Here is an 88657-nt window from a genome sequence, read left to right as displayed (position 1 = left end):
CAGCGTCAGCGACTGGACACGCACGATAGGGGACCTCTCCTGGGGGCATGGGCGGTCACCGAGCCCGATCCGGAGCCCGCCCGGGCACCCGGCCACCGTACGGCGGTCCGGACGATCTACGGCGTCTGACACCCCGTTGACTTGTGACAGGGGCCGGGAACCTGAGCCCCTATCGGCCCAGGCCGTCCCGGCCACCCGTGTCGGCGCGGGATCAGCGACGACAGCGGTCCGCGCCACAGACGTGAACTGCCCTGCTGTCGCGGGGAGTTCAGCCAAGGAGCTTCAGCATACGCAACGCACTCCGATGGTCACCAATGCGGCGACCCACGGTCCGCCCCCTTGATGTGACCGCGACAGTCGGGCCATATTGGTCCGGACCATTGCCGTCATCCCGTCCCCCGGGAGGCTGAACCGTGCGACGTGTTCCCCTTCCTCCCGTCCTGGCCCTCGGGGCCCTGCTGCTGCTCGTGTCCTGCGGTTGGGGCGGCGCGGCCGAGGGCGAGAGCGGGCGGATGCCCGGCGCGCCGACGGGGGTGACCGCCGCGGCCGGGAGCGCCACCAGCGTGCACGTCATGTGGAACGCGGTGAGTTCGGGCCCCGGCGTCCGGGCTTACGAGGTATATCGCGGCACCACAAAGGTCGGCGAAGTACCGGCTTCGCAGCACATGGTGGACGTCACCAGGCTCAGGCCGTCCACCATGTATGTCTTCACGGTGCGGGCCCGGGACACCGACGGGCGCGTCGGCCCGAACAGCCGGGAGGTGCGCGCGCGAACGCCGGCCGTCGTCGCGGCGGACCGCTCGGCGCCGACCCGCCCGCGCGAGCCCACGGGCCGGGCGGTCGGCAGCCGGGCCGTCCAACTGTCCTGGACCGCCTCCACCGACGACCGGGGCGTGCTCTCGTACGAGATCCACCAGGGCGCCACGAAGATCCACAGCGTGGGCGGCGGCCAGACCGCGACGGTGGTCACCGGCCTGCGCCCGGGCCACCGCTACACGTTCACCGTCCGGGCCCGCGACGCCGCCGACAACCTCTCGCCGGCGAGCGCCCCGGTCCGCCTGACCACACCGGGCACGGACGACGGCCGGGACACCGCCCCCACCGGGTTCCGGGCGGCGGCCCACCGGGCCGACGGGGCGTACTACATCGACCTGTCCTGGCAACCGCCGCGCACGGAAGGCGTGGTCACGGAGTACCAGATCCGGCTCGACGGCGCCCCGGCCACCTCCCTGGTGTGGGGCGGCATCCCGCCGCGCGGCCGGGCGGACTACAGCTTCTACGTGGGCCGCGCCGCCGGGGAGGTCCACCGGGTGCGGATCCGGGCGCGGCTGCCGGACGGGACGTGGGGCGGATTCTCGGCGGAACGGACCGTGACGACGGGGGCGGACGGCGCCGGCACGAGCCGGTGACCGCCCGCCACCCGAGGCCGCCAACAGCGGAAACGGTCACCTGATTGGCGGCGGCCCGAGTGCGGGCCGAAGCGCCGCGTCGTTGGCTGAGCCTGAGGCAGCACGGACGTTTCCCGACCCTCGGCGGCGCATGGGACGTTCCGCCAACCGTGCCGCCGGAGGGCACCCAATGCGCACAACTCGATTCCTTCTCCGCTCCGGCCCGATAGTGGCGGCCGCCGCGCTTCCGCTCGCGTTCGCCGGGCCGTCCACCGCGGTCTCGGGGATCTCCGTGAGCACCATCGGGTCCACCGTCTCGGTCACGACCAGCGCCTGCTCCCAGACCAACGGCAACTGGGGCAACGCGTCCCTGCTGTCCAGCCGTCAGGCGAACTTCGCCCAGGGCCGACAGGTGGCACTCGCGGGGACGACCATCAGCCAGTCCGCCGCGTGGTCCGGCGTCAGCCCGGGGACCTACACGGTCGTCGTGGTCTGTTCGAACGGCACCACGGCGGGCACCCAGTCCGTCATCGTCTCCGCCGGATCGGGCCCGACGATCTCCTCGACCTCGGCGACCTCGTCGCCGTCCCGCGGCGTCATGGGCGGTCTGGGCGGCGCCGCCCGCGACTACGGCCCGATCACCTTCGGCATCGGCGCGGCTCTCGTGGGCACCGGCGTGATCGCCACGGTCTGGTACCTGCGCAAGCGCTCCAAGCCGTACCGCTTCTGAACCGTCCGGCGGCACCAGCCGGAGCCGGGCGGTCGAGGAGAACCGCGGACCTCAGTCCGCCGTGTCCTCGGCGCCCGGCAACCCGTCGAGCTCCTTCACGGCGTGGCTGAGCCACTGGGTCCAGAAGGTCTCCAGGTCGATGCCCGCCCGCAGCACCAGGTGGCGCAGCCGGTCCTCGGTGCTGTCCTTGCCGGGCGGGAAGTCGCGCCGCTCGATCTCCTCGTACTCGGCCAGCTGGCGCCGGTGCAGTTCGAGATGGCGGCGCAGGTCGTCCTTGAGGCCGCCCGTGCCGACCACCGCGGCGGCGCGCAGCCGCAGCAGCAGCGCGTCCCGGTGCGGCTTGGGGTCCTGGGACGCGGAGGTCCAGCGGGCCAGTTCGGCGCGGCCCGCGGGCAGGACCTCGTAGCGCTTCTTCTGCCCGCGGGCCGGCTGCTCGGCCGGAAGGGCACGGACGTACCCCTCGGCCTCCAGCCGTCCCAGCTCCCGGTATATCTGCTGGTGCGTCGCCGACCAGAAGTAGCCGATCGACTTGTCGAAGCGGCGGGTCAGCTCCAGCCCCGACGACGGCCTTTCGAGCAGGGCGGTGAGGATCGCGTGCGGGAGTGACATGACCTCATCCTAGGGACGCGCCGCGCGGCCCCTACAGGCTCGCCGCCAGCTCGGTGCCCTGCTGGATGGCGCGCTTGGCGTCCAGCTCGGCCGCGACGTCGGCACCGCCGATGAGGTGCGCGCTCCGGCCGGCGGCGAGCAGCGCCTCGTACAGGTCGCGGCGCGGCTCCTGACCGGTGCACAGCACGACCGTGTCGACCTCCAGGACCGTGCTTTGCCCGTCGACGGTGACGTGCAGGCCCGCGTCGTCGATCCGGTCGTACTGGACGCCCGGGACCATGGTCACGCCGCGGTGTTTGAGCTCGGTGCGATGGATCCAGCCGGTGGTCTTGCCCAGGCCGGCGCCGACCTTGGTGGTCTTGCGCTGAAGCAGGTGGACGGTGCGCGGCGGGGCGGGCCGGCGCGGGGCGGTGAGACCGCCCGCGGCCTGGTAGTCCATGTCGACGCCCCAGGCACGGAAGTACGTCGCCGGGTCCTCGTGCGCCTTGTCGCCGGCGTCGGTGAGGTACTCGGCCACGTCGAAGCCGATGCCGCCGGCGCCGAGGATGGCGACCCGGTCGCCGACGGGGGCCCCGTCGCGCAGGACGTCGAGGTAGCCGAGGACACGGGGGTGGTCGACGCCGGGGATGTCGGGGGTGCGCGGGGTGACGCCGGTGGCGACGACGACCTCGTCGTGGTCGGCCAGGTCGTCGGCGGACACCCAGGCGTTCAGCCGGACGTCCACGCCGTGCTCGTCGAGCTGGTGGCGGAAGTAGCGCAGCGTCTCGTCGAACTCCTGCTTGCCGGGGACCTTGCGGGCCACGTTCAGCTGGCCGCCGATCTCGCTCGCGGCGTCGAACAGCGTCACCTCGTGGCCGCGCTCGGCGGCGCTCACCGCGCAGGCCAGACCGGCCGGGCCCGCGCCGACGACGGCGACGCGCTTGCGCCGCCGGGTCGGGGAGAGGACCAGTTCGGTCTCGTGGCAGGCGCGCGGGTTGACCAGGCAGGAGGTGATCCTGCCGCTGAAGGTGTGGTCGAGGCAGGCCTGGTTGCAGCCGATGCAGGTGTTGATCGCCTCGGGGCGGCCCGCGGCGGCCTTGTTCACGAAGTCGGGGTCGGCGAGCATCGGGCGGGCCATGGACACCATGTCCGCGTGGCCACCGGCGAGCAGTTCCTCGGCGAGCTCGGGGGTGTTGATGCGGTTGGTGGTCACCAGGGGCACGGACACCTCGCCCATGAGCTTCTTGGTGACCCAGGTGTACGCGCCGCGCGGCACCGAGGTGGCGATGGTGGGGATGCGGGCCTCGTGCCAGCCGATGCCGGTGTTGATGATGGTCGCCCCGGCGGCCTCGACGGCCTTCGCGAGGGTGACGACCTCGTCGAACGTGGAGCCGCCGGGGACCAGGTCCAGCATGGACAGCCGGTAGATGATGATGAAGTCCTCGCCGACCGCCTCGCGCACCCGCCGGACGATCTCGACGGGGAACCGCATGCGGTTCTCGTACGAGCCGCCCCAGCGGTCGGTGCGGTGGTTGGTCTGCGCGGCGATGAACTCGTTGATCAGGTAGCCCTCGGAGCCCATGATCTCGACGCCGTCGTAGCCGGCCTGCCGGGCGAGGCGGGCGGCGCGGGCGTAGTCGTCGATCGTGCGCTCGACGTCGGCGTCGGTGAGCTCACGGGGCGAAAAGGGGCTGATCGGCGCCTGGACCGGGCTGGGCGCGACCAGGTCCTGATGGTAGGCGTACCGGCCGAAGTGCAGCAGCTGCATCGCGATCTTCCCGCCCGCGCGGTGCACGGCGGCGGTGATCTCGGCGTGCTGCTCGGCCTCCACCTCGGTGGTGAGCCTGGCCCCGCCCTCGTACGGCCGGCCCTCGTCGTTGGGGGCGATGCCGCCGGTGACGATCAGGCCCACGCCACCGCGCGCGCGGGCGGCGTAGAACTCCGCCATCCTCTCGAATCCGCGCTCGGCCTCCTCCAGGCCCACGTGCATGGAGCCCATGAGCACACGGTTGGGCAGTGTGGTGAAGCCCAGGTCGAGCGGGGTCATCAGGTGCGGGTAACGGCTCATGGGGCCCTCCGTGCGCGGTGTCGTCGCCTCTGTTGTAGAGGACGGCCGACCCATTGTGCAACTAGTTGCACAATGGCGGAGGGGTGAGCCCGGCCACGTCACCGGGCGCGGTGCGGCGGCGTCGGCGTCACCGGCTTTCGAGCAGGACGTGCAGCTCCTTCTCCTGGTCGCCGGAGGCCGAGGAGAGGTTGCGCACCGTGAACAGGGAGTCGAGGGTCGTGCGGAGCCGGTCGATCGCCCAGTAACCGCCCTGCGCGTCGGCCTCGACGGTGGACGAGAGACGTGCCGGGATCGTGCACTCGTGCGCGTCCGTGACCTCGAACGTGCCGAGCCACACCATCGGGCGAGTCTCGTGGAGCTGCTGCGGTACGTCCTCGGCGCACCGGTCGGACTCGAAGCACGTGCACAGCGCGTCGAACACGATCCGGGCGTCTTCCTTGCTGCAGCCGCTGATCTCGACGGAGACGGACTCGTCGTGGGTTCGCTCACGGGTCATCGTGATCGCTCCTCTCGTGGCGGCGGCGCGGCACCGCCGGTCCCCCGTGCACCGCGCCACCTCCCCAGAAAACCACCACTTTCCGGGCGCGCACCACCCGTCGCGGGGCTCGGTCGAGACCTCAGCCGCGGGTGAACCGGTACGTCTTGCTGTCCGTGAGCACGCAGAAGCCCGGCGAGATCACGATCACCCGCAGGGTGCCCGTACGGCGGTCGTAGTCGATGCCCTCGGTCTCGAAGGTGCCGGAGCAGGAACTGCGCAGCGGCAACTGGCGCAGCGCCGTGACGTGGCCGGACACGTCCGCCGAGCCGTTCGGCGGGCCGGACAGGTCGACCTGGAGGAGCGGCTTGGTGACGCCGAAGAGCGTGCCGGCCGGGTCGTCGGAGGAGCAGAGCAGGGTCGTGGGACCGGAGAAGTCGCAGCCCTGGACGTCGCGGACGGCGTGGTCGAGGTTGACCGTGGAGGCCTGCGGCAGGTTCGCCGAGGGCGAGGTGCTCGCGTTCACGCCCGGGGTCGGGAAGACCAGCAGCCGGCTCATCGTGCCGTACTCCCCCGCCAGCATCCACTGGCCGTCGGGCGAGACTGCGACCCAGGAGTTGTTCAGGGCCTCCCCCGGGCTGAGTGTGTGGACGTACTCGGACCAGGCGCCGCCGGGCGCCTGCACCCGGAACATCTTCGAGTTGCCGGAGTCCCGCTGGTACGGCTCGATGTAGTAACCGTTGTACGAGGCGTCGGGGTCGCCGACGTGGTTCCAGCCACGGCTGCTGACACCGAGGGGGATCGTGCCGATGCCGGTGTACCGGTTGGGGCTGCCGGCCGGGACCTCGACCGAGGTCAGGCCCTGGCTCTCGGTCAGCGGGTCGGCGCGGTCGGAACCGGCCTCGGTCCAGGTGTCGGCGGCGAAGGCGGGTGCGGCGGGCGCGGTGAGGGACAGGACGACGGCGGTGGCGAGGGTGACCAGTGCGGACAGGAGCGCGTGACAACGTTGCCGGGCGGGCGCGGGCATGGGGGCCTACTCCTCGGTTTCGGGGGTGGGGACGCGCTTGCGGCCGACAGTCTGGCCCGACCGGATAGTCATGTACAGACCAAATTCGAAACGTGAGGTGAACAGGTGCGGCCGGCGGTGATGCGCGTCATACGCTCGCCCGCCCCGCGGCTGCGGCTTCGCCGGACGACCGCCGCCGTGTTGAGGGATCGTGGAGACAGTCGTCGGCAGCGTCGGAGATTCGGTGTGAGCGCGATAGAACAAGGGGAGTCGGCACGGGGGACGGCGTGCCGTGCGATCGGTCGAAGGCGGTGCGTGTGATGGGTGCAGCCGAGGCTCCCGTGGCCGAGGGTGGTGGTCCGGTGCGGCCCAGCGGGCTGCTCGACATGCTCCGTGTGGCCTCGGTGGTGCTCGACTCCAAGGGCCGCATCGTGCTGTGGAGCCCCCAGGCGGAGGAACTGTTCGGTTATCCGGCGCAGGAGGCGCTCGGGCAGTACGCCGCCCGGCTGGTGGTGCACGAGGAGCACTTCCAACTGATCCGCAAGCTCTTCGCCGACGTGATGGAGACCGGTCAGAGCTGGGCCGGGGCGTTCCCCGTCCGGGTCAAGGACGGCAGCACGCGTCTGGTGGAGTTCCGCAACATGCGGCTGATGGACGACCGCGGCGACATCTACGCGCTGGGGCTCGCCGCCGACCGGTCGACGGTGCGCCGCCTCGAACGGGACTTGGCGCTCTCGCAACGGATCGTGCACCAGTCGCCCATCGGACTGGCCGTGCTGGACACCGAGCTGCGGTACGTCTCGGTCAATCCGGCTCTGGCCAGGATCAACGGGGTTCCCCCCGAGGAGCACGTCGGACGCAGGATGCGCGACATCCTGCCGATGCTGGACAACGACAGCCTGGAGGCCTCGTTCCGGCGGGTACTGGAGACCGGGGCGCCGCTCGTCGACCGGTCCTCCGTCGGCCGGACCCCGGCGGACCCGGACCAGGACCACGCCTGGTCGATGTCGCTGTACCGGCTGGAGGACCCCATGGGCCGGGCGCTGGGCGTGGCGATGTCGGTCGTGGACACCACCGAGCAGCACCGGGCGGCCGTCGCCGCCGAGACCGCGCGGCGCCGCCTCACCGTCATCGCCGACGCCTCCGCCCGCATCGGCACCACGCTCGAACTGGAGCGCACGGCCCGTGAGCTGGCCGACGTCGCCGTGCCGGAACTCGCCGACGTGGCCGCCGTGGACCTGCTCGACGCGGTGGTCGAGGGCCGCCCCAGCACGCTGAGCCCGTCCGAGCCCGCGGTGATCCGCGCCCTCGCCGTGCGGGCCGAGCAGGACGGGGACGCGCTCCGGGCCGCCGATCCGCCCGGGAAGCTCGCCCGGTACGGCCCCGACCGCCTGGTCACCGAGTGCGTACGGACCGGCCGCCCGGTCCTCGTGCCGCAGGTGAAGGACGAGGACCTGCCGCGGATCGCCCGCTCCCCCGAGGCGGCCGTGCAGCTGGGACGGGCGGGTCTGCACTCGTATCTCGCCGTGCCGCTGATCGCGCGCGGTGAGGTCCTCGGCGCCCTCGACCTCAAGCGCACCCGCAATCCGGTGCCCTTCGGCGAGGACGACCTGCTGCTGGCCCGGGAGCTGGCCTCGCGCGCGGCCGTGCAGATCGACAACGCGCGCTGGTACCAGAACGCCCGCAACACCGCCCTCACCCTGCAGCGCAGCCTGCTGCCGAGCCACCCGCCCGTGACGACCGGCCTGGAGGTCGCCTCCCGCTACCAGCCCGCCGGTGCCACCAGCGAGGTCGGCGGCGACTGGTTCGACGTGATCCCGCTGGAGGGCGGCAAGACCGCGCTGGTGGTGGGCGACGTGATGGGCAGCGGGATCGGCGCGGCCGCCACCATGGGCCGGCTGCGCACCGCGACCGCCACACTCGCCGCGCTCGACCTCGATCCCGCGCTGCTCCTGGAGCACCTCGACAAGATCACCTCGGGCCTGGACCACTCCATCGCGACCTGCGTGTACGCCGTCCACGACCCGCAACTGCGCCAGTGCCGCATCGCCAACGCCGGCCACCTGCCCCCGGCCCGCGTCCGCGCCGGGCACCCGCCGGAGCTCCTCGACCTGCCGACCGGGGTACCCCTCGGCGTCGGGGGTGTCGCCTTCTCCACCACCACCGTCGACCTGGCTCCCGGCGAGGAGCTGGTCTTCTACACCGACGGGCTGGTCGAGACCCGCCACCACTCGCTCGACGAGCGCCTCGACTTCCTCCTCTCCCTCCTGGACGACCCGGCGCGTCCGCTGGAGGAGACCTGCGACCTGCTGCTGCGCACCTTGCACCACCCCGACAACCACGACGACGTGGCCCTGCTGATCGCACGGGCGCAGGAGCTGACGTAGCCCGCTGCCCGATTCACAGCGATTTATTACCAGGGCCTTATCGGTGTCCTACGACAATCACAGGGAGGCATGCGCACGGGATGCCGCGTGTCATGGCCGATGGGAGCGAGCTGTGATGCACGAACCGGAGCGGGAACACGGCCACGCTGACCGGCCCGCCGAGTCGAATGCGCCGAATCCGCTGAATCCGCTGAATCCTCCGGATCCATCGAACCCCCCGATTCCGCCGATGCCCGCGCATCCGCCGTGGGCCGCCGGGGCGGAACCGGTCCCCGCATCGGAGGCGGACCCCAGGACGGAAGTGATCGCCGGACCGGGCGGTGGCCCTGAGCCCGGTGTGCCCCCGCGCACGCGATGGCGCCGGCGGTCGGCGCGCGCCCGGGCGGTGGCCGTGGCGGTCACGGTCGCGGCGCTGGCCCTGGGCGGCACGGTCGCCTTCGCCGCCACCTCCGGCGGCTCCACTTCACAGGCCGTACCCGCCGCCGGATCCCCGTCCGGGTCGCCCTCGCCGGACCACCGGCACGGACACGGCCCCGGCTGGTTCGGCCTCGGTGGCGAGATCGCGCACGGCGAGGCCACGGTGAAGGACCGCGACTCAGGGAAGTGGGTCGTCCGGGCCTTCCAGCGGGGCACCGTCGACAAGGTGGCCGGTGACCAGGTCACCGTCAAGAGCGACGACGGAACAGCGTGGACCTGGACGGTCGGCTCCGACACGAAGGTGTTCGGCGGCGGCTCCTCGGGCTCGGGCGCCGGCGCGCTGAAGAAGGGCGACAAGGCCCTGCTGGCCGGCACCCGCTCCGACAGCACCCGGACCGCGGTGGTCGCGGTCAAGGGCGCCTTCACCGACTGGGGACCGGACGGCGGACACGGCGGCTTCCGCGGCCACGGGCCGTGCGGCGGCCCCTGGGGCGGCCCCGACCGCACCATGTCTGCGAGCCCGACCGGGAGCGGCGCGACGACCTGACGTCGGCGCGCCGCGACGAACCGCCTCCGGGACCCGTCCTTACAACCGCACGCCGATGACCACGTGGGCGTACAGCTCCTCGCACACCGCCAGACGCGTGGTCAGCCCGGCCCGCCGGAACGCGTCCATCGCCGACGGGGCCTGGCGTTCGCTCGTCTCCACCAGGAGGCAGCCGCCGGGGGCGAGCCACCCGGGTGCGTAGGCGGCGACGCGGCGCAGGACCTCGAGGCCGTCCCCGCCGCCGTCGAGGGCGACGAGGGGCTCGTGCTCGCGGGCCTCCGACGGCAGGAGCTGCACCTCGTCGGTGGGGACGTACGGCACGTTCGCCGCGAGGATGTCGATACGGCCGCGCAGTTCGGCGGGCAGCGCCTCGAACAGGTCACCGGCGTGGGCGTGAGCGCCGTACGCGGCGAGGTTGCGCCGCGCGCAGCGCACCGCGACCGGGTCGACGTCGGCGGCGTGCAGTGCGACCGGGCCGAGGGCGGCGGCCAGGGCCGCGCCGACCGCGCCGGAGCCGCAGCACAGGTCCACGACGACGGACGCGTCCGGGGCCTGCGCGAGGGCCTGGTCGACCAGGAACTCGGTGCGCCGGCGGGGGACGAAGACGCCCGGTTCCACGGCGATGCGCAGGCCGTGGAACTCGGCCCAGCCGAGGACGTGTTCGAGGGGCAGTCCGGCGACGCGCCGGTCCACCATCGCGGCGAGCTCGTCCGGTGTGCGGGCGGTGGTGAGGATCAACTCCGCCTCGTCCTCGGCGAAGACGCACCCGGCGGCGCGCAGCGCGGTGACGACGACGGTGGGGGAAAGCGAGGGCAATGGGGGCATGGAAGCCGAGAGCCTTTCGGAAGCCTGGGGCCGAAGGGCGCTCCCGCGGTCACCTACGGGCGGTGATCCGCGCCGTCCGGAGGAGAGAGCACCCGACCTGACACAGCGGTAATGGGTCTCACCTCCTCGTCGACTCGGGCCGGGACTTCCCCGGCCGGACGGCCACCTTATCCCAACGGCCGGACGGCAACACGCGGATACCGGTCGACGTTCAGACCCGTCAACGCTCGGATCCGTCAACGGTCGGACGCCGGTCAACGCTCAGACGCCGACGGTCTCTTCGATCTCCTCCTCGGCGCGCTCCCCCTCGCTCACGCGGTGCGACAGGACGGCAGCCGCCTCCGCGGGCGCCGCGGCCCGCTCGTAGGCCGCCGCGGTCGCGGTGATCGCGAGGCCGAGCAGTAGCCAGACCGCGAGCGTCCACACGTCGCGGGTCAGACCGTCGTGGCCGAAGTACAGCAGGCTGCGGGCGCCCTCGATGAACCCGGCGCCGTTCCAGAAGGCGTGCAGGGTGCCGAAGAAGCCGTTCTGCAGCTCGGGGCGGAACAGGCCGCCGGAACTGGTGAAGTTGAGCATCACGAACAGCACCATCATGGTGAGCGTGGTCCACCGCTTGAGGAAGGTGTGCAGGCCGACGCCGATGAAGAGGATGCCGGCGGAGTAGAGCCAGGCCATCCCCCACAGGCTCGTGAGGTCGTGGTCCGCGAGGTGGAACACCGGCCCGGCGAGGAGCGCGCCGATGCCGCCGACGACGGCGGAGACGCCGAGCGCCAGCAGGGCCCGGACCCGCGGGGACAGCGCGGCACCGGCGGCGCCGATCGCGGCGACCGAGGCGTACGAGCCGATGCTCAGCGCGATCAGCAGGAAGAACAGGCCCTGCCCGGTGGGGTCGTCGGCGGCCGGCGGGGCCACGTCGGTCACCTTCAGCGGGTCGCCCTGCTCGGCGGCAACGGGGGTGAAGACCTTCTCGACCGCCGTGGCCCCCATGTCGGACGCGGCACTCGCGACGAGGAGCTCCGGCGCCTTCTTGGCGGGCACGTAGGCCCCCGTGACGTCCCGGGACCTGAGCAGGTCGATGGCGTCGGCACGGGTGGGCACGGTGCGGATGTCGAGCTTGTCGCCGGCGGCGTCCTTGACCGTCTGGGCGAACACCTTCGCCCTGGGACCGTGGCCGACGACGGCGACGGGCAGATGGTGGGGCTCCGGGGTCACGAAGGCCCCCATGTACGCGAGCCCCATACCCAGACACATCAGCAGCGGGGTGATCAGGTGCGTGAGCACATGGCGCAGCGCCGGGGACCTCATCGCGCTCGACCTCCTCATAGTTGGCTTATACAACTCTCAGTTCAAGTTGTACTATACAACTAGAACGCCGGAGGAGGCATTCCGTGACAACAGCGGAGACGGCCGTCGAGGCCATCCAGCGCGAGATGACGATCTTCGCCCGCCGGGCCCGGGCCTCGGCGGGACGCATGCACCCCGAACTGTCCCTGGTCTCGTACACCCTGCTCGGCCACGTCGAGGAGAGCGGCGGCTGCCGGGCCGCCGACCTGGCCGCGCACTACGCCCTGGACAAGTCCACGGTCAGCCGTCAGGTGACGGCGCTGGAGCGGGCCGGGCTCATCGAGCGCCGTGTCGACCCGGAGGACCACCGCGTCCAGGTGCTGCATCTGACGGAGGCGGGCGCGGAGATCCTCGCCCAGGTCACACTCAGCCGGCGGGCCGCGTTCCGGGAGCGGCTCGCCAACTGGCCGGAGGAGGACCTGACGAGGTTCGCCCGCTATCTGGAGCGGTACAACGCGGGGCCGGCGACCGCCGCCGACCCCGACTGAGCGGACCCGCGCCCTTGCCGGGGCGCCGGTACGGCTTCCTGCGCTAGGGAACCGGTACGGCCTCGCGTCCGTCGGCCAGCCGCTGCGGGGCCCGGGCCGCCAGGAACGCCGTGGTGCGGCGGAGCCGGAAGCCCAGCGACTCGTACAGGCGAACGGCGTTCGCGTTGCCGGCGCCGGTGTGCAGGAACGGGCTCTCCCCGCGCTCCCGGATGCCGTGCGCGACGGCGAGGATCAGCCGGGTCGCCAGGCCCTCGCCGCGGACGGCGGGGTCGGTGCAGACCGCGCTGATCTCGGTCCAGCCGGGCGGGTGCAGCCGCTCCCCCGCCATCGCGATCAGCGCGCCGTCCCGGCGTATGCCGAGATAGGTGCCGAGTTCGATGGTGCGCGGCTCGAACGGTCCCGGCCTGGTGCGCTCCACCAGGTCGAGCATCTCGGGTACGTCGGCGGGGCCGAGGCGGACCGCCTCCGGTTCCGGTGCGCCGGCCACGCCGTCGCCGACGAGTTGCACGCCCTCGACCCGAAAGGTGATCTCCCAGTCGTCCGGGACCGGGCCGCGGAAGCCCGGCAGCGGGACCTCGGCGCCCGGTCCGGCCAGCGCCGCGAGGTCCGCCCAGTCGTCGGCGTCCGGCTCGTCGGGCAGGGCGAGCCAGGGGGACACGTCCACCGGGTAGCGCAGCACGCGGCCGCGCCGCTCGGCGAAGTGCGCGTGCGGGCCGGTGAGGGAGGCGCGGGCGGGGTTGTCGAGGACGTGCGGGGCACCGGTGTGCGCCGCGCGCGTCCCGCTCTCCCGGGTCATACGGCGACCTCGATGACGGTCTTGCCCAGGGCGTGGCCGTCCTCGACCGAGCGCAGGGCCTCGTCGGCCCGGTCGAGCGGGAAGCGCCGGGTGACGTACGGGTTCAGACGGCCGCCGAGCACGAGGTCCGCCACCGCGTCCAGGACGGCGGCGGTGCGGGCGCGGGCGACCCGGGAGCCGCCCAGTTCCGCGACGGTCTGGGGCGCGGCGCCCGCGCTGATCAGTTTCGTGCGGTCGGCGAGCAGGCCGGCCGCCTCGGCCAGTACCGCCCCGCCGACGAGGTCGTACACGGCGTCGACGCCGTCCGGCGCGGCGGCGCGTACCCGCTCGGCCAGACCGGGCCCCGCCGGCACGTGCACGGCCCCCAGTGACTCGACGAAGTCCTTCTTGGCCGCGCTCGCCACGCCCACGACCCGCAGCCCGAAGTTGCGGGCGATCTGCACGGCGGCGGCCCCGACCCCACCGCCCGCTCCGGTGATCAGCAGGGTCGCGCAGGCGGGCAGGTCGAGCTGGCGGACGCCGTCGTACGCCGTGGCCGCGGCGACCGGCAGGGTGGCGGCGTCGGCGAAGGACAGCCGCGCGGGCTTGTGCGCGGTCACCTCGGCGGACAGCAGCGCGTACTCGGCGTACCCGCCCGCGACGGTGTTGCCGAAGACCTCGTCGCCGACCGCGAAGCCCGTCAAGCCGTCCCCGAGCTCCTCGACGACGCCGGAGACCTCGCTGCCGAAGACGGCGGGGAAGACCCGCTCACCCGTGTCGCCGGGGCGGCGCAGGCCCCCGCGCAGCTTCCAGTCGACCGGGTTCACGCCCGCCGCACGGACGGCGACCAGGAGCTGACCGGGCCCGGGACTCGGCCGGTCCAGCTCCGCGAACGCCTCGGTCTCCGGCCCGCCGTACCGCGTGAAGACGTATGCCTTCGGCATCTGAGCTCCCTCACTCTCCTCGCGCCGTCACCGGAGCACCGGTGCCGCCACTGAGCTGCAAGGATCAGTACCCGGCGGCTATTCCCCGGGCGCGCGCGGGTGTGCGCGGCGCCGCCGTGATCGGGCCACCGGGCCCGTGGACGGAGCACCGCCGTCGGCCACGTACGGTTGAAACATGAACGTCACCCGAGGCTTCACCGGGCACGCCCGCGCCCACCGTCCGGGGCTGCCGCCCGGCCAGTACGACGCGGGCGACGACTGGCCCGTCCTGTCCGCCGAGGTCACCCCCGAACTCACGCCGGCCGACTGGACGTTCCGCGTCGACGGTCTGGTCGCCGAGCCGCGCACCTGGGACTGGGACGCGGCGCACGGGCTGCCCGCTTCGGCGTACGAGGGTGACATCCACTGCGTGACGAGCTGGTCCAAGTTCGGGGTGCGGTTCGCCGGCGTGTCCCTGGACGCCTTCCTCGATGTGGTCCGGCCCCATGGGTCCGCCACCCATGCCGTCGCCTATGCGCACACCGGCTACACCGCGAGTCTCCCGCTCGCCGATCTGACCGGCGGGCGCGCCTGGATCGCCTGGGAGTACGACGGCGCGCCGCTCGCCGCCGAGCACGGCGGTCCGGCCCGGCTGCTGGTGCCGCACCTGTACTTCTGGAAGAGCGCCAAGTGGATCGCGGGCCTCACCCTGCTCGACCACGAGGCGCCGGGCTTTTGGGAGCAGAACGGCTACCACGCGCGGGGCAACCCGTGGGAGGAGCAGCGCTACTCCGGTGACTGAGACCTTCACTCCCCCGACGCGCTTCGCCGTGCCCGGGCGCATCGCCGTCGGCGAGCAGACCGCGACGCTGTGGCAGACGGCCACCCTCACCGAGATCCGGCGCGAGACCCCGCACGCCGCCACCTTCCGGTTCGCGGTGCCGGCCTGGGCGGGCCATCTGCCCGGACAGCACCTGCAACTGCGGCTCACCGCCGAGGACGGCTATGTGGCCCAGCGCCACTACTCGATCGCGTCCGCGCCGGACGGCTCGGGTCACATCGAGCTGACCCTCGACCACGTCGAGGGCGGCGAGGTCTCCGGGTGGTTCCACACGGTGGCCCGGCCGGGCGACACCGTCGAGGTGCGCGGCCCGCTGAGCGGCTTCTTCGCCTGGCCCGGCGACCGGCCCGCGCTGCTGCTCGGCGCCGGCTCCGGGGTCGTACCGCTGATGTCGATGGTGCGGCACCACCGGGCGCGGGGCCTGACCGTGCCGCTGCGGCTGCTGGTGTCCGCCCGCGGTCCCGAGGAGCTCATCTACGCGCGCGAGTTCGGCGCGGAGACCACACCCGTGTTCACCCGGACCGCGCCGGACGGTGTGCCCGTGGGACGTATGACCGCCGCACATGTGGCGCCACTCCTGGCCGAGCGGCCCGAGGGTGGGTGGGAGGCCTATGTGTGCGGGTCGAACGGGTTCGCCGAGCACGCCTCGCGGCTGCTCGTCGAGGCGGGCCAGCCCGTGCACCGGATCCGCATCGAGCGTTTCGGCTGAGGCGACGCGGGCGTGCGCCAGCAACTGTCGAGTGACCCTGTGGGGCTCTCTGCCATGGTCGGTACATCCGGGGTGTGAGGGCGTGCCGCTCCGGGGGTCGGTGAGGTGAGGCGACTGCGCCGTACGGGGTACCACACCGGTGTGGACGCTCGCACGCGCAGGCGGTGAGCGGGGAGCGGTGGGGCCGGCCCCGGCAGGGGCCGCTCCGGCTCTCGGGCTCCGGTGACGCCGAGGAGGTCGGGATGCGAACCCGGGTTCGTGGCTGGCGCTGGCGGTACAACCCGCTGCGGCGCCGGTCGGACGTCGTGGAGGCATGGACGGCGCTGGTCGTCGCCGTGCTGCTGGTGGTGGGCGCGCCGCTGGCCGGGGCGCTCGCGGGCCTGTGGGCCCATGGCCAGGCGCGGACGCTCGCCGCCGCGCAGCGGGCCGAGCGGCATCACGTCCGCGCCCAGGTGATCGGTGACCGGACCGACCGGCTCCCGGCGGTCCAGGGCGGCCGGGAGCGCGCGTTCCGGGCGCCGGTGCGCTGGACGGAGCCGGGCAACGAGACGCACACGGCCCTGGCCCGTGTCCCGGCGGGAGCCCGGCAGGGTGACGTGGTGGACGTGTGGTTCGATGCCCGCGGACGCGGGGTCGCCCCGCCGCCCAACGAGGCGGCCGTCTGGCAGCACACCGTCACCGTCGGCGTGTGCGCGGCCGGCGGAGCGGCGGCCCTCGCCCTCGTCGCGCACGGCGTCGTACGGCGCGCCTCGCTGCGCCACCGCATGAACGAGTGGGAGCGCGACTGGGCCCACACGGAGCCGGAGTGGACACGCCGGGAGGCGTGAACAGGGCACCGGGGGGGCACACCAAGTACCGCGGCAGCTAGGCCCGTTCCTGCCAGCGCCGGGCGATCCGCGCGTGGGCGCGCAGCGCGTCCGAAAGGGCCGGCAGGTTCGGCTCCGAGCGGTCGACCAGGACCCGTCCCGCCACCACCGTCGTCCAGGCCCGGGCGGGCCCGCAGCGCAGCCAGGTCTCGACGGGGTCGCTGAGCGCGCCCGCCAGGGCGACCTCGTGGAGGTCCCAGACGACGAGGTCGGCGCAGGCGCCCGGCCGCAGGTGCCCGAGTTCGTCGGCGCGGCCCAGGCAGCCGGCCGAGCCGCGGGTGGCGATGTCGAGGGCGTCCCGGGCGCTCATCGCGCCGGGCCCGCCGCGGTAGCGGGCCAGCAGCAGCGCGCCGCGGGTCTCCAGCCACAGCGAGGCGTGGTCGGTGGAGGCGGAGCCGTCGCAGCCGAGGCCGACGGGCATCCCGAGGCCGCGCATCTCGGTCACCCGGGCGGTGCCGCCGCCGATCAGCATGTTGGAGCTCGGGCAGTGGGCCACGCCGACCCCGGCGGCGGCGAGTCGGCGCAGTTCGTCGTCGTTCGGGTGGATGCAGTGGGCGACCCAGGCGCGGTCGGTCAGCCAGCCGCAGTCCTCGAAGTACTCGACGGGCCGGCAGCCGTAGGTCTCCCGGCAGTACGTGTCCTCGTCCCGGTCTTCGGCGAGGTGCGTGTGCAGCCGCACGTCGTACCGCTCGGCCAGCTCGGCGCTCGCGGTCATCACCTCCTTGGTCACCGAGAACGGCGAGCAGGGCGCGAGCGCGACCCGGACCAGGGCTCCCGGTCGCGGGTCGTGGTGGGCGCGGACGAGCCGCTCGCTGTCGGCGAGCACCTGGTCGGTGGTCTGGGTGACGCTGCGGGGCGGCAGTCCGCCGTCCTCGACGGAGCGGGTCATCGAGCCGCGTGTGGCGTGGAAGCGGAAGCCGATGTCGCGGGCGGCGCGGATCTCGGCGTCGACGAGGCCGGGCCGGGGGTGGACGTAGAGGTGGTCGGTGGAGGTGGTGCAGCCGCCCATCAGCAGCTCGGCCATGCCGACGTAGGCGGAGACGTACGCGGCCTCCTCGTCGAGGTCGGCCCACAGCGGGTAGAGCGTGGTCAGCCAGTCGAACAGGGAGCCCTGGACGGCGGGCGCGTAGGAGCGGGTGAGGTTCTGGTACATGTGGTGGTGGGTGTTGACCAGGCCCGGTGTGACGAGCCGTCCGGCCGCCGGGACGACCCTGCGGGCCGTGGGCTCGCTGCCGGCCGTGCCGACGGACGTGACCCGGCCGTCCGACAGGGCCACCCAGCCGCCCGGGATCTCCCGCTCGCCGTCGACGACGAGCAGTCCGGCGTCCTTGACCAGCAGATCGACCGCGGGCGTCATGCCTGCATCGTAGGCCCGCGCCCGCTCGCGGGCCTGGAGACCGCTCCGACTGCCCACGTACGGTGTGATCGATCCGCGCCTCACCTCGCAAAGGCGGCTGCCGATGGCCCTGTTCGGCCTTCCTCTCGGCGAGCTCCGCGCGTACCGCAGCGAGTCCGTGGAGCCCGCGGACTTCGACGCGTTCCGGTCCAGGTCCCTCCGCGAGGCCCGCGAGCACGACCTGGACGCCCGCTTCGAGGCGGTGGACAGCGGCCTTTCCACGGTGTCGGTGTACGACGTGACGTTCGCCGGGTTCGGCGGGGGCGGCACGGCCGATCCGGTGGGCGGCGCTCCGGCGTACCCCGGCTTCATGACGCGGGGCCTGGACGCCCCGACCAGCACTATTACCGGCGGATGTTCACGGACACGGTGCGGGCGATCGAGGCGGCCCGCACCACCGGGTGGCCGAGCTGCGCCGGCTGCGGTCGTACGCCTGAGGGTCTTCCCTCCGGTCCGACCAGTCGGTACGTTCTGGGGCCCGGGGCCGCGGCGTCGCGGCCCGAAGTCCCGGCGGACGACGGAGGGCCGATGTCGGAGCAGGAGCAGCAGGAGAACGAGTCACCGGTGCACGGCCACTGCGACCCACGCTTCACGGCGGTCCGGGAGGCGTTCGAGGAGAACTTCCGGGACCGGGGCGAGCTGGGCGCCGCGGTGTCGGTGAGCGTCGACGGCGAGCCGGTGGTGGACCTGTGGGGCGGCTGGGCGGACGCGGCCCGTACCCGGCCGTGGGAGCGGGACACCCTGGTCAACGTCTGGTCGACGACGAAGGGCCCGGTGGCGCTGTGTGCCCATCTCCTGGCCGACCGGGGGCTGTTGGATCTCGACGCGCCGGTGGCCGATCACTGGCCCGAGTTCGCCGCGGCGGGCAAGGAGAAGGTCCTCGTCCGGCATCTGCTCTCGCACCGCTCCGGCCTGTCCGGTCTGCGCGAACCGCACTCGCTGGAGGAGCTGTACGACTGGGAGCTGACGACCGCGCGGCTCGCGGCGACGGAGCCCTGGTGGGAGCCGGGGACGCGGACGGGCTATCACGCGCTCACCTACGGCTTCCTGGTCGGGGAGGTCGTGCGGCGGGTCTCGGGGCTGCGGCCGGGGGCCTTCCTGGCGCGGGAGGTGACCGGGCCCCTCGGGATCGACTTCACCGTCGGCCTACCGGAGGAGGAGTCCGGCCGGGCGGCCGAGCTGGTGCACGCACCGGCCGGCCGGAGCAGTGAACAGGCCGCGATCTTCAGCCAGTTGACACCCACGGCGATCGCGGCGCTGGCCAACCCGATCGTGGGTGCGGCCGAGGCCAACTCACCGCGCTGGCGGGCTGCCGAGATCCCCGCCGCCAACGGGCACGGCACGGCGCGGGCCGTCGCGGCGCTGTACGGCGTCCTCGCCGGGCGCGGATCCCACGGCGGCCGGCGCGTCCTGTCCCCCGAGGCGGCCGAGCGGGTCCGCGAAGGGCAGGGCAGTTGCCGCGACCTGGTGCTCGGGGCCGGTTTCGAGAACGACACGGAGATCGCGCTGGGCGTGTGGCTCAGCGGATCGAACGGTTCGTACGGGCCCAACCCACGGGCTTTCGGACACGACGGCTTCGGCGGCTCGTGCGGGCTCGCCGACCCGGAGGCCGGTGTGTCGCTGGGCTATGTGATGAACCGGATGGGGCCTCGTATCGCCGACGACCCACGAAAGATGGCGCTGGTCGACGCCGTGTACGGGGCGCTGTGAGGCGGGGACCGCGCGGTCCGGTTTCGGCCGAAACGGCGGGCCGCTCTTCCCTGATGGTTTAGACCAATGCTAGATGTGGTCGCGCAATGAGCCCGCACGGCTACGTCTTGTGACCAACAGGAGGCGCGGCATGGCCCGCACCACCCCCCACGACCACCCGCAGACGGAGGATCGCCCTCTGTACTGGCGGATCGCGACGGAGTTGCTCGCCGAACTGCGCGAGGGGGTGATTCCGCCGGGCGAACGGCTGCCGGGTGAGCGGCAGTTGGCCGCCCACTTCGGGGTGAGCCGGGAGACCGTCCGGCAGGCGCTGGAGGTGCTGCGCCGCGACGGCCTGGTCGCCACCGACCGGCGGGGCAGCCACGCCAACCTGTCGGGGCACCCGATGGAGGACCCGGTGTCCCTCGCCTTCCCGGTGGGGGCACGGACCGCCGACCCGTGCGCGGTCGACCGGGCCACGGTGACCTGGGAGACGCCCCCGCCGGAGCATGCCGAGGCGCTGGGGCTCGCCCCGCACCGGCCGACGCTGGTGCACCGCTACGAGTCCGCCGCGCCCGACGGCCGCACCCTGCGCGCGGCGGTGACCTCCTTCTCGGCGGTGGCGCTGTCCGAGGTCGAGGAGCTGGGCCGGTACCGGGACCGCGCCGACGGCGCCGCCGCCGCACAGTTGCGCCGGGCCTACGACTGGATGCGCAAGGCGGGCCTGTCGCTGCACCACCGGGACTCCATCACCCAGGTCGCCGACGCCGCCTCCGTACGGGTGACCCGGCGCGTGCACGACCAGTACGCCCGCCCGCTGGAGATCACCGACCTCGTGGTCGACGCCCAACAGGACGCGCTGGTCTACGAGTTCACAGTCCCGGCGGCGAGCTGACCGGGGCGCCCGGCACCCGGGCCAGCACGAGCCGGACCCGGGGGCCGCCGTCGGCGCGGTGCCCGAACTCGGGCAGGGTGTGCAGGTCCACCGTGAATCCGGCCCGTGCCAGCTCGTCGAGCACACGACCGAGCCGGAAGGCCCGGTAGTACATGACGAAGGGGGGCCGCCACACGGCGTTGCGCACCCGCATCACCGTGTCGAAACCGAACAGCATCCAGTACCCGGGGCTCGACGGCCGGGGCGGCGCGAGGACGGGGAACGCGAAGCCGCCGCCCGGCCGCAGCACGGACCGGACCTGGGTGAACAGCCCCGGCAGCTCCCGCGGCAGGAAGTGGCCGAAGGCCCCGAAGCTCACCACCAGGTCGAAGGCCGGCGCGAAGGGCAGGGCCCGCGCGTCGCCGCGCACCCAGGCGATCCGCGGCCCTCCGGGGCCGGGGTGCGGGGCCTGCCGGGCCACGTCGAGCATGCCGGCGCTGAAGTCGACGCCCGTGACGCTGCGGCCGCACACCCGCGCCAGCACGTCCACTCCGGCGCCGGTGCCGCAGCACAGGTCGAGCCCGTCCTCGAAGGGGCCGAGCCGGTCGAGCGCCGCCGCGACGGACTCCAGCACCGAGTCCGGCGTACGGAACGGGGTGTGGTCGAACTTCGGGGCCAGCAGGTCGTAGCCGCGCTCGACGGACGACAGTGCCTGGACGGCGAGTTCGCGCAGGCTCGGGCCTTCGGGGCTGAACATGCGGTCAGCCTAGGTGACCGGGTCGTTGCGGTGGACAGCGTAAGAGCGGGTGATTACTCTCATCGGCATCTACTCAACAAATTGACTATGGGGTGATCCGATGCGCGCGTTCCGCGAGGCGGTCGAGGCGGGCGACCTGGACGCCGTCGAGGCGCTGCTGGCCGAGGACGTCGTCTTCACCAGCCCGGTCGTCTTCAAGCCGTATCCGGGCAAGGCGATCACGGCGGCGATCCTGAACGGGGTGTCGCGGGTCTTCGAGGACTTCCGGTACGAGCGCGAGCTCGCCGGCGCCGACGGCCGCGACCACGCGCTGGTGTTCACGGCGCGGGTCGGCGACCGGCAGCTCAGCGGCTGCGACTTCATCCACCTGAACGAGGACGGTCTGATCGACGAGCTCACGGTCATGGTGCGTCCGCTGTCGGGCGCGCAGGCGCTGGCCGAGGCCATGGGCGCCCAGTTCGACCGGATCCTGAAGGAGGCCGAGGCGCGCAACGCCTGAGCCTCACCCGGACCGGCACTGAGCGAGCCGCTGAGCAGCACCTCGTGGCCCCGCACGCGCACGGTCGTGGCGTCGGTGACCGGACGCAACCGGGCCCCGCCCCTGCCGATACCGCGGCCGCGCACCTCGTCGGCGTACGCGGTGTGGCGGGGGCCGGTGGCGATCTCGGCGGGGCCGGGCTCCTCGCCGCCGACCGGGGTGCAGAGGAACAGGACGTACTTCATGACCGCTCCTGACGGGTGCGGGCGCCGAGCGGGACGGACACGTGTTCGTGGGCGATGAGCCACTTCGGTCCGACGTCGCGGTAGCCGGTGGTGACCCGCAGCAGCTCGTCCAGCGGCTCCCCGTCCGTCCGGGTGGCGCGGACGCGGACGAGCGCGTGGGCGAAGGCGATGCTCTCGTCCACCTGGAGGTGGAACTCCAGCACCTCGCGGGTCACGGGTCCGGTGACGTCGGCGAAGACCTCCTCGACGCTCTTGCGGAAGGCGTCGAGCCCGTGCAGCGGCCGGCCGTCGGCGAGGTGGAACGCCGCGACGTCGGGGGTGTAGCAGGAGAGCAGCCGGTCGACGTCGCGCTCGCGGGCCGCCTCGGTCAGTTCCTCGTCGAGCCGGCGGATCTCCTCCCGCGCGTCCACGTCGTCCCAGAACGGCCGGACCTCCATGGCCCCGACGGTCGCCACCGGGTGCTTGGCGGCGGCCTCGAGGGCCTCCTCCAGGCTGTCGCACTCCAGGACGTCGAAGCCGGCGACGTACTCCTTCGTCTCGGCGAACGGGCCGTCGGTGCGCAGCACCTCGCCGCCGCGCACCCGCACGGTCACGGCCTCGGCGGGCCGCCGCAGCCGGTGGCCGTGCAGACGCACCCGGCGGTCGCCGAGTTCCTCGACCCACGGTTCGACGGGCGGCATCGCCGAGGCGTCGGCGGTGTCGTCGCCGCAGACGAGCAGCATGTACTTCATCGTTCCTCCCGGTGTTCCTGAGCTTCCTACATCCCACCGACGAACGGGGCCGGGCCGGATCGACACCCCGCCGGAACGGAATAGGCCGCGCGGACGCCGTGTTGACGTGTTGACGTGTTCGCGGACATGCCGCTCGGTCGAGTGGTACTCTGCGGTCAGCACTTGTGCACGCCCCCCTGTGGGCGCCGGTGCCAGTTTCTCCCTCATCGCGCTGATCCGGCCGTCGTCTCGAACGGCCAGGCGCGTTGGTCTTCCCACAACACCTCTTGTCCGAGGTGACGTTCCCGCCGCCCGGAGGCACGTCCGTACGCCTCCCGCTCGCGGCCCCTTCCCCCTCTTTCTCATGCCATCCGTCCGTGAAAGGACCGTCCATGACCGCCACACTCGAACACCCTCAGGTGGAGCAGCAGTCGGCGCCCCGGCTCGTCACCGGTGTCCTCGACATCGACGCGAACGGGAAGGGACAGCTGCGCGCCGCGAACTGCCTGCCCTCCCCCTCCGATCCACAGGTCGGCCCCGCGCTGATCCGCCGGCACGGCCTGCGCAAGGGCGACCTCGTCGAGGGCGTCCGCGGGCCGCAGCGCTCCCTCACCGAGGTCGCGCGCGTCAACGGGCGTACGCCCGACGAACTCCGCGGCCGCCGCCACTTCCGCGACCTCACTCCCCTGCACCCTCGCGAGCGGATCCGTCTGGAACACCCGGCATCGGGCCTGGCCGGACGCGTCACCGACCTGTTCGCTCCGGTCGGCAAGGGCCAGCGCGGGCTCGTCGTGGCCCCGCCCAAGACCGGCAAGACCGTGCTGCTCCAGCAGATCGCGGCGGCCGTCGCCGGCAACCACCCCGAGTGCCGCCTGATGGTGGTGCTGCTCGACGAACGCCCCGAGGAGGTCACCGAGATGCGGCGCTCCGTGCGCGGCGAGGTGTACGCCTCCACCTTCGACCGGGCGCCCAAGCAGCACATCGCGCTCGCGGAGCTCGTCGTCGAACGGGCCAAGCGGCTCGTCGAGGACGGCGAGGACGTCGTCATCCTGCTCGACTCCCTGACCCGGCTGTGCCGGGCCCACAACAACGCGGCCGCCGCCGGTGGCCGCACCCTCAGCGGCGGTGTCGACGCGACGGCGCTGCTCGGCCCCAAGCGGTTCTTCGGCGCCGCCCGCCACGCCGAGGAGGGCGGCTCGCTCACGATCCTCGCCACCGCCCTGGTGGACACCGGCTCGCGCGCCGACGGCTTCTACTTCGAGGAGCTCAAGAGCACCGGCAACATGGAGCTGCGCCTGGACCGGGAGGCGGCCTCCCGCCGGTTGTTCCCGGCCGTCGACCTCGACGCGTCCGGTACCCGCCGCGAGGAACTCCTGCTGTCCCCGGCCGAGTTGGCGGTCGCCCGGGGCCTGCGCCGCGCGCTGCGCTCCCGGGACGGCGGCCCGGCGAACCTGGAAACCCTGCTGGAGCGGATGCGCGAAACCCCCGACAACGCCACGTTCCTGCGCCGCGTGCAGCCGACGCTGCCGACCGGCTAGCCGGGGATTTCGCCTGCGTCCGGGCCTACTTGGGGTTGTCGGCGTGGGTCAGTGTCTCCCAGGCCACGAAGTAGCCGTCCGTTCCCGAGGGGCGGTGCGCCTCGGTGAAACGGCGGGTGTTGTCCATGGCCACGCCCATGCGGTTGTGCAGCGCGTTGTAGGCGACCTCGGTCACCGGTCCCAGGCCGGTGTGCAGCGTGCCGCCGCACAGCCAGGACGGGACCGCCGCGCCGAGCTCGTACTTGGTGTGGAAGCCGAGCGCGTACCGCAGCCGGTCCTTCACCTGCGGATAGAGGTCCTGGCCCTGGATACGGGAGGTCTCCACGACGTGCGCGGCGGCCGCGATGCCCCAGCCCGTGTGCCCGAAGTCCCGGCAGGTCTCCTGCGCCAGGCCGTCGGCGAACGTGGCAGGGAGACCGCCTTGCCGTAACTGGCCCTGTCGTCCAGGTGGACGGAGATGCCGACGGCGGCGTCCATCATGATCAGTTCCCAGTTGCCGTTCTTCTTCGGCGCACCGGCGATCACCTTGGGCAGGTACACCTCGCGGAGCATCTTCGCGAAGCGGGGCTGGTTCGACCAGCCGCCGGTGTAGGCGTACTTGACGATCTCGGCCGCGCGCGGCCAGACCGAGCCCGCCCAGCCGGTCTGCAGGGGGGCGTTGCTGTTGGTGTGGTCCTTGATCCTGGCCGACCAGGCGTCCATGATCTCGATCGCCTTCCTGGCGTACCGGGTGTCCCGGCCGACGTACCGGATCAGCGCGTCCGTGTAGGCGGCCACGGCGTCCTGCCGCTCGTCCGAACACCCCAGGTCGGGGCGGGAACCGCTGCCGCGCTCGACAGTCCAGCTGTGCCCGGCTGTTGAGCACTCCCGGGTGGGCGAACCGCGCGGGCGCCGCGGGCCGGACCGGCGCGGCCGATGACGTCGTGGTGGCCGGGGCGGTACCGGCGCCGTGCGCGACACCCGCTGACGACGGGCAAGACCTGCCGCCACCCCCATGGCGATGGCGAAGCACCCACCGTTGCGTGGTCGACGAAGACGCGGGGAACGTACGACTCCCGCGACTCACTCGTCAATTCGCGCCACAGCACGGCGGTTGGGGCCCGCGAAGTTCACCGCCCGTTCAGGACCAGGCCGTCGGCGCACCGGGCCGGGAGGTGGGCCCGCCCGTCACTCGCCGCGCCAGACGTTGTCGAAGGCGGCCTTCTCGATGGCGCGCCGCTGCCGTACGGCCTCCAGTTCCAGGAGCGCGTCGTCGACCGTGGCGAGCACGGTCTCCACGTCCGCGTTCTCCACCCCCGAAGTGTCCCCGGTTGTCTTCTCACCGATCCCGACAGCCGCCGCCAGGGCCACCAGGACGGGCTCCCGCGAGGCCCACCGCTGCGCCGCCGCGTGGCGGTCGGGCGAGTCGGCCAGTTCCGTGCGCCCCTCCCGGAACGGCAGCCAGCGGTGCCGCTGCCGCGCCAGCTGCCCCTCCTTCTCGAAGGCGGCCACATACGCCGAGGCCAGGCCACGGCCCCGGCGCCACAGCCAGTCCTCGACCGACTCATGCGGCCGCTCCCGGACCAGCGCCTCGTCGGCCTGCCCCAGCAGACGGTCGGCCGTGGCCACCCGCATACCGGGCACGATCAGGTCGTCCTCCAGCGTGACGGCCTCGCCGGTGAGGAGGTCGATCAGCTCGGCGCCCGCCAGCGCGAGCGACAGGTCCCCCTGTTCCACGGGGCGGCTGGGCGACACGTCCATGGCGGTGAACGTCAGGTCCCGGGCTGTGGTCATGAGGACACTCCACCTCACAGGCATCGGTACGGCAACGCCGAGCCTAGGGAGTGATGACGGCGGTCGCACCCGATGCGGCCCCGCGTCCCGCGCCGTCAGTGCGGCATCCGGGTTGCTCGCGTCCACCGTCCGGCCCGGGCACCGCGCCGCACGACGACTCCGTTTCTAGGTTGATCATATGACGATCGGATTCTCTTCCCGGGTGCTCGTGTCGGCCTGTGCCCTCGGGGTGGCGGGCGTCCTGATGATCACGCCCGCCGCCGCCGGCCCCCGCACCGGGGCGACGGTGCCGCAGCCGTCGGTCCTCTACCGGTCCGGTACGCAGGTCAGGCCACTGCCCGGGGCGCCGGAGGTCCCGGACGTCTCCGCGCTGTCGTGGCTGGTGGCCGACGCCGGCACCGGCGACGTGCTGGCCGCGCACGACGCGCACCGCAAGCTGCCTCCGGCCAGCACGCTGAAGACCCTGTTCGCCCTCACCGTGCTCCCGACCCTGCCCGGCGGCATCCAGCACACGGTGCGGGCGGAGGAGCTGGCGGGTGTCGGCGAAGGCAGCAGCCTGGTCGGCGTCGAAGAGGGGCACACCTACCGGGTGGCCGACCTGTGGCGGGGAGTCTTCCTGAGCTCCGGCAACGACGCCGTGCACGTGCTGGCCTCCCTCAACGGCGGCTGGCACACCACGGTGACCCGGATGCAGGCCAAGGCCCGCGACCTGGGCGCCCGCGACACCCATGTCGTCTCCCCGGACGGCTACGACGCGCCCGACCAGGTCTCCTCGGCCTACGACCTGGCCGTCTTCGGCAGGGCCGGGCTGCGCAACCCGGACTTCGCCCGCTACTGCTCCACCGCCTCGGCCCAGTTCCCCGGCGAGGCGGGGACGTTCGGCATCGAGAACACCAACCGGCTGCTGACCGGCGAGGACGGCGTGGCGCGGTACCCGGGTCTGATCGGCATCAAGAACGGCTACACCAGCGAGGCCGGCAACACGCTCGTCGCCGCCGCCCGCCGCGGCGGACGCACACTCGTGGTCACGGTGATGAACCCCCAGGAGGACGGCGGGCTGACCGTCTACGAGGAGGCCCGCGGGCTGCTGGACTGGGGCTTCGGGGCGGCCGGCCGCGTCGAACCGGTGGGCTCGCTGGACGGCCTGCGCAGCGCGGCCCGGCCCAGCGCCGCCGCGGCGGTGGCGGCCGCCGCGACGACCGGTCAGGACGGGGAGTCCGACTGGCCCGACACCGGCGTCATCGCCGGCGCCGCCGGGCTCGGCGCCGGAGCGCTGGTGCTGGCGCTGCGGGGCAAGAGCGGCAGGGCGTCGCGCGACTGACCCGTCGGCAGCCCCAGCAGCAGCCCCAGCGTGATCCACGTGTACGTGTTGCTGCCGAGGAACCCGTCGATGCCGCCCGCGTTCTCGAACCAGAGCCACACCACACTGGTGCACATCAGCGCGTACAGGACGCCCGCGACCCGCGCGTGGCCCGCGCGGACCAGCACGGCGAAGGACGGCAGCAGCCACACCAGGTGGTGCACCCAGGTGATCGGGCTGATCAGACAGGCCGTCAGACCGGTGAGCGCGAACGCGGCGATCCAGTCCTCCGCCTCCACGGCCCGGTGCACCCGCCACGCCCACACGCACAGGACGAGCAGGACGGCCGTCGCCCAGAACGGGCGGCCGGGTTCCCCCAGCCGGGCCAGCACGCCCTGCAGCGACTGGTTGGAGACGTAGTCGAGCCGGCCCACCCGGCTGGTGTCCCACAGCGCCTTGGTCCAGTAGAAGCGCGAGGCTCCCGGATCGACCCAGGCAGCGAGCGCCGTCGCGCCGATCGCCACGGCGGTGGCGACAGCGGCGGCCCGCCACCGGCGGGCGAGCAGCAGCAGTCCGATGAAGACGGCCGGGGTGAGCTTGATCGCGGCGGCGAGCCCGATCCCGGCGCCCGCCCAGCGGCCCCGCCCGGTCGCCAGCAGCAGACAGTCGCCCAGCACCAGCGCCAGCAGCAGGACGTTCACCTGGCCGAAGCTGAAGGTGTCGCGGAGCGGCTCGAACAGCGCGAGGGCGCAGGCGGCCAGGGACCAGCCGTACCAGCCGTACCGGCGCCACTCGGGTCCGGCCAGCACGCGCAGGGCCACGGCCAGCGCGACCAGGTTGAGCAGCAGCGCCACCACGACCGCCGCGTGCCAGCCCAGCACCGCCATCGGCAGCATGCCGACCGCGGCGAACGGCGGGTAGGTGAAGCCGTACGTCGTCCCGGGCACCAGGTAGTCGTAGATGCGGCCGCCGTGGTGGGCCCAGGCGTCCACGGTCCCGTAGTAGACGCGCAGGTCGAACCAGTCGCGCAGCAGCGGCACGGTCGCCGTGAAGGCCGCGACGGCGGCGGCGAGGACGAGGACGAGGGCCAGGCGCCCTCGTTCGGTGCGGGGCCCGCTCATGCCGTCCGTCCCAGCGCCGGGGCCTGCGCCGCCTGATGGGCCTGCCACAGGACGACCACGCCGAGGACACCTCCGGAGACGGCGAGCACCAGTTGCCCCGTGTCGGCGGGGCCTCCGCTCGGCAGGACGGCGAGCGCGAGCACTCCGGCCAGGGCCGCCACCCGGTGTCGTACCGACGTGTTGGGCGCGGCGGCCGCGATCAGGAACAGCCCCCACAGCACGTACCAGGGGCGGATGGCCGGGCCGAACACGGCCACCGTCAGCAGACTGAGGCCGAGGGCGTACACCGGTCTGAGGCGGAGCCGCAGCCATATGAACAGGACGGCGACGGCGGTGACCGCGAGGCCCAGCAGGTGCCAGGCCGGGACGGCGAGCGGCGCGAGGTCGCTGCCCAGGTGGTCGAGGAGCGCGCCGGTGGCGCGGCCCAGCAGGCTGGTGAGCGCCCAGTTGTGCGGGGACACCGGGGTGTCCAGGGCGCGGATCCAGCCGTAGCCCGTACCGGCGACGGCCGTCGCCACCACGGTGGTCGCGGCGGCGGCGGCCGTCGTCGTGAGGACGGCGCGCAACGGGTGGCGGCCCGCGCGCGCCTGGACCGCCACGACGGCGAGGAGGCCGAGCGCGGCGGGAGCCTTGACCAGGGCGGCCAGGGTGACGAGGACGGCGCCCAGGACGGGCCAGCGGCCCAGGGCCGCGGCCAGTCCGACGCCGAGCAGCCCGAGCATGATCGCGTCGTTGTGGGCGCCCGCGACCAGGTGCAGCAGGACGAGCGGGTTGAGGGCGCCCAGCCACAGGGCGGCGGCCGGGTCCGCGCCGCTGTGCCGGGCCAGCCGGGGCAGGGCGGCCGCCATCAGCGCCACCCCGAGGAGGGCGACGAGTCGCATCCCGAAGAGCCCCGCGGGCAGTTCACCGCGGGTGAGGCCGGACAGGGCGGAGGCCACGGCGAGGAAAGCCGGGCCGTACGGGGCCGCGGTGTTCTGCCAGACCGGGGCGACCTCGTCGGCCAGCGGTCCGCCCAGCTGGGCCGGCCCGTGCGCGTACACGTCCATGTGCGCGTCGACCATGGCGCCCTGCGCGAGGTAGCTGTACACGTCCCGGCTGAACAGCGGGGGCGCGAGCAGCAGCGGGGCCGCCCAGACGCCGAGCACGAGCAGCAGGGAGCGCGGGGTCGGCGGCTCGGAGCCTCGGACCAGGCGTCCGAGCAGCAGCCAGGCCGCTATCAGCAGGACGACGCCGAAGTACACCCCGACCAGGCCGAGGGCCCGTTGGGCGGAGGCGGGGGCCAGCAGTTCCCGGACGGGTAGCGCTCCGGCCGTCTCACCGCCCAGGGCGAGAGAGGCGGTACCGGCCAGACCCAGTATCTGGCAGCGGCGGAGATCGACGGGAAAAGCCATGGCCAACACTCGGAAAGCGTGTCAAGGCCGGGTGGCCGGAAAGCGACGTGCCGCCCTCTGGAGAGCGGCCTGCGCGTGACCGGAGTGTGAGTCCGGTCTCAGAACACGGACAGTCCGGTCAGGGTCGTGAACCGGTCGAGGGCCGCCACACCCGCGACGGAGTTGCCGCGTTCGTCCAGTCCGGGGCTCCACACGCACAGCGTGCACCGCCCGGGTACGACCGCGATGATCCCGCCGCCGACCCCGCTCTTGCCGGGCAGCCCGACGCGGTAGGCGAAGTCGCCCGCCGCGTCGTACGTCCCGCAGGTCAGCATCACCGCGTTGACCTGCTTGGCCTGGCTGCGGGTCAGCAGCCGGGTGCCGTCGGCGCGGATGCCGTGCCGGGCCAGGAAGGAGGTGGCCAGGGCGAGGTCGGCGCAGGAGGCCTCGACGGAGCACTGGCGGAAGTACTGGTCGAGCAGGACCGGGATGTCGTTGTCGATGTTGCCGTAGGAGGCCATGAAGTGGGCGAGCGCGGCGTTGCGGTCGCCGTGCGCGGTCTCCGAGGCGGCGACCTCCTGGTCGAAGTCGAGCTCCGGGTTGCCGCTCTCGGTCCGCAGGAAGGCCAGCAGTTCGCCGGCCGCGTCGCCGGTACGGGTCTGGAGCCGGTCGGTGACGACGAGCGCGCCCGCGTTGATGAACGGGTTGCGCGGGATGCCGTTCTCGTACTCCAGCTGGATCAGGGAGTTGAACGGGTTGCCGGAGGGCTCGCGGCCCACGTGCTCCCAGAGCTCGTCGCCCTCGCGGGCCAGGTCGAGGGCGAGGGTGAACACCTTGGTGATGGACTGCGTCGAGAACGGCTGCCGCCAGTCCCCCACCCCGTACACCGTCCCGTCCAGTTCGGCGACGGCCATGCCGAAGCGGCGCGGATCGCAGGCGGCGAGCGCCGGGATGTAGTCGGCGGGACGCCCGCGGCCGGGCGTCCGCTCGATCTCCTCCGCGATGCGTTCCAGGACCGGCAGAAAGGCGAGGGACGACGTCGTTGTCATGATCACCATTGTGCCTCCGAGCCGGTCCGGGCGCGTGGTCGCGGGTGGGTGTACGCAGGTCAGGCGGCTGGGGCGGTGCTGCCCGCGACGATCTCCGGGCGGAGCAGGTCCGCGAGGGTCTCGGCGGGCAACAGGCCCTTCTCCAGGACGAGTTCGGCGACCCCACGGCCGGTGGCGAGGGCCTCCTTGGCGATGTCGGTGGCCGCCGTGTACCCGATGTGCGGGTTGAGGGCGGTGACCAGGCCGATGGAGTTCTCCACGGTGGCGCGCAGCGCCGCCGTGTTGGCGGTGATGCCGGCCACGCAGCGCTCGGCGAGCGTGACGCAGGCGCTCCGCAGGTGGGTGATGCTCTCCGAGAGGGAGTGCAGGATGATCGGCTCGAAGGCGTTGAGCTGGAGCTGTCCGGCCTCGGCGGCCATGGTGATGGCGACGTCGTTGCCGATCACCTCGAAGGCGACCTGGTTGACCACCTCGGGGATCACGGGGTTCACCTTGCCGGGCATGATGCTCGAACCGGCCTGCACCGGCGGCAGGTTGATCTCGCCGAGGCCCGCGCGCGGACCGGAGGACAGCAGGCGCAGGTCGTTGCAGCTCTTGGAGAGCTTCACGGCGATCCGCTTGAGCACGCCGGACATCTGGACGAAGGCGCCGCAGTCCTGGGTCGCCTCGACCAGGTTGGCCGCGGTCACCAGGGGCAGCCCGGTGATGTCGGCGAGGTGGCGGCGGGCGGACTCGGCGTATCCGGCGGGGGCGTTGAGCCCGGTGCCGATCGCGGTGGCGCCCAGGTTGATCTCGTGGATCAGCTCGACCGCCTCGGCGAGCCGGCTGCGGTCCTCGTCGAGCATGACGGCATACGCCGAGAACTCCTGCCCCAGCGTCATCGGCACCGCGTCCTGCAGCTGGGTGCGTCCCATCTTCAGGACGTCGCGGAACTCGACGGCCTTGCGGGCGAAGGTGTCCTGGAGCACGGCCATCGCCTTGAGCAGCCCGCGCACGGCGAAGACGGTCGCGACCTTGACGGCGGTCGGGTAGACGTCGTTGGTGGACTGGCCGAGGTTGACGTCCTCGTTGGGGTGCAGGTACCGGTACTGCCCCTTCTCGTGGCCGAGCAGTTCCAGCGCCCGGTTGGCGATGACCTCGTTCGCGTTCATGTTCGTCGAGGTGCCGGCCCCGCCCTGGATGACGTCCACGACGAACTGGTCGTGCAACTCGCCGGCCCGGATCTCCCGGCAGGCGGCGACGATCGCGGCCGCCTTCTTCGGCTCCAGCAGGCCGAGTTCCTCGTTGGCGAGGGCGGCGGCCTCCTTGACGGCGGCCAGGGCGTCGATCAGGTGCGGGTAGGCGGAGATCGGGGTGCCGGTGATGGCGAAGTTCTCCGTGGCGCGCAGCGTGTGCACGCCCCAGTACGCGTCGGCGGGGACGTCGCGGTCCCCGAGCAGGTCGTGCTCACTACGAGTGGCGGCGGTCGTCATGAGGGTGCGGCCTCTTTCTGGGGGTGAGGACAAGCGCCCCAAAGGGGCGCGGGGAACGGCGCGACCAGCCACGCACGACCCGCAGACCAAGAACCGGTCGAACCAGCGGAGCCCTACGCACAGGCCATCAGCGGACGAGCACCCCCAAAGGGGCGCGGGGAACGGCGCGACCAGCCACGCACGACCCGCGGACAGAGACGGACGACCCGCGGACAAAGAACCGGTCGAACCGGCGGAGCCCTACGCGCAGGCCGTCAGCGGCACCGTGTCCAGGGCGCGCACCGGACGGACGCTGCCGACCGGTTGCCCGCCGCCGAGCAGGAGTTCGCCCGCGAACTCGGTGAGCAGGGCGGGGTCGACGCCGGCCCGGGCGAGGGCGGACGCGGCCACCGGGACGCGGGCGCGGTTCGCGCCGTCGGCGATCTTGACGGCGACGGCCCGGCCGTCGGGCAGGGCGGCGACCTGGACGCCCTCGAAGCCGTCCTTGGCGAGCAGCCCGGGCACGGCGCGCATCAGCGCGGCCACGTCCCGGCCGGCGCCGGAGGCCATCTCGGCGTGTGCGCGCATCGCGTCCGCGACCCGGGCCTCGGGGGTGCCGGGCGCGGCCGTGGTGATGCGCGCGAGGGCCCGGGCCAGGCCGTGCAGGGAGATGGAGAACAGCGGGGCGCCGCAGCCGTCGACGGTCACCCGGGCGACGCGCTGCCCGGTGAGGTCCTCGACCGTCGCCGCGATCGCCTGCTGGAGGGGGTGGGCCGGGTCGAGGTAGTCGTCCAGCGACCAGCCGCCCAGCTTCGCGGTCCAGAGCATGGCCGCGTGCTTGCCGGAGCAGTTCTGGGCGAGGCGGGAGGGCGGTCGGCCCTCGCGCACCCAGGCGTCCCGGACGACCGGGTCGAAGGGCATGTCGGGGACGTTGCGCAGGTCGTCCTCGGCGAGGCCGGCCAGCTGAAGTATCCGCCGGGTGCCGGCGAGGTGGCGTTCCTCGCCGGAGTGGCTCGCCGCCGCCAGCGACAGCAGGTCGCCGTCGAGCGGCAGCCCGGCCCGCAGCATGGCCACGGCCTGCACGGGCTTGAGGGCGGAGCGCGGGTAGAAGGCGGCCTCGATGTCGCCGAGCTGGAACTGCACCTGGCCGTCGGCACCGAGGACGACGACGGAACCGTAGTGGATGCCCTCCACGACCCCGCCGCGTATCAGGTGGGCGACGGGAGCGTGGAGGGGCTCACGGACAAGGGGTGCGTCCGCGGGTGAACTGCTGTACATGACTGCCCGGATCACTGGTGGGTGGAAGTGGACCGGCGCGGGTTTCACGCGTCGGCTCCGGTGGACTTGCGCGCCACACGGCCGCGGATGGCGTACCAGCCCGCGACCAGCGCTCCGACGATCAGCGGCAGGCACAGCACGGTGGTGCTGCCGGCGCCGCCGTCGGCGTACATGAGGACCAGGACGGCGGCCGGGAAGGCCGGCGTCACGCGTTCGGTCCAGGGGGAACCCGGCAGTCGGTGGCCGGGCCGGGTGAGCTCGCCCTGCTGGATCGTGTGCCGGAGGAGCAGGTGACGGAGTTCAGGACGATCTGGAACGCGTCGGCGGATGAGGGACTGCTCGCTCACGCCTCGGGCCCGCCTTCCGTGGGGGTGTCCGCCCGTGTGGGGCGCACGATGTCGGTGAGGGTCGTCTCGACGCGGTCGAGGTGGTGGCTCATGGCCTGGACCGCGTCGTGCTCGCAGCCGTCGACCAGCGCCTCGACGATCGCCCGGTGCTCCCGGTTGGACTGCTCGCGGCGACCGCCGAGCTCGTTGAGGAAGGCCGACTGACGCGCCAGTGCGTCGCGGATCTCCTCGATGACCCTGCGGAACACCGGGTTCTGGGCGGCCTCGGCCACGGCGAGGTGGAAGAGGGTGTCCATCGCGACCCAGGCGGTGGTGTCCGTCTCCCGCTCCATCCGCTCCAGCAGATGGGCCAGGTGGTCCAGGTTCTCGGGCGTACGGCGCGCGGCCGCGTACCCGGCCACCGGGATCTCGATGTGGCGGCGCACCTCCAGCAGATCGCTGGCCGCGTAGTCGCCGAAGGTGGGGTCTTCGACGGCGCCGGCCACGACGAAGGTGCCCTTGCCGGTCCGGGAGACGGTCAGGCCCATCGTCTGCAGCGCCCGCAGGGCCTCGCGGAGCACGGGCCGGGAGACCTCAAGGGTGCGGCAGAGCTCCGCCTCGGAGGGCAGCTTGTCGCCGATGGCGTACTCGCCGCGCTCGATGGCTCCGCGGAGGTGGGCGAGCACCGCTTCCATGGCGCTGACGCGCCGTGGGGCCCGGCCACCTGTCTGGCTGTCTGACAGGTTCACGGGAGCGATCCTGCGGGCTGCGGAAGGGAACTGTCAAGACCGGCGGAAAGAAAACATTCACGGGGTGCGACGCCTGAATGCAGGCATCACACCCCGTGTCGGGAGCGGAGTCGCTCAGCTGCCGATGACCCCGCCGGCCAGCAGCCCGAAGAGCGCCAGGCCCACCACGATCCGGTAGATCACGAAGGCGTTGAAGGAGTGCTTGGCGACGAACTTCAGCAGCCAGGCGATGGAGGCGTAGGCGACGACGAAGGAGACCACCGTGCCGACGACCAGCGGGGCGGCGCCCACGCCGGCGCCGAGGGCGTCCTTGAGCTCGTACAGGCCGGCGCCGGTCAGGGCCGGGATGCCGAGGAAGAAGGAGAGGCGGGTGGCGGCGACGCGGTCCAGGTCCAGGATGAGCGCGGTGGACATGGTGGCGCCGGAGCGGGAGAAGCCGGGGAAGAGCAGGGCGAGGATCTGCGAGCAGCCGACCAGCATCGCGTCCTTGAACGAGGTGTCGTCCTCACCACGCTTGTGGCGGCCCATCTGGTCCGCCGCCCACATCACACCACTGCCGACGATCAGCGAGCCCGCGACCACCCAGAGCGAGGCCAGCGGACCGTCGATGAGATCCTTGGCGGCCAGGCCCACCAGGACGATCGGGATCGTCGCGTAGATGACCCACCAGGCGAACTTGTAGTCGTGGTGCTGGCGCTCCTCACGGTTGCGCAGGCCACGGCCCCAGGCGGAGACGATCCGCACGATGTCCTTGAAGAAGTACACGAGCACGGCGGCGATGGCGCCGACCTGGATGACCGCCGAGAACCCGACGACGGACTTGTCGTCGACGGGGATGCCCATGAGCCCCTCGGTGATCTTGAGGTGACCGGTGGAGGACACGGGGAGGAATTCGGTCACCCCCTCGACGACTCCGAGGACGACGGCCTGACCGACGGAGATGGCGCTCATAGGATCCAGTTCTGACGAGATGGTCTTCGGGCGGTGTGGTCTTCTGCGGGGGGTGCGGTGTTCTGGGGTGCGGCGTGGTGAGGGGCGATGTGCTGGCGGTGCGGCCTTCCGAGGATGCCTTGCGCGGACCGGTCTGCCAAAGGCCCGACTTGCGAGGTCCGGCCTTCCGGAGGCCGGTCTCCCGAAGGCCCGGCCTTCCGGAGACTTGGTCGACAGCGCTGTAGACGGACCAAGTATGCCCGGACATCCGCGATGTGCCTACGTCCAGAACACCTCGGCGAGCGCCACGCCGCCGACGGCCGCACCCAGACCCGCCGTCACGCTCGCGACGACGTTGGCCGCAGCGTAGAGCCCCGCACCGGTCTCGGTCAGCTTCAGCGTCTCGTACGAGAACGTCGAGTAGGTGGTCAGGGCCCCGCACAGCCCGGTGCCCACCACAAGCCGCAGGTGGGCGTCGGCCGCGCCCACGGAGACCGCGCCGGTCAGCAGGCCGAGAACGAGACAGCCGGTGACATTCACCACGAAAGTGCCCCAGGGGAAGGCCGAGTCGTGCCGCGACTGGACGGCGCGGTCGGTCAGATAGCGCAGCGGGGCGCCGACCACGGCCCCCAGTACGACCAACAGCCAGTTCACAACGACTTCTTACCTCCCGTGACCGTTTCGCCCGATTCATCCGCCTCGCTCGCGCCGAGCGACATGGCGGGCGAGCCCGGTCGCCGTCACCTCCCGGACAGGACGCGGCGGGCCGTGGCCGACGCGAGCCAGACCGCCGTGAGCGCCGCGAGGGGGGTCGCGGCGAGGTAGGCGAGCGCCTGGGCCGGGTGGCCGTCGTCGGCGAGCTGCTGCACGTCGACGGCGTACGTCGAGAACGTGGTGAAGCCGCCGAGCACGCCGGTGCCGAGGAAGGGGCGCACCAGTCGGTTGACGGTCCACGCCTCGGTGATGAGCACCATGAGCACGCCCATCACGGCGCAGCCGGCGACGTTGATCAGGAAGGTGGCCCACGGGAAGCCGCCGACCGAGGTGGGCCAGGCCAGGGAGAGGGCATAACGGGCGGTGGCACCGAGGGCCCCGCCGAGTGCGACCACCCCCACGACCGGTAGCTGTGCGCGCCAGGCCGACTGGCGTGGTGGGGTGGGCCGGACACGGAGGCTCTCTGCTTCCGGGGCGGTCATCCTCGTACGTCTCCTGTTCGGCCCCTGCCGAGCGCTCGCGGCCGGGGCACAGGTTACCGTCGGGTGTCCACCGGGGTCACTTCGCGTACTTCATCGCGTTCGTGAGCCGATCGCCTCCAGCACGCCGAGCGGGTACCGCAGCTCGGTCAGCGCCCCCGCGGCAGGCGGCCGAGCCGGGCCCGCTCCCCCACCAGCCCCATCAGCCCTACGAGCCCTACCAGCCCTTCTCGAACATCCGGGCCACCTCGGCGATGCGGACCTCGTCGCGCCGGTAATACGTGCGGTGCCGGATCTTCTTGGTGCGGAGCAGGCCGATGCGGGTGAGGAGGCCGAGGTGGGTGTCGGCGACGCGGCGGGACACGCCCAGCTTGGCGGCGACCGCCCGCGCGGTGACGCCGTCCTCGGCGGGGTCGGCGTGCCGTTGGGACGGGAAGTGGGCAGCCGGGTCCTTCAGCCACTCCAGGATGTCCAGGCGCCTGTCACCGACGGGAGTCCTCAGCATCTCGTCGCCTCCGTCCGAGCCTCCTCGTAACCCGCATTCCCACTGTCCCGCACTCGAAGCCGCCACGCCCGGGACTCCGCGGCCCTTGTCCGGGACCGAACGGCCCCATGACGGGGGCCCGTTCACCCCCGGCGGCCGGAACAGGCGGAAGGGCCCGGCCGCCCCCGTACGGCCGGGCCCGGTCGGCGCGGGCTCGGCGATGGCCGAAGTGGGTGGCAAGCGGTCAGGATCGGAGAAGCCGTGGCGTGGTCGCAGGACCTAGCGTGAAAGCGCCGACGGAACGTGTCGGCGTCCATCCCGCGAAGGAGTGAGTTCCATGACCACCGGCCTGCAGACGATCATCTACCCCGTCAAGGACCTGGACCAGGCGAAGGCCCTGTTCACCGCCGCGCTGGGTGTAGAGCCCTATGCCGACGCGCCGTACTACGTCGGCTTCCGGGCCGCCGGGCAGGAGATCGGTCTCGACCCGAACGGCCACGCCAAGGGCATGACCGGGCCGGTTCCGTACTGGCACGTCTCCGACATCCGGACCCGGCTCGCGGCCCTGCTGGAGGCCGGCGCCGAGACGCTCCAGGACGTGACGGACGTCGGCGGCGGCAAGCTGATCGCCTCCGTGAAGGACGCCGACGGCAACCTGCTGGGCCTCATCCAGGACCCGGTGGCCTGAGGCCCGACGACCGCCCACACCCGCACTAGTTGCACGCTCAACAATTGGCTGAATCGGTGTTACCGTGCGGGTATGGCAGTCAAGACGGCCGAGGGCCTGCTGGAGCAGCGCTGGCGGGACATCCTGTCGGTGCACGCGCGCACGATGTGCGAGATCGACCGGGCACTGCACCCGCACGGGCTGGGCGCGAGCGACTTCGAGGTGCTCGACATCCTGGCCTCCGAGTCGCTCCGGGAGGGTGACCAGTGCCGCGTGCAGAACCTGGTGGGGCGGGTCCATCTCAGCCAGAGCGCGCTGTCCCGGCTCATCGGACGCCTGGAGCGGGAGGGCCTGGTGGAGCGGTCCGTCTGCGCGGAGGACCGGCGTGGCGTCTGGGTCGCCCTCACCCGCAAGGGCCGCGACCTGCACACGGAGGTGCTGCCGCTGCAGCGCGGAGTACTGGCCAGGATGCTCGAAGAGCCGACCGAGTAGCGGGCGCCGGGCCGGCAGCCCAGCCGATCAGACCTTGAACTCGACCCCGTCCGGCAGGACTTGCACGCCCTTTTCGGCCACCTGCGCGCGGGCCGCCGATGCCGGGTCGAGCAGCGGGTTCGTGTTGTTGAGGTGGGTGTAGATCCGGCGCGCGCCGGGGTGGCGTTGCAGCGCGGCGAGGCTGCCGTTCGGTCCGATGACCGGAAGGTGCCCCATCTCCGCCTGCCCGGCGCCCGGTCGCACGGCCGTGCCCATCTCGTCGGCGCTGAAGAACGTGCCGTCCAGCAGCACGCAGTCGGCCGACGCGCACAACTCGTCCAGCACCGGCGACCAGGCGGACACGCAGGGCGCGTACACCAGGACCCCTCCGGTGGACAGGTCCTCGACACGGTAGGCCGTCACCCAGCGGTCGTCCGGCTCCGGCGCCCCGGTGACCGGTACGTACTTCGGCACCTTGGTGCCCACCGGGTGGGCGGTGACCACCAGCCCGCCGGCCAGCACGAATCCGCCGGCGGCCAGGCTGTCGGCCCATTCCCAGGGGGCGTAGCGGTCGAGCGCGACGCGTGCGGGGGCGAGCGCGGCGCGGACCGGCGGGGCCGCGTACACCTTCAGGCCGGCCGCCCCGCGCAGCACGGTCAGGCCGGTGACGTGGTCGGCCTCGGCGTCGGTGAGCAGGACGCCCCGCAGCGGGGTGTCGCGCGGTCCGGGCCCGGGCCACAGGACCAGGGCCGCGTTGAGCTGGGTACGGATGTCGGGCGAGGCGTTGAGCAGCCACCAGTCGCGTCCGTTGCCGCTGAGCGCCACGCATTCCTGGGTGCGGGAGGGCAGTTTGCCGTCCCGGGCGGCCACGCACAGCACGCAGGCGCAGTTCCACTGCGGGAATCCGCCGCCGGCGGCCGTGCCCAGCAGGACGACCCTCACGATCATCCGCCCCTCTCGCCATCCCTGTCCTTAGCGTCCTCCGCTGGGATCTTCCCTCCGGAGCCGGGTGCACTACCCCTTGGCAGGGGGCAGTTCCGGCCGACCTTCGCCGGGACGGCGGTCCGCCGGGCGCCGGGGCGGGACGGGACTCGCGGCGAAGTCGCGCGGACCGGTCCACAGGGCGGGTACGGCGTCGCAGCGGCGGCACAGTTCGTAGGCGATCGTCTCGTAGTTGATCCGCCAGCCGCGGAACTGCGGCCACGCCTCCTCGACGGTGCGTTCGGATCTGAAGCCCGCCGCCTCCAGCATCGCCACCGCCGCGTCGAACTCGACCAGGGTCAGCTGCAGGGCGGCGTCCGGCCGAGGGTCGGCGTCGAAGGGGATGCGCAGGGCGCGGGCGATGTCGCGCAGCGCGCTGAACCCCGCGCGCAGCACCAGCCGGGCCTCCGGCGGGGCGCTGCGCGGCGCGAGCGCCAGCTGCATGGCCGCCGCGTCCATGACCGCGATCAGTCCGACCAGCCAGCTGCGGTGCGCGCGCGGGGAGCGGAAGGTCAGCAGGATCGGGTACGTGGAGTGGCTCTCGCCCATGTCCGAGGCGAGCCGTTCCCAGGAGCGGTACAGCTCGGGCAGAGCGGTCTCGGTGTCGACGAGCCACTGCCGGGCCAGGATCTCGGGGCCCCAGGAGGGTTCGCCGGCCCGGGACTGCAGGAGGGTGACCTCCAGTTCGCGGCGGTTGTAGGCGGCGTAGAGCGTGGGCAGGTAGGCGATCTGCAGGGCGATGACGACCGGGCCGGTGGCCGCCGCGACGAAGTCGAGGACGGACAGCTCGAGCCGGTTGCCGCTGGCGAAGCCGAGGGTGAACATGCTGGAGCCGGCCTCGCGGAAGGCGTTGGACCAGGACAGCGGGGACACCGCGTACAGGAGCAGGCCGAAGGCGAGGAGGGCGCCGCCGAGCCAGCTGGCCAGCATGCCGATCAGCATCAGCGGGGCGAGCCAGGTCTGCGCGCGGTCGATGTTCTCGTAGCCGCCGCGGGGGCAGGTGAGGCGCAGCAGTCGGCGCAGCGTCCGCCACAGGCGGAACACCAGCCCGGAGTACAGGCCGCGGGGCACCACGAGCGTGCGCAGGATGCTGCTGAGGACCACTGCGAGCAACAGTGCCCCGGCCACGCCGGAGATCCATTCCATGCGGCCATTCTGAACCGGACCCGGCGGGCGTACCGCCGGGTCGGGCCGCCCGGGTGCGGCTGCCGGGCCCCGTTCAGCCCGTCGGGCGGGCCAGGAGCGTGCGAACGCCTTCCGAGGTGAGGGTCAGCGCGTGGGCGGAGCTGCCGTCGATGGCGAGCGCGAGGTCGTCGTCGGGCCACTGCGAGGCGAGGGCGCCCAGCGGGACCAGTCGGTAGCGGGAGACGAACGGCAGCAGGTCGGCCATCGCCCCCTCCGAGGTGAACACGGGTACGACCGATTGGCCTCCGGGCCGGTCCATCACGGGCAGGGCGACCGCGGAGGGGTCTGCGGCGTCCGCGTCCGACGCGTCGTCGGGCACCGGGATGAGCACGTCGCTGCTCGCGAGCGTGTCCAGGGCGGCCGGGTCCTCGGCGTTCACGGCCAGCGCGTCGAGCGCCTGCTCGGCAGGCGTCGGGAAGTAGTCGTAGGCGGGTGTCTCCATGGCGTATCCCCTGGTAGCGGCGGTGGTACGGACCGCTCCGGACCCGTGGCGGGCGGCGCGGCCCTGCTCGCGTACCCGGCCGGGCCCGGACCACACCCACGGGACCACGGAGTTCGCCGCGTGGGACCACGGAGTTCGCCGTGGCGGCGCGACCCGCCGGGGGCACCCGCCGATTTGACACGGCGCCGGACCCTCACCAGCATGTGATCATGACATCCATTTTCAACAAGGGGGGTTAGTCATGCGTGTGGCATTCGTCGGCAAGGGCGGCAGCGGCAAGACGACCCTGTCGGCCCTCTTCTCCCGTCATCTGGCGCGCTCCGGCGCGCCGGTCGTCGCCGTCGACGGCGACATCAACCAGCACCTGGCGCACGCCCTCGGGCTCGGCGAGGAGGAACCGTTCGCGGGCCCGCCACTCAGCACGCGGACCGGGGAGATCAAGGACTATCTGCGGGGTACGAACCCGCGCATCCCGTCCCGCGACGCCATGGTCAAGACGACCCCGCCGGGCCGTGGCTCGCGGCTGCTGCGCCTCCTGGGGGACGACGAACTCCACTCCCGGCACGTCCGGGTGGTCGGCGGGGTGCCGCTGATGGTCACGGGCGCGTTCGACGAGAGCGATCTCGGGGTGGCTTGTTACCACTCCAAGCTCGGCGCGGTCGAGTTGTACCTGAACCATCTGGTGGACGGCCCCGGCGAGTACGTCGTGGTCGACATGACGGCCGGCGCCGACGCCTTCGCCTCCGGTCTGTTCACCCGCTTCGACATGACCTTCCTGGTCGTCGAGCCGACCCTCAAGAGCCTGTCGGTGTACCGGCAGTACCGCGACCACGCGGCCGAGTTCGGCGTCCCGGTCGCCGTGGTCGGCAACAAGGTCACCGGCGAGGACGACCTGGACTTCCTGCGCGCCCACGTCGGGGGCGACCTGCTCGCCCACTGCGTGCTGTCGCCCTTCGTGCGCGCCCAGGAGCAGGGCCGGGACCACGGTGAGCTGGAGCCGCACAACGCGCGCACCCTGGAGCGGCTGCGCACGGCCGTCGACGCGCGGCCCAAGGACTGGGCCGCCTTCCATCGGCACACCGTCGAGTTCCATCTGCGCAACGCCGCCGCCTGGGCCGACGCGGCCACGGGGCTGGACCTCGCCACCCAGGTCGATCCCGAATTCCGGCCCGGGCCGCAGGCGTTCGCCGCCCTCGCCTGATCACCGCTCGCGGCTCTCCCCCGCGTATCCACCCGAACAACAGACAGGACACTCCTTCATGTCGCTCGACGTCTCCCCGCAGTTGCTCGCCGAAGCCGAGAACGGCCCGGTGCGGGAGAAGGACTTCGTGACCACGGTCCGCACGTCCCTGCCGTACGCCTACGACCTCATCGCCCGTCTCGCCGCCGAACTGCGCGACGGCCAGGCCGAGTTCGCCGACAACCAGACCCCGCCGCCCTCGGAGCGGGAACGCGGGCAGTTGCTGCGCGCGTTGTCCAGTGACGCGATCCGGGGCAGCCTGGAACGCCATTTCGGTGTCGCGCTCGCGTTCCAGAACTGCCACCGGGTCGCGGCCTTCCACCCCGAGGCGCGCGGGGGCGCGACGCACACCCGGTTCACCTCGACGCGCGCCCAGATCCTCAACCAGTCACCGGAGTTCCGGGACTGCTGAGACCGGCGGTGCGGGGCGGCCACGTGAACCATTTCGCCATACCTTTTGCTCACCGTGTGCAGCGCGGTCGCACGGGGAAGCATGAGAGCGTTTACACCGCCGCGCTCGCCCCCGGGCGAAGCCCAAGGCCTTGCCCCGCGCACGTCCCCCCACGCACGACCGGCGCCCGCCCCACTCGGGCGCCGGTCTTGGGACTCGCCCCGCCCTGTCAGGCGCCGACCTCCGCGACCCGCGGACGGTCCGCCCTCAGGCACCGGGAGACGGCGTCGGCCACGGCTCGGACCTGGGGTGCCAGCCGCGCCGGCCGGATGACGTCGACCGCCCCGACCACCCCCACGGCGGCGACCACGACGCCACGCCCGTCGCGCACGGGGACCGCGAAGCCGCCCCGGCCCTCGCTGAGCGCACCGTGGACGACCGCGTGGCCCTCCCGGCCGACCTTGGCCAGGCAGCGTTTCAGGAGCGTGCCGCTGGTGATCGTGTGGCGCGTGTACGGGCGCAGCGGGCCGCTGCACACCTCCTTCTGGACGAGGTCACCGGCGTGGGCGAGCAGCACCAGCCCCACGGCCGTGGCGTGCAGCGGCAGCCGGCGGCCCGGACCGCCGTAACAGGCCACGGCGTCCGCGTCGTTGGAGACGAACGACAGGCAGATGCTCTCGCCGCCGTCGCGGATCGCGAGGGTCGTGGCGAGCGAGGTCTGCCCGTGCAGCGCGACCAGGTGCGGCTGCGCGGCGGCGGCCAGGGCGGAGGAGCGCGGCGCCAGTACGGCCGTCTCCCACAGACGCAGTCCGATGCTGTATCCGCCGTCGGCACACCGCTCCAAAGCACCCCAGCCGTGGAGTTTGTTCACAATGCGGTGGACCGTGGCGACGGGCAGCCCCGAGCGGCGGCTGATATCGCTGAGTGTGAGAGTGCGATTGTCCTTGTCGAAGGCGCCGAGGATGCTGAGCGTCCGATCGACGACTGAGCGTTCCGGAGCGGCGGAGCGGGGAGCGGTCATCCCGTTCAGATTCCCTTCACCTTCACGGCATGAGCGCGTGAAGCACGGCATGGGTGCGTGTTGACTTTTGTGTGCACCAGAAGTGACCTGGCACCGGGCGACCGCCTCTATCATTGAACCCTCAAGTGGCCATTGAAAGGTCGATCCCGGAACGTTCATGGTCGATTTCGCATCGTTACGGATCCCCGTCATCCCCTACTCCCCCGCCTGCCGACCGCGCCTCGGCCTGGCGACGACGACCCTGGGCGAGCTGCGCGGCACGGTCTCCGCGGACTTCCGCTCCGCCCCGCACCGGCTGGACTTCCACCAGATCGTTCTGGTCACGGAGGGGGCCGGGAGCTACTCGATCGACTCCACCCGATTCCCGTGCCGTCCGGGCACGTTGCTGTGGACCCGGCCGAACCAGGTGGTCCAGTGCTTCGCGCCGTCCGGCATGGACGCCGACGTCGTGATGTTCACGGAGAACTTCCCGCTGCGGATGGGTGCCCGAACGGGGATGCTCGACGATGTGCTGCGCCCCTCCCACTGGCAGCTGACGGACAACGAACACACGGCGCTGCGCGGGGTCCTGAGGCTTCTTCAGGAGGAGTTCGAGCGGCCGGACCGGGGCCGGGGCCAGGAGCTCCTGAAGCATCTGCTGGCCGTCGTCCTGCTCCACATCGACCAGACGTGCCGGCTCCGCCACAAGGACACAGAAACCGACACCTTCGGCGGCGACCACGGCGAGCTCTTCCTGAAGTTCCGTGACGAACTGGACCGTTCGTACCGCTCCACCCGGCTGGTGGAGGACTACGCCGCCGCCCTCAACTGCAGCACACGCGCCCTGGCCCGGGCCTGCCGCGCCGTCGCGGGCACCTCGACCAAGGACGTGATCGACGCCCGGGTCGCCCTGGAGGCGCGCCGCCTCCTGGTCCACACGGACCTGCCCCTGAGCGCCATCGCCCGGCAGCTCGGATTCTCCGAAGTGACCAACTTCGGCAAGTTCTTCACGCGACGGGTGAATTCGACCCCCGGCGCCTTCCGGCGCGAGGCGCAGGCACGCCACCTGTAGTAATCCGGCGCCGCTCCTCGACCCTTCACCCGCCGGACACATTGGCCGTGCGCAGGTCCACGTCCGTCAACCCGGATTTCTTTCCACTCTCCGGAAGAGCGGTTGTTCGGGATTCGGGAACGTGGCAAGACTGTGGCCTGCGTGCTTCGGGCGGCCACTCCGAAGTCTTCGGCGAACCAGCGAACTAAATGTCTGAACCATTGATGCCCCATTGGGCTCCGTTCAGGGCGACGACAACTTACTGATGAGTTGCTGTTCTTGTTACCCGCGGTATTCGCAGGAAATGGCGTGCCTCTCAAATCCCGGGGCATTCCCGCGTTCTCAGGGAAGGACGACCGACCATGGCCGTAGTGACCGCTCGTGAGGCCGAGGACTGGCTGATCGAGAAGATCGCCCACCGTCTGGGCGTGGCGACCGGCGAGGTCTCGCGCGAGGTGTACTTCGACGAACTGGACCTGGACTCGACCGAGGCGCTCATCCTCGCCGGGGAGATGGAGAACTGGCTCGGTTTCGAGCTCAGCACGACGACCCTCTGGTACCACCCGACGGTCAAGGAGCTGGCGGCCTACATAGCCGAGGAAAGCGCGCAGCGTGCGGCCGCGTGACGTGCCGCCGCCGGTCGCCCGGGCGTTCCGCGCCGCCGCCCCCGGCCACCGGACGGTGTACGTCGTCCACCCCGGCGCGCTCGCGGCACAGGTGTACCGGGGCCTGGCGGACGCCCTGCCGGAGGGCGACGGGCTGACCGTGCTCGACCTGGGTGCCGTCCCCGCCTACGCGGAGGCGGCGCTGACCGGCGGGCGGGCCGCGACGACCGTGGAGGCCCTGGCCCAGGAGCTGTTGGGCCACCTGGAGCCGATGCCCACCGCGTACACCCTGGCGGGCTGGTCCTTCGGCGGTGTCCTGGCGCTCGCCATGACGGGGGCGATGCCCGCCGAGCGCCGGCCGGAGCGCCTGGTGCTCCTGGACAGCATCGCGCCCACCGAGGAGTACAAGCAGCCCGACGACGCGCTCGAACCCGAGCTGCTGCTCGGCTGGTTCGCCATGTACCTGGGCGCGAAGCGGGGCCGCTCCGTCGTACCCGACCCGGGCGCGCTCGCCGGGTGCGGCACCGACGAGGGCCTCGCCGCGGTGCTCGACGCGGCGGTCGCCGCCCGGGCCCTGCTCCCGGAGACCCCGCTGCCGGGCCTGCGCAAGCTCTACGAGACCTATGTCGACGGGCTGTTGCGCAACAACCGCCTGACGGCCCCGCACCACCCCTCCCCCGCCGCACTCCCCCTGGTGCTGGTGAAGGCCGAGCGCAGTCTCGTCCCGGGCGATCCCACGCTCGGCTGGCAGCCGCTCGCCCCGCACGGACTGACCGTGCAGGTCTGTCCGGGCGACCACTACACGATGCTCAGCCGGCCCGACTCGCTCGACGTGATCGCACCGTTGCTGCACGCCGTCTGACCGTCCCCGTCCGACAAGAGAGCCTCGCCGTGAACGCTTCGAACCCCGCCGACCTCGATCGCCGACTGGCCAAGGATCCGGTCGCGATCGTCGGACTGTCCGCTCTGTATCCCAAGTCCCGCGACCTGCGCGAGTTCTGGACGAACGTCGTCTCGGCCGCGGACTGCGTCGAGGACGTCCCCGCGACCCACTGGGACGTCTCGCAGCACTACGACTCCGACCCCGCCGCACCCGACAAGACGTACTCCAAGCGCGGTGGCTTCATCCCCACCGTCCCGTTCAACCCGCTGGAGTTCGGGCTCCCGCCCAACACCCTCGAAGTCACCGACGTACTCCAGCTGTTGAGCCTCGTCGTGGCCCGCGACCTGCTCAAGGACGCGGGCGCCGACCAGGGCTGGTACGACGCCTCGCGCACCGGCGTCGTGCTCGGCGTCACCGGCGCGAACCAGCTCACCCAGCCGCTCTCCGCCCGTCTGCAGACGCCGGTCCTCAAGGAGGTCGTCCGCAGCTGCGGACTGTCCGACCGGGACGCCGACGAGATCGCCGAGAAGTTCAAGCTGGCCTTCGCACCCTGGGAGGAGAACTCCTTCCCCGGCATGCTGGGCAACGTCGTGGCCGGCCGCATCGCCAACCGCCTCGACCTCGGCGGCACCAACATGACGATCGACGCCGCCTGCGCCAGCTCGCTCGGCGCGGTGAAGGCCGCCGTCAGCGACCTGCTGGAGCGCCGCTCGGACACGATGCTGGTGGGCGGCTGCGACGCCGAGAACACCATCTTCATGTACCTGTGCTTCAGCAAGACGCCCGCCTTCTCCAAGTCCGGCCGCATCCGCCCCTTCGACGAGAACGCGGACGGCACCCTCATCGGTGAGGGCATCGGCATGCTGGCGCTGCGCCGGCTCGCCGACGCCGAGCGGGACGGCAACCGGATCTACGCCGTCCTGCGGGGCATCGGTTCGTCGAGCGACGGCCGCTTCAAGTCCATCTACGCCCCGCGCAAGGAGGGGCAGATGGCAGCCCTGCGCCGGGCCTACGAGGACGCGGACGTCACCCCGGACTCGATCGAGCTGTTCGAGGCGCACGGCACGGGTACCGCGGTCGGCGAGGCGACCGAGCTCTCCGCGCTCTCGGCGGTGGTCTCGGAGTTCACCGAGGACCGGCAGTTCGCCGCCGTCGGCAGTGTGAAGTCGCAGATCGGCCACACCAAGGCGGCCGCCGGCGCGGCCGGGATGATCAAACTGTCGCTCGCCCTGCACCACAGGCTGCTGCCGCCGACGATCAACGTGGAGCGGCCGAACCCCGCGATCGACTGGCCCACCAGTCCGTTCTACGTCGGCACGCACACCCGGCCCTGGATCCGCGACCCGCGCCGTCCTCGGCGCCGGGCGGCCGTCTCGTCGTTCGGCTTCGGCGGCACCAACTTCCACCTGGTGCTGGAGGAGCACGGGGACGGGGACGACCTGCGGGTGATGTTCCCCGTGAGCCGCGTTCATCTATGGCATGCGCCTGACATGGATGAGCTGGTCCGGGCAGTGGAGGGCGGTGCGGAGCCCGCGTCCGACCGGGCTCCCGCCGACCACCCGCGGCTCGCCCTGGTCGCCCGCACCGAGGCGGAACTCGCCGAGCTGCGCGCCCTCGCGGCCGCCCAGCTGCGCGCACGGCCCGCGGCCGAGGCCTGGTCGCACCCCAAGGGCCTCTACTTCGGCCGCTCGGCCGCCGCCACGGGCAAGGTGGGCGCCCTCTTCGCCGGACAGGGCAGCCAGTACGTCGAGCCCGGCCGCGCCGCGGTGCTCGCGCTGCCGCCGCTGCGGGCGGCCTTCGACCGGGCCAACGCCGCGTTCGGGGAGCACGCACGGCCGCTGTCCCGGGTGGCGTTCCCGCCGCCGGCCTTCGACGAGGTGACCCGCGCGGCCCAGGAGAGCGAGCTGCGCCGCACCGAGTACGCCCAGCCCGCCATCGGCGCGCTGGCGGCCGGCCACTACCGCTATCTGACCGGGCTCGGCTTCGACGCCGACGGGTTCCTCGGGCACAGCTTCGGCGAGCTGGCCGCGCTGTGGGCCGCGGGCGCCGTCGACGACGACACGTACTTCGCCCTGGCGCGGGCCCGCGGGGCGGCGATGGCGCCGCCGCGGGGCGCCGGATCCGAGCCCGGCTTCGACGCCGGTGCCATGGCCGCCGTCACCGCGCCCGCGGAGCAGGCGAGCCAACTGCTCTGCGAGCACCCCGAGTTGATCGTCTGCAACCGCAACGCCCCCGACCAGATCGTGGTCGGCGGTGCCACCGAGGCCGTGGAGCGGTTCGTGGAGGCGGCGGGCGCGGCCGGCGTGCGGGCCCTGCGCCTGCCGGTGTCCGCGGCCTTCCACACCCCCTTCGTGGCCCACGCGGTGGAGGAGTTCGGACGCCGGGTCGCCGAGGCCGGGATCGGCGCGCCGCGCCGTCCGGTGTTCGCCAACTCGCCCGGAGCCGCCTACGGTTCGGACGCCGACGCCAACCGGCGCACCCTGGTGGAACAGCTCGTCAAGCCCGTCGAGTTCGCCGACCGGGTCGAGGAGATGTACGCGGCGGGCTTCCGTACGTTCGTGGAGTTCGGCCCGAAGGGCGTGCTGACCCGGCTGGTCGACCGCATCCTCGGCGAGCGCGAGCACTACGCGGTGCAGCTGGACCCGGGCAGCGGCGGTGACGCCGACGTCGCCCTCAAGCGCGCGGTGGCCCAACTCGCGGTTCTGGGCCTTCCGTTGGCGGCGGACGACGGCTATGCCGCCGAGCCGCCGGCCGTCGAGCCCGTCAAGGGCATGACCGTGCCACTCAACGGCATCAACCATGTGCCCGACGCCCGCAGGGCCGCGTATCGCGAAGCCCTGGAGAACGGCTACCGGGTCGAGCGTCCGGGCGACTCCCCGTCGGACCCGGCCGCGCGACCCGTCCACACGGACCGGCCGGCCGAGGCCACGCCGCCGGTACCACGGGCCGCGAAGGCCCCCCTGCCGGTGCCGGCCACCGGGACGGCCGTGGCCGAGCGGCCGCGGGCCGCGCAGCCGGTGCCGGCGGCCCTGTCCCTCCCCGAAGACGTCCTGGAGAGCGAGCCCGTGGCAGAACATCACCCCGCCCCCGTCCCCGACCCCGCGCAGGCCGAGGATCGGCTGTCCTCGCTGATCGCCGACCACCTGGCCCTGCACGACGACTATCTGAAGGGCCAGCTCAGCAGCGCCCAGCGCATGATGGGGCTCCTGGAGCGGGCCGACGAGCAGGGCCGGGTCGACTCCGTGATCCAGGGCGTGGCCTCCGTCAAGGAGCACGGGCTGGCCATCGGGCGCACGCATCTGCGGGCCAACGAGATCCTGCGGGACCTGGCGTCGTTGGAGCTCGGCGCGGGCGCACCGGCGGACTCCGCCGCTCCGGTCGCCGAGCTGCCCGTCGCGACTCCCGTGACCCCGGCCGTCCAGCCGGGCGCGACCGTCGCACCGGCGGCGCTCGCCCAGGGTCCGACCGCCGCCGCACCGATGGCGCTCCCCGAGGCCACGGTCACCGCCACCCCGATTGCCCCGCCCACCGCTGCCCCGGCGGTGCACTCCGAGACCCCGGCCACTCCCGCTCCCACCTCCGCCGCGCGGCCGACATCCTCGGTCTCGGCGGACGACGTGTCGGCGGCCCTGCTCGACGTGGTCTCCCAGAAGACCGGCTACCCGGCGGAAATGCTCGACCTCGGCATGGACGTGGAGGCGGACTTGGGCATCGACTCCATCAAGCGCGTCGAAATCATGGGCCTCCTCCAGGAACAGTTCCCCAGCCCCACCCCCGTCGGCCCCGAGCAACTCGCCGAACTGCGCACCCTGAACGAGATCGTCGGCTTCGTGCTCAGCCTCGGCGGCACGCCGGACCCCGCACCGGCCGTCGCCTCCGCCCCGGTCATCGGCATCAGCACCGAGGCCGTCACGGCCGCCCTCCTCGGCGTCGTGTCGGAGAAGACCGGCTACCCGGCCGAGATGCTCGACCTCACCATGGACGTCGAGGCCGACCTCGGCATCGACTCCATCAAACGCGTCGAAATCATGGGCCTCCTCCAGGAACAGTTCCCCAGCCCCACCCCCGTCGGCCCCGAACAGCTGGCGGAGCTGCGGACGTTGGGTGACATCGTCGGGTTCGTCACCGGGATGACCGGGGCCTCCGAGACATCCGAAGCGGTCGTGCAAGAAGCGTCCTCGCCCGTCGCGTCCCCGCCCACCGCCCCCGCGGCGATCGGCCGGGGCCACGCCGCGCTGCTGGATCTGCCGCTGCCGGACCGGCTCCTCGGGGGCTCGCCGCAGGGTGCGAGCGCGCTCGTCGTGGACGACGGCAGTGAGGTCGTCGAGGCCGTGGCCGCCCGGCTGGGCACGGAAGGCTGGCGGGTGCGGGTGCTGCGCCTGCCGGGCGTGCCGCAGCGCGTCGAGGGCGCGACCGACCTGCCGCTGACCGGCTGGGGCGCCACCGAACTCGCCTCCCGAATCGAGGAGTTGGGTGACGAACCGCCGCACCTGGCCGTCGTCTTCGCCGCCGCGGACGACCTGCCGTGGGCCGAGGGTGTGCGCAGGCTCGCGCACACGCTGCTCATCGCCCGGCACCTGGTCGCCCCGCTGACCGCCGCCGCGGCCACCGGTCACCGGGCCGCCTACGTCACGGTCACCCGGCTCGACGGATCCTTCGGGCTCCACGAGCTGCGCGAGGACGCGGCGCCCGCCGGCGGTGTCGGCGGGCTGGTCAAGACGCTGGCGGTGGAGGCCCCCGAGTTGTTCTGCCGCGCGGTCGACCTGGCCCCCGCGCTCGGCGCCGACAAGGCGGCCGACCTGGTCCTGGAGGAGGTGTACGACGCGGCCGCCGGCCCGGTCCAGGTGGGCCGTGACGGCACCCGGCGGGTCACCCCGACTCTCGCCCTGGACGCCCCCGCGACGGCCGGCACCCCGCTCACGCCGGACGACCTCCTGGTCGTCACCGGCGGCGGGCGCGGGATCACCGCCCGCTGCGCGGTGGCCCTGGCCGCGGCGCACCGGCCCGGCCTGCTGCTCCTGGGCCGTACCGCGCTCGGCGAGGAGCCGCGGTGGGCGCACGGGCTGAACGACGCGGGCGAGCTCAAGGCGGCGGCCGTCGCCGAACTCAAGCGGGCGGGCGAGAAGCCGACGCCCAAGCGGGTCGAGCAGCTCTACCAGGCGGTCGTCGGCGAGCGCGAGGTCCGGCGGACCCTGGCCGAGATACGGGCCGCCGGCAGCGAGGCCGAGTACCTCGCCGTCGACATCACCGACGCCGCCGCGACCGCCGCCGCCCTGGCGCCGTACCGCGAGCGGATCACCGGCCTGGTGCACGGCGCCGGTGTCCTGGCGGACCAGCTGATCTCCGCGAAGAAGGCGGCCGAGATCGAGCGCGTCTTCTCCGTCAAGCTCGGCGGGCTCCGCTCGGTCGTCGCCGCCGTGCCGGCCGAACGGCTGCGCCACGTCGTGCTGTTCTCGTCGGTCGCGGGCTTCTTCGGCAACCGTGGCCAGTCGGACTACGCCATGGCCAACGAGGTCCTCAACGCCTGGGCCACCGCTTTCAAGGGCCGCCACCCCGAGGCGCACGTCTCCTCGCTGAACTGGGGCGCCTGGGACAGCGGCATGGTGTCGCCGCAGATCAAGGCGGTGTTCGAGGAGCGGGGCATCGCCCTGATCCCGATGGAGACCGGAACCCGGCTGTTCACCGAGCAGTTCGCGCCCGAGCGGGCCGGTGACGTGGTCACCGTCCTCGGGCCGACCACCCCGCTGTCGGTGCGCGAGCACGCCGTGCCCACCGCGCCGGTCGTCCTGGAACGCGACCTGTCCGCGCTGGTGACCGAACCGCTGGTCGCCGACCACGTGATCGGCGACGCCCCGGTGCTGCCGGCCGTGGCGGCGCTGGGCTGGGCGGCGGGCGCCGTCGAGCGTCTCACGGGCCATGTCGTCTCCACGATCCGGGACTTCGCGGTGCACAAGGGCGTCGTCTTCGACGGCGGCCCGGGCACGGGCCGGTTCCGGCTCTCCGTGGACCCGACGCCCGACGAGGCCGAGGCCGACGTGTCGATCCGGTCGGTGAGCGCCGACGGGGCCGTACGACCGCACTACGCGGCCCGGGTCGTCCTGGGCGGCACCGCACCCGAAGCCGGACGGCTGTCCGGGCTGCCCGCGCTCGGCGGCGGCACCGACGCCCAGGCCTTCTACGGCGACGGCACGCTCTTCCACGGCGAGTCGCTGCGCGGGCTGCGCCGGGTGCTGGAGTCCGGTGAGGCGCGGCTGGTGCTGGAGTGCGCGCTGGCCGAACACCGGCCCGCGGGCGGCGCGTTCGGCACCGAACGGTACGCGCCCGACACCGCCGACCTGCTGTTGCAGGCCGCGCTGGTGTGGATGCGGTTGAGCCGGGACACGGCGAGCCTGCCGATGTCGGTGGCACAGGCCGACCTGTACGAGGCGCTGCCGGACGGCGAGCCCTTCGTCGTGGTGGTGGAGCCGGTGTCGGCGAACGGCACGAGCGCGACGCTCACCGTGACGGCCTGCGCCCCCGACGGACGGGTGCTGACCCGCTTCACGGGCGTTTCCCTCGTGTCCACCCCGCAGCTGGCCGCCAAGTTCGCGAGCCGCTGAGCCGACCTACGGATCGCCGGTCCCGGCGGGCGGGCTTTCCCCCGCCCGCCGGGACCCGGCACCTTGGAGGAGACAGCTGCCATGCCCAAGTTCGCGATCGTCGGAATCTCCTGCCTCTTCCCCGGGGCGGACACTCCCGACGCGTTCTGGAAGAACCTGCGCGACGGCGTCGACAGCCGCACGGAGGGCGGCCCGGAGGTCTTCGGACCGGCCCCGGACCCCCGCGACGCCGACCCCGACCACACCATCACCTGCGTCCGCGGCGGGTTCGTCACCGGTTTCGAGTTCGACCCGACCGGCTACCTGCTCCGCGCCGAGGACCTCACCCGCCTCGACCGCGTCTTCCACTGGTCCCTGCACGTGGCCCGCGAGGCGCTGCGCGACAGCGGCCACGCCGGCCGGTCCGAACTCCTCGCCCGCACCGGCCTGGTGGTGGGCGACTACTCCTTCCCCACCCCGGCGTCCGCCCGGATCAGCCTGCCCCTGGTGCGGGAGGCCGTCCTGGACGGCCTGCGCGGGTCCGGGCTCCCGGCGCCCGCCCCGGCCCCGCTGCTCGACCCGGCCGCGGTGCACCCCGCCGACGCCCGAGTGAGCGGCGCCCCCGCCCGGGTCACGGCCGCCGCGCTCGGCCTCGGCGGCCCCCGCTACGCCCTCGACGCCGCCTGTTCCTCGGCCCTGTACGCGCTGAAGCTGGCCTGCGACCATCTCGCCACCGGCCAGGCCGACCTGGTGCTGGCCGGCGGTGTCTGCGCCCCCGACCCGACGCTCATCCACCTCTCCTTCTCGGACCTGCACGCCTACCCCGGCAACGGGGTCAGCCAGCCCTTCGACGGCCGCTCCACCGGCATCCTGACCGGTCAGGGCGCCGGCATGGTCGCGGTGCGACGCCTCGCGGACGCCCTCGCCGACGGCGACCGCATCCACGCGGTGGTCGACGGCATCGGCCTGTCCAACGACGGCGCCGGCCGCCACCTGCTGGTGCCCAACCCGGCCGGGCAGCTCGGCTCCTACGAACTCGCCTACCGGCAGGCCGGGTTCGGTCCCGAGCAGGTGGACTACCTGGAGTGCCACGCCACCGGCACGCCCATCGGCGACGGCACGGAGGCCGAGTCGGTGGCCGCCTGGTTCGGTGAGCGGGGCGCGGTGCCGCCGCTCGGCTCCGTGAAGGGCAACCTGGGCCATCTGCTCACCGTGGCGGGCCTGAGCAGTCTGCTGAAGGTGATCCTGGCGATGGGGCACGGGCACATGCCGCCGACGATCGGCGTGCAGCGGCCCCTCGTCGAGGACCTGCCCGTGGTCCGCGAGGGACGCGACTGGCCGGACGGCCGTCCGGGCCCCCGCCGCGCCGCCGTGTCCGCCTTCGGGTTCGGCGGTACGAACGCCCACGTCATCCTCTCCCAGCGGGCCGAACCGGAGGAGGCGCAGCCACAGCACACCGCGTCGCAGGACGCAGCGGCTGAGCACACCGAGCCGGTGGTCCCGTCCGCCCTCGACGTCGTGGGCCTCGGCGCCCACTTCGGCACCCTGGACTCCGTCACCGCCCTCGAACGCGCCCTGCACGACGGCACGGACGCCTTCCAGCCCCTGCCCGCCCCGCGCTGGCGCGGCCTGGAGGACACCGCCGGCGGGACCCTGGAGCGCGCGGGCCTCGACCGGGGCCACCTTCCGGAGGGCGGTTTCGTCGACCGGGTCGAGCTCGACCCGGCCGACCACCGCATCCCCCCGGCAGACCTGCGCAACTACAACCTCCAGCACGCGCTCATGTCCGAGGTCGCCGACGAGGCGCTGCGTGACGCCGGCTACGACAGGGACGTACCGCCCGGTCAGAAGGCGCCCGCACCGCGCCGGATCGCGGTCGTCGTGGCGATGGAGATCGAGCCCAGCGCCCATCTGCACCTGGCCCGCCACGGCCTGGGCGACTTCCTGCGCCGCGCCTACGAGGAGGCCGGGCTGCGCCCGACCGACGAGCAGCGCGCCGCGCTCGCGGACATCGCCCGGGACGCGGTGCACGAGCCGATCGTCGCCAACGAGGTCCTCAGCTACATCGGCAACATCATGGCCGGCCGGATCTCCTCGCTGTGGAACCTGACCGGCCCCTCCTTCACCGTCTCCTCCGACGGCGCCGGGGGCGCCGAGGCCCTTCAGATCGCCCAACTCCTGCTGCTCGACGAGACCGTGGAGGCGGTCCTGGTCGGCGCGGTCGACCTGGCCGGCTCCCCTGAGCGCCTGCTGCTGCGCGGCGCGCGGCCGGTGGCCGGGGCGGGGCTGAGCTTCGGGGACGGGCAGCAGGGCGTGCGGATCGGCGAGGGCGCGGGCGCGGTCGTGGTGACCCGCCCGGGCCAGGGCGCGCGGCCCGCGTACGCGCGGGTGGACTCCATCGCCGTACGGCACTGCGCTCCGGTCGACGGCGTGCTGCCCGAGGCCGACGAGAGCGTGCTGGCCGAGGCGGCCGGGCAGGCGCTGGCCGCCGCCGGGATCGGTCCGGGCGACGTGGGCTATGTCGAGGCCCACGCGGGCGGTACGCCGGTGAGCGACCGCGCCGAACTGGCCGCGCTGGCACGGGTGTACCCGGCCGGCTGCGGTGCCGTCGCGCTCGGCAGCGCCAAGGCCCAGCTCGGGGACACGCAGGCCGCCTCGGCGCTGGCCGGGCTGCTGCGGGCCGTGCTGTGCCTGCACCACGGCCAGGTGCCCGGGGCGCCCGGCTGGCGCAGGCCCGCCGCCGAGCTGGCCGACGCGTTCGCCGCCTCCGCGCTGCATGTGCCGGACGCGTCCCGGCCGTGGCTGCGCGGCGGTGACACGAAGCGCCGGTACGCGGCGGTGAACGTCATCGGCTCCGACGGCGCCCACGGCCACCTGGTGCTGTCCGCCGACCGCACCCGCGGCGACGCCGTCCCGTCCGACTGGCGCCGGGCCTGCGCGCCGGTGCTCCTGCCGCTGGGCGCGCCGGACCTGGCGGGCCTGCTGGCCGAGGTGGACCGGCACTTGGCACTCCTGGCCGACGGTGGCGACCCCTACCGCCTGGCCCGCGCCGCCGCCGAACGGCTGCCCGGCGCCGCCCTGCGCGTCGTCCTGGTCGGCCGGGACCGTGAACAACTGAGGCAGCAGCTGGAGTTGGCGGCACGGGATCTGACCGACGCGTTCCACAAGGGCGAGGAGTGGACCACGCCGGCGGGCAGCTGCTTCGCGCCGCGGCCGATCGGTCCCGAAGGGAAGGTCGCCCTGGTCTACCCGGGCGCCTTCAACTCGTACCCCGGCCTCGGCCAGGACCTCTTCCGTGTCTTCCCCTCCCTGCTAACCCGCTTCGAGGCGGAGGCGGCCGACCCGGACCGCATGTTCCGTGCCGCCCAGCTGTACCCCCGCACCCAGGTCACGCCCGACCGGCGGGAGTTGATGGCGTTGGAGGGGCGGCTGGGCGAGGACATCCCGTTCATGCTCGCCACCGGCACCACCTTCGCGATCCTGTACACCGACCTGGTCCGCGAGCTGCTCGGCGTGCCGGCGCACGGGGCGTTCGGCTACAGCCTGGGCGAGTCCAGCATGCTGTTCGCCACCGGCGGCTGGCGGCGTTCGGCCCGCCGGGACGACCGGATCAGCGCGACCCCGCTGTTCCGCGACCGGCTCACCGGGCCCCGGCGGACGGTCCGGGAGCTGTGGGAGCTGCCGGAGGACACCCCGGACGAGGCGGTGTGGGGCAGCTTCGTGCTGCTGGAGTCCGCCGACCGCATCACCCGGGCGCTGGCCGGCCACGACCGCGTCTTCCTGACCCATGTCAACACGCCGACCGAGGCGGTCGTCGCGGGCGATCCGGCCCAATGCCGCAAGCTCATCGAGGAGTTGGGTTGTCCCTCGGCGCGCTCGCCGGTCGGTTCGGTGATGCACTGCCCGGTGGTGGACGGGGAGCTGGCCGGTCTGGCCGAGCTCAACGACCATCCGACCGGCTCACCGGGCGGTCTGGAGCTGTTCAGCGCCTACGACTACGGGACGGTCGGCGACCTGGACCGGTCCGAGGTGGCCCGGCGCATCGCCCGGACCCTGCGCGGCACCGTCGACTTCCCGCGCCTGGTGCGCACCGCCCACGACCGGGGCTTCCGCTACTTCATCGAGACGGGCCCCGGCGCGACCTGCACCCGCTGGGTGCACGACACCCTCGGCGACGCCCCGCACGTCGCCGCGCCGGTGGACCGCCGGGGCGTGCCCGCGGCGCGGTCGGTGGCCCAGCTGGCGGCCCGGCTCGCCGCGCACGGGGTGCCGGTCGACCTGGCCGCCCTGCTCGGCCCGGACCCCGTACCGGCCGCCCGGCCCGCCCGGCTGCGGGTGCCGGTCGGCGGCGGCGCGTCCATCCCGGCGCGGATCGCGGAGCGGGCCGCCGCTCTGCCCGCCCCGGACCAGTCCCCCGGCGCACGGCCGGAGCCCGCGCCGTCCGTCCGTACGGCACCCGCGCCCGTGGCCGCCGCAGTCGACGTCAAGGATGTGCGGCCCGCCCCCGTGGCGGCCGTATCGCTGGAGGTAACCGACCTGATGCCCGCCGACCCGACCCTCGACGACGCCGAGGTCATCACCTTCGACGGTGAGCCGATCGCGTTCCTGCCCTGGGCGGAGCCGGCCGCCCTCGCTCCGGCCCCGCCGGCGCCGGGCAGCCGGCCCGCGCCCACGCCCTCCGCGCCGGCTGCCGGGGCCCGCGAGAGCCACGGTCCGTCCGACGGCGCGGCCGCCGGTCTGGTGCGTGAGATACGGCAGCAGATGATGACCACCCACTCGGTGGTCATGGAGACCCAGCGCATCCTCCAGGAGCACACGCTGACCCGGATGGAGGCGCTGCTCGACGACCGCACCGCCGCGCCCGAGGCCGCCGTCGAGACGCCTGCCGCCGAGGCCACCGCCGAGGCACGTGCCCTCCCCGCACCGCCGCCCGCGCTGCCCGCACTGCCCGCCCCGAAGACCCCGGAGTCCCCGAAGTCCCCGGACGTGATCTGGGACGAACAGCAGCTCCTCGCCTTCGCCACGGGCCGCCTCGCCGATGTCTTCGGCCCGGAGTTCGAGCCGATCGACAGCTACGCCAAGCGGGTGCGGCTGCCCGCGCCGCCGTACCACTTCGTCACCCGGGTGACCGCGCTGCGGGCCGAGACCGGGGTGTACGAGCCGTCCTTCATCCGCACGGAGTACGACGTCCCCAAGGATGCCTGGTACGCGGTGGACGGCGGTGTGCCGCCGGCCGTCGCCATCGAGGCCGGCCAGTGCGACCTGCTGCTCATCAGCTATCTGGGCATCGACTTCCGCAACAAGGGTGAGCGGGTCTACCGGCTGCTCGACAGCAAGCTGGTCTTCCACGGCGACCTGCCGCGCGCCGGCCAGACCCTGCGCTACGACATCTCCATCAACCGTTTCGTCCGCCAGGGCGACACGACGCTCTTCTTCTTCAGCTACCTCTGCTACGCCGACGGCGAGCTGATCCTCGAACTCAAGGACGCCTGCGCCGGGTTCTTCAGCCAGGCCGAGCTGGACACCCCGCTCGGCGTCGTCGTCACGGAGAAGGAGCGGCAGCGGCGGGCCGCGCTGACGAAGACCTGGTTCAAGCCCCTCGCGTACACCGACACGAACCGTCTCGGCGCAGGCGAACTGGAGTTGCTGGCCGACGGCAGGCCCGGCGAGGTCTTCGGTCCGCACCACGCCCAGGACCCGGGCCTCAACCCGGCGCTCAGGCTGCCCGACGCCCGGCTGCGCATGGTCGACGAGATCCGCATCGACCGCACCGGCGGGCCGCGCGGACTCGGCGCGATCACCGCGTACAAGCGGCTGGAGCCGGACGCCTGGTACTTCGCGTGCCATTTCCCCGACGACCCGGTGCTGGCCGGCTCGATGGTCGCCGAGGGCGCGGTCCAGACGCTGCAGGCCTATCTGCTGCACCAGGGCATGCACCTCGTCCTGCCGGACGCCCGCTTCCAGACGATCATCGGGCTGGAGACCGAGGTGCAGGTGCGCGGCCAGATCACGCCGCAGCACCGGGAGATCCGGTACGAGATCGAGGTCATGGAGCTGACACTGCTCCCGCGGCCCTCGGTGATCGCCGACGTCCTGGTGTACCTGGGCGACAAGCCGGTGATCCGGATGCGTGACTTCGGCATCCAGATCCGGGAGAAGGACGGCACGCCGTACCGGCCCCCGCTCGGCGGTGTCCCCGGGTTCCTCGGCCGCCGCAACCGCGACGGCGAGCCCGCGATGATCAACGAGCTGCACCTGGCGCACGCCGCCAAGGGGGACCTCGGGACCGCGATGGGCCCGGAGTTCGACGTCTACAAGGAGAGCCGGGCGCCGTACATCCCCAACGGGGACTTCCAGTTCGTGGACCGGATCATGCGATTCGACGGCACGCGGGGCGAGTTGAAGCCCGGCGCCGAGATGGTCACGGAGTACGACTCGCCCGCCGACGCCTGGTACTACGGCGACAACTCCCACCCGCACATGCCGAACTGCGTCTACATGGAGACGTCCCTTCAGGCGGCGATCCTCCTCGGCTACTACCTCGGCGCCACCCTCAAACAGCCCGAGACGCAGTACTCGATCCGCAACCTCGACGGCACGGCCACCCTGGTCAAGGACATCGACCTGCGGGGCCGGACCATCCGCCACCACTCGACGCTGCTGATGACGAGCGCCGTGCAGGGGGCCGTCCTGCAGAACTTCCGCTACGAACTCTCCGCCGACGGCGAGGTGTTCTACACCGGCGAGTCCCTCTTCGGGTACTTCAGCGAGGCGGCTCTCGCCAACCAGGTGGGCCTGGACAACGGCACGTACGTGGCGCCCTGGATCGAGCAGGCCAAGCCGTCCGGCGTACGGCGCATCGAACTCCCCGACGACGCGCCGCAGTTCTCCGGCGGCCTGCCCTTGCCGGGCGGCCACTTCCACCTCGTCGACCATGTCGACCTGGTCGAGGACGGCGGCAAGCACGGCAAGGGCTATCTGCACGGCCGGCGCCGCATCCGCCCCGACGAGTGGTACTTCGACTGCCACTTCCACCGCGACCCGGTGATGCCCGGCTCGCTCGGCGTGGAGGCGATCCTCCAGGCGCTGCGCCTGTACGTGCTGGAGCAGGGGCTGGCGCAGGGGATCGGGCGCCCGCGCTTCGCGCTCGCCACGGACGTCCCCATGAGCTGGAAGTACCGGGGTCAGATCCTGCGCCACGACGGCGAGCTGTTCTTCGACGCGCACGTCAAGGAGGTCCGCCGGGACGGCGAGCGGCTGGTCGTGATCGCCGACGCCGACCTGTGGAAGCCGGGACTGCGCATCTACGAGCTCACCGACGTGGCCATCGAGGTCCGTCCCGACGACACCCGCGACCAGGCCTGACCGGGCCCGAGGAGACGACCCCCGTCATGCAGACCCAGAGCACTCCCCTGCGGTGGTCCGGAGAGGTCGGCCCGCACACCGACCCCTCGGGCATCCACCAGGTCCTCGACGACCTCGAACGTCCCTGCTTCGTCGTCCGTACGCCGTCCGGTGTCGGGGCGGCCGCCGGCGGCCGGGCCACGGCCGGCGAGGGCCTGCCGCTGCTCGCGGCGGCCGGCCCGCTGCCCCCGCACAGCCTCGGCTCGCCCGCGTTCCGTGCCGCGCACGGCGTCCGGCAGGCCTACATGGCCGGCGCGATGGCGGGCGGCATCGCCTCCCCCGGCCTGGTGGTCGCGCTGGCCCGGGCGGGCTTCCTCGCCTCGTACGGGGCGGCGGGACTGCTGCCCGAGACGATCGGGAAGGCGCTGACCCGGTTCGCCCAGGAGATCCCCGGACTCCCCTACGCCGTCAACCTCATCCACAGCCCTAGCGAGGAGCGCCTGGAGCGCGAGGCGGTGGAGCTGTTCCTGCGGCACGGGGTGCGGTGCGTGGAGGCCTCCGCGTTCATGAACCTCAGCGCGCACGTGGTCCGCTACCGGCTGACCGGGCTGCGCAGGGAGCCGTCCGGGGCGGTCGTCACGGACCACCGGCTGATCGCCAAGGTCTCCCGCCCGGAGACCGCCGAGCGGTTCATGCGCCCGGCGCCGGCCGCCCTGGTCAGCGCGCTGCTCGACCAAGGCCTGATCACCGCCGAGCAGGCCGAGCTCGGCAAGTACGTGCCGATGGCCGACGACATCACGGTCGAGGGCGACTCCGGCGGCCACACCGACCGGCGGCCGCTCACGGCGCTGCTCCCGGTGATCCTGCGGCTGCGCGACACCGTGCAGCACGAGCACCGCTACCCCGTCCCCATCCGGGTGGGCGCCGCGGGCGGCCTGGGCTGTCCCTCCTCGGTGGCCGCCGCGTTCGCCCTGGGCGCCGCCTACGTCGTCACCGGCTCGGTCAACCAGTCCTGCGTCGAGTCGGGCGCCTCGAAGGCCACCAAGGCGCTGCTCGCCGACGCCGGGATCGCGGACTGCGAGATGGCCCCGGCGGCGGACATGTTCGAAATGGGCGTGGAACTGCAGGTGTTGAAGAAGGGCACGCTGTTCCCGATGCGCGCCAGGCGGCTGTACGAGCTCTACCAGGCGTACGACGGTCTGGAGGCGCTGCCCTCGGCCGAGCGCGCGCGGCTGGAGACGCAGATCATGCGCCGGCCGCTGGAGGACGTCTGGCAGGAGTGCGTCGGCTACTTCCGGCGCCGTGACCCCGAGCAGCTCGCCCGCGCGGCCGACAGTCCGAAGCGGCGGATGGCCCTGGTGTTCCGCTGGTACCTGGGCATGGCCTCGCGCTGGTCCACGGTCGGCGACCCCGCCCGTGTCCTGGACTACCAGGTGTGGTGCGGCCCGGCGATGGGCGCCTTCAACGACTGGGTGACCGCCAGCTATCTCAAGGCCCCGGGCAACCGCCGGGTCGCGGAGGTCGCCCATCATCTGATGCGCGGCGCCGCCTTCCACACCCGGCTCGCGCAGCTGCGGGTCGCGGGCGTGCGGTTCCCGGCCTCGGCGGCCGACTACCGGCCGGTGCCGCTGGAGGCGCCCGCGCTGGAGGGTGCGAGGTGACCCCGGAGGAGGTCGAGCGGCTGCTCGGCGATCCGTACGACGAGACCAGTCCGTACGGGTTCGCGGCGGCGGTCGCCCGGGACGAACAGGACGCGTTCCCCGAGGAGTTGTGCGCCCGTCTCAGGGAGTCCGGCTTCCATCTGAACTACCTGCCCCAGGACTGGGGCGGCCGGTTCGAGTCCTTCGACCGGGGTCTGCTGCTGGTGCGCACGGCCGCCCGCCGGGACCTGAACATCATGCCGGGCACCATGTTCGGCATCACCGCCGCCACCTGCCTGGCCCTGCACGGCTCCGCCGCGCAGCGGAAGTACGCGGCCGACGTCCTCGCCCGGGGCGGCACGATCGGCTTCGCCCTGTCGGAGGCCGACCACGGCAGCGACCTGCTGGCCAACACCGCCCGCCTCGAACCGGCCGGGGACGGCTGGGAGTTGACCGGTGAGAAGTGGATGGTGGGGCTCGGCCGGCGCTGCGAGGCGGTGTACCTGGTGGCGCGGACCGGTGAGCGGGGCCCGGGGGCGTTCTCGGCGGTGCTGCTGGACCTCGGCGAGGGGGCTGGGCTCGACCGTGGTGCCGCGGTCCCCGCGAGCGGCATGCGGGGCATCGACTTCGCCCATCTGCGCTTCGACCGCTTCCCGGTCCCGGCCGAGGCCCTGGTCGGCCACGCGGGTCAGGCCCTGGAGTCGGTGATGAAGGCCCAGCAGGTGGTCCGGGTGATGAGCATGGCGGGCAGCCTCGGCTGCGCCGACACGGCGCTGCGACTGACGCTGGACTTCGCCGCAGGGCGCCGGGTCGGCCGTACGACGGTCCTGGAATCCCCTTATCCGCGACGGGAGTTGGCGCTGGCCTCGGCCGCGCTGCTGGCCGCCGACGCCACCGCCCTGGCCGCCGCGCGCGGGATCCACGCGGCGCCGGAGGTGTTCAGCGTCTGGGGCTGCGCGGCCAAGCACGTGGTGGCCGAGAGCGCGGAGGAGGTGATCCGCCGCTGCGGCTCGGTCCTGGCGACCCGGTCGGTGCTGCGCACCGAGGGACCCGGGGGCGGCCTGTTCCAGAAGCTCCAACGGGACGCGGCGGTCGTCCGGGTGGTGGACACGAGCACGCTGGCGAACCTGCGCTCCTACAGCGCGCAACTGGCCTCGGTCTCCCAGGCCTTGTCGGCCCCGGTGGCACCGGAGGACGTGGACCTCGTGGGGACCGTGTTCGACCTGCGTGCGGCGCTGCCGCCGTACGCGCCGGAACGTCTGGACCTCAACGCCCGGGGGCGTGATCCGGTGACCTGCACGCTCGCCGTGGTGGCCCCGCAGGTGCTGGCCCGGCTCACCGCCCGGGCCGAGCACGGCACCGCGCGGCTGGTGGCCCGTCTGGTCACGGCTCTGACGGCGCTGGCCGCCGAGGTGACGGCCACCGACCGCGGCACCGGTCTGGTCGACCTCGCCGAGCGCTTCGCCTGGCTGCACGCCGCGACCTGCTGCCTCCTGCTGTGGTGGGCGAACCCGGGGCTCCCGCGGTTCTCCCCCGCCTGGCTCGGCGCGTGCCTGGCCCACCTCCTGTCCCGGGCCGAGGGCACCGATCCCCGTCGCGAGGCCGCCGCCCAGCTGCCCGCCGTCGGCATCACCGCCGATCTCCACGCCCGCAACCGCCTCTTCAGCGCAGTCCCCGTCCGACTCGCCCCCGATCTGTGACCGTTGGGAGACCCACCCGTGCCGAAGGAAGACCTCACGGATCTCGCCCGGCGGCTGGAGAGCCACCTCGGCGATCCGCACGACCCCGGCAGCCGGATGCCCTACGCCCGCGTCCTGGAGTACGACGAACGCGAGGACTACCCGTACGAGTTCGTCAATCTGCTGCAGCGCTGGGGCGCCCTCGACCACTCGCTCCCGCGCGCCCAGGGCGGCCGGGCCGGCGACGTGGAGATCGGTTTCAACCTGATGCGGCTGATCGCCCGCCGGGACCCGACGACCGCCACCGCGTTCATCATCACCAGCCTGAGCTTCATGCCCGCCTGGATCGCCGGCACCGACGAGCAGAAGCGCACGCTGGTCGACGCCATCCAGCACGGCACGCGCTACGCCTGGGGCCTGTCGGAGCGCGGCCACGGCAGCGATCTGACCGCCAATGAGCTGACCGCCGAGAAGACCGAGGGCGGCTATCTGCTCACCGGCGAGAAGTGGCTGATCGGCAACGGCCGGGTCGCCGACGGGCTCAGTGTGCACGCCCGCACCGACCCCCGGGGCGGGCCCGGCGGCTACTCGGTGTTCGTCCTCGACAAGCGCCGTACGCCCGCCGGCAGCGTGGACGAGCTGCCGCGCGAGCGGATGCACGGCCTGCGCGGTCTCGACATGAGCGGCTTCCGGCTGGACCGCGTCTTCGTACCGGACTCCGCCCTGCTCGGCCGGGAGGGGCAGGGTCTGGAGATCGCGCTCAAGACCTCCCAGACCGCGCGGGCGTTGATCAGCGGGATCGCCCTGTCCGCCGTGGACACCGGGCTCCGGGTGACGCTGGACTTCGCCGAGGGCCGCCGGGTCTTCGGACGCACGGTGAGCGACATCCCGTACTCGCGCCGCCAGTTGGTGGAGTGCTTCGCCGATCTGATGGTCGCGGACGCGGTCAGTCTCGGGGCGGTACGGGCGCTCCAGGTCGTGCCCGAGCAGACCAGCGTGTGGTCCTCGGTCGTCAAGTACTTCGTTCCGACCCTGCTGGAGCGCACCTTCGCGCAGCTCAACGTCGTGCTGGGGGCCCGCTTCTACCTCCGCGACCACCCGCACTACGCCATCCACCAGAAGATGCTGCGCGACCTGCCGGTGGCCAACTTCGCCGACGGCAACACGGTGGTGAACCTCAAGAACATCGCGCTCCAGCTGGAGGGGCTGCTCACCACTGCGGCCGAGGCGAGCCCCGAGGTCCGCGCCGAGGCCGAGGAACGGGCGGCCGTCCTCTTCGGCATCGACCGGGACCTGCCGCTGTACCGACCCTGGGACCAGGAGCTGTTCAGCCGGGGCCGGGACGACGCGCTGGTGGCCGCGCCCGCCGCCCTCACCCGGCTGCGGCGGCTGGCGCAGGAGGCCAAGGGGGACGAGCGGGAGTGGCTGGAGCGGGCGGCGTCGGTGGCCGCCGAACTCCTCGCGCACGCCGACTCGGTGCGCGAGCGCACCGGCGCGCTGAAGGCGGACCTCGGCCGTGCGTACGGCCAGTCCGCCGAGCTCTTCGACCTGGCCAAGGAGTACTGCCTGCTGCACGCGGCCGCGGCCTGTGTGCACACGTACGTCCACTCCGCCGCCGCCCTGGACGACCCGCTGCCCAGCGGGGCCCTGCTGCTGCTTCAACTGGAGCGGCTGCGGCGCCACTTGAGGCCGCGGGAGTTCGTCACGGACGCGGCGGTGGTCGACGAGGTGATGCGGGTGCTGCGGCATCTGCACCTGGAGGACCTGCTGTTCTCGCACTGGCAGTTCCCGCTGGCCGCGCGCGGCGGCGGCCTGACCGCGGCCCGCCGCTGAGATGACCGACCGTCACCTGTGGCTGCTGCCGGAGTCCGCGGTCGATGCCTTCATCACGCGGATGGGCGGCTGGGACCTGCTCACCGACGGCGAGCGGGCGCGGTGCGAGCGCCCGCTCGCCCCTCAGGTGCGGCGGCGCCGGCTGGCCGCCCGCCTGCTGGCCCGCCATGCGCTCAGCGCCCGCTCGGGCCGCCCGCCGGACGTCTGGCGCTTTCGCACGACGGCCCACGGGCGGCCGGAGCCGCGGCCCCCGCACCAGGGGCTGCGGTTCAACCTCACGCACACCGACGGACTGATCGCCTGTGTCGTCACCGACGGCGACCGCGCCTGCGGAGTCGACGCCGAACGCTCCCCGGCCGCCCCGGACGCGCTCACGCACCTGCCCCGCTTCTTCGCCGAGGCCGAGCGCGCCGAGCTGGCCGGCGCGGCGGACGGCGAACGGGCCGCGCTCGTCGCCGCGTACTGGGTGCTCAAGGAGGCCTACCTCAAGGCGCTCGGCACCGGCCTTCGGCGCGACCTGTCGACGTTCGCGTTCACCCGCCCGCGCGGCGGGACCCCCCGTGTGAGGGATCCCCAAGGACCCGCCGACCACTGGCACTTCGACCTGATCCGTCCGACCTCCCGGCACGTGCTGGCCGTGGCCACCGAGCGGTCACGGCCGGCCGGCCTCGACACCACCACCCTCTTCGGCTGACCTCAAGGAGCCCCCGATGTCCGACAAGCCCACCATCGCCGTCGTCGGCGGCGGAGTCGCCGGCCTCTCCGCGGCCTACGCCCTGCGCGAGCACGCCGAGATCACCCTGTTCGAACGCGAGGACCGCTTCGGCGGGCACGCCAACACCGTCGAGGTGCCGGACGCGGGCCGGATCCTCGGCATCGACACCGCGTTCGTCGTCTTCAACCGGCTCGCCTACCCGAACCTCGGCGGCTTCTTCGACGAACTCGGCGTCGAGTCCAAGGAACTGGCGAGCGGCTTCAACTTCTTCGACCTCGACGGCGGATTCCAGTACGGCAGCCAGGAGCTGGACCTGCCCGAGAAGGAGGTCGACGCCCGCTATCCCGAGTACTTTCGGAGGATCTGGCACGAGGCCCGCCGGTTCCACGAGGAGGGCCGGCGGGACTTCTTCCGCAAGCGGACCAACATGCCGATGGGCGAGTACCTTGACCGGGGCGGCTACAGCCAGGAGTTCCGGTACGGGTACTTCATCCTGCTGTGCAGCGCGGTGTGGTCGGTGCCCGCCGAGCTGATCTGGGAGATGCCCGCGACGACCGTCATCGCCTTCTTCATGGCCCACGACGAGGGCGGTCTCGGCGGGCGCCGGGTCGACTGGCGGACGGTGGCCGGGGGTTCGATCTCCTACGTCCGCAAGGCGATCGCCGCCATCGACCCGAAGGCCCGGCTGTCCGAGCCGGTCACCGGGATCCGGCAGGAAGGGGACGGGGTGGTGGTGCGCACCGCGTCCGGGGACGAGCGGTTCGATCACGCGGTGGTCGCCACCCACGCCGACGTCACCCGGGGGCTGCTGGAGAACCCCACCCCGGCCCAGAGCGAGCTGCTCGCCCCGCTGCGCTACAACGCCTCCACGGTGATCCTGCACACCGACGCCTCGGTGATGCCCGCGGACCGCTCCCGCTGGGAGGCCTGGAACTACGGCAAGGTGACGGTGGACGGCCGGATCCGCACATACGTCGCCTACTACATGAACAAGCTGCACGGCTTCGAGTCGGAGACCGACTACTTCGTCACCCTCGACTACCCGCTGCCCGTCGCCGAGGAATCGGTGATCCGCACCTTCGCCTACGAGCACCCGGTCGTCGACATGGCGATGCGCACCGCGCAGCAGACCATCTACCGGGTCAACGAGGGCGCGCGGGTGAAGCTGTGCGGCTCGTACTTCCACTCCAAGCAGCAGTACCACGACCAGATCGGCTCACACGAGGCCGCGTTCTCCTCCGGGAAGGAGGCGGCGGCACAACTGCTGCGCGAGCTGGGGGCCTGAGCTCAGGCCGGTTGCGGTCCGCCGTCCGCGTGGCGGCGGGACGACTCGTTCTCCTGGGCCATGCGTCTGAGCGCGAGCAGCGCGGGCTCCAGGAGGACGGCCAGCAGCAGCGCTCGTTCGGCCACCTCCAACGGGTCCTCGATGCCGTCCAATTGGTCGAGGTCGAGGAGCGCGGTGCGCTCGGCGAGCCGACCGTACGGCAGCAGCGTGTGCCAGTCGAGGGGGACGCCGAGCGAGCGCAGCGAGGCGAGGGTCTCGGCGAGGGCCGCGCGGGCGGGGGCCGACTGGTGCACCTCCCAGCCCAACTCCTTGACGAGCGCGTCGACCTCGCCCGCCTCGGGGGCCTCGGCGGTGGGCTCGTCCGCCAGCCGGATCGCGCCGAGGGTGAGGCCGAGCGTGCGGTGGGTGTCGCCGGTGTGCCGCGCGAGGGCGTCCAGCAGGTCCCTGGTGGTGCTGACGGACAGCCCGCGCACACCGGTCAGCGCGCGGATCAGCCGGAGCCTGCGCAGGTGCTGCTCGTCGTACTCGGCCTGGGTCGCCGCGGTCTGACGGCCCGGCGGCAGCAGCCCCTCGCGGAGGTAGTACTTGATCGTCGTGACGGAGACGCCGCTGCGGCGGCTCAGTTCGGAGATGCGCATCGGATCGGCCCCGCTCTTGAAAATTGGATACCTCTAATGTCTAACATAGATAGTGAAGGTATCCAACTGGATCCCTTCTCCTCATCCTGCCTCTGACCCGAAGGCCGCAGCCATGCCCACCCTGCGCTGGACCACCGTCAACAAGCCCGCACCGGACGCCCAGGCGTTCGTCATGGCGTCCCGTCTGGAGGTGCGCTCCCTCTCCGACGTGCCGCGTTTCTTCCTGCGCTCGCTCGTCGCGTGGAAGCAGGTGACCGGCGCCCCCGGCGCGTTCGGCGCCTCGCTGATCGCCGACCCGCTCAAACGCACCTTCTGGACGCTGTCGGCCTGGGAGGACAAGGACGCGCTCTACACGTACGCGCGCACCGAACCGCACAAGTCGATCATGACCGGCCTGCGGTCCACGATGAAGCAGTCGGTCTTCACGTTCTGGCAGGTCCCCGCGTCCGACCTGCCCATCGACTGGTCGGACGCCAAGCGCCGGCTGGCCGAGCAGGAAACCCGCGCCTGACCCCGCCCTCGCGCACCGCCCCCCCCCGGACGCCGAACGCCCACCGCCCCAGGAGATCCCGTCATGACAGTGTCCGAACAGAGCCCGGTTCTCGACGAACCGGTGCCCGCCGCCGCGCCCGCGGGCCGCCGCATACCCCTGTGGCTCGCCGTGGTCGCCTGCAGCGTGCCCATGTTCATGGTCGCGCTCGACAACCTCGTCGTCTCCACGGCCCTGCACACCCTGGCCGTCGACCTGAAGGCCGACACCCAGGAACTGCAGTGGTTCGTCAACGCCTATGTCCTCAGCTTCGCCTGCCTCCTGATGACCGGCGCCGCGCTCGGCGACCGGTTCGGCCGCCGCGCGGTCTTCCTCGTCGGCATCGCCGTGTTCACCCTCGCCTCCATCGGCTGCGGCCTGTCCGACACCAGCGCCCAGCTGATCACCTTCCGCACCGTTCAGGGCTTCGGCGCGGCCGCCGTCATGCCGCTGTCGCTGACCTTGCTGTCCCAGGCGGTGCCGGAGCGGCTGCGCGGCCTCGCGCTCGGCATCTGGTCCGGTGTCAGCGGCCTGGCCGTGGCGATGGGCCCGGTGGTGGGCGGCGCCGTGGTCGACGGTCTGGACTGGCGGTGGATCTTCTGGATCAACGTGCCGGTGTGCCTGATCGCCATCCCGCTGGTCGTGTTCGCGCTGCGGGAGAGCTCCCTGCCCGGTGTCCGCCTCGACCTGGTCGGCATGCTGCTGGCGGCGGCCGGTCTGTGCGCCGTGGTCTGGGGCATCGTGCACGGCGAGCCGGACGGCTGGCTGTCCGCGAAGGTGCTGGGCGCCTTCGGCGCGGGCGTGGTCCTGCTCGCCGGGTTCGTCGGCTGGGAGGCCCGGGTCTCCGAGCCGATGCTGCCGCTCTCGTTCTACCGGGTGCGCGCCTTCACCCTCACCAACATCGTCTCGGCGACGATGTACTTCGGTGTCTTCGGCTCGCTCTTCCTGCTGGCCCAGTTCCTCCAGATCGTGCCCCCGCGCACCCCGCTGGAGGCCGGCGTACGCACCCTGTCCTGGACGCTCATGCCGATGTTCGTCGCCCCCGTGGCGGGCATCCTCAGCGACAAGGTCGGCGGCGGCCGGCTGATGGCGCTGGGCCTCTTCCTTCAGGGCGTGGGCCTCGGCTGGATCAACCTGGTCGCGGACACGGACACCGCGTACTCGTCCATGGTCGGCCCGATGATCGTGGCCGGCATCGGCATGGGCCTGGTGTTCGCGCCCACGGCCGCGGTCGTGCTCTCCTCCGTCTCCAAGGATCACGCGGGCAAGGCGTCCGGCGCCAACACCACCGTCCGCGAGATCGGCGGCGCGCTCGGCATCGCCGTCCTCAGCACCGTGTTCGTGGCTCATGGCAGCACGCGGAGCCCCCAGGAGTTCGTCGACGGACTCCACCCCGCGGTGTGGGTGGGCGTCGCGGTGGTCCTGGCGGGCGCGGTGTGCGCCCTGGGCATTCCGCGCCGTCCGCGCCCGGCGGACGCGGCCGAGGAGGCGTGAGCCGACCGGGGCGTGCGCCCGGGGAGGCGTGGACCCGACGCGGGGGTGCGCCTGAGGAGGCGTGAACCCGACAGTGCGACAGCGCGGGGTGGCCGCGAACGCCTGACCGGCGCCGGCCACCCCGCGCTCTCGCGTACGGCCCGGCCGACGGGCCGTCCCGCATCCGGGCTCAGTCGCCGAGCAGCTCCGCGAAGCGCTGGGCGCTGATGTTGCCGCCGGACAGGATGACGCCGATCCTGCGCGGTGCGGGGGTGAGGTCGATCCGGTGGGCCAGCAGGGCGGCCAGGGCGCTCGCGCCGCTCGGTTCGAGGACGGTCTTCATCCGCTCGAAGGCGAACCGCATCCCGTCCCGGATCCGGTCGTCGTCGACCAGCGCGATGCCGTCCAGCAGACGCCGGTTGATGGAGAAGGTGAGCTCGCCGGGGATGTCGGCGGCCTGACCGTCGGCGATGGTGCGGGGCACGGGGATGGCGACGCGCCGCCCCGCTTCGAGGGACCGCAAGGTGTCGTCACCGGCCTCCGGCTCGACCCCGATGACCCGGATGCCGGGCAGCAGCCCCTTGGCCGCGGTGGCGCTGCCGGCGATCAGCCCGCCGCCGCCGACCGGCACGACCAGGGTGTCCAAGTCCCCCACTTCCTCGATCAGTTCGAGAGCCGCGGTGCCCTGGCCCGCGATGACGTGCGGATGCTCGTAGGGCGGTACGAGCGCCAGGCCCCGCTCGGCGGCGAGGGCCTCCCCGATCGCGACCCGGTCGCCGGTGTAGCGGTCGTAGGTGACGACCTCCGCCCCGTAGCCCTCGGTCGCCTCCTTCTTGGAGCGCGGGGTGTCCTCCGGCATCAGGATCAAGGCGCTGGTGCCGAGTTCACGGGCCGCCAGGGCGACCGCCTGGGCGTGGTTGCCGGAGGAGTACGCGGCGATCCCCCTGGCCAGCTGCTCCGGCGACAGCCGGGACGCGGCGTTGTACGCGCCGCGGAACTTGAAGGCGCCGACCCGCTGGAGGTTCTCGCACTTGACGAAGACCTGGGCACCGAGCAGGTCGTCCAGGGTGCGCGAGCGCAGGACGGGGGTGTGGTGGGCCACCCCCTTGATCCGTGCCGCGGCGTCGTGGACGTCCCGCAGGGTGACGGGCTGGGCGTCGGACATGGTCGTACTCCCTACGACGGTCTGGGGCTGCCTGGTCTTACCTGGTCCATCGAATCACTGGAATTATTGTCCATCACCTATACTGAATGTCCAGACCGAGCACGCGGACCCGGTGCTCGGCGCAGCGCGAGGGGGCAGCACATGCCGGCCGACGAACAGGACGCGATCATCGCCGCGCTCACCCCGGTGATCGACGGGATCGCCGCGACCCTCGGTTCGTTCTGCGAGGTGGTGGTCCACGACTTCCGCCGCCCCGAACAGTCCGTCGTCGCCCTCGCGGGCTCGGTCACGGGACGCGGCGTCGGCGGGTCCATGAGCGAGATCGGCATGAAGCTCCTGGCGCGCGGCGACGAGGCGGAGGACGAGCTCAACTACCTCACCCGCACCCAGGACGGGAAGCTGCTGAAGTCGTCCACCATGGTGCTCCGTGACACGAGCGGTGCGGTGTTCGGTGCCCTGTGCATCAACGTGGACGTGACGGCCGTGAACCAGGTTCACACCCTGATCGGCGAACTCGCCGGCGTCACGGCACCCGCCGCGCCCCCGCCGACCACCACCTTCGGCGACGACATCGGCGCGGTGCTCGACTCGATCGTCGACGCCCGCCAGCTGCGCGCGAACAAGCCGTGGGCGCAGCTCACCCGCGCGGAGCGCCTGGACCTGTTCCGCGACCTGGACCGGCGGGGCGTCTTCGCCGTGCGCGGCGCGGTCCAGCAGATCGCGACCCGGCTCGGCATCTCCCGCGCCTCCGCCTACACCTACCTCTCCGCGACCCGGTCCGACGGCGACGACGGGGCGGCGAGCTCGACGGCACCCACGTCTCGGGACGGACGGCCCGCACCCGAGTCCTGACGGATCCCACGGATCCCTCCGCCCGGGTCCTGAAGGCGTCCCCTCGCCCAAGTCCTGAAGGATCCTCCCGTCCGGTAGATCCTGATATCAGGCCGGGAGTGGCGAGGACGCCGGAAATGAGGTGGTGGAGATGACGACGCCCCGAGGCAGCGACGCGAAGCCGGTCGTGGTCGGTGTCGACCCCGATCCCACGAAGCGGAAGGCACTGGCCTGGGCGGCCGACGAGGCCGCGCGGCGCCGGGTGCCGCTGCTCCTGATGCACGCCGAGGGCGTGCCGACCGGCGGCACGACGCTTCAGGGGCCCCGGGCGTCCTGGGAGGAGTGGAACCGGACGCTGCACACGACCGGGGACGAGATCCTCAAGGCGGCGGTGGCCTTCGTGGAGGAGCGAGTTCCGGACACCGAGGTGTCCGGGCTGCTGGCCGAGGGCGACCCGGTGTGGAACCTGCGGGAGCAGAGCGGCCGGGCCACGGTCGTCGTGGTGGGATCCCGGCATCTGAGCCGGGCCAAGGAGGTGCTCGCCTCGTCCTCCTCGGTCGCGTTGCCCGTCTCGGCGCACGCGGACTGCCCGGTGGTCGTCGTACCGGAGTCTGAGCACGTCGCCCAGGAGCCCGCCCACTTCGTGGTGGGCGTGGACGGCAGCACGCGATCGGCCGCCGCCGTCGACTTCGCCTTCGAGGAGGCCGCCCTGCGCGGCGCCTCGCTGCGAGCGCTGTACGTGTGGCAGCCCGGGCCGTTCGGGATCTTCGACGAACACGCGGCGCAGATGGAGTGCCGCCGCGTGCTCTCCGAGACCGTCGCCGGGCGCGGCGCCGCCTACCCGGACGTGAAGCTGAACCGCGAACTCGTCATCGGCCATCCGGTGGAGGAGCTGACCGAGGCCTCCGCCCACGCGCTGGGCCTGGTCGTCGGCACCCGGGGTCACGGGGGCTTCGCCGGCATGGTGCTGGGCTCGGTCAGCCAGGGCGTGCTGAACCATGCCCGCTGCCCGGTGATCACCGTCCCGGACTCGTCCTCGTAAGCGGCCTCCGGGCCGGGCCGGGGCGGCACCGCATCGCCCCGCACCTCACCTCAGTCGGCCAGTCGGTCAGTCCGTGTCCGGGCGGACGATCACGACCGGGCACTTCGCGTGCTGCGCCACGTGCTGGCTGACGGATCCCAGGAGGGCACGGGTGAAGCCCCGGTGGCCGCGGCTGCCCACCACCAGCGCCGCGGCTCCCTCGGCCGCCCGCAGCAGCACGTCGGCGGTGTTGCCGCGCACCAGGAGCGGCCGGACCGCGGCGGCACCCTCGGTGCCCAGGGCGTCCGTCAGTGCGCTGGTCAGCCCCTGCCGGGCGTTCTCCTCGTCGAAGTCGGTGTCCACGGCCGGCGCCGACCAGCTGTACTCACCCGGCAGCTCCCACGCCGCCACCGCGTCCACGCCGGCGCCGAGGAGGCCGGCGTAGCGGACGGCCCAGCGCAGCGCGGCGTGCGAGGACGGCGACCCGTCGACACCCACCACGACCCGCGGCTTCGCGGCATCCCTGTCCATCTGCCTCACCTCTCCTGTGGCTCCGTCGCCGCCACGGTCGTCCCCCTCCCTCCACGCTGCGCGACCGAGCGGCCGCCCGCCAGGGAAGGGCGGCCAAGGGCATGGCGCCGTACGCCGGGTGGAGGCGCCACCGGGTGGAGGCGCCGCCGGACGGACGCATCGCGCGCGGGGCGTGTAGCCGCGTGGCTGATTTCATCCGTTGCGTCGGACAGAGTTTGCGGCGCGGGTGGGAACATATGATCAAATCTGCGGATGCGTACCCCCCACCGCATACACACGCACCGTCCCCACCCGTCACCGGCCCCGCGGTCGAGCGGGCCGCGCCCTCCCTCGGACGATCCACCGTCCGAAGAGGTTCCGGCCCGCCGAAGTCCGTACGACGAACTGGCCGCCCTCGCCGACGACCCACTGGACGAGTTCGCCGCCGACCATCCGGCCCCAGAGGACCAGGACGCGGAGGAGCCCTGGGCGCCGCCCAACCATCGACGGGGCAGTCGGCGCCGCAATCGCGCCACCGGGCTGCCCGTCGTCCTCAAGTTCCTGACCTGGACACTGACCCTCGCCTGCCTCGCCACCCTCGCCGACCGCTGGGCGGTGCTGTACGCCGAGCACCGGGCCGCCGACCGGCTCAAGGACCAACTGGACCTGGCCGCCGCCCCGGAGGTACGGATCGGCGGGTTCCCCTTCCTCACCCAACTGGCCGCGGGGCGCCTGGACTCGGTCACGGTCACCGTCCCGAACGTGGCCGCCGAACGCGTCACGCTCACCCGGGTCACGGCCACCGCGCACGACGTACGCATCGACGGCGACGGACCCACCTCGGTGCGCGGCGCGGCGATCCCCCAACTGCGCGGCCATGTCCTGCTGTCGTTCGCCGACATGAACCGCGAGCTCGGCGCCTCGCAGGTGACCTTCTCCGCCCACGGCCGCGGCCAGGTCCTGGCGCACGGTGGGCTGCGCGTCGCCGGGCACGATCTGCGGGTCCACGCCGACGCCCGCATCCGGCGCGTCGGCGAGCGCGGCATCGCCACGTCGGTGAACGGCATGCGGCTGGACATCGGCGACCTCGCGACCTACCGGCCGGGCGACGGACCCACCGAGGGCCTCCACCTCACCCGTACCTCGGCCCGCCGCCTCACCCGCGAGGCGGCGAAGCTCAAGGCGTTGCTCGCGGTTCCGGAGATCGCGCACCGCCTGGGCCTGCCCGACCGGATCGTACGCGCCGGGCTGCGTGACGACGACGCGCTCCACCGGCTGACCGGCGCGCCGCGTTTCCTGCACGACCTCACCCGCGTGAACCTCGTCGACATCGCGCTCGCGCACCCGCGACTCCTGCGGCGGCTGGGCCTGGACCCGACGCTGCTCACCGCCCTGACCCAGCTCGCCCGTCCCCAGATCGCCGACCGCTTCGCCTTCTCCTTCCGGCTGCCGAAGCCGCCTTCCGGCGACGTGCGCCTGCGGGACGTGACGGTGGAGAAGGACGGCATCCGCGCGGACGTGACGGGGACGGGGCTGCTGCTGGGGCACTGAGAGCGCCGCGCCGAAGCCGGTCGGCTGAGCGCGGCCGTGCGTCAACGGCCGCCGGACTCCTGCCTCTTGACCAGGTCCAGCAGCAGGGCGTGGGTGCGTTGATCGGCTGCCACGATCAGCCCGCCCGCGCCCGTGTGCGTCGGCTGACCGTGCAGGCCGGTCACCGTGCAGCCGGCGGCACGGCACAGGGCGATGCCGGCGGCGAAGTGCACGCTGTCGCGCAGGTGGCCGTCGGTGACGTACGCGGCCCTGCGCCCCGCGGCGACCCAGGCCACCGCCAACGTCGTGGACACCACCCGGGGCCGCAGACGCCCCTCGAACTCCGGCTCGGCCAGCAGCCGGACCGCCCGGAAACCGGGCGCGTTGGGAAACGGCGGATCGATGTTGACGTCCACCAGCCGGGAGTCGGACGACGGCGCCAACTCCTCGTCCACGCCGTCGCGTCGCAGCCGGGCCCGGTCGCCATCGGTCCAGAACACCTCGCCGCTGAAGGGATCCGCCGACGCCGCCACGACAACCTCGGATCCCACCCGCAGGGCGACGTTCACGGCGACGAGCATGTTCCGCGCGGCGTAGTTGTGCGTGCCGCACAAGGGGTCGACCAGCCACCGGCGCGCCGCGCCCGCGGCGCCGGTGTCCCCGCTCTCCTCCCCGGTCACTGCGTCGTCCGGACGTGCGCTCGTCAGGACGTCGAGGATGGCCCGCTCCGCCGCGAGGTCCGCGGCGGTCGCGAAGTCACCACCGCCCTTGTCCACGCGTCCCAGCGACGCCCCGTACATGTCCCGCACCACCGCGGCCCCCGCTTGCGCCGCGGCCACGGCCAGCTGCGCGTCCGTCTCCCGATTCATGATCGACATCTGGGCAGGATAGCCGCGGGTGGCGGGCTCGGCCGGGGCGTTTTCCCGCCAGTCCGCCAGACCCAACGCCACGGCTCCGGCGGCTCGTTGTCCCGTCCGACGTCGGCCTCCACGTCGAAGCCGACCTTCTCGTGCCCGGTCGTGGGAAGGGCTATGTCGGGGGCGAGATCGAAGGTGTACCGGCCAGTTCTGGCGGCTGAGTTCGCGCCACGCCTGCGGCGGCGGGTCGTCGCCACGGCGCCGGTGCTCCCCGACGCCGTCACACCGCCCGATACCCGGGGGCGGATCCTGCGGGCCGGCCTGGAGCCGTTCGCCGGGTCCGGTTTCGCGGACGCCTCGATCCGGCAGGTCGCCGGCGTGGTCGGCAACAACTCCGCGACGCTGTACACGCATTACCCGTCCAAGGGGCATGTGCTGGCCGGGCTGGTGCGGATCGGCCACGAGGAGCTGCGGGCCCGGCCGACCGAGGCCGCCGGCCCCTTGGGACGGGCGGCGCTGACGCCCGTCCCACCGCACGGCCCTGCTGGCGGCCGACTCAGCGGAGGGGGCCGGCGAAGCGGGTTTCGAAGGTGGCGAAGGTGGCCTCCTGGCGCCACTGCGCCTCGGCCTTCGGGCTGCCGGCGATCAGGCGGCGGCACTCGGGCCCGGGCCCGTGGCCGCTGCCGGGGAGCCGGCCGCGGCAGAACCACTGGAGGCGGTAGCCGTCGCGCGTCGGGTTGCCGCGCCACAGGCTGCGGCCGGGCAGGAAGGAGTACTCCAGGGACGCCCGGGCCAGGTCCTTCAGCTCTGAGTAGGTCAGGCCGTAGGTCTCGGCGGCGTACTGGTACTCGTGGCTGATGTCGGTCCGGGACACGCCCGGGTCGTCGGTGGCCAGGACGACGGGCACGCCGTGGGCGCGGTACGTCTCGAACGGGTGCTGGGCACCGCGTACGCCGAGGATCTGGGCGTTGCTGGTGAACGGGACCTCGACGGCGATCTCCCGGTCGGCCATGGTGCGGGCGGTCCCCTGCCAGTCGTCCTCGTGGACGAGGTCGACTCCGTGGCCGATCCGCTCGGTGCCTGCGACGGTCACCGCCTCCCGGATGTGGAACCTCAGGTCCTCCGGCTTGACCAGTCCGGTCCACAACTCGCCCGCGTGCAGGGTGACATGGGCCTTCGGGTAGACGGTGCGCAGGTACCGGACCATGCGCATCTGCAGGCTGTAGTTCCGCAGCGAGCTGTCCCCGTCCTCGGGCTGGACGAGGTTGACCGCGAGGAAGCGCCGGTCGCGCTCGGCCAGCCGCATGCCGAGGGCGAGGTGGGTGAAGACCCGCTCCGGCGAACCGCTCCGGCCCACCTGGGAGATCCAGCGCACCGGCAGCCGGCAGGACGGCCGCGGGCTGTCGGTGTCGCAGCGGGCCGCGGCGCGGAACTCGGCGTCGCCGTCGTCGGCCTCTTCACGGGCTTCGGCGACGACCTTGTCCAGCTTGCCGCCGGCGGTCAACCTGGCGTGCAGCGCGGCCAGATCGGCGTCCCAGCCGACCTCGTCGGCGAGTTTCGCCACGCTGTCGGGAGCCGGTGTGACCATGGTCTCCAGGTAGAACTGGTTCTGCGCGGCCGCGGTGTCGGCGACCTCGGCGAGCTGCTTGCCGCGATGGCGCCAGATCACCTCGCCGAACTTGCCGAACGTGTCGAAGAAGTGGTCGTGGCCGTTCTGGTCCGGCGGGAAGTCCTGCATCGACCAGGCGCGCACGATCGCGTCGTGGAACGCCTGGTCGGTGCGGGCGTCGGCGGCCGGGCGGGTGCCGCTGCCGCAGGGCGGGGTCACGGCGGTCGTCGTGCTGGTGTCGATGCACAGGCCGTCCTCGGCGGACAGCTCGATCAGGTACTCGGTCGACACCGCCCCGGAGAGGTGGTTGTGCAGGTCGGCACCCTTGGGCAGGCGCGTGAAGAAGTCGCGCAGCAGGTCGGGGTGGTTGCGGACGGACTCCAGATACCGGGCCGTGCGCGCCTCGGCGGCGGTCGGTGGCCGAGGCGGTGGCACCGACCGGGCTTGCCCGGGCGTGGCCGGCGCGGAGTGGGCGGGCGGTGCGGACAGCGGGGTCAGCAGGGTGAGGGCGCCGAGGCTCGCGGTGAGCAGGGCATGGGGGCGCCAGAAGCGGCGGAGGGTGGATCGAGTCACGGCGCCATGATCGCCAGACGGGCGACGCGGCCGCCCGGTCCTGCGCCGTGTGTGCCCGACGACCACCCTCGCGGGTGAGTACGGCACCGGGGGCGCCGACGGCGACGGGCTCTCCCCCGCCGCCGCGGGGCAATTCGCCGTCGGCCGGCGGACGTCACCCTGTCAGGCGCGGCCCCCGGCAGAGTCAGGCGTGGTCCACGCAGCAGGGCGTCGGGTTGGGCACCTCGAACGGGGCGAGGGTTCCGCCGACCGCGGGGACGAGCGCCAAGGTCAGCAGCCCGTCGCGCCATTCGGGTCGTACGTGATCACGGGTGACGACCGGGGTGGCCGGATCCGGCCCCTGGCCGTCCACGGCCGGCGCACCGACCACGACGATCCGGTCTATGGCGGTGGCCAGCACCTCGGCCACCGTGACGGTGCCGGTGAGCCGGTCCGCCCCGGGATACAGCACGGCCCTCCCGCCCCGCCGGTCCGCGTGCTCGGCGGCGACCGGCGCGGCGGTGCGCGCGGCGTGCTCCGAGCCGTACGCGCGCTCGCCCAGCGCGGCGCCGAGTCCCGGATCGGCCAGGTCGGCCAGGCGCTGCCAGGCCGCTTCGGCCGCCCCGGCGTCGGGCAGGGCGAGCGAGACGGCGGTGCCCCGGCGGTCGTCGGTGCGGATCAGGTGCGTACAGACGACGGTGCCCGTCGGCAGGCCGAGTCGTTCCCTCAGGCGGTGGGCGAGGTGGTCGGCCTCGCGCAGGCTCGCCGTGCCGGCGTCCACCCCGATGACGGAGTGGACGCCGGACACGTGGTGCGGTGCGGTCATGCGGGCAGGACCCACATCGGGTTGGAGTAGAACCACAGGTCCTTCCACGGGTCGGCGTCGCCGAGGACGTCCATGGCCGGACCGGCCGGGTCCACGGCCGGGCCGTTCAGGCCGACGGCGCCGCGCTTGCCGTCGGTGCCGCGCAGGCGGACGTACACCGGCTTGTCGACCGGGCCCAGGGAGTAGGTGAGCCGGACACCACCGGTGGACCTGTTCACCTCGAAGGACTTCACGACCTTGGTGTTCGGGGTGCTCAGCGCGTCCTTGTCGGCGACCGGGCCGGTGACGTCGCCCTGGATGACGTCCACGCGGGCCAGCGAGGGCACGAACTGGGCCCAGTTGGGGCCGTTGGCCAGGCTGATCTCGACGACCAGGTCGACCTGGCTGCCCTTGCGCACGTGCAGCGTGTCGCCGAGGGTGACGGCGCGGTACCCGGAGCGCAGCTGGGCGTTCAGGCCGCTGATCAGGCCGCCGTGGTCGACCCAGACGCGGCCGGCGCGGATGCCGTCCATGACCGCCTGGTAGGAGAAGCAGGCGGCACCGACGTGGGTGCGGGAGTACTGGCCCGGCCAGTAGTCGCCGTCCGTGAGGTTGAGGCCGCCGCCGTAGACGGGGTCCTCGTAGCGGCCGTTGCCGTTGAAGTCGCCGCCCGGGCCGCGCACGGCGGTGTCGGCGTACACGTTGTGGGAGTCGGAGTTGGCGGTGATCCACCAGGGCTTGCCCTCGGCCAGCAGGCTGTCCCACAGGCCGCCGACGGTGGCGGTCATCCAGTCGAAGCCGCCCCAGGTGCGGTAGCTCTCCAGCGGGTAGCCGGCGAAGGAGTCGGCGCTCGGGCTGTTGTCGTAGAAGCCGCGGCCGGAGCCCGCTCCGTTCGGGGCGGCGATGCCGGCGGCCTGGTGGCCGGGGGCGCCCTCCATGCCGACCGCGATGGTGGGCTGGGCGTCGCGCCAGCCGCGGATCTCGTGCGGGGAGTCGATGCCCTTGCGCGCCGGGTGGTTGGCCAGGAACAGCGCGTCCTTGACCTTGCGGCGCTGGACCTGCTCGGCGAGGAAGTTGACACCGGCGATCGCCAGGGCCTCGTTGGCCGGGGTGCTCGCGGAGGCCTTCTTCACGGAGCCGTCGAAGGAGGTCTCGAACTCCTTCAGCACCGCGACCTCGTTGCGGCCGGGGTGGACGAAGACCGTGCCGTGCTCGGCGGCCGGGATGTTCCACTCCAGGCCCTGGAAGACCAGCGTGTCGTCGATCTGGTCGCGGGCGGCGACGATGTCCGGGTTGACCTTCTCCACGCCGATCTTGGCGTGCGTCTCGCTGCCGTGGTCGGTGATGACCATCCAGTCGAGGCCGTGCGCGTTCGCCTGGCGGACGTGGTCGATGACACGGTACTTGGCGTCCGAGCTGAACTGGGTGTGGATGTGGTGGTCACCGGACAGCCACAGGTATCCGCCGGAGCGTCCGCTCGCGGAGACCTGCGAGGCGGGAGCCGCGGCCGCCTGGCCCGCGCCCGCGAGCACGTTGCCCGCGGCGAGGCCGGCGCCCAGCAGGCCGGCCCGGCGCAGCATGGACCGACGGGAGAGCTGGCCGGGGGTCAGTTCCTCGTCCGGGACCGACATGTCGAGGGCGGGCGGCAGGGACGACGCGTCCTCGCTCCCGTGGTGGTGGTGATGGTGGTGGCCCTGGTCATGTCTGTGGCTGTGGCCGTGGCTCATGGTCAACTCCCGCTCGTTACACGGACGTACACGCTGGGGGACGTGCGGAGTCTGCGAAGGTCCGATGAACGGCGGGGGTCGGGTTCATGGTGGGCCCAAGAAGGACGGATGTGCAGCCGGAGTCATTCCGGCCAACCTGCCACGGCACGCGTCCGAGACCGGGCCAACTCCCCCTGGTTCAGGCTCGCTTGGCGCAGCGCGGGTCGCGCTCCTCGCGAGTGGGGCGCGAGCCCGGTGCGCCACGGACGCCGGCCCGGCCGGTCGACGAGGACCTCGCCGGCATCGGGGAAACGGGGCCGCGCGGCGAAGACGGGGAGGCTCGGCGGTGGCACGTTCGCTGCCACCCGCGGGGCGAGACCGCTGGGGCAGCGCTGGTGAGGGCGGCCGACCACGGGGAGACTGCCGCAGACCACAGCCCGTACCGAGAGACGGCCCTCCGCCGAGACCCCCACCGGGCCGCCGCGCCAAGCCCCCAGCAAGGTCCATGCCTCGGCCGCCGCCGACCGGACCGGGCCCGGAAGGCCGACGAAATCACCTGCCTCCGCCGTCGGCCGCACCGACAGCGCCCGCCCCAACGTTCGCCCCGGCCATGGGCGACCCGGGCGAGGCCGGCCGACCACGGCGAGACTGCCGCAAGCCACGCCCCCCACCGCGCCATACCCCCAATAAGGTCTGCGCCGCAGCCGCCGACCGACCCAAGCCCGGGGTGACCGACGACATCACCTGCCTCCGTGCCGTCGCGCCGCACCAACAGCGCCCGCCCCAGGATGCGTCCCGACCATGGGCGACCCGGGCGAGGCCGGCCGACCAACGCGAGACTGCCGCAGACCACGCCCCCCCACCGCGCCATACCCCCAATAAGGTCTGCGCCGCAGCCGCCGACCGACCCAAGCCCGGGGTGACCGACGACATCACCTGCCTCCGTGCCGTCGCGCCGCGCCAGCAGCGCTCGCCCCAGGATTCGCCCTGGCCACGGGCGACCCGGGCGAGGACGGCCGATCCTCGGCTCTCTCGGCCGTGGTCCGGAACCGTACCGGCGCCCGCACACCCGCCGGCGTGATCAGGACGTTGACGATCCCACCGCAGGTCGGACCTGCGGCGAACGCGCCGGGGCCGAGCTGGGCGCCGCCGCCCAGGGGCCGTGGCCGAGGCCGGACCGGACGACGGCGCGATGCGTCAGGCGATCGGCGTCCGGGGAGTCCCGCGGAGCCGGCCCGCATGCCGGTGCCCCCCGCGGCCGCGCTTGTTCCCCGCCCCGACGACCACGCCGGGAGCATCCGCCCCGGAGTGACCGCCGACGACCGGGCGGGCACTGCCACCCCCCTCCTCGACCTCGTCAGGGGCGGCCTCCGTGCGCGGGCACCCGATGGGTGAGCCCGTACACGAACGAGGGAGCCCCCGCCGGGGGCTCCCTCATGATGCGCTCGGGTGCGGCGTCAGAGCTTTCCGCCGATCTCGCAGGCCTGGCACGGCGGCCGACCGCAGGTGCACTGCATGATCGCTTCGAGGACGTCGCGGTCGTGGTAGAGGCACTCGTCCCGGCACGTGTGACGCGGGATGAACCCGGCCGGGATCTCACCGGGCCACGGCTCGTGACCGTCCCTGCAGCGGGCGAACCGCTCGGGGTCGGTGGCGTGCAGGTCGTGCATCTTGGTCCGCGCCTCGTCCTCCAGCTTCCGCACCCGCTCCACCAGGCCCTTGAGCTCGGCGGCGATGCTGGAGTACTGGTCGGTGCCGGTCCGCACGTGCGCGGCGCGCAGCGCCATCGCGGCGTTGCCCAGGAACCGGCCCGCATCCTGAAGGTCGGTCACGTGGTGCAATTGAATGCCGTTCACGCCCCGTACCCATACGGCGTCCATACTGCTCACTGATCCACCTTCCCGGCATACACCTTGGCTATTCATGAAACGGTATGCGGGGCGCCGGTGCCTTCGCATAAGGAAATCAACCTATTCATGAAAGCTAAAAGGTAATGGGCGCGTCCGTCCAGTATGTCAGGGGTGAATCGGCTCACAAGACGCGTGATCCATCGGCAGGCACGGGCAAACCCCAGGCAAACCCAGGGACGGCCCGTTACCCGTCGATCAAGGGGATCCGCTGTCGCGGCTCCAGTGAATCTTCTTCCGTATAGCCGCCGCCGGCTTTATGTGTCACTTGGCGACCGTGTAGGAACGCGCTCCCGCCCCGGCGAGACCGCCACCGTCGACGATCAAGTATTCCGAGCGGATGGGGCGCCCGTCGAACCAGCACTCCAGGATTTCCCGGGTACCCGCCGAATAGCGGGTCTGCGCCGAGAGGGTCGATCCGGACACGTGGGGCGTCATCGCCTCGTTCGGCATGGTGCGCCACGGGTGGTCCGGCGGGGGCGGCTGCGGATACCAGACGTCACCGGCGTAACCGGCCAGTTGTCCGCTGTTGAGCGCCCGTACGACGGCGTCCCGGTCGACGATGAGCGCGCGTGCGGTGTTGACGATGTACGCACCGCGCTTCATGGCGCCGATCATCTCCTCGTCGAAGAGGTTCAGCGTCTGCGGGTGCAGCGGCGTGTGGATGGACAGCACGTCGACCGAGGAGGCCAGCGACCGCGCGTCGGGATGCCAGGTCGCCTCCAGCTCCTCCTCGACCTCCTTGGGCAGCCGATGCACGTCGTGGTAGTGCAGGTGGACGTCGAACGGCTTGAGGCGGCGCAGTACCGCCTGGCCGATGCGGCCGGAGCCGAGGACACCGACGTCCATGCCCTCGATGTCGTAGGAGCGGGAGACGCTGTCCGCGATGTTCCAGCCCTTCTCCGCGGTCACCCACTCGTGGCAGGGCACGAAGTTGTGCACCAGGTCGAGGATCTGCATCACGGCATGCTCGGAGACGCTGATGCTGTTGCTGAAGGTCACCTCCGCCACCGTCATGCCGTGCTCGATGGCGCTCGGCAGATCGACGTGGTCGGATCCGATACCCGCGGTGATCGCGAGCTTGAGCCGGGGAGCCGCGGCGATCCGCTCGGGGGTCAGATAAGCGGGCCAGAAGGGCTGCGATATCACCACGTCGGTGTCGGGCAACTCGCGGTCCAGCGTGGAGTCGGCACCTTCCTTGTCGCTGGTCACGACATAGGTGTCGCCCCGGTCCTCCAGGAACCTGCGCAGTCCCAGTTCTCCCGATACGCAGCCGAGGAGCTGGCCCGGGGTGAAATCTATGGCTTGCGGGGTGGGCGCGGTCTGTCCGCCCGGATAGCCGGTGATGGTGGGAATCTCGTCGCGGGCGTACTTCGGGGGGTAACCGCCCACGGGGTCGGGATAGAGCACCGCAAGGATCTTTGCCATGGCCGTCCTCCATCGGTCAGGCCACTGTCCGGGTATGTCAGGCAGGGCACCGATGATCTTGTAATTTTAGTCGAGCGTGCTTCAGCGCTGCAATCCCCGTGGTTCATGAGGGAGATGGCCCACTGGATAGACATGCGGTCTTCGCCGGAACCTTCGGCAGGAGTCCGGGTGACAAGGCCCGCGGCCGAGGCGTCCACGGTCAGAACACGGCCTGGGAGAAGGCCAGACCGACGAAAAGGGCCCCGAGTCCGGCGACGACCGAGACGATCACATTGGCGGCCGCGAAGAATCGCGATCCGGCCTCGAACAGGCTCAACGTCTCGTAGGAGAACGTGGAGTAGGTGGTCAGGGCCCCGCACAACCCGACGCCCAGCAGGAACTGGTCGTCCGGTGACGCGACCTTGGCCAGGACCGCCCCCGTCAGCATGCCCAGGATCATCGCGCCGGTGATGTTGGCGGCGAAGGTGCCCCAGGGGAAGACGGTGTCGTGGCGCGCCTGGATCGACCGGTCGATGAGATACCGCAAGGGGGCACCGACGGCGCCCCCGAGCGCGACGAGCAGATACCTCATGTACCCGCACCCTCCCGCCCTTTGTAGTGGACCACGTCGACCTCGTGCACGGTGACCAGGCCTTCGATGGACAACTCCTCCAGCTCCGGCATGAAGGACCGGATCCGCTCCTCCTCGTCGACGATGACGATCGCCGCCGGCAGGTCGTCCGCCAGGGACAGCAGCCGTGTCGTATGCACGATCGAACCTGAACCGAAGCCCTCCACGCCACGGAACACCGTCGCCCCGGCCAGACCGGCCTCGTGAGCGCGGTGGACGATCTCCGTGAACAGGGGCCTGTGATGCCATGTGTCGGTGTCGTCGACGAAAATCGTCAGACACAGCGCACGTCCACTGAGCCTCATCTCGACTTCCTCACCACCAGAACGCGGCGGGCGCCGGCCACCCCGATCGTCACGGCGACCAGCGCGACGACCACGGTCACCACCAGGTACACGAGAGCGATGCCGGCCCGGTCCTCCCGGACCAGTCGCTCGATGTCCGCGCAGTACGTGGAGAAGGTCGTGAAGCCTCCCAGCACCCCTGTGCCGAAGAACGGACGCACCAGCGGGTTCACGGTCCACACCTCGGTGATCGCCACCACGAACGCGCCGATGATCAGACAGCCCGAGGCATTCACGCACAGCGTGGTCCAAGGGAAGTCCGCCGGACCCGTCGGCCAGATCAGGGCCGCCGTGTACCGGGCGCAGGCGCCTATCGCCCCGCCCACGGCGATCACGGTCAGCACCCGGGCGTTCCTGCGACGGGCGTCCCGGGATTGACGTGCCTCTACCACAGCAGAACTTTCCACCGTTGCGGTCGCCACAAAATGCCGAGCGGCGGCGATCGGGCGCTGCGCAGGAACCCCGCCCTCCGGCCGCTGTGCCGATGAATCCAGCTTAAACCTGCGCGTCCCGTCCGGCCTGTGGATGGCGATGGACGAACCAGGCTTCCGGGGCGCTTACGACGTTCTCGGATTGCGCCGCGAGTAGACCCGCCGGCCGACCGCCACCTGACTTGACACCTGGATTACCGAGACGTCTCCTGGAAGGGAGGGAAAAGCGTCCGGAGGCTGCTGATGGCAACGTACGAATATCTATGCAGCCACTGTGGACCTTTCGATGTGAGGTTGGCGATCGGAACGGCGCCCAGAATTCACGAGTGCCCTGTTTGCGCCGCTGGTGCAAAACGCGTGTACTCCGCGCCCGGCCTGACGCGCACCTCGAAAGAAGCCGCTGTCCTCCATGTCCGCGAGGAGCAGTCCCGCGAGGCCCCGGCAGTGGTTTCCGAAGTGCCGCCACGCACGAGGACGCGGCCGCAGCCGCGGCCGCACCCCGCGCTCTCGCGGTTGCCGCGTCCGTGAGGGCGGTGGTCGACACGGCAGAACGCGTTGTGCGTCGACGTCCGCACAGGACGTCGCTCCCGTAGCAGTGCGAGGAATGCGGCCATCGCGCCACGCCGGCCCGGCTGAGCCGGAATCGCGTCGGCGGCCAGGGTGCGACGCGATTCCGTTCTCCACGCGGATTTAGGAGGTGCGTCCCCGTGGCATCCGTGGGACTGCTCTTCGTCGGCGCGGTGCTCTTCATCAACGGGATGATGCTCCTCGGAAAGGTAGACGCCCGGTCGGCCGCGGTGTTCAACCTTTTCGTGGGCTCAATCCAGGTACTCACGCCGACGTACCTCATCTTCATCGCCAACAACGACCCCCGGGCGATTCTGGCGGCATCCGGAATCTATCTGTTCGGCTTTACCTACCTCTACGTGGGTATCGGACTACTGGTCGGCCTCGACTCCACCGGGGTCGGCTATTATTCGCTCTTCGTGGCGATTGTGGCCCTGGGGTACTCGTTCATCAATTTCCATATCCTCAAGGACAACCCGTTCGGAGTCATCTGGCTCTACTGGGCATTCTTGTGGTTCCTGTTCTTCTTGCTGCTCGGCCTCAAGAAGGACAGCCTCACGGTCTACACCGGCTGGGTCACGGCGATCGAGGGCTGGGTCACCGGTGTGATTCCCGCCGCTCTGCTGCTCGGCGGCTACTGGACACACCCCGACGAGACCGCCATCGCACTGGGGGCCTTCGCCGTCGTGGTGTTCGGGGCGCTGTGGCCACTCACCCGGGCAACGCGGCATCCGGCTCCCACCCCGTCGGCGGGCCTGAGCGCGTCCACGTGACCGGAATCAGAAGTATTCGAGGAGATTGTCATGCCCGAAGTTCGCTTCAAGGTGGACCAGACCAAGTCCATGCGCGAGCAGGACGTTCCCGGACACAACAGGTGGCACCCGGACGTCCCCATAGCCGAAATGGTGAAGCCGGGCTCGGAGTTCCGTATGGAGTGCCGCGACTGGACCGACTGCCAGGTCGGCGACAACGACTCCGCCAACGACGTACGTGACATCGATCTGACCATTCCCCACATGCTCAGCGGCCCGATAGGCGTGGAGGGAGCCGAACCCGGCGACCTGCTCGTCGTCGACATCCTCGACCTCGGCCCCGTGCCGCAGCAGACCGGGGGCGCAGCAGGCCAGGGCTGGGGCTACACCGGCATCTTCGCCAAGGCCAACGGCGGAGGCTTCCTGACCGACTACTTCCCCGACGCCTACAAGGCGATCTGGGACTTCCACGGCCAGCAGGCGACCTCCCGCCACCTGCCCGGTATCCGGTTCACCGGGATCACCCACCCGGGGCTGTTCGGAACCGCGCCGTCCGCCGAGATGCTCGCCAGCTGGAACACCCGTGAGCAGGCACTGATCGACACGGACCCGAACCGGGTCCCGCCGCTCGCGGTACCGCCGGACGCCACCAACGCGCTCGCCGGCAAGGCCACCGGAGACCTCGCCAAGCGCATCTGTGCGGAAGGCGCGCGCACGGTGCCGGCCCGTGAGAACGGAGGCAACCACGACATCAAGAACTTCACCCGGGGTTCGAGGGTCTTCTACCCCGTGAACGTCCAGGACGCCAAGCTCTCCGGAGGCGACCTGCACTTCAGTCAGGGCGACGGAGAGATCACCTTCTGCGGCGCCATCGAGATGGGCGGCTTCATCGACTTCCACGTCGACCTGATCAAGGGCGGCATGGAGACGTACGGCATCTCCACCAACCCGGTGTTCCTGCCGGGCAACGTCGAGCCGAGGTACACGGAGTTCCTGACCTTCATCGGCATCTCCGTCGACCACGACACGGACACGAACTACTACTTGGACGCGACGCTGGCCTACCGCCGGGCCTGCCTCAACGCGGTCGAGTACTTCAAGAAGTTCGGCTACAGCGGGGAGCAGGCCTACCTGCTGCTCGGCTCCTCCCCCATCGAGGGACGTATCAGCGGCATCGTCGACATCCCCAACGCCTGCTGCTCGCTGTACGTACCCACCGCGATGTTCGACTTCGAGGTCCGGCCGAGCCCCGCGGGCCCGATGAAGGCCGACCGGGGCAAGTGCGCGTTGTCCACTGCCTGACCGGACGGCAGGGCCGGGCGCAAAGGTCCGGACACACTCACCCACAGGTTTCAGGGGCGCTCCTCGGAGCGCCCCTCGTCACTGCGAGGGGGGCGACGGAGCCGGGTCCGGCAGGTAGCTCGCCAGGCCGCGCAGGATGATCTCCAGACCGATGTCGAAACGGTCGTCGGAGGAGTCGGTGACCATGAGCCCGGACAGGGCGCGCAGGTGGGGATAGTCCTCTTCGGGCAGGGACGCGAAGTAGTTCTGCATCTCCCCGGCCATCTCGCGCCAGTCGGGACGGGCCAGGGAGGAACCGCCCGCCTCGTCCGCGGCGGCCCGGTCCTGCCACATGCCCTCCTCCAGGACGAAGCCGTTGATGTAGGTGGAGATGAGGTCACCGGCCTCCGCCGAGATGCGGTCGGGCAGCCCGGCGGTACGGAAGATGGCGAGCAACGCCTCCACGTGCGGCAGCAGTTCGGCGGTGAACGGGACGTGGGCCATGGAGATCCTGGCCATGTCCCGGTGGGACAGCAGTCGCCGCCGTACGGAGCGAGCGAAGTCCCGCAGCTGCTCCTGCCACCGCTCCCGGTCGGGTTCGGGCAGGTCGAAGCCGACGAAGAGCCGGGTGTACATCAGCTCCAGCAGGTCGGCCTTGGAGCTGACATGGGCGTAGAGAGCGGAGACCGTGACCCCCAGCTCGGCCGCCACCTGCCGCATCGACAGCCCGTCCAGCCCTTGGCGGTCCAGCACGACGAAGGCGGCCTCGACGACCCGTACACGTGACAGCGGTACGCGCGCGGGGGTGACTCGGGAGCGCGCGGGGCGCCCACGTTCCCAGGGGGACGGCGGTAGGGGTGCGGGAGTGTCGGAGGCCGCGTCGCTCATGGGGACAGTCTAGGCCTCAGGAGAACAGCGTTCTCCTACGGCGAGCGGCGTTCACGCGAACGGAGACGCGATATATCTTGTCGAGCGTCGCCGGTTGCGCTATATCTTAATGAACAGCGTTCGCCAAGTGAGCACTGTTCTGTTA

74 protein-coding genes and 3 pseudogenes are annotated in these 88657 nt (G+C 72.5%); 36 read left to right on the top strand and 41 right to left on the bottom strand.

Annotation, left to right across the window (positions count from 1 at the left end; all coding sequences use genetic code 11):
• Positions 1-413 precede the first annotated feature (413 nt).
• Together IPZ69_RS02770 and IPZ69_RS02765 are read left to right on the top strand one after the other, a co-directional pair.
• Positions 414-1409, top strand: coding sequence for a fibronectin type III domain-containing protein (locus IPZ69_RS02770; RefSeq protein ID WP_235452009.1), 996 nt, complete (start codon positions 414-416; stop codon positions 1407-1409).
• A gap of 169 nt (positions 1410-1578) precedes the next feature.
• Positions 1579-2118: a hypothetical protein gene (locus tag IPZ69_RS02765; RefSeq protein WP_235452008.1), complete on the top strand. Its 540-nt coding sequence runs from the start codon at positions 1579-1581 to the stop codon at positions 2116-2118.
• A gap of 51 nt (positions 2119-2169) precedes the next feature.
• Here the strand turns inward: IPZ69_RS02765 and IPZ69_RS02760 are convergent, their stop codons facing one another.
• From IPZ69_RS02760 to IPZ69_RS02745, 4 genes are all read right to left on the bottom strand, one after another.
• The gene (locus tag IPZ69_RS02760; RefSeq protein WP_235452007.1) at positions 2170-2727 is read right to left on the bottom strand and encodes a PadR family transcriptional regulator; all 558 of its coding nucleotides are present in this window, start codon (positions 2725-2727) and stop codon (positions 2170-2172) included.
• Positions 2728-2758: 31 nt separating this feature from the next.
• Positions 2759-4774, bottom strand: a complete 2016-nt coding sequence (locus tag IPZ69_RS02755) for an NADPH-dependent 2,4-dienoyl-CoA reductase (protein ID WP_235452006.1) — start codon at positions 4772-4774, stop codon at positions 2759-2761.
• Positions 4775-4901: 127 nt separating this feature from the next.
• Positions 4902-5270, bottom strand: coding sequence for a hypothetical protein (locus IPZ69_RS02750; protein WP_235452005.1), 369 nt, complete (start codon positions 5268-5270; stop codon positions 4902-4904).
• A 121-nt stretch (positions 5271-5391) separates the two neighbouring features.
• On the bottom strand, positions 5392-6276 hold the full coding sequence (locus tag IPZ69_RS02745) for a hypothetical protein (protein ID WP_235452004.1): 885 nt from the start codon (positions 6274-6276) through the stop codon (positions 5392-5394).
• Positions 6277-6575: 299 nt separating this feature from the next.
• Between IPZ69_RS02745 and IPZ69_RS02740 the strand changes: the two genes are divergently transcribed.
• On the top strand, positions 6576-8642 hold the full coding sequence (locus IPZ69_RS02740) for a SpoIIE family protein phosphatase (RefSeq protein ID WP_235452003.1): 2067 nt from the start codon (positions 6576-6578) through the stop codon (positions 8640-8642).
• A 391-nt stretch (positions 8643-9033) separates the two neighbouring features.
• Entirely contained in the window at positions 9034-9606 is a 573-nt protein-coding gene (locus tag IPZ69_RS02735; RefSeq protein WP_235452002.1) for a hypothetical protein, read from the top strand.
• Positions 9607-9645: 39 nt separating this feature from the next.
• Here the strand turns inward: IPZ69_RS02735 and IPZ69_RS02730 are convergent, their stop codons facing one another.
• Together IPZ69_RS02730 and IPZ69_RS02725 are read right to left on the bottom strand one after the other, a co-directional pair.
• On the bottom strand, positions 9646-10431 hold the full coding sequence (locus tag IPZ69_RS02730) for a putative protein N(5)-glutamine methyltransferase (protein WP_235452001.1): 786 nt from the start codon (positions 10429-10431) through the stop codon (positions 9646-9648).
• 261 nt (positions 10432-10692) lie between these two features.
• Positions 10693-11736, bottom strand: coding sequence for a hypothetical protein (locus tag IPZ69_RS02725; RefSeq protein WP_235452000.1), 1044 nt, complete (start codon positions 11734-11736; stop codon positions 10693-10695).
• 125 nt (positions 11737-11861) lie between these two features.
• On the opposite strand from IPZ69_RS02725, the gene IPZ69_RS02720 reads away from it, so the two are divergent.
• A complete protein-coding gene (locus tag IPZ69_RS02720) occupies positions 11862-12263 on the top strand; it encodes a MarR family winged helix-turn-helix transcriptional regulator (protein WP_235452014.1) in 402 nt (133 codons plus the stop codon).
• 43 nt (positions 12264-12306) lie between these two features.
• On the opposite strand, the gene IPZ69_RS02715 is transcribed toward IPZ69_RS02720, so the two are convergent.
• Complete coding sequence (locus IPZ69_RS02715) at positions 12307-13059, bottom strand: GNAT family N-acetyltransferase (RefSeq protein ID WP_235451999.1); 753 nt, start codon at positions 13057-13059, stop codon at positions 12307-12309.
• Complete coding sequence (locus IPZ69_RS02710) at positions 13056-13982, bottom strand: NADP-dependent oxidoreductase (RefSeq protein WP_235451998.1); 927 nt, start codon at positions 13980-13982, stop codon at positions 13056-13058. The genes IPZ69_RS02715 and IPZ69_RS02710 overlap by 4 nt, the downstream gene beginning before the upstream one ends.
• Before the next feature lie 175 nt (positions 13983-14157).
• Between IPZ69_RS02710 and IPZ69_RS02705 the strand changes: the two genes are divergently transcribed.
• From IPZ69_RS02705 to IPZ69_RS02695, 3 genes are all read left to right on the top strand, one after another.
• Positions 14158-14763 carry a sulfite oxidase-like oxidoreductase gene (locus IPZ69_RS02705; protein WP_235451997.1) on the top strand — a complete coding sequence of 202 codons (606 nt, stop codon included), beginning with the start codon at positions 14158-14160 and terminating at the stop codon, positions 14761-14763.
• A complete protein-coding gene (locus IPZ69_RS02700; protein ID WP_235451996.1) occupies positions 14756-15511 on the top strand; it encodes a ferredoxin reductase in 756 nt (251 codons plus the stop codon). Before IPZ69_RS02705 ends, IPZ69_RS02700 begins: the two co-directional genes overlap by 8 nt.
• A gap of 242 nt (positions 15512-15753) precedes the next feature.
• Positions 15754-16338 (top strand): Rv1733c family protein, encoded by a 585-nt coding sequence (locus tag IPZ69_RS02695; RefSeq protein ID WP_235451995.1) that lies wholly within the window; start codon positions 15754-15756, stop codon positions 16336-16338.
• Between the two features lie 37 nt (positions 16339-16375).
• On the opposite strand, the gene IPZ69_RS02690 is transcribed toward IPZ69_RS02695, so the two are convergent.
• Positions 16376-17734, bottom strand: coding sequence for an 8-oxoguanine deaminase (locus IPZ69_RS02690; RefSeq protein ID WP_235451994.1), 1359 nt, complete (start codon positions 17732-17734; stop codon positions 16376-16378).
• 103 nt (positions 17735-17837) lie between these two features.
• Here IPZ69_RS02690 and IPZ69_RS02685 point away from each other — a divergent pair.
• From IPZ69_RS02685 to IPZ69_RS02675, 3 genes and pseudogenes are all read left to right on the top strand, one after another.
• Positions 17838-18169: pseudogene (locus IPZ69_RS02685) on the top strand (acetylxylan esterase); the annotation flags it as partial.
• A 132-nt stretch (positions 18170-18301) separates the two neighbouring features.
• A complete protein-coding gene (locus IPZ69_RS02680; RefSeq protein WP_235452013.1) occupies positions 18302-19483 on the top strand; it encodes a serine hydrolase domain-containing protein in 1182 nt (393 codons plus the stop codon).
• A 130-nt stretch (positions 19484-19613) separates the two neighbouring features.
• A complete protein-coding gene (locus IPZ69_RS02675) occupies positions 19614-20357 on the top strand; it encodes a GntR family transcriptional regulator (protein WP_235451993.1) in 744 nt (247 codons plus the stop codon).
• Here IPZ69_RS02675 and IPZ69_RS02670 read toward each other — a convergent pair.
• Positions 20335-21093, bottom strand: a complete 759-nt coding sequence (locus IPZ69_RS02670) for a class I SAM-dependent methyltransferase (RefSeq protein ID WP_235451992.1) — start codon at positions 21091-21093, stop codon at positions 20335-20337. The genes IPZ69_RS02675 and IPZ69_RS02670 overlap by 23 nt on opposite strands.
• Before the next feature lie 100 nt (positions 21094-21193).
• Here IPZ69_RS02670 and IPZ69_RS02665 point away from each other — a divergent pair, with 100 nt between their 5' ends.
• Entirely contained in the window at positions 21194-21592 is a 399-nt protein-coding gene (locus tag IPZ69_RS02665; RefSeq protein WP_235451991.1) for a nuclear transport factor 2 family protein, read from the top strand.
• 220 nt (positions 21593-21812) lie between these two features.
• Here the strand turns inward: IPZ69_RS02665 and IPZ69_RS02660 are convergent, their stop codons facing one another.
• A complete protein-coding gene (locus IPZ69_RS02660) occupies positions 21813-22547 on the bottom strand; it encodes a nuclear transport factor 2 family protein (RefSeq protein WP_235451990.1) in 735 nt (244 codons plus the stop codon).
• 371 nt (positions 22548-22918) lie between these two features.
• Between IPZ69_RS02660 and rho the strand changes: the two genes are divergently transcribed.
• Positions 22919-24064, top strand: coding sequence for a transcription termination factor Rho (rho, locus tag IPZ69_RS02655; RefSeq protein ID WP_235451989.1), 1146 nt, complete (start codon positions 22919-22921; stop codon positions 24062-24064).
• 25 nt (positions 24065-24089) lie between these two features.
• On the opposite strand, the pseudogene IPZ69_RS02650 reads toward rho, so the two are convergent.
• Positions 24090-25076 (bottom strand): annotated as a pseudogene (locus IPZ69_RS02650) (alginate lyase family protein).
• Between the two features lie 155 nt (positions 25077-25231).
• Entirely contained in the window at positions 25232-25837 is a 606-nt protein-coding gene (locus IPZ69_RS02645; RefSeq protein ID WP_235451988.1) for a GOLPH3/VPS74 family protein, read from the bottom strand.
• Between the two features lie 178 nt (positions 25838-26015).
• On the opposite strand from IPZ69_RS02645, the gene IPZ69_RS02640 reads away from it, so the two are divergent.
• On the top strand, positions 26016-27158 hold the full coding sequence (locus tag IPZ69_RS02640) for a D-alanyl-D-alanine carboxypeptidase family protein (RefSeq protein WP_235451987.1): 1143 nt from the start codon (positions 26016-26018) through the stop codon (positions 27156-27158).
• On the opposite strand, the gene IPZ69_RS02635 is transcribed toward IPZ69_RS02640, so the two are convergent.
• From IPZ69_RS02635 to IPZ69_RS02585, 11 genes and pseudogenes are all read right to left on the bottom strand, one after another.
• Positions 27041-28258 (bottom strand): glycosyltransferase 87 family protein, encoded by a 1218-nt coding sequence (locus IPZ69_RS02635; RefSeq protein WP_235451986.1) that lies wholly within the window; start codon positions 28256-28258, stop codon positions 27041-27043. The genes IPZ69_RS02640 and IPZ69_RS02635 overlap by 118 nt on opposite strands.
• A complete protein-coding gene (mptB, locus tag IPZ69_RS02630; RefSeq protein ID WP_235451985.1) occupies positions 28255-29649 on the bottom strand; it encodes a polyprenol phosphomannose-dependent alpha 1,6 mannosyltransferase MptB in 1395 nt (464 codons plus the stop codon). Before mptB ends, IPZ69_RS02635 begins: the two co-directional genes overlap by 4 nt.
• Before the next feature lie 98 nt (positions 29650-29747).
• Positions 29748-30686 carry a glutaminase gene (locus tag IPZ69_RS02625; protein WP_235451984.1) on the bottom strand — a complete coding sequence of 313 codons (939 nt, stop codon included), beginning with the start codon at positions 30684-30686 and terminating at the stop codon, positions 29748-29750.
• A gap of 50 nt (positions 30687-30736) precedes the next feature.
• Entirely contained in the window at positions 30737-32149 is a 1413-nt protein-coding gene (aspA, locus tag IPZ69_RS02620) for an aspartate ammonia-lyase (protein ID WP_235451983.1), read from the bottom strand.
• 240 nt (positions 32150-32389) lie between these two features.
• Positions 32390-33406, bottom strand: coding sequence for an asparaginase (locus IPZ69_RS02615; RefSeq protein WP_235451982.1), 1017 nt, complete (start codon positions 33404-33406; stop codon positions 32390-32392).
• 44 nt (positions 33407-33450) lie between these two features.
• A pseudogene (locus IPZ69_RS02610) lies at positions 33451-33675 on the bottom strand (amino acid permease); the annotation flags it as partial.
• A gap of 74 nt (positions 33676-33749) precedes the next feature.
• On the bottom strand, positions 33750-34427 hold the full coding sequence (locus IPZ69_RS02605) for a FadR/GntR family transcriptional regulator (protein ID WP_235452012.1): 678 nt from the start codon (positions 34425-34427) through the stop codon (positions 33750-33752).
• Between the two features lie 168 nt (positions 34428-34595).
• On the bottom strand, positions 34596-35432 hold the full coding sequence (locus IPZ69_RS02600; protein WP_235451981.1) for an undecaprenyl-diphosphate phosphatase: 837 nt from the start codon (positions 35430-35432) through the stop codon (positions 34596-34598).
• 258 nt (positions 35433-35690) lie between these two features.
• Complete coding sequence (gene crcB, locus IPZ69_RS02595; RefSeq protein ID WP_235451980.1) at positions 35691-36065, bottom strand: fluoride efflux transporter CrcB; 375 nt, start codon at positions 36063-36065, stop codon at positions 35691-35693.
• 86 nt (positions 36066-36151) lie between these two features.
• A complete protein-coding gene (gene crcB, locus IPZ69_RS02590) occupies positions 36152-36607 on the bottom strand; it encodes a fluoride efflux transporter CrcB (protein WP_235451979.1) in 456 nt (151 codons plus the stop codon).
• Positions 36608-36821: 214 nt separating this feature from the next.
• Positions 36822-37109, bottom strand: a complete 288-nt coding sequence (locus IPZ69_RS02585) for a helix-turn-helix domain-containing protein (RefSeq protein ID WP_235451978.1) — start codon at positions 37107-37109, stop codon at positions 36822-36824.
• Between the two features lie 316 nt (positions 37110-37425).
• Here IPZ69_RS02585 and IPZ69_RS02580 point away from each other — a divergent pair, with 316 nt between their 5' ends.
• Positions 37426-37776: a VOC family protein gene (locus IPZ69_RS02580; protein ID WP_235451977.1), complete on the top strand. Its 351-nt coding sequence runs from the start codon at positions 37426-37428 to the stop codon at positions 37774-37776.
• A gap of 72 nt (positions 37777-37848) precedes the next feature.
• Complete coding sequence (locus IPZ69_RS02575) at positions 37849-38247, top strand: MarR family winged helix-turn-helix transcriptional regulator (protein ID WP_235451976.1); 399 nt, start codon at positions 37849-37851, stop codon at positions 38245-38247.
• 27 nt (positions 38248-38274) lie between these two features.
• On the opposite strand, the gene pqqB is transcribed toward IPZ69_RS02575, so the two are convergent.
• The 3 genes from pqqB to IPZ69_RS02560 all read right to left on the bottom strand — a co-directional run bounded on the left by pqqB (position 38275) and on the right by IPZ69_RS02560 (position 40834).
• Positions 38275-39174, bottom strand: coding sequence for a pyrroloquinoline quinone biosynthesis protein PqqB (gene pqqB, locus IPZ69_RS02570; RefSeq protein WP_235451975.1), 900 nt, complete (start codon positions 39172-39174; stop codon positions 38275-38277).
• Positions 39175-39240: 66 nt separating this feature from the next.
• Positions 39241-40353 carry a hypothetical protein gene (locus tag IPZ69_RS02565; protein ID WP_235451974.1) on the bottom strand — a complete coding sequence of 371 codons (1113 nt, stop codon included), beginning with the start codon at positions 40351-40353 and terminating at the stop codon, positions 39241-39243.
• A 73-nt stretch (positions 40354-40426) separates the two neighbouring features.
• On the bottom strand, positions 40427-40834 hold the full coding sequence (locus IPZ69_RS02560; protein WP_235451973.1) for an SseB family protein: 408 nt from the start codon (positions 40832-40834) through the stop codon (positions 40427-40429).
• A gap of 241 nt (positions 40835-41075) precedes the next feature.
• On the opposite strand from IPZ69_RS02560, the gene IPZ69_RS02555 reads away from it, so the two are divergent.
• Both IPZ69_RS02555 and IPZ69_RS02550 read left to right on the top strand, forming a co-directional pair.
• Positions 41076-42035, top strand: a complete 960-nt coding sequence (locus IPZ69_RS02555; protein WP_235451972.1) for an ATP-binding protein — start codon at positions 41076-41078, stop codon at positions 42033-42035.
• Between the two features lie 58 nt (positions 42036-42093).
• Positions 42094-42486 (top strand): SCO5389 family protein, encoded by a 393-nt coding sequence (locus IPZ69_RS02550; protein ID WP_235451971.1) that lies wholly within the window; start codon positions 42094-42096, stop codon positions 42484-42486.
• Positions 42487-42694: 208 nt separating this feature from the next.
• Here IPZ69_RS02550 and IPZ69_RS02545 read toward each other — a convergent pair whose 3' ends face one another.
• Positions 42695-43486 carry an IclR family transcriptional regulator gene (locus IPZ69_RS02545; protein ID WP_235451970.1) on the bottom strand — a complete coding sequence of 264 codons (792 nt, stop codon included), beginning with the start codon at positions 43484-43486 and terminating at the stop codon, positions 42695-42697.
• Positions 43487-43643: 157 nt separating this feature from the next.
• Between IPZ69_RS02545 and IPZ69_RS02540 the strand changes: the two genes are divergently transcribed.
• From IPZ69_RS02540 to IPZ69_RS02495, 10 genes are all read left to right on the top strand, one after another.
• Positions 43644-44537, top strand: a complete 894-nt coding sequence (locus IPZ69_RS02540) for an AraC family transcriptional regulator (protein ID WP_235451969.1) — start codon at positions 43644-43646, stop codon at positions 44535-44537.
• Between the two features lie 341 nt (positions 44538-44878).
• On the top strand, positions 44879-45142 hold the full coding sequence (locus tag IPZ69_RS02535; RefSeq protein WP_235451968.1) for an acyl carrier protein: 264 nt from the start codon (positions 44879-44881) through the stop codon (positions 45140-45142).
• On the top strand, positions 45129-45983 hold the full coding sequence (locus IPZ69_RS02530; RefSeq protein WP_235451967.1) for a thioesterase domain-containing protein: 855 nt from the start codon (positions 45129-45131) through the stop codon (positions 45981-45983). Before IPZ69_RS02535 ends, IPZ69_RS02530 begins: the two co-directional genes overlap by 14 nt.
• 29 nt (positions 45984-46012) lie before the next feature.
• The gene (locus IPZ69_RS02525) at positions 46013-52603 is read left to right on the top strand and encodes a type I polyketide synthase (RefSeq protein ID WP_235451966.1); all 6591 of its coding nucleotides are present in this window, start codon (positions 46013-46015) and stop codon (positions 52601-52603) included.
• 81 nt (positions 52604-52684) lie between these two features.
• The gene (locus IPZ69_RS02520) at positions 52685-59947 is read left to right on the top strand and encodes a beta-ketoacyl synthase N-terminal-like domain-containing protein (RefSeq protein ID WP_235451965.1); all 7263 of its coding nucleotides are present in this window, start codon (positions 52685-52687) and stop codon (positions 59945-59947) included.
• 26 nt (positions 59948-59973) lie between these two features.
• Positions 59974-61587: a PfaD family polyunsaturated fatty acid/polyketide biosynthesis protein gene (locus tag IPZ69_RS02515; RefSeq protein WP_235451964.1), complete on the top strand. Its 1614-nt coding sequence runs from the start codon at positions 59974-59976 to the stop codon at positions 61585-61587.
• Positions 61584-63266: an acyl-CoA dehydrogenase family protein gene (locus tag IPZ69_RS02510; RefSeq protein ID WP_235451963.1), complete on the top strand. Its 1683-nt coding sequence runs from the start codon at positions 61584-61586 to the stop codon at positions 63264-63266. Before IPZ69_RS02515 ends, IPZ69_RS02510 begins: the two co-directional genes overlap by 4 nt.
• A gap of 18 nt (positions 63267-63284) precedes the next feature.
• Positions 63285-65078: an acyl-CoA dehydrogenase family protein gene (locus tag IPZ69_RS02505; RefSeq protein WP_235451962.1), complete on the top strand. Its 1794-nt coding sequence runs from the start codon at positions 63285-63287 to the stop codon at positions 65076-65078.
• Between the two features lies 1 nt (position 65079).
• A complete protein-coding gene (locus IPZ69_RS02500) occupies positions 65080-65772 on the top strand; it encodes a 4'-phosphopantetheinyl transferase family protein (RefSeq protein ID WP_235451961.1) in 693 nt (230 codons plus the stop codon).
• A 16-nt stretch (positions 65773-65788) separates the two neighbouring features.
• Positions 65789-67078, top strand: a complete 1290-nt coding sequence (locus tag IPZ69_RS02495; RefSeq protein ID WP_235451960.1) for an NAD(P)/FAD-dependent oxidoreductase — start codon at positions 65789-65791, stop codon at positions 67076-67078.
• Between the two features lie 2 nt (positions 67079-67080).
• On the opposite strand, the gene IPZ69_RS02490 is transcribed toward IPZ69_RS02495, so the two are convergent.
• A complete protein-coding gene (locus IPZ69_RS02490) occupies positions 67081-67716 on the bottom strand; it encodes a MerR family transcriptional regulator (protein WP_235451959.1) in 636 nt (211 codons plus the stop codon).
• 112 nt (positions 67717-67828) lie between these two features.
• On the opposite strand from IPZ69_RS02490, the gene IPZ69_RS02485 reads away from it, so the two are divergent.
• Positions 67829-68227: a DUF3291 domain-containing protein gene (locus tag IPZ69_RS02485; protein WP_235451958.1), complete on the top strand. Its 399-nt coding sequence runs from the start codon at positions 67829-67831 to the stop codon at positions 68225-68227.
• 63 nt (positions 68228-68290) lie between these two features.
• Complete coding sequence (locus tag IPZ69_RS02480; protein ID WP_235451957.1) at positions 68291-69739, top strand: MFS transporter; 1449 nt, start codon at positions 68291-68293, stop codon at positions 69737-69739.
• A gap of 169 nt (positions 69740-69908) precedes the next feature.
• Here the strand turns inward: IPZ69_RS02480 and IPZ69_RS02475 are convergent, their stop codons facing one another.
• Positions 69909-70883 carry a pyridoxal-phosphate dependent enzyme gene (locus IPZ69_RS02475; protein WP_235451956.1) on the bottom strand — a complete coding sequence of 325 codons (975 nt, stop codon included), beginning with the start codon at positions 70881-70883 and terminating at the stop codon, positions 69909-69911.
• 141 nt (positions 70884-71024) lie between these two features.
• Here IPZ69_RS02475 and IPZ69_RS02470 point away from each other — a divergent pair, with 141 nt between their 5' ends.
• Complete coding sequence (locus IPZ69_RS02470; protein ID WP_235451955.1) at positions 71025-71735, top strand: helix-turn-helix transcriptional regulator; 711 nt, start codon at positions 71025-71027, stop codon at positions 71733-71735.
• Between the two features lie 130 nt (positions 71736-71865).
• Positions 71866-72756 (top strand): universal stress protein, encoded by an 891-nt coding sequence (locus tag IPZ69_RS02465; RefSeq protein WP_235451954.1) that lies wholly within the window; start codon positions 71866-71868, stop codon positions 72754-72756.
• A 66-nt stretch (positions 72757-72822) separates the two neighbouring features.
• Here the strand turns inward: IPZ69_RS02465 and IPZ69_RS02460 are convergent, their stop codons facing one another.
• Positions 72823-73266 carry a universal stress protein gene (locus tag IPZ69_RS02460; RefSeq protein ID WP_235451953.1) on the bottom strand — a complete coding sequence of 148 codons (444 nt, stop codon included), beginning with the start codon at positions 73264-73266 and terminating at the stop codon, positions 72823-72825.
• Between the two features lie 252 nt (positions 73267-73518).
• On the opposite strand from IPZ69_RS02460, the gene IPZ69_RS02455 reads away from it, so the two are divergent.
• Complete coding sequence (locus IPZ69_RS02455) at positions 73519-74796, top strand: LmeA family phospholipid-binding protein (protein ID WP_235451952.1); 1278 nt, start codon at positions 73519-73521, stop codon at positions 74794-74796.
• A 41-nt stretch (positions 74797-74837) separates the two neighbouring features.
• On the opposite strand, the gene IPZ69_RS02450 is transcribed toward IPZ69_RS02455, so the two are convergent.
• The 9 genes from IPZ69_RS02450 to crcB (IPZ69_RS02410) form a co-directional block, all read right to left on the bottom strand.
• Positions 74838-75653 carry an inositol monophosphatase family protein gene (locus tag IPZ69_RS02450; protein ID WP_235451951.1) on the bottom strand — a complete coding sequence of 272 codons (816 nt, stop codon included), beginning with the start codon at positions 75651-75653 and terminating at the stop codon, positions 74838-74840.
• A gap of 535 nt (positions 75654-76188) precedes the next feature.
• Positions 76189-77814: an adenosine deaminase family protein gene (locus IPZ69_RS02445; RefSeq protein WP_235451950.1), complete on the bottom strand. Its 1626-nt coding sequence runs from the start codon at positions 77812-77814 to the stop codon at positions 76189-76191.
• A gap of 184 nt (positions 77815-77998) precedes the next feature.
• Positions 77999-78619: a hypothetical protein gene (locus IPZ69_RS02440; RefSeq protein ID WP_235451949.1), complete on the bottom strand. Its 621-nt coding sequence runs from the start codon at positions 78617-78619 to the stop codon at positions 77999-78001.
• Positions 78616-80325: a PHP domain-containing protein gene (locus IPZ69_RS02435; RefSeq protein WP_235451948.1), complete on the bottom strand. Its 1710-nt coding sequence runs from the start codon at positions 80323-80325 to the stop codon at positions 78616-78618. Before IPZ69_RS02435 ends, IPZ69_RS02440 begins: the two co-directional genes overlap by 4 nt.
• A gap of 1436 nt (positions 80326-81761) precedes the next feature.
• Entirely contained in the window at positions 81762-82184 is a 423-nt protein-coding gene (locus IPZ69_RS02430; RefSeq protein ID WP_235452011.1) for a hypothetical protein, read from the bottom strand.
• Positions 82185-82475: 291 nt separating this feature from the next.
• Positions 82476-83639 carry an NAD-dependent formate dehydrogenase gene (locus tag IPZ69_RS02425; protein ID WP_235451947.1) on the bottom strand — a complete coding sequence of 388 codons (1164 nt, stop codon included), beginning with the start codon at positions 83637-83639 and terminating at the stop codon, positions 82476-82478.
• A 199-nt stretch (positions 83640-83838) separates the two neighbouring features.
• On the bottom strand, positions 83839-84210 hold the full coding sequence (gene crcB, locus IPZ69_RS02420; protein WP_235451946.1) for a fluoride efflux transporter CrcB: 372 nt from the start codon (positions 84208-84210) through the stop codon (positions 83839-83841).
• Positions 84207-84554: a DUF190 domain-containing protein gene (locus IPZ69_RS02415; RefSeq protein ID WP_235451945.1), complete on the bottom strand. Its 348-nt coding sequence runs from the start codon at positions 84552-84554 to the stop codon at positions 84207-84209. Before IPZ69_RS02415 ends, crcB (IPZ69_RS02420) begins: the two co-directional genes overlap by 4 nt.
• Positions 84551-84937 (bottom strand): fluoride efflux transporter CrcB, encoded by a 387-nt coding sequence (gene crcB, locus IPZ69_RS02410; protein ID WP_374292628.1) that lies wholly within the window; start codon positions 84935-84937, stop codon positions 84551-84553. Before crcB (IPZ69_RS02410) ends, IPZ69_RS02415 begins: the two co-directional genes overlap by 4 nt.
• A 330-nt stretch (positions 84938-85267) precedes the next feature.
• Here crcB (IPZ69_RS02410) and IPZ69_RS47685 point away from each other — a divergent pair, with 330 nt between their 5' ends.
• The 3 genes from IPZ69_RS47685 to fmdA all read left to right on the top strand — a co-directional run bounded on the left by IPZ69_RS47685 (position 85268) and on the right by fmdA (position 87645).
• Positions 85268-85552: an FmdB family zinc ribbon protein gene (locus tag IPZ69_RS47685; protein ID WP_374292626.1), complete on the top strand. Its 285-nt coding sequence runs from the start codon at positions 85268-85270 to the stop codon at positions 85550-85552.
• Between the two features lie 179 nt (positions 85553-85731).
• Positions 85732-86364, top strand: coding sequence for an AmiS/UreI family transporter (locus tag IPZ69_RS02405; protein WP_235451943.1), 633 nt, complete (start codon positions 85732-85734; stop codon positions 86362-86364).
• Positions 86365-86394: 30 nt separating this feature from the next.
• Positions 86395-87645, top strand: coding sequence for a formamidase (gene fmdA, locus IPZ69_RS02400; protein ID WP_235451942.1), 1251 nt, complete (start codon positions 86395-86397; stop codon positions 87643-87645).
• Between the two features lie 78 nt (positions 87646-87723).
• On the opposite strand, the gene IPZ69_RS02395 is transcribed toward fmdA, so the two are convergent.
• Positions 87724-88512 carry a TetR/AcrR family transcriptional regulator gene (locus tag IPZ69_RS02395; protein ID WP_235451941.1) on the bottom strand — a complete coding sequence of 263 codons (789 nt, stop codon included), beginning with the start codon at positions 88510-88512 and terminating at the stop codon, positions 87724-87726.
• Positions 88513-88657: the final 145 nt, after the last annotated feature.

Origin of the sequence: Streptomyces olivochromogenes (assembly GCF_021538895.1) — a bacterium.
GTDB classification, from domain to species: Bacteria; Actinomycetota; Actinomycetes; order Streptomycetales; family Streptomycetaceae; genus Streptomyces; species Streptomyces olivochromogenes_A.
This window is presented reverse-complemented; position numbering and strand designations above follow the sequence as displayed.

Bases quoted from the DNA above. Each gene is read 5' to 3' on its own strand.
- IPZ69_RS02690 (WP_235451994.1), bottom strand. From the start codon at position 17,734: ATGACGCCCGCGGTCGATCTGCTGGTCAAGGACGCCGGACTGCTCGTC.
- IPZ69_RS02640 (WP_235451987.1), top strand. From the start codon at position 26,016: ATGACGATCGGATTCTCTTCCCGGGTGCTCGTGTCGGCCTGTGCCCTC.
- IPZ69_RS02750 (WP_235452005.1), bottom strand. From the start codon at position 5,270: ATGACCCGTGAGCGAACCCACGACGAGTCCGTCTCCGTCGAGATCAGC.
- IPZ69_RS02725 (WP_235452000.1), bottom strand. From the start codon at position 11,736: ATGAGGTCCCCGGCGCTGCGCCATGTGCTCACGCACCTGATCACCCCG.
- IPZ69_RS02615 (WP_235451982.1), bottom strand. From the start codon at position 33,406: ATGTACAGCAGTTCACCCGCGGACGCACCCCTTGTCCGTGAGCCCCTC.
- IPZ69_RS02695 (WP_235451995.1), top strand. From the start codon at position 15,754: ATGCGAACCCGGGTTCGTGGCTGGCGCTGGCGGTACAACCCGCTGCGG.
- IPZ69_RS02540 (WP_235451969.1), top strand. From the start codon at position 43,644: ATGGTCGATTTCGCATCGTTACGGATCCCCGTCATCCCCTACTCCCCC.
- IPZ69_RS02605 (WP_235452012.1), bottom strand. From the start codon at position 34,427: ATGGAAGCGGTGCTCGCCCACCTCCGCGGAGCCATCGAGCGCGGCGAG.
- IPZ69_RS02515 (WP_235451964.1), top strand. From the start codon at position 59,974: ATGCAGACCCAGAGCACTCCCCTGCGGTGGTCCGGAGAGGTCGGCCCG.
- IPZ69_RS02555 (WP_235451972.1), top strand. From the start codon at position 41,076: ATGCGTGTGGCATTCGTCGGCAAGGGCGGCAGCGGCAAGACGACCCTG.
- IPZ69_RS02465 (WP_235451954.1), top strand. From the start codon at position 71,866: ATGACGACGCCCCGAGGCAGCGACGCGAAGCCGGTCGTGGTCGGTGTC.
- IPZ69_RS02565 (WP_235451974.1), bottom strand. From the start codon at position 40,353: ATGGAATGGATCTCCGGCGTGGCCGGGGCACTGTTGCTCGCAGTGGTC.
- IPZ69_RS02760 (WP_235452007.1), bottom strand. From the start codon at position 2,727: ATGTCACTCCCGCACGCGATCCTCACCGCCCTGCTCGAAAGGCCGTCG.
- rho (WP_235451989.1), top strand. From the start codon at position 22,919: ATGACCGCCACACTCGAACACCCTCAGGTGGAGCAGCAGTCGGCGCCC.
- IPZ69_RS02720 (WP_235452014.1), top strand. From the start codon at position 11,862: ATGACGATCTTCGCCCGCCGGGCCCGGGCCTCGGCGGGACGCATGCAC.
- IPZ69_RS02740 (WP_235452003.1), top strand. From the start codon at position 6,576: ATGGGTGCAGCCGAGGCTCCCGTGGCCGAGGGTGGTGGTCCGGTGCGG.
- IPZ69_RS02545 (WP_235451970.1), bottom strand. From the start codon at position 43,486: ATGACCGCTCCCCGCTCCGCCGCTCCGGAACGCTCAGTCGTCGATCGG.
- IPZ69_RS02600 (WP_235451981.1), bottom strand. From the start codon at position 35,432: ATGAGCGCCATCTCCGTCGGTCAGGCCGTCGTCCTCGGAGTCGTCGAG.
- IPZ69_RS02520 (WP_235451965.1), top strand. From the start codon at position 52,685: ATGCCCAAGTTCGCGATCGTCGGAATCTCCTGCCTCTTCCCCGGGGCG.
- IPZ69_RS47685 (WP_374292626.1), top strand. From the start codon at position 85,268: ATGGCAACGTACGAATATCTATGCAGCCACTGTGGACCTTTCGATGTG.
- IPZ69_RS02485 (WP_235451958.1), top strand. From the start codon at position 67,829: ATGCCCACCCTGCGCTGGACCACCGTCAACAAGCCCGCACCGGACGCC.
- IPZ69_RS02730 (WP_235452001.1), bottom strand. From the start codon at position 10,431: ATGCCCCCATTGCCCTCGCTTTCCCCCACCGTCGTCGTCACCGCGCTG.
- IPZ69_RS02470 (WP_235451955.1), top strand. From the start codon at position 71,025: ATGCCGGCCGACGAACAGGACGCGATCATCGCCGCGCTCACCCCGGTG.
- IPZ69_RS02660 (WP_235451990.1), bottom strand. From the start codon at position 22,547: ATGAAGTACATGCTGCTCGTCTGCGGCGACGACACCGCCGACGCCTCG.
- fmdA (WP_235451942.1), top strand. From the start codon at position 86,395: ATGCCCGAAGTTCGCTTCAAGGTGGACCAGACCAAGTCCATGCGCGAG.
- IPZ69_RS02705 (WP_235451997.1), top strand. From the start codon at position 14,158: ATGAACGTCACCCGAGGCTTCACCGGGCACGCCCGCGCCCACCGTCCG.
- crcB (WP_235451979.1), bottom strand. From the start codon at position 36,607: ATGACCGCCCCGGAAGCAGAGAGCCTCCGTGTCCGGCCCACCCCACCA.
- IPZ69_RS02500 (WP_235451961.1), top strand. From the start codon at position 65,080: ATGACCGACCGTCACCTGTGGCTGCTGCCGGAGTCCGCGGTCGATGCC.
- IPZ69_RS02535 (WP_235451968.1), top strand. From the start codon at position 44,879: ATGGCCGTAGTGACCGCTCGTGAGGCCGAGGACTGGCTGATCGAGAAG.
- IPZ69_RS02575 (WP_235451976.1), top strand. From the start codon at position 37,849: ATGGCAGTCAAGACGGCCGAGGGCCTGCTGGAGCAGCGCTGGCGGGAC.
- IPZ69_RS02580 (WP_235451977.1), top strand. From the start codon at position 37,426: ATGACCACCGGCCTGCAGACGATCATCTACCCCGTCAAGGACCTGGAC.
- IPZ69_RS02435 (WP_235451948.1), bottom strand. From the start codon at position 80,325: ATGAGCCACGGCCACAGCCACAGACATGACCAGGGCCACCACCATCAC.
- IPZ69_RS02415 (WP_235451945.1), bottom strand. From the start codon at position 84,554: ATGAGGCTCAGTGGACGTGCGCTGTGTCTGACGATTTTCGTCGACGAC.
- IPZ69_RS02745 (WP_235452004.1), bottom strand. From the start codon at position 6,276: ATGCCCGCGCCCGCCCGGCAACGTTGTCACGCGCTCCTGTCCGCACTG.
- IPZ69_RS02675 (WP_235451993.1), top strand. From the start codon at position 19,614: ATGGCCCGCACCACCCCCCACGACCACCCGCAGACGGAGGATCGCCCT.
- IPZ69_RS02450 (WP_235451951.1), bottom strand. From the start codon at position 75,653: ATGTCGATCATGAATCGGGAGACGGACGCGCAGCTGGCCGTGGCCGCG.
- mptB (WP_235451985.1), bottom strand. From the start codon at position 29,649: ATGGCTTTTCCCGTCGATCTCCGCCGCTGCCAGATACTGGGTCTGGCC.
- IPZ69_RS02765 (WP_235452008.1), top strand. From the start codon at position 1,579: ATGCGCACAACTCGATTCCTTCTCCGCTCCGGCCCGATAGTGGCGGCC.
- IPZ69_RS02395 (WP_235451941.1), bottom strand. From the start codon at position 88,512: ATGAGCGACGCGGCCTCCGACACTCCCGCACCCCTACCGCCGTCCCCC.
- pqqB (WP_235451975.1), bottom strand. From the start codon at position 39,174: ATGATCGTGAGGGTCGTCCTGCTGGGCACGGCCGCCGGCGGCGGATTC.
- IPZ69_RS02665 (WP_235451991.1), top strand. From the start codon at position 21,194: ATGCGCGCGTTCCGCGAGGCGGTCGAGGCGGGCGACCTGGACGCCGTC.
- IPZ69_RS02490 (WP_235451959.1), bottom strand. From the start codon at position 67,716: ATGCGCATCTCCGAACTGAGCCGCCGCAGCGGCGTCTCCGTCACGACG.
- IPZ69_RS02430 (WP_235452011.1), bottom strand. From the start codon at position 82,184: ATGGACGCCGTATGGGTACGGGGCGTGAACGGCATTCAATTGCACCAC.
- IPZ69_RS02585 (WP_235451978.1), bottom strand. From the start codon at position 37,109: ATGCTGAGGACTCCCGTCGGTGACAGGCGCCTGGACATCCTGGAGTGG.
- IPZ69_RS02680 (WP_235452013.1), top strand. From the start codon at position 18,302: ATGTCGGAGCAGGAGCAGCAGGAGAACGAGTCACCGGTGCACGGCCAC.
- IPZ69_RS02670 (WP_235451992.1), bottom strand. From the start codon at position 21,093: ATGTTCAGCCCCGAAGGCCCGAGCCTGCGCGAACTCGCCGTCCAGGCA.
- aspA (WP_235451983.1), bottom strand. From the start codon at position 32,149: ATGACGACCGCCGCCACTCGTAGTGAGCACGACCTGCTCGGGGACCGC.
- IPZ69_RS02560 (WP_235451973.1), bottom strand. From the start codon at position 40,834: ATGGAGACACCCGCCTACGACTACTTCCCGACGCCTGCCGAGCAGGCG.
- IPZ69_RS02710 (WP_235451998.1), bottom strand. From the start codon at position 13,982: ATGCCGAAGGCATACGTCTTCACGCGGTACGGCGGGCCGGAGACCGAG.
- IPZ69_RS02635 (WP_235451986.1), bottom strand. From the start codon at position 28,258: ATGAGCGGGCCCCGCACCGAACGAGGGCGCCTGGCCCTCGTCCTCGTC.
- IPZ69_RS02440 (WP_235451949.1), bottom strand. From the start codon at position 78,619: ATGACCGCACCGCACCACGTGTCCGGCGTCCACTCCGTCATCGGGGTG.
- IPZ69_RS02425 (WP_235451947.1), bottom strand. From the start codon at position 83,639: ATGGCAAAGATCCTTGCGGTGCTCTATCCCGACCCCGTGGGCGGTTAC.
- IPZ69_RS02480 (WP_235451957.1), top strand. From the start codon at position 68,291: ATGACAGTGTCCGAACAGAGCCCGGTTCTCGACGAACCGGTGCCCGCC.
- IPZ69_RS02550 (WP_235451971.1), top strand. From the start codon at position 42,094: ATGTCGCTCGACGTCTCCCCGCAGTTGCTCGCCGAAGCCGAGAACGGC.
- IPZ69_RS02475 (WP_235451956.1), bottom strand. From the start codon at position 70,883: ATGTCCGACGCCCAGCCCGTCACCCTGCGGGACGTCCACGACGCCGCG.
- IPZ69_RS02455 (WP_235451952.1), top strand. From the start codon at position 73,519: ATGCGTACCCCCCACCGCATACACACGCACCGTCCCCACCCGTCACCG.
- IPZ69_RS02715 (WP_235451999.1), bottom strand. From the start codon at position 13,059: ATGACCCGGGAGAGCGGGACGCGCGCGGCGCACACCGGTGCCCCGCAC.
- crcB (WP_235451946.1), bottom strand. From the start codon at position 84,210: ATGAGGTATCTGCTCGTCGCGCTCGGGGGCGCCGTCGGTGCCCCCTTG.
- IPZ69_RS02625 (WP_235451984.1), bottom strand. From the start codon at position 30,686: ATGGTGATCATGACAACGACGTCGTCCCTCGCCTTTCTGCCGGTCCTG.
- IPZ69_RS02645 (WP_235451988.1), bottom strand. From the start codon at position 25,837: ATGACCACAGCCCGGGACCTGACGTTCACCGCCATGGACGTGTCGCCC.
- IPZ69_RS02460 (WP_235451953.1), bottom strand. From the start codon at position 73,266: ATGGACAGGGATGCCGCGAAGCCGCGGGTCGTGGTGGGTGTCGACGGG.
- IPZ69_RS02755 (WP_235452006.1), bottom strand. From the start codon at position 4,774: ATGAGCCGTTACCCGCACCTGATGACCCCGCTCGACCTGGGCTTCACC.
- IPZ69_RS02495 (WP_235451960.1), top strand. From the start codon at position 65,789: ATGTCCGACAAGCCCACCATCGCCGTCGTCGGCGGCGGAGTCGCCGGC.